This window comes from Streptomyces sp. NPDC045470 (genome assembly GCF_040646595.1).
Lineage (GTDB): Bacteria > Actinomycetota > Actinomycetes > Streptomycetales > Streptomycetaceae > Streptomyces.
Genome location: NZ_JBEZAN010000008.1, coordinates 229,770 through 328,826 on the forward strand (window position 1 = coordinate 229,770; position 99,057 = coordinate 328,826).

At 71.8% G+C, this 99,057-nt stretch carries 86 protein-coding genes, 1 tRNA gene and 2 pseudogenes; 50 read left to right on the forward strand and 39 right to left on the reverse strand.

Going from position 1 to position 99,057, the window contains the following annotated elements; all coding sequences use genetic code 11:
• Positions 1 to 59: 59 nt before the first annotated feature.
• The 4 genes from AB0A97_RS23530 (at position 60) to AB0A97_RS23545 (ending at position 3,319) form a co-directional block, all read left to right on the forward strand.
• On the forward strand, positions 60 to 236 hold the full coding sequence (locus AB0A97_RS23530) for a hypothetical protein (RefSeq protein ID WP_361153165.1): 177 nt from the start codon (positions 60 to 62) through the stop codon (positions 234 to 236).
• Positions 233 to 883 carry an aminodeoxychorismate/anthranilate synthase component II gene (locus AB0A97_RS23535; RefSeq protein ID WP_361153167.1) on the forward strand — a complete coding sequence of 217 codons (651 nt, stop codon included), beginning with the start codon at positions 233 to 235 and terminating at the stop codon, positions 881 to 883. The genes AB0A97_RS23530 and AB0A97_RS23535 overlap by 4 nt, the downstream gene beginning before the upstream one ends.
• 359 nt (positions 884 to 1,242) lie before the next feature.
• Positions 1,243 to 2,547, forward strand: a complete 1,305-nt coding sequence (locus tag AB0A97_RS23540) for a class E sortase (RefSeq protein WP_361153170.1) — start codon at positions 1,243 to 1,245, stop codon at positions 2,545 to 2,547.
• 25 nt (positions 2,548 to 2,572) lie between these two features.
• A complete protein-coding gene (locus AB0A97_RS23545) occupies positions 2,573 to 3,319 on the forward strand; it encodes a class E sortase (RefSeq protein WP_361153172.1) in 747 nt (248 codons plus the stop codon).
• A gap of 179 nt (positions 3,320 to 3,498) precedes the next feature.
• On the opposite strand, the gene pknB is transcribed toward AB0A97_RS23545, so the two are convergent.
• The 6 genes from pknB to AB0A97_RS23575 form a co-directional block, all read right to left on the reverse strand.
• Positions 3,499 to 5,508: a Stk1 family PASTA domain-containing Ser/Thr kinase gene (pknB, locus tag AB0A97_RS23550; protein ID WP_361153175.1), complete on the reverse strand. Its 2,010-nt coding sequence runs from the start codon at positions 5,506 to 5,508 to the stop codon at positions 3,499 to 3,501.
• 146 nt (positions 5,509 to 5,654) lie between these two features.
• Positions 5,655 to 7,124 (reverse strand): penicillin-binding transpeptidase domain-containing protein, encoded by a 1,470-nt coding sequence (locus tag AB0A97_RS23555; protein WP_361153178.1) that lies wholly within the window; start codon positions 7,122 to 7,124, stop codon positions 5,655 to 5,657.
• Entirely contained in the window at positions 7,121 to 8,518 is a 1,398-nt protein-coding gene (locus AB0A97_RS23560) for an FtsW/RodA/SpoVE family cell cycle protein (RefSeq protein WP_361153180.1), read from the reverse strand. Before AB0A97_RS23560 ends, AB0A97_RS23555 begins: the two co-directional genes overlap by 4 nt.
• A 23-nt stretch (positions 8,519 to 8,541) precedes the next feature.
• Complete coding sequence (locus AB0A97_RS23565) at positions 8,542 to 10,044, reverse strand: PP2C family serine/threonine-protein phosphatase (protein ID WP_361153183.1); 1,503 nt, start codon at positions 10,042 to 10,044, stop codon at positions 8,542 to 8,544.
• A gap of 128 nt (positions 10,045 to 10,172) precedes the next feature.
• Positions 10,173 to 10,700, reverse strand: a complete 528-nt coding sequence (locus tag AB0A97_RS23570) for an FHA domain-containing protein (RefSeq protein WP_030017036.1) — start codon at positions 10,698 to 10,700, stop codon at positions 10,173 to 10,175.
• Between the two features lie 10 nt (positions 10,701 to 10,710).
• The gene (locus tag AB0A97_RS23575) at positions 10,711 to 11,592 is read right to left on the reverse strand and encodes a DUF3662 and FHA domain-containing protein (RefSeq protein ID WP_361153186.1); all 882 of its coding nucleotides are present in this window, start codon (positions 11,590 to 11,592) and stop codon (positions 10,711 to 10,713) included.
• An 864-nt stretch (positions 11,593 to 12,456) separates the two neighbouring features.
• Here AB0A97_RS23575 and AB0A97_RS23580 point away from each other — a divergent pair.
• A tRNA-Leu gene (locus tag AB0A97_RS23580) sits at positions 12,457 to 12,540 on the forward strand.
• Between the two features lie 205 nt (positions 12,541 to 12,745).
• Here the strand turns inward: AB0A97_RS23580 and AB0A97_RS23585 are convergent.
• The gene (locus AB0A97_RS23585) at positions 12,746 to 13,618 is read right to left on the reverse strand and encodes a LysR family transcriptional regulator (protein ID WP_361153189.1); all 873 of its coding nucleotides are present in this window, start codon (positions 13,616 to 13,618) and stop codon (positions 12,746 to 12,748) included.
• A gap of 144 nt (positions 13,619 to 13,762) precedes the next feature.
• Here AB0A97_RS23585 and AB0A97_RS23590 point away from each other — a divergent pair, with 144 nt between their 5' ends.
• The 3 genes from AB0A97_RS23590 to AB0A97_RS23600 all read left to right on the forward strand — a co-directional run bounded on the left by AB0A97_RS23590 (position 13,763) and on the right by AB0A97_RS23600 (position 17,783).
• A complete protein-coding gene (locus tag AB0A97_RS23590) occupies positions 13,763 to 14,962 on the forward strand; it encodes an MFS transporter (protein ID WP_361153192.1) in 1,200 nt (399 codons plus the stop codon).
• A gap of 171 nt (positions 14,963 to 15,133) precedes the next feature.
• A complete protein-coding gene (locus AB0A97_RS23595; protein WP_361153195.1) occupies positions 15,134 to 17,011 on the forward strand; it encodes a histidine kinase in 1,878 nt (625 codons plus the stop codon).
• An 85-nt stretch (positions 17,012 to 17,096) separates the two neighbouring features.
• The gene (locus tag AB0A97_RS23600; RefSeq protein ID WP_361153197.1) at positions 17,097 to 17,783 is read left to right on the forward strand and encodes a response regulator transcription factor; all 687 of its coding nucleotides are present in this window, start codon (positions 17,097 to 17,099) and stop codon (positions 17,781 to 17,783) included.
• 84 nt (positions 17,784 to 17,867) lie between these two features.
• Here the strand turns inward: AB0A97_RS23600 and AB0A97_RS23605 are convergent, their stop codons facing one another.
• Positions 17,868 to 18,518, reverse strand: coding sequence for an NAD(P)H-dependent oxidoreductase (locus tag AB0A97_RS23605; RefSeq protein ID WP_361153199.1), 651 nt, complete (start codon positions 18,516 to 18,518; stop codon positions 17,868 to 17,870).
• A 119-nt stretch (positions 18,519 to 18,637) separates the two neighbouring features.
• On the opposite strand from AB0A97_RS23605, the gene AB0A97_RS23610 reads away from it, so the two are divergent.
• Positions 18,638 to 19,000 (forward strand): helix-turn-helix domain-containing protein, encoded by a 363-nt coding sequence (locus AB0A97_RS23610; RefSeq protein ID WP_361153201.1) that lies wholly within the window; start codon positions 18,638 to 18,640, stop codon positions 18,998 to 19,000.
• Between the two features lie 122 nt (positions 19,001 to 19,122).
• Here the strand turns inward: AB0A97_RS23610 and AB0A97_RS23615 are convergent, their stop codons facing one another.
• The gene (locus tag AB0A97_RS23615; protein WP_361153204.1) at positions 19,123 to 19,557 is read right to left on the reverse strand and encodes a MarR family winged helix-turn-helix transcriptional regulator; all 435 of its coding nucleotides are present in this window, start codon (positions 19,555 to 19,557) and stop codon (positions 19,123 to 19,125) included.
• A gap of 104 nt (positions 19,558 to 19,661) precedes the next feature.
• Here AB0A97_RS23615 and AB0A97_RS23620 point away from each other — a divergent pair, with 104 nt between their 5' ends.
• The 5 genes and pseudogenes from AB0A97_RS23620 (at position 19,662) to AB0A97_RS23640 (ending at position 24,521) form a co-directional block, all read left to right on the forward strand.
• Positions 19,662 to 20,948, forward strand: coding sequence for an ABC transporter permease (locus tag AB0A97_RS23620; protein WP_361153207.1), 1,287 nt, complete (start codon positions 19,662 to 19,664; stop codon positions 20,946 to 20,948).
• Between the two features lie 389 nt (positions 20,949 to 21,337).
• Positions 21,338 to 22,846: a DUF2252 domain-containing protein gene (locus AB0A97_RS23625; protein WP_361153210.1), complete on the forward strand. Its 1,509-nt coding sequence runs from the start codon at positions 21,338 to 21,340 to the stop codon at positions 22,844 to 22,846.
• Positions 22,783 to 23,076, forward strand: a pseudogene (locus AB0A97_RS23630) (DUF2252 family protein); the annotation flags it as partial. The gene AB0A97_RS23625 and the pseudogene AB0A97_RS23630, both read left to right, overlap by 64 nt.
• 184 nt (positions 23,077 to 23,260) lie before the next feature.
• A complete protein-coding gene (locus tag AB0A97_RS23635; protein ID WP_361153213.1) occupies positions 23,261 to 24,166 on the forward strand; it encodes a hypothetical protein in 906 nt (301 codons plus the stop codon).
• A 10-nt stretch (positions 24,167 to 24,176) separates the two neighbouring features.
• On the forward strand, positions 24,177 to 24,521 hold the full coding sequence (locus tag AB0A97_RS23640) for a rhodanese-like domain-containing protein (protein WP_361153216.1): 345 nt from the start codon (positions 24,177 to 24,179) through the stop codon (positions 24,519 to 24,521).
• A 22-nt stretch (positions 24,522 to 24,543) separates the two neighbouring features.
• Here AB0A97_RS23640 and AB0A97_RS23645 read toward each other — a convergent pair whose 3' ends face one another.
• The 6 genes from AB0A97_RS23645 to paaA all read right to left on the reverse strand — a co-directional run bounded on the left by AB0A97_RS23645 (position 24,544) and on the right by paaA (position 29,619).
• Positions 24,544 to 25,677 (reverse strand): acyl-CoA dehydrogenase family protein, encoded by a 1,134-nt coding sequence (locus AB0A97_RS23645; RefSeq protein ID WP_361153219.1) that lies wholly within the window; start codon positions 25,675 to 25,677, stop codon positions 24,544 to 24,546.
• Positions 25,678 to 25,759: 82 nt separating this feature from the next.
• Positions 25,760 to 26,905, reverse strand: a complete 1,146-nt coding sequence (locus tag AB0A97_RS23650; protein ID WP_361153222.1) for a 2Fe-2S iron-sulfur cluster-binding protein — start codon at positions 26,903 to 26,905, stop codon at positions 25,760 to 25,762.
• The gene (gene paaD, locus AB0A97_RS23655) at positions 26,905 to 27,399 is read right to left on the reverse strand and encodes a 1,2-phenylacetyl-CoA epoxidase subunit PaaD (protein ID WP_361153224.1); all 495 of its coding nucleotides are present in this window, start codon (positions 27,397 to 27,399) and stop codon (positions 26,905 to 26,907) included. The genes AB0A97_RS23650 and paaD overlap by 1 nt, the downstream gene beginning before the upstream one ends.
• Positions 27,393 to 28,082, reverse strand: a complete 690-nt coding sequence (gene paaC, locus AB0A97_RS23660) for a 1,2-phenylacetyl-CoA epoxidase subunit PaaC (RefSeq protein ID WP_361153390.1) — start codon at positions 28,080 to 28,082, stop codon at positions 27,393 to 27,395. Before paaC ends, paaD begins: the two co-directional genes overlap by 7 nt.
• Before the next feature lie 104 nt (positions 28,083 to 28,186).
• Positions 28,187 to 28,453, reverse strand: coding sequence for a 1,2-phenylacetyl-CoA epoxidase subunit PaaB (gene paaB / locus AB0A97_RS23665; protein ID WP_361153393.1), 267 nt, complete (start codon positions 28,451 to 28,453; stop codon positions 28,187 to 28,189).
• Positions 28,454 to 28,659: 206 nt separating this feature from the next.
• A complete protein-coding gene (gene paaA, locus AB0A97_RS23670) occupies positions 28,660 to 29,619 on the reverse strand; it encodes a 1,2-phenylacetyl-CoA epoxidase subunit PaaA (RefSeq protein WP_361153227.1) in 960 nt (319 codons plus the stop codon).
• Between the two features lie 167 nt (positions 29,620 to 29,786).
• Here paaA and AB0A97_RS23675 point away from each other — a divergent pair, with 167 nt between their 5' ends.
• The 3 genes from AB0A97_RS23675 to AB0A97_RS23685 all read left to right on the forward strand — a co-directional run bounded on the left by AB0A97_RS23675 (position 29,787) and on the right by AB0A97_RS23685 (position 33,045).
• Positions 29,787 to 30,455, forward strand: coding sequence for a DUF5819 family protein (locus AB0A97_RS23675; RefSeq protein ID WP_361153229.1), 669 nt, complete (start codon positions 29,787 to 29,789; stop codon positions 30,453 to 30,455).
• A gap of 188 nt (positions 30,456 to 30,643) precedes the next feature.
• Positions 30,644 to 32,107, forward strand: a complete 1,464-nt coding sequence (locus tag AB0A97_RS23680; protein WP_361153395.1) for an HTTM domain-containing protein — start codon at positions 30,644 to 30,646, stop codon at positions 32,105 to 32,107.
• A gap of 104 nt (positions 32,108 to 32,211) precedes the next feature.
• Positions 32,212 to 33,045 carry a TrmH family RNA methyltransferase gene (locus AB0A97_RS23685; RefSeq protein WP_361153232.1) on the forward strand — a complete coding sequence of 278 codons (834 nt, stop codon included), beginning with the start codon at positions 32,212 to 32,214 and terminating at the stop codon, positions 33,043 to 33,045.
• On the opposite strand, the gene paaN is transcribed toward AB0A97_RS23685, so the two are convergent.
• Positions 33,042 to 34,748: a phenylacetic acid degradation protein PaaN gene (paaN, locus tag AB0A97_RS23690; protein WP_361153233.1), complete on the reverse strand. Its 1,707-nt coding sequence runs from the start codon at positions 34,746 to 34,748 to the stop codon at positions 33,042 to 33,044. The genes AB0A97_RS23685 and paaN overlap by 4 nt on opposite strands.
• Positions 34,749 to 34,967: 219 nt before the next feature.
• Here paaN and AB0A97_RS23695 point away from each other — a divergent pair, with 219 nt between their 5' ends.
• Both AB0A97_RS23695 and AB0A97_RS23700 read left to right on the forward strand, forming a co-directional pair.
• Complete coding sequence (locus AB0A97_RS23695) at positions 34,968 to 36,488, forward strand: 3-hydroxyacyl-CoA dehydrogenase (RefSeq protein ID WP_361153236.1); 1,521 nt, start codon at positions 34,968 to 34,970, stop codon at positions 36,486 to 36,488.
• A gap of 2 nt (positions 36,489 to 36,490) precedes the next feature.
• Entirely contained in the window at positions 36,491 to 37,078 is a 588-nt protein-coding gene (locus AB0A97_RS23700) for a TetR/AcrR family transcriptional regulator (protein ID WP_361153238.1), read from the forward strand.
• Between the two features lie 64 nt (positions 37,079 to 37,142).
• Here the strand turns inward: AB0A97_RS23700 and AB0A97_RS23705 are convergent, their stop codons facing one another.
• Positions 37,143 to 37,634, reverse strand: a complete 492-nt coding sequence (locus AB0A97_RS23705; protein ID WP_361153241.1) for an Lrp/AsnC family transcriptional regulator — start codon at positions 37,632 to 37,634, stop codon at positions 37,143 to 37,145.
• A 227-nt stretch (positions 37,635 to 37,861) separates the two neighbouring features.
• Between AB0A97_RS23705 and pdhA (AB0A97_RS23710) the strand changes: the two genes are divergently transcribed.
• The 9 genes and pseudogenes from pdhA (AB0A97_RS23710) to AB0A97_RS23750 all read left to right on the forward strand — a co-directional run bounded on the left by pdhA (AB0A97_RS23710) (position 37,862) and on the right by AB0A97_RS23750 (position 49,317).
• A complete protein-coding gene (gene pdhA / locus AB0A97_RS23710; RefSeq protein ID WP_361153244.1) occupies positions 37,862 to 39,073 on the forward strand; it encodes a pyruvate dehydrogenase (acetyl-transferring) E1 component subunit alpha in 1,212 nt (403 codons plus the stop codon).
• On the forward strand, positions 39,070 to 40,104 hold the full coding sequence (locus tag AB0A97_RS23715; protein ID WP_361153246.1) for an alpha-ketoacid dehydrogenase subunit beta: 1,035 nt from the start codon (positions 39,070 to 39,072) through the stop codon (positions 40,102 to 40,104). The genes pdhA (AB0A97_RS23710) and AB0A97_RS23715 overlap by 4 nt, the downstream gene beginning before the upstream one ends.
• Entirely contained in the window at positions 40,104 to 41,618 is a 1,515-nt protein-coding gene (locus AB0A97_RS23720) for a dihydrolipoamide acetyltransferase family protein (RefSeq protein ID WP_361153249.1), read from the forward strand. The genes AB0A97_RS23715 and AB0A97_RS23720 overlap by 1 nt, the downstream gene beginning before the upstream one ends.
• A 162-nt stretch (positions 41,619 to 41,780) precedes the next feature.
• Complete coding sequence (locus AB0A97_RS23725) at positions 41,781 to 42,755, forward strand: NTP transferase domain-containing protein (RefSeq protein ID WP_361153398.1); 975 nt, start codon at positions 41,781 to 41,783, stop codon at positions 42,753 to 42,755.
• Between the two features lie 683 nt (positions 42,756 to 43,438).
• Positions 43,439 to 44,935: pseudogene (locus AB0A97_RS23730) on the forward strand (molybdopterin molybdotransferase MoeA); the annotation flags it as partial.
• Between the two features lie 332 nt (positions 44,936 to 45,267).
• On the forward strand, positions 45,268 to 46,413 hold the full coding sequence (locus AB0A97_RS23735) for a potassium channel family protein (RefSeq protein WP_361153251.1): 1,146 nt from the start codon (positions 45,268 to 45,270) through the stop codon (positions 46,411 to 46,413).
• Between the two features lie 106 nt (positions 46,414 to 46,519).
• Positions 46,520 to 47,497: an NAD(P)H-quinone oxidoreductase gene (locus tag AB0A97_RS23740; RefSeq protein ID WP_361153254.1), complete on the forward strand. Its 978-nt coding sequence runs from the start codon at positions 46,520 to 46,522 to the stop codon at positions 47,495 to 47,497.
• Between the two features lie 161 nt (positions 47,498 to 47,658).
• Positions 47,659 to 48,603 carry a hypothetical protein gene (locus tag AB0A97_RS23745; RefSeq protein ID WP_361153257.1) on the forward strand — a complete coding sequence of 315 codons (945 nt, stop codon included), beginning with the start codon at positions 47,659 to 47,661 and terminating at the stop codon, positions 48,601 to 48,603.
• A 147-nt stretch (positions 48,604 to 48,750) separates the two neighbouring features.
• Positions 48,751 to 49,317, forward strand: coding sequence for a bacterial proteasome activator family protein (locus AB0A97_RS23750; protein WP_174857193.1), 567 nt, complete (start codon positions 48,751 to 48,753; stop codon positions 49,315 to 49,317).
• Positions 49,318 to 49,368: 51 nt separating this feature from the next.
• Here the strand turns inward: AB0A97_RS23750 and AB0A97_RS23755 are convergent, their stop codons facing one another.
• Positions 49,369 to 51,279 (reverse strand): protein kinase, encoded by a 1,911-nt coding sequence (locus AB0A97_RS23755; RefSeq protein ID WP_361153261.1) that lies wholly within the window; start codon positions 51,277 to 51,279, stop codon positions 49,369 to 49,371.
• A gap of 493 nt (positions 51,280 to 51,772) precedes the next feature.
• On the opposite strand from AB0A97_RS23755, the gene AB0A97_RS23760 reads away from it, so the two are divergent.
• Positions 51,773 to 53,425 (forward strand): protein kinase, encoded by a 1,653-nt coding sequence (locus AB0A97_RS23760; protein WP_361153263.1) that lies wholly within the window; start codon positions 51,773 to 51,775, stop codon positions 53,423 to 53,425.
• Positions 53,426 to 53,537: 112 nt separating this feature from the next.
• Here AB0A97_RS23760 and AB0A97_RS23765 read toward each other — a convergent pair whose 3' ends face one another.
• The 3 genes from AB0A97_RS23765 to AB0A97_RS23775 all read right to left on the reverse strand — a co-directional run bounded on the left by AB0A97_RS23765 (position 53,538) and on the right by AB0A97_RS23775 (position 55,904).
• On the reverse strand, positions 53,538 to 54,578 hold the full coding sequence (locus AB0A97_RS23765) for a phosphotransferase (protein WP_361153266.1): 1,041 nt from the start codon (positions 54,576 to 54,578) through the stop codon (positions 53,538 to 53,540).
• Between the two features lie 23 nt (positions 54,579 to 54,601).
• Positions 54,602 to 55,018, reverse strand: coding sequence for a pyridoxamine 5'-phosphate oxidase family protein (locus tag AB0A97_RS23770; protein WP_361153269.1), 417 nt, complete (start codon positions 55,016 to 55,018; stop codon positions 54,602 to 54,604).
• Between the two features lie 226 nt (positions 55,019 to 55,244).
• Entirely contained in the window at positions 55,245 to 55,904 is a 660-nt protein-coding gene (locus AB0A97_RS23775; protein WP_361153401.1) for a response regulator transcription factor, read from the reverse strand.
• 352 nt (positions 55,905 to 56,256) lie between these two features.
• Here AB0A97_RS23775 and pdhA (AB0A97_RS23780) point away from each other — a divergent pair, with 352 nt between their 5' ends.
• Genes pdhA (AB0A97_RS23780) through AB0A97_RS23790 form a run of 3 tightly spaced genes read left to right on the forward strand, consistent with a single transcriptional unit; the run spans position 56,257 to position 59,909 of the window.
• Positions 56,257 to 57,447: a pyruvate dehydrogenase (acetyl-transferring) E1 component subunit alpha gene (pdhA, locus tag AB0A97_RS23780; protein WP_361153272.1), complete on the forward strand. Its 1,191-nt coding sequence runs from the start codon at positions 56,257 to 56,259 to the stop codon at positions 57,445 to 57,447.
• Between the two features lie 2 nt (positions 57,448 to 57,449).
• Positions 57,450 to 58,433, forward strand: a complete 984-nt coding sequence (locus AB0A97_RS23785) for an alpha-ketoacid dehydrogenase subunit beta (RefSeq protein WP_361153274.1) — start codon at positions 57,450 to 57,452, stop codon at positions 58,431 to 58,433.
• 21 nt (positions 58,434 to 58,454) lie between these two features.
• Positions 58,455 to 59,909 (forward strand): dihydrolipoamide acetyltransferase family protein, encoded by a 1,455-nt coding sequence (locus tag AB0A97_RS23790; protein WP_361153277.1) that lies wholly within the window; start codon positions 58,455 to 58,457, stop codon positions 59,907 to 59,909.
• 119 nt (positions 59,910 to 60,028) lie between these two features.
• Here AB0A97_RS23790 and AB0A97_RS23795 read toward each other — a convergent pair whose 3' ends face one another.
• The gene (locus AB0A97_RS23795) at positions 60,029 to 60,205 is read right to left on the reverse strand and encodes a hypothetical protein (protein ID WP_361153280.1); all 177 of its coding nucleotides are present in this window, start codon (positions 60,203 to 60,205) and stop codon (positions 60,029 to 60,031) included.
• Positions 60,206 to 60,444: 239 nt separating this feature from the next.
• Between AB0A97_RS23795 and AB0A97_RS23800 the strand changes: the two genes are divergently transcribed.
• Positions 60,445 to 61,290 (forward strand): GNAT family N-acetyltransferase, encoded by an 846-nt coding sequence (locus tag AB0A97_RS23800; protein WP_361153283.1) that lies wholly within the window; start codon positions 60,445 to 60,447, stop codon positions 61,288 to 61,290.
• On the opposite strand, the gene AB0A97_RS23805 is transcribed toward AB0A97_RS23800, so the two are convergent.
• Positions 61,253 to 61,711 carry an ATP-binding protein gene (locus AB0A97_RS23805; RefSeq protein WP_361153285.1) on the reverse strand — a complete coding sequence of 153 codons (459 nt, stop codon included), beginning with the start codon at positions 61,709 to 61,711 and terminating at the stop codon, positions 61,253 to 61,255. The genes AB0A97_RS23800 and AB0A97_RS23805 overlap by 38 nt on opposite strands.
• A 149-nt stretch (positions 61,712 to 61,860) precedes the next feature.
• On the opposite strand from AB0A97_RS23805, the gene AB0A97_RS23810 reads away from it, so the two are divergent.
• Together AB0A97_RS23810 and AB0A97_RS23815 are read left to right on the forward strand one after the other, a co-directional pair.
• Positions 61,861 to 62,742, forward strand: a complete 882-nt coding sequence (locus AB0A97_RS23810) for a helix-turn-helix transcriptional regulator (RefSeq protein ID WP_361153288.1) — start codon at positions 61,861 to 61,863, stop codon at positions 62,740 to 62,742.
• Positions 62,743 to 62,745: 3 nt separating this feature from the next.
• On the forward strand, positions 62,746 to 62,955 hold the full coding sequence (locus AB0A97_RS23815; RefSeq protein WP_361153291.1) for a DUF397 domain-containing protein: 210 nt from the start codon (positions 62,746 to 62,748) through the stop codon (positions 62,953 to 62,955).
• 67 nt (positions 62,956 to 63,022) lie between these two features.
• Here the strand turns inward: AB0A97_RS23815 and AB0A97_RS23820 are convergent, their stop codons facing one another.
• Positions 63,023 to 63,553 (reverse strand): VOC family protein, encoded by a 531-nt coding sequence (locus AB0A97_RS23820; RefSeq protein ID WP_361153294.1) that lies wholly within the window; start codon positions 63,551 to 63,553, stop codon positions 63,023 to 63,025.
• Between the two features lie 290 nt (positions 63,554 to 63,843).
• Positions 63,844 to 64,572 (reverse strand): TetR/AcrR family transcriptional regulator, encoded by a 729-nt coding sequence (locus tag AB0A97_RS23825; protein ID WP_361153297.1) that lies wholly within the window; start codon positions 64,570 to 64,572, stop codon positions 63,844 to 63,846.
• A 195-nt stretch (positions 64,573 to 64,767) separates the two neighbouring features.
• Between AB0A97_RS23825 and AB0A97_RS23830 the strand changes: the two genes are divergently transcribed.
• From AB0A97_RS23830 to AB0A97_RS23855, 6 genes are all read left to right on the forward strand, one after another.
• Complete coding sequence (locus tag AB0A97_RS23830) at positions 64,768 to 65,754, forward strand: NAD-dependent epimerase/dehydratase family protein (RefSeq protein WP_361153299.1); 987 nt, start codon at positions 64,768 to 64,770, stop codon at positions 65,752 to 65,754.
• A 301-nt stretch (positions 65,755 to 66,055) separates the two neighbouring features.
• Complete coding sequence (locus tag AB0A97_RS23835) at positions 66,056 to 66,379, forward strand: hypothetical protein (RefSeq protein ID WP_361153301.1); 324 nt, start codon at positions 66,056 to 66,058, stop codon at positions 66,377 to 66,379.
• A gap of 245 nt (positions 66,380 to 66,624) precedes the next feature.
• The gene (locus tag AB0A97_RS23840) at positions 66,625 to 68,049 is read left to right on the forward strand and encodes a UDP-glucose/GDP-mannose dehydrogenase family protein (protein WP_361153304.1); all 1,425 of its coding nucleotides are present in this window, start codon (positions 66,625 to 66,627) and stop codon (positions 68,047 to 68,049) included.
• A gap of 90 nt (positions 68,050 to 68,139) precedes the next feature.
• Positions 68,140 to 69,816, forward strand: coding sequence for an MFS transporter (locus AB0A97_RS23845; protein WP_361153306.1), 1,677 nt, complete (start codon positions 68,140 to 68,142; stop codon positions 69,814 to 69,816).
• Positions 69,817 to 69,900: 84 nt separating this feature from the next.
• Positions 69,901 to 70,614 (forward strand): GntR family transcriptional regulator, encoded by a 714-nt coding sequence (locus AB0A97_RS23850; protein ID WP_361153309.1) that lies wholly within the window; start codon positions 69,901 to 69,903, stop codon positions 70,612 to 70,614.
• Positions 70,611 to 71,930: an MFS transporter gene (locus AB0A97_RS23855; RefSeq protein ID WP_361153312.1), complete on the forward strand. Its 1,320-nt coding sequence runs from the start codon at positions 70,611 to 70,613 to the stop codon at positions 71,928 to 71,930. The genes AB0A97_RS23850 and AB0A97_RS23855 overlap by 4 nt, the downstream gene beginning before the upstream one ends.
• 30 nt (positions 71,931 to 71,960) lie before the next feature.
• On the opposite strand, the gene AB0A97_RS23860 is transcribed toward AB0A97_RS23855, so the two are convergent.
• Entirely contained in the window at positions 71,961 to 72,785 is an 825-nt protein-coding gene (locus tag AB0A97_RS23860; protein ID WP_361153314.1) for a maleylpyruvate isomerase family mycothiol-dependent enzyme, read from the reverse strand.
• Between the two features lie 144 nt (positions 72,786 to 72,929).
• On the opposite strand from AB0A97_RS23860, the gene AB0A97_RS23865 reads away from it, so the two are divergent.
• Positions 72,930 to 73,718, forward strand: a complete 789-nt coding sequence (locus AB0A97_RS23865) for a carbon-nitrogen family hydrolase (protein WP_361153317.1) — start codon at positions 72,930 to 72,932, stop codon at positions 73,716 to 73,718.
• 22 nt (positions 73,719 to 73,740) lie between these two features.
• On the opposite strand, the gene AB0A97_RS23870 is transcribed toward AB0A97_RS23865, so the two are convergent.
• Positions 73,741 to 74,235 carry an LURP-one-related family protein gene (locus AB0A97_RS23870; protein WP_361153320.1) on the reverse strand — a complete coding sequence of 165 codons (495 nt, stop codon included), beginning with the start codon at positions 74,233 to 74,235 and terminating at the stop codon, positions 73,741 to 73,743.
• Positions 74,236 to 74,385: 150 nt separating this feature from the next.
• Between AB0A97_RS23870 and AB0A97_RS23875 the strand changes: the two genes are divergently transcribed.
• Both AB0A97_RS23875 and AB0A97_RS23880 read left to right on the forward strand, forming a co-directional pair.
• Positions 74,386 to 74,574, forward strand: a complete 189-nt coding sequence (locus AB0A97_RS23875) for a hypothetical protein (protein ID WP_361153323.1) — start codon at positions 74,386 to 74,388, stop codon at positions 74,572 to 74,574.
• 80 nt (positions 74,575 to 74,654) lie between these two features.
• The gene (locus AB0A97_RS23880) at positions 74,655 to 76,502 is read left to right on the forward strand and encodes an NHL domain-containing thioredoxin family protein (RefSeq protein WP_361153326.1); all 1,848 of its coding nucleotides are present in this window, start codon (positions 74,655 to 74,657) and stop codon (positions 76,500 to 76,502) included.
• 39 nt (positions 76,503 to 76,541) lie between these two features.
• Here the strand turns inward: AB0A97_RS23880 and AB0A97_RS23885 are convergent, their stop codons facing one another.
• Both AB0A97_RS23885 and AB0A97_RS23890 read right to left on the reverse strand, forming a co-directional pair.
• A complete protein-coding gene (locus tag AB0A97_RS23885; protein ID WP_361153328.1) occupies positions 76,542 to 77,213 on the reverse strand; it encodes a DUF4232 domain-containing protein in 672 nt (223 codons plus the stop codon).
• A gap of 285 nt (positions 77,214 to 77,498) precedes the next feature.
• Positions 77,499 to 79,922 carry a helix-turn-helix transcriptional regulator gene (locus AB0A97_RS23890; protein ID WP_361153331.1) on the reverse strand — a complete coding sequence of 808 codons (2,424 nt, stop codon included), beginning with the start codon at positions 79,920 to 79,922 and terminating at the stop codon, positions 77,499 to 77,501.
• A 237-nt stretch (positions 79,923 to 80,159) separates the two neighbouring features.
• On the opposite strand from AB0A97_RS23890, the gene AB0A97_RS23895 reads away from it, so the two are divergent.
• Positions 80,160 to 81,137, forward strand: coding sequence for a ribosome-inactivating family protein (locus tag AB0A97_RS23895; protein ID WP_361153334.1), 978 nt, complete (start codon positions 80,160 to 80,162; stop codon positions 81,135 to 81,137).
• A 133-nt stretch (positions 81,138 to 81,270) separates the two neighbouring features.
• A complete protein-coding gene (locus AB0A97_RS23900; protein ID WP_361153337.1) occupies positions 81,271 to 81,771 on the forward strand; it encodes a ricin-type beta-trefoil lectin domain protein in 501 nt (166 codons plus the stop codon).
• Between the two features lie 79 nt (positions 81,772 to 81,850).
• Here the strand turns inward: AB0A97_RS23900 and AB0A97_RS23905 are convergent, their stop codons facing one another.
• The 8 genes from AB0A97_RS23905 to AB0A97_RS23940 form a co-directional block, all read right to left on the reverse strand.
• Positions 81,851 to 82,600: a class I SAM-dependent methyltransferase gene (locus AB0A97_RS23905; RefSeq protein WP_361153340.1), complete on the reverse strand. Its 750-nt coding sequence runs from the start codon at positions 82,598 to 82,600 to the stop codon at positions 81,851 to 81,853.
• A 114-nt stretch (positions 82,601 to 82,714) separates the two neighbouring features.
• Positions 82,715 to 82,945 carry a DUF6458 family protein gene (locus tag AB0A97_RS23910; protein ID WP_361153343.1) on the reverse strand — a complete coding sequence of 77 codons (231 nt, stop codon included), beginning with the start codon at positions 82,943 to 82,945 and terminating at the stop codon, positions 82,715 to 82,717.
• Positions 82,946 to 83,091: 146 nt separating this feature from the next.
• Positions 83,092 to 83,781 (reverse strand): DUF4232 domain-containing protein, encoded by a 690-nt coding sequence (locus tag AB0A97_RS23915; RefSeq protein ID WP_361153345.1) that lies wholly within the window; start codon positions 83,779 to 83,781, stop codon positions 83,092 to 83,094.
• Positions 83,782 to 83,942: 161 nt separating this feature from the next.
• A complete protein-coding gene (locus AB0A97_RS23920; RefSeq protein ID WP_361153347.1) occupies positions 83,943 to 84,908 on the reverse strand; it encodes a hypothetical protein in 966 nt (321 codons plus the stop codon).
• 298 nt (positions 84,909 to 85,206) lie between these two features.
• Positions 85,207 to 87,198 (reverse strand): BTAD domain-containing putative transcriptional regulator, encoded by a 1,992-nt coding sequence (locus AB0A97_RS23925; RefSeq protein WP_361153350.1) that lies wholly within the window; start codon positions 87,196 to 87,198, stop codon positions 85,207 to 85,209.
• A gap of 1 nt (position 87,199) precedes the next feature.
• Positions 87,200 to 88,495 (reverse strand): M18 family aminopeptidase, encoded by a 1,296-nt coding sequence (locus AB0A97_RS23930; protein WP_361153353.1) that lies wholly within the window; start codon positions 88,493 to 88,495, stop codon positions 87,200 to 87,202.
• A gap of 441 nt (positions 88,496 to 88,936) precedes the next feature.
• On the reverse strand, positions 88,937 to 90,763 hold the full coding sequence (locus tag AB0A97_RS23935; RefSeq protein WP_361153355.1) for an acyl-CoA dehydrogenase: 1,827 nt from the start codon (positions 90,761 to 90,763) through the stop codon (positions 88,937 to 88,939).
• A 277-nt stretch (positions 90,764 to 91,040) separates the two neighbouring features.
• On the reverse strand, positions 91,041 to 91,478 hold the full coding sequence (locus AB0A97_RS23940) for a hypothetical protein (RefSeq protein WP_361153358.1): 438 nt from the start codon (positions 91,476 to 91,478) through the stop codon (positions 91,041 to 91,043).
• 87 nt (positions 91,479 to 91,565) lie between these two features.
• On the opposite strand from AB0A97_RS23940, the gene AB0A97_RS23945 reads away from it, so the two are divergent.
• Positions 91,566 to 92,036 (forward strand): SseB family protein, encoded by a 471-nt coding sequence (locus AB0A97_RS23945; protein WP_003980379.1) that lies wholly within the window; start codon positions 91,566 to 91,568, stop codon positions 92,034 to 92,036.
• Positions 92,037 to 92,094: 58 nt separating this feature from the next.
• Here AB0A97_RS23945 and AB0A97_RS23950 read toward each other — a convergent pair whose 3' ends face one another.
• On the reverse strand, positions 92,095 to 92,697 hold the full coding sequence (locus AB0A97_RS23950) for a hypothetical protein (RefSeq protein ID WP_361153361.1): 603 nt from the start codon (positions 92,695 to 92,697) through the stop codon (positions 92,095 to 92,097).
• Positions 92,698 to 93,048: 351 nt separating this feature from the next.
• On the opposite strand from AB0A97_RS23950, the gene AB0A97_RS23955 reads away from it, so the two are divergent.
• The gene (locus AB0A97_RS23955) at positions 93,049 to 94,005 is read left to right on the forward strand and encodes a pirin family protein (protein ID WP_361153364.1); all 957 of its coding nucleotides are present in this window, start codon (positions 93,049 to 93,051) and stop codon (positions 94,003 to 94,005) included.
• A gap of 119 nt (positions 94,006 to 94,124) precedes the next feature.
• The gene (locus AB0A97_RS23960) at positions 94,125 to 95,270 is read left to right on the forward strand and encodes an AI-2E family transporter (protein ID WP_361153367.1); all 1,146 of its coding nucleotides are present in this window, start codon (positions 94,125 to 94,127) and stop codon (positions 95,268 to 95,270) included.
• On the opposite strand, the gene AB0A97_RS23965 is transcribed toward AB0A97_RS23960, so the two are convergent.
• Positions 95,174 to 97,411: a SpoIIE family protein phosphatase gene (locus AB0A97_RS23965; RefSeq protein ID WP_361153370.1), complete on the reverse strand. Its 2,238-nt coding sequence runs from the start codon at positions 97,409 to 97,411 to the stop codon at positions 95,174 to 95,176. The genes AB0A97_RS23960 and AB0A97_RS23965 overlap by 97 nt on opposite strands.
• 167 nt (positions 97,412 to 97,578) lie before the next feature.
• Between AB0A97_RS23965 and aspS the strand changes: the two genes are divergently transcribed.
• A partial coding sequence (gene aspS / locus AB0A97_RS23970; RefSeq protein ID WP_361153372.1) for an aspartate--tRNA ligase occupies positions 97,579 to 99,057 on the forward strand: 1,479 nt, incomplete at its 3' end.

A 99,057-nucleotide genomic window follows, 5' to 3' on the forward strand; every position in this document is an offset into this window, starting at 1 on the left:
GGAGCGATCGACATCGATCGACACGGTCATCGTCATCGGCAAGTAGGGGCAGCGACAGCATGTACGGCTGGATCTGGCGGCATCTGCCGGGCAACGCATGGGTGAGGGCGCTGGTCTCACTCGTGCTGGTGCTGGCGATCGTCTATGTGCTCTTCCAGTACGTCTTCCCGTGGGCGGAGCCGCTGCTCCCCTTCAACGACGTCACGGTCGACCGAGGGATGGGAGCCGTCCGATGACCGCGAGGATCCTCGTCGTCGACAACTACGACAGCTTCGTCTTCAACCTCGTCCAGTACCTCTACCAACTCGGGGCCGAGTGCGAGGTGCTGCGCAACGACGAGGTCGAGCTGCGCCATGCCCAGGACGGGTTTGACGGCGTTCTGCTCTCTCCCGGGCCCGGCGCTCCCGAGCAGGCCGGTGTCTGCGTCGACATGGTCCGGCACTGCGCCGACACGGGCGTGCCGGTCTTCGGTGTGTGCCTCGGTCTCCAGTCGATGGCGGTCGCCTACGGCGGTGTCGTGGGCCGGGCGCCCGAGCTGCTGCACGGCAAGACGTCGCTGGTCTCCCACGAGGGCGCGGGCGTCTTCAAGGGCCTGCCCACCCCGTTCACCGCCACCCGTTACCACTCCCTGGCCGTGCAGCCCGGCACCGTCCCCGACGAGATGGTGGTCACCGCCTGGACGGGCGACGACGCCGAGACCGGTGTGGCGATGGGGCTGCGGCACCGGGAACTTCCCGTCGAGGGCGTCCAGTTCCACCCCGAGTCGGTCCTGACCGAGTGGGGCCACCGGATGCTCGCCAACTGGCTGGTGGAGTGCGGCGATTCCGGTGCGGTGGAGCGTTCGGCGGGGCTCGCCCCGGTGGTCGGCAAGGTCGGCACGTGACCGACCTCCGCCCCGAGCGCGAGGGGAGGTCCTACGAGCCGTCGCGTGAAGCCGACGGCCCGTACGACCGTGAGGCGTTCGAGGCGGCCGTCGGACGGCTGGACGACCCGCTGACGGACCCGCTCCCCGGCCGCCCGCCGGCGCGGGAACCGCGGCCGGGCCCCGGGCGGACCGGGCGTCCGCAGGAGCGACCTGCCGGGGCGGAGCGGCCGGCGCAGCCGGTGCGCTCCACGCAGCATGCGCAGACCTCGCAACCCGGTCAGCCGGGGCGGTCCCCTCAGCCTGGGGGGCCCGCGCAGTCCGGGCAGCCCGCCTCCGGGCGGAGCGGTTCTCCGTGGTTCCGGCCGCATCAGGCTCCGGTGGCGCCTCCCGCACAGCAGCAGGGCCAGGTCCATGGCCGCGGCAGCGCGATACCCGGCCCGGACCAGGCCCCCGCGCCCCCGTACGCGCAGGCGCAGGCGCCCATTCACGTGCCTGCTCCGAACCCGGCCCCGCACCCGGCACCCGACGCGACCCCGCACCCGGTTCCGTCCCCGGGCGCGAACCCGACTCCGCCCCCGGGCCCGGTCGCGGCACCCGCCCCCGCACCCGCCGACCCCACGGCAGACCCGTTCCTCAACCCGGTCCTCGACCCGCCGTACGTACCGGGGCCGGTCGGCACCGCCGGCCCGGACCCCGCTCACGACGCCGAGACCATGGCACTCCGTCAGGCCGCGGAGCCGGTCGGCGACCACGGCGGGCCGGACGTTGTTTCACGTGAAACCGAGCCCGAAGCACCGGCTTCCGGCTCGTCGGCTTCGACGCCACCGGTGACCGGTGGCCGCGCCGCACGCCGTAAAGCCGCCCAGGAGGCCGCCAAGCGCGGCAACAGGCGCGCGCGGCGTGGTTCCCCTTCGGGCGGCGCGGGCGCCTCCTCCTCGGCCGCTGAGGCGCCTTCCGTGCCGATGACGCGGATGGAGGCCCGCCGCGCCGAGCGGGCGGGCAAGGAGAGCCCAGGCATCATCGTCAGCCGCGCCGTGGGCGAGGTGTTCATCACCCTCGGCGTGCTGATGCTGCTCTTCGTCACCTACCAGCTCTGGTGGACGAACGTCCTGGCGCACCAGCAGGCGGGCGGCACCGCCAGCAACCTGGAGCACGAGTGGGACGAGGGCGGCGAGGACCGCAGGCCCGACGCCTTCTCGCCCGGCCAGGGCTTCGCGATCATGTATATCCCCAAGCTGGACGTGAAGGTGCCGATCGCCGAGGGCATCAGCAAGCCCGCGGTGCTGGACCGCGGCATGATCGGCCACTACGACAAGAACAGCGTGAAGACCGCGATGCCCTGGGACAAGCAGGGCAACTTCGCGGTGGCCGGGCACCGCAACACGCACGGTGAGCCGTTCCGCTACATCAACAAGCTGGTCAAGGGCGACAAGATCGTCGTCGAGACGCGCAGCACGTACTACACGTACACGATGGAGAGCATCCTGCCGCAGACCTCGCCCCGGGACATCGCGGTGCTCGACCCGGTGCCGAGGCGATCCGGATTCACCCGCCCCGGCCGCTACCTCACGCTGACGACCTGCACCCCCGAATTCACCAGTACCTTCCGGATGATCGTCTGGGGCAAGATGGTCGAGGAGCGGCCGCGGAGCAAGGGCAAGCCGGATGCGCTCGTCAGCTGAGCGAACGTAAGAGGGGTACCACGCGGTGACTGCCACCGGACACGACGAGGACACCGGCGCGGCGGCGGAGCCACCGGCGTCCACGCCGCCGCGCCGACTGCGCGGGCGCATCGCCGCCGTCGTCAGCGTCGTCGGAGAACTGCTGATCACGGCGGGGCTGATCCTGGCCCTCTTCGTCGTCTACTCGCTGTGGTGGACGAACGTGCTCGCCGACCGCGAGGCGCACAAGCAGGGCGACACGGTACGCAAGAACTGGGCGCAGGCCCCGAAGGGTCCCGGCGCGCTCGACACCAAGGACGGCATCGGCTTCCTGCACGTCCCGGCGATGAAGAACGGCGAGGTGCTCGTCAAGAAGGGCATCGACCCCGACGTCCTGAACGAGGGCGTCGCCGGCTACTACACCGAACCCGTCAAGTCGGCCCTCCCGCAGGACAAGAAGGGCAATTTCTCGCTCGCCGCGCACCGCGACGGGCACGGCGCGAAGTTCCACAACATCGACAAGCTCAAGGAAGGCGATCCGATCGTCTTCGAGTCCAAGGACACCTGGTACATCTACAAGGTCTACGCGTCCCTGGACGAGACCTCGAAGTACAACGTCGACGTCCTGGACGACGTCCCCAAGGAGTCCGGCAAGCGCAAGCCGGGCCGCTACATCACGCTGACGACCTGCACGCCGGTCTACACCTCCACGTACCGCTACATCGTCTGGGGCGAGCTGGAGCGCACCGAGAAGGTCGACGCCGAGCGCACTCCGCCGAAGGAACTGCGCTGAGGACGGTACCGGCCTCCACGGCCGGTACCGATCCCGTCGGCCCGTACCGCCCCCGACCACGGCAAAGCCCCGGCTCCCGAAGGCGCCGGGGCTTTCCCGTGCGGTGACGGTTCCCCGTCGGTGGTCCGGCGGCGGACCGTCATCGCTTCCGTTGCGTCTGCTGCCTGGACGGTTCTCCGTCAGTGCCTGTTGTGCCGTCCCCACCAGCCGCCTATGACGCCGCCTCCGTCGTCACCGCTGTCGTCGTCACCACTGGGGCCGCCCATCGTGGTGAGCGTCACCGTCGTGGAGCCGGGGGCGGACGGGGTGTTGGGCTGCGGGTCCTGGCTGACCACGCGGGCCTTGTCGTCCTGCGAGCTGCCGCCCGCGAACTGGATGTTCGTGAAGCCGGCGTCCTGCAGGGCCTTCTTGGCGTCCTTGACGGACTGGCCGATGACGGTGGGCACCGGCTTCTGCTCGGCGGCCTTGCCGACGGTCAGCGTGACCGTGGAGCCGTTCCTGGCCTGCGAGTTGCCGTCCGGGGACTGCGCGGTGACCTTGCCGACCTGGTTCGGGTCGGAGACCTCCTGCTCGTTCTTGCTGACCTGGAAGCCGAGGTCGGTGAGCTGCTTCTGGGCGGTGTTGAAGTCCTGACCGGTCACCGGCGGCACCGTCGTCGTGGGCGACTTCTTGGCGACGACCAGCGTGATCTTGGTCTTCTTGGTGCCCTCGCTCTGCCCCTTGGGGTCCTGGTCGACGACCGTGCCCTCCGGGCGCTCCGAGACCCGCTCGGTCTTCTGGACGTCCTCGAAGCCCTTGTTCTTCAGGTCGCCCTTCGCCTTGTCGAAGGTCAGGCCCGTGACGTCGGGGATGGTGACCTTCTCCGGCCCGGTGCAGAGCGTCACCGTCACCGTGTCGTCCTTGGCGACCGTCCCGCCGGCGGCCGGGTCCTGCTTGGTGATCTGGTCCTTCTCGACGTTGTCGCAGGCCGTGCTGCCGCCCTTGGAGACCTTGAAGCCGCCGTTCACACCGGCCGACTTGGCCTGTTCCAGGGTTTTCCCGGTCAGCTCCGGCACCTTGACGTCGCTGCTGGTGTTCTGGTTGCTGAACATCGCCTTGCCGATGAAGATCGCACCGGCCAGGACGAGGATGCCCGCGACGACGAGCAGGATCGTGGAGGTGTGCTTCTTCTTCTGGCCGCCACCGCCGCGGCGCCGGTCGGGCCGCTCGTCGTAGCCGTAACCGCCGTCGTCCGGGTTCATCGGCGGCAGCATCGACGTCTGCCCGGCCGGGTCCTGCGGACGCAGCATCGCCGTCGGCTGGTCCTGGTCGTAGCCGACCGCGCCGAGGGCGGCGGTCGCCGCGACCGGCTGCCCGTCGAGGGCCGCCTCGATGTCGGCGCGCATCTCGTCCGCCGACTGGTAGCGGTAGTCGGGGTCCTTGACCAGCGCCTTCAGGACGATGGCGTCCATCTCGGGGGTGATCTCGGGGTCGAAGTTGCTCGGCGGCTGCGGCTCTTCCCGTACGTGCTGGTAGGCCACGGCGACGGGTGAGTCGCCGACGAAGGGCGGCCGCACGGTGAGCAGTTCGTAGAGCAGACAGCCGGTCGAGTACAGGTCGGAGCGGGCGTCGACCTGTTCGCCCTTGGCCTGCTCGGGCGAGAGGTACTGCGCGGTGCCGATGACCGCGGCGGTCTGCGTCATCGTCATGCCGGCGTCGCCCATCGCACGGGCGATGCCGAAGTCCATGACCTTCACCTGGCCGGTGCGGGTCAGCATGACGTTGGCCGGCTTGATGTCGCGGTGGACGATGCCGGCCCGGTGGGAGTACTCCAGCGCCTGGAGCACGCCGATGGTCATCTCCAGCGACCGTTCGGGCAGCAGCTTGCGGCCGGAGTGCAGCAGCTCACGCAGGGTGGAGCCGTCGACGTACTCCATGACGATGTACGGGATGGAGACGCCGTCGACGTAGTCCTCGCCGGTGTCGTACACCGCGACGATCGACGGGTGGTTCAGCGAGGCGGCCGACTGGGCCTCACGGCGGAACCGGGCCTGGAAGGACGGGTCGCGGGCGAGGTCCACGCGCAGCGTCTTCACAGCGACGGTGCGGCCCAGGCGGGTGTCGTGCGCGAGGTAGACCTCGGCCATGCCACCGCGGCCGAGCACCGAGCCCAGCTCGTACCGGCCGCCGAGGCGACGCGGCTCTTCCATAAGCTTCTCCAGCCCTCTCCGTCAGTCCCGACCGCACCCGTGTGTGGTCCGGCGGTGTGCTGTTCGGGCATACCGTACCCGGCACGCCGTGCGGGGCCCGGTCGCGACCGGCACCTGATATCCGACCGGTATTGGCGTGACCGGGGTCACTTCTTGCCGTCGAGTACCGCCTCCATGACCTTCTTGGCGATGGGGGCGGCCAGCTTGCCGCCCGCGATGTCGCCGCGGAGCGTGTCCGAGCCCTCGATCACGACGGCGACGGCCACCGGCGTTCCCTTGGAGGTCTTGGCGTAGGAGATGAACCAGGCGTACGGGTTGTCCTTGTTGTTCTCGCCGTGCTGGGCGGTGCCGGTCTTGCCGCCGACGGTGACGCCGTCGATCTGGCCGTTGGTGCCGGTGCCGTTCTTGACGACGCCCTCCATCATCTCCTGGAGCTTCTGGGCGTTCTCCGGCTTGAGCGGCTGGCTCATCGCCTCCGGCGTGTGCTGCTGCACGACGTTGAGGTTGGGGGCCACCAGCTGGTCGACCATGTACGGCTTCATCAGCTTGCCGCCGTTGGCGATGGCCGCGGTGATCATGGCCATCTGCAGCGGGGTGGCGCGGTTGGACGCCTGGCCGATGCCGGCCATCGCGTTCTGCGGCCGGTTGTCGGTCGGGTAGACGCTCTCGGCGGCCCGTACGGGGGTGTCGACCTCGGGGTCGTTGTAGCCGAACTTCTCGGCCTCGGCCTTCATCTTCTTGTTGCCGAGGTCGGCGCTGATCTTGCCGAAGACGGTGTTGCAGGACCAGCGCAGCGCTTCCTTGAGGCTGGCGTTCTCGCAGGGGATGTTGCCCTCGTTGTTCAGCGGCTGGTGCGCGGTGTCCGGCAGGTACCAGGGCAGCGGCGAGTCGGTCTTGGCGTTGATGTCCGTGTAGAGGCCGTTCTCCAGCGCGGCGGCGGCGGTGACGACCTTGAACGTGGAGCCCGGCGGGTAGGTCTGGCGCAGCGCCCGGTTGAGCATCGGGTCGTCCGGGTTGTTCTTCTTCAGCAGCCCGTTGTACGCCTTGGAGTCCTTGTCGGACATGCCGGCGAAGGTGGAGGGGTCGTACGACGGGGTGCTGGCCAGCGCCAGGATCGCGCCGGTCTCCGGGTTGATCGCGGCGACCGCGCCCTTGCTCTTGCCCAGACCGTCGTAGGCGGCCTTCTGCGCCTTGGCGTTCAGGGTGGTGACGACGTCGCCGCCCTTCTGCTTCTCGCCGGTGAACATGTCGACCGTACGGCTGAAGAAGAGCTTGTCGTCGGTGCCGGACAGGATGCTGTCGTTGAGCTTTTCGAGCTGGTTGGAGCCGAACGCCTGGGACGCGTAACCGGTGACCGGCGCCCACATCGGGCCGTCCTTGTAGGTCCGCTTGTACTTGAAGTCGCCGCTCTCGTTGGTGGTCGAGCCGGTGACGGCCTTGCCGTCGACGATGATGTTGCCGCGCGGCTGGCTGTAGCGCTCGATGGCCACGCGCCGGTTGTGCGTGTCGTTCTTCAGCTCGTCGGCCTGGACGAACTGCACCCAGTTGACGCGGATGAGCAGTGAGAGAACCAGCAGGCCGCAGAAGATGGCTACGCGGCGCAGAGGCTTGTTCACGGTCGGACCACCTGGGTCATCTCGGCGTCGGTGGAGGGCGCGGGGGCCGGGGCGGGACGGCGCGCAGTGTCGCTGATGCGCAGCAGGATCGCGACCAGGGCCCAGTTCGCGATGACGGAGGAGCCGCCCTGGGCGAGGAACGGCATCGTCATACCGGTCAGCGGGATCAGGCCGGTGACACCGCCGGCGACGACGAAGACCTGGAGGGCGAAGGCGCCGGACAGGCCGATGGCGAGGAGCTTGCCGAACGGGTCGCGGGCGGCCAGCGCCGTACGGATGCCGCGCTCGATGAGCAGGCCGTACAGCAGCAGGATCGCCATCACGCCGGCGAGTCCGGCTTCCTCGCCGACGGTGGCGAGGATGTAGTCGCTCTTGGGCGCGATGCCGCCGATCAGGCGGGAGTAGCCCTGGCCGAGGCCGGAGCCGAGGATGCCGCCGGAGCCGAAGGAGTACATGGCCTGGGCGGTCTCGGTGACGCCGCCGTTGATCAGCTGGAGGGGGTTGAGCCAGTTGTGCACCCGCTCCTGCACGTGCGACTCGAAGGTGGCCACCGCGACCGCGCCGCCGGCGCTGAGCAGCAGGCCGAAGACGATCCAGCTGGTGCGCTCGGTGGCCACGTACAGCATGATCACGAACAGGCCGAAGAACAGCAGGGACGTACCGAGGTCGGTCTCGAAGACCAGGATCATCAGGCTCAGTGCCCAGATGACCAGGATCGGGCCGAGGTCGCGGCCGCGCGGCAGGTACAGGCCCATGAAGCGGCGGCTGGCCAGCGCCAGCGCGTCCCGTTTGACCATGAGATAGCCCGCGAAGAAGATCGCGATGACGATCTTGGCGAACTCACCGGGCTGCAGCGAACCGACACCGGGGATGGTGATCCAGATGCGGGCGCCGAACTTGGCCGGGAAGAAGATCGGGGCGATCAGCAGGACCAGCGCGACGACCATCGAGATGTAGGTGTAGCGCTGCAGGACGCGGTGGTCCTTGAGGAAGATCAGCACGCCGAGGAAGAGGGCGACGCCGAGCGTCGACCACATGAGCTGCCCGGGCGCCATCGCGCCGCCGAGCTGCTTGGTGGTGATCTGTGGTTCCTGGTCCAGGCGCCAGATGAAGACCAGGCCGAGACCGTTGAGGAGGGTCGCGATGGGCAGCATCAGCGGGTCGGCGTACGGCGCCCACTTGCGGACGACGAGGTGGGTGATGCCGGCCAGCAGGCCGAGGCCGAGGGCGTAGCCGAGTACGCCGGCCGGGACCGAGCCTTCCTTGGCCAGGCCCACGTTGATGTACGCAAACACCGCGATGAGCACCGCGAAGACGAGCATGGCCAGCTCGGTGTTGCGGCGGCTCGGGGCACCGATCGTGCCCACGGTGGTCGTGGTGGTGGTACTGCTCATCAGTTCTACGGCCCCCTACGCCCTCACTGCTGGGTGCTGCAATTCTTTTCCAGCTTCTGCTGCTCCTCGGAGGGGGGCGTCTGGCTGGTGGTGGGAGTGGGCTTCGGAGTCGCCTGGGACGCACCGGGCTTGCCGGGCTTGTTGTTCTTTCGGGCGTCTTCCTCGGCCTTCTTACGGGCCGCCTCACGCTCCGCCGTCTCCCGCGTCTCCTTCGAGCGGCAGGCGGTGGCCTGCTTGCCCAGTTCGGTGACCTTGTCGATCGCCTGGTTGCGGCTGTCGACGGCGATGGTCTCCTTGACCTGGTTGCGCTGGTAGACCGGGAGGTACTTGAGTTCGATCTCCGGGTGGTCCTCGTCGACGTTGTTGAGCTTGATCCAGGCGAGGTCCTGGCTGATGCCCTGGTACAGCGCGACGTGGTCGTCCTTCGCGCCGACGAAGTACTGCGTCTGCGTCCAGCGGTAGCCCGCGTACAGGCCGCCGCCGACCACGGCCAGCGCCAGCACGAGGATCAGCGAACGCTTGATCCACCGGCCCCGGCCGCGCTCCGGCTTGAGGAACTCCTCGTCCGTGAACGCGCCGAACGAGCCCTGCGGCGGGCCCGTGACGCCGTTGTCGCCACTGCCCGGCGGGCCGAAGGAGCCGCCCGGCGCGCTCTGCGGCGCGTCCCGGTGGCGGCCCAGTTCGGCGGCGCGGGCGGCCGGCGTCTGCATCGTGCTGGGGTCGCTGAGCTGGTTCTGGTTCTCGGCGACGGCACCGACGACGACCGGGGTGTCGTTGAGGTGGCCCGCGAGGGTGTCGCCGGCGTCGACGTCCAGGACGTCGGCGACGATGCAGGTGATGTTGTCCGGGCCGCCGCCGCGCAGCGCCAGCTGGATCAGTTCCTGCACCGTCTCGTGCGGGCCGTGGTAGCTGGCGAGGGTGTCTTCGAGGGTCTGGTGGCTGACCACGCCGGACAGGCCGTCCGAGCAGATCAGGTAGCGGTCGCCGGCCCGTACCTCGCGGATGGACAGGTCGGGTTCGACGTGGTCGCCGCTGCCCAGCGCGCGCATCAGCAAGGAGCGCTGCGGGTGGGTGGTGGCTTCCTCCTCGGTGATGCGGCCCTCGTCGACGAGCCGCTGCACCCAGGTGTGGTCCTGCGTGATCTGCGTCAGGACGCCGTCGCGCAGCAGGTAGGCGCGGGAGTCGCCGACGTGGACGAGGCCGAGCCGCTGCCCGGTCCACAGCAGGGCGGTCAGGGTCGTGCCCATGCCCTCCAGCTGCGGGTCCTCCTCGACCATGACGCGTAGCTGGTCGTTGGCGCGCTGGACGGCCGTACCGAGGGAGGTGAGGATGTCGGAGCCGGGGACGTCGTCGTCGAGCTGGACGAGGGTGGAGATCACCTCGGAGGAGGCGACCTCGCCCGCGGCCTGGCCGCCCATGCCGTCGGCGATGGCGAGCAGGCGCGGGCCGGCGTAACCGGAGTCCTCGTTGCCCTCCCGGATCATGCCCTTGTGCGATCCGGCGGCGAAGCGCAGTGACAGACTCATACGCACCTCGCCCGTCGGCTCGGGGTACATCCGCACGGTGCCCACCCTCCGGTCGGGAGCACGCTCGGGTCCGTCGAGTGGACCGCCGCGGCGTGCTCGCGCCGCTCGCGCTCATTCATGACGTAGCACTACTTCCGCAGCTCGATGACGGTCTTGCCGATGCGGATCGGGGCGCCCAGCGGAATCGGTGTCGGGGTCGTCAGTCGGGTCCGGTCGAGATACGTGCCGTTGGTGGACCCGAGATCCTCGACGATCCACTGGCCGTCACGGTCCGGGTAGATCCTGGCATGCCGGCTGGAGGCGTAGTCGTCGTCCAGCACGATCGTGGAGTCGTGCGCGCGTCCCAGGGAGATGGTCTGGCCCTGGAGGGCGACGGTCGTCCCCGTCAACGTGCCCTCGGAGACCACCAGCTTTGTGGGGGCACCGCGGCGCTGACGGTTGTTGCCGCGGCCGCCTTCCTGGCGGCGCTGCTGCGGCGGAGCGGCCTGCTGGCGCTGCTGCGAACGCGCCTCCTGGCCGCCGCGGCGGGCGGCGCCGCGCTGCGTGACACGCGTGCCGAACAGGTCGCTGCGGATGACCTGGACGGCCACGATGACGAACAGCCACAGTACGGCGAGGAAACCCAACCGCATGACCGTGAGGGTCAGCTCTGACATTGCCCCCGCTTCACCCTTCGGCTTGCCGGTAAACGATGGTGGTACTGCCCACGACGATCCGCGAGCCGTCGCGGAGCGTAGCGCGGGTGGTGTGCTGCCCGTCTACCACGATGCCGTTGGTAGAACCCAGATCCTGGACGGTCGGCGGTGTTCCGACGCGGATCTCGCAGTGCCGACGGGAGACTCCCGGATCGTCGATCCGTACGTCGGCGTCGGTGCTGCGGCCCAGGACGAGGGTCGACCGGGAGATCTGGTGGCGGTTGCCGTTGATCTCGATCCAGCGTCGCGTCGGTGCGCCACGCTCCGCGCCGCCCCGGCCCTGGTACCAGCTGTCGGAGGCCGCGCCCGGCTGCGGACCGGCGCCCGGCAGCCCCGGGCGGGACGCGGGCTGGGCCGCACCGGGCGGCGAGGCGGGCATGGGGGGCGGACCCACATGACCGCCGGGGCCGGACGGGCTGTTCCGGGGCGCGGTGGGGCGCTGGGCCGCGGCGGCGGCACCCGGGTGTTCCTGGGAGGTGCTGGACGCGAGGGTGCGGCTGCGGACGCGGTACAGGCCGGTGTCGAGGTCGTCGGCCTTCTCCAGGTGCACCTTGATCGGGCCCATGAAGGTGTAGCGCTGCTGCTTGGCGTAGTCGCGGACCATGCCGGAGAGCTCGTCTCCGAGCTGGCCGCTGTACGGGCTGAGCCGCTCGTAGTCGGGGGTGCTCAGTTCGACGATGAAGTCGTTGGGGACGACCGTGCGGTCGCGGTTCCAGATGGTGGCGTTGTTGTCGCACTCGCGCTGGAGCGCGCCGGCGATCTCAACGGGCTGCACCTCGGACTTGAACACCTTGGCGAAGGTGCCGTTGACGAGACCTTCGAGACGCTGCTCGAAGCGCTTCAGTACTCCCACGGGGGCACCTCCTTCCTCAGTCTTCGTCAGGTCGGTCTTCGACAGGGTCGTCCTGATACTGCTTACTGATCGTATCCACGCGCCGGGAAATCGGCTGGTTCCCCTTTCCCGTCGTGAGGACGAGTGTCGCCCCTCACAAGGTTGCTCACTGCTGCTTGCTGGTGCGTCACTCCGGCGTAACCGCGATGGGGCCGCGGTGCCGCCATGGTGAAACCTGCCGTGTCACCGGCCGCCGGGACGGGCCCCGGCACCGCGATGGCTTCGCGATGGGGCCGCGCCGGCGTTGCGATGGCACTGCGATCGTAGATGTGCCCCACTCACAGTGTCCCGCAACCGCCGGGTTCACCGACCGGGCGGGGCGGCGAGGCGGGGACGGATGTGGGCGGGGGTGTACAGGGGTGGCGGGAATCGGCCGGGGTGGCGGGAACCAGCCTGGTCCGGGGCGCGGTCCGGGGCGGGCGAGGCCGGTCGTCGGGTGGGGCGGACGGGCGTCCGCCGGAGTGGGGCGAGCGGCGACCGGGTGGGATGAACGGTGGCTGCCGGGTGTGGCGGAGGGGTGACCGGGGATCGTCCGGAGGGGGGAGTCGGTGCGGGCGCCGGCGGCGGGTGTGGCGGGACGTGAGGACGCGGGTCGGGATGCCGGCCGTGGCGTCGGTCGTCTTGGCGGGGGCACGTCGGGTGACGGGCGGCGGGCGACGGAGGGGGCTCCACGGGGTTCCGGAGCAGGTCACGGGCGGGTGCCGGAGAACGGATGTGATGGCACCCCCGGCAGCGTGCTAATGTTCTGCATGTCGGAAGGCGCTCGCACAAGACCCGGACGGAACAGCCCGGATCGCGTGAGAGAATCGGATGACACACCCAAATGCGCGGGTGGCGGAATAGGCAGACGCGCTGGATTCAGGTTCCAGTGCCCGAAAGGGCGTGGGGGTTCAACTCCCCCCTCGCGCACAGATGAGACCCCCGGTCCGGGATTCCCGGACCGGGGGTCTTGCGTTGTGCCGGTGGCTTTCCGCACACGTCAGGTCCGCCGTGCACGTACTGACGGTCAGTGAGTCCTACGTCACACCGGCGGGGGCTGCGCCGAACCGGCGGAGCCGCGTCGCGTCGGCGGGGGCTGCGCCGCACCGGCGGGAGTGTGTCGCGTCGGCGAGCGCTACGTCACATCGGTGACGGCCGTACGGAAGGCGCGGGTGCGCGCGGTCTCGCGGTCCCGGTGCCAGACGAGCCCGAGTGCGGAGTCCGGCAGGCCGGTGACCGGTACGAACGTGAGGTCGCGGCGCCCGTGGTAGTCCGCCGTGGGGCGGCAGAGCAGCATCCCGCCGCGGTCGGCGGCGGCCAGAGTGAGGCCCTCCTGGAGGGTGCGGACACCGGGTCCGGGCGGGATGGGGCGGCCGCCGGGTGTGCTGGTGGGGGCCTGGGCGTGGCGCCAGTACTCGGGGGCGGGGCCTTCGACGGTGACGAGCGGCCCGTCGGCCAGTTCCTCGGCGTCGATGGAGGCGCGGGAGGCGAAGGGGTGGCGTACGGAGACGGCCAGGGTCTGCTGCTGCTCGGAGAAGACCGGGCCCAGTACGAGGCCGGGTTCTTCGACGGGCAGCAGGACGACGGCGGCGTCGACCTCGCCCCGGTGCACCGGACCGAAAGGGTCCTGGAGCGGAATTTCGACGATCTCCGTGGCGCACCCGGGGTGGCGGGTGTGGAAGGTGTCGATGGCCCGCATGATGCGGCCGTCGGCGGTCCCCTGGAAGCCGATGCGCAGCCGGCCCTCGATGCCGCGGGCAGCGGCGACGGTGGACTCGACCGTGCCGCGCAGGGCGTCGTAGGCGGGGCGCAGTCCGGCCAGGAAGTCCGTACCCAGAGGGGTGAGCCGTACCCGGCGGCTGGTGCGCTCGACGAGGCGGGCGCCGACGCGCTGCTCCAGGGCGCGGACGAGCTGACTGACGCGGCTCTGGGAGACGTACAGGCGTGCGCCGGTGCGCCCGAAGTGCAGCTCTTCGGCGAGGACGAGAAAGCACTCCAGTTCGCGCATCTCCAGGCCGCCGGAGGGGACAGGCGCGGTGTTGCTCCGGGGGGAAGGGGTACTCCGGGTATTCCGGGATCGATGAGCCACGCTCATGGAAGCGTGAGAGGTTCGCCGTTGTTCCCGCGGGCGGCTGCGCATTGGCTGGGGGACATGACAACGATCGAGGAAACGGCGGGCCGCGACGGCGAGTTGCGGCGGGGCGGGGGGTGGCCCGCGGTGGGGGCGCTGGCGGCGGCCACGTTCACGGTGGTGACGTCGGAGATGCTGCCGGTGGGGCTGCTGACGCCCATCGGGGGCGCGCTGGGGGTGACGGACGGTACGGCGGGGCTGACGCTGACGGTGGCCGGCGTGGTCGCGGCGCTGGGAGCGCCGGTGCTCACTCTGGCGGTGGGCCGGGCGGACCGGCGGCTGGTGCTGTGCGGGCTGATGGCGATGCTCGCGGCGGCGAACCTGCTGGCCGCGTGGGCTCCGGGCTTCGGCGTGATGCTGGTGGCGCGGGTGCTGGTCGGGCTGGGTATGGGCGGCGTGTGGGCGCTGGCGGCGGGGCTCGCGGTACGGCTGGTGGCGGCGCGGTCGGTGGCCGCGGCGACATCGTTGATCTTCAGTGGGGTGGCTGCCGCGTCGGTGCTCGGGGTGCCGGTGGGCACGCTGATCGGGCAACTGGGCGGGTGGCGTGCGGCGTTCGTCGTGGTGGGCGTGCTGGCGGCGCTGGTCACAGGGGCGTTGGCCGTGCTGCTGCCGCCGCTGCCGGCCGAGGGGGCGGTACGGCTGGGCGGGGTGCTGCGGCTGTTCCACGACGCGCGGGTGCGGACCGGGCTGGTCGTGGTGGCGCTTCTGGTGGGCGGGCACTTCGCCGCGTACACGTATGTGCGGCCGGTGCTGGAGGAGGTGTCCGGGGTCGGTCCCGGGGTGATCAGCACGCTGCTGCTGGTGTACGGGGTCGCGGGGGTGGCGGGCAACTTCGTGGGCGGTGCGGGGGCGGGGCGGTCGCCGCGCGGCACGCTGGTGGTGATCAGCGCGGTGCTGGCCGGGGCCGTGCTGCTGGTGCCCGTGCTGGGGGTGGGCGTGCCGGGCGCGTCGGCGTTGCTGGCGGTCTGGGGGCTGGCTTACGGAGGAGTGTCGGTCAGCACGCAGACGTGGCTGATGGTGGTGGCCCCGGAGGCGCGGGAGGCGGCGTCCGCGCTGTTCGTGGCGGTGTTCAACGCGGCCATCGCGCTGGGTGCCTTCGGCGGTGGACGGGTGGTGGACGGCTGGGGGATCACCGCGGTGCTGTGGAGCGGGGGCGCGCTGGCCGTGGGGGCGTTGATCGCGGTGGGGGTGGGGCGGGGGCCTGGGGGCGGGAGGGTGTGAAGGGAGAGGGGGAGGGGGAGGAGGACGGTCCGGGGTGGGGCCGGGCGGGGTCTGGGTCGGTGTGTGGGGGGCGGAGGGGTGCGGTGGGGTGGCGGGGCCGCGACTTTCGTCGCGGGAGGGAGCGACGAATGGTGACTGTGTCGGTGGGCGGGGCGTGCCTACGCTCGGTACGTGAACATCAGGGGGAAGGAACAGGTGGCGGGCCGGGTGGCGGTCCGGGTCGCGGAGGCCCGGGCGGCGGTCGGGCGGGGGTGGCGGTGCCTGGCCCGTCCGGAGCAGTGGCCGCCGTACCGCGTCGTCGGTGAATCGCTGCTGGCACTGCTGCTGGGGCTGATCGCGCTCGGCATACAGAAGCTCGTCGACAGCGGCGACGTCCGTACGTGGCTGGTGACGGGTGCGGTGGTGGTGCTCGCCCCGCTGCGCCGAGCCCTGCCCGGTACGGTCCTGATCCTCGCGGCGGCGCTGAGCTGGCCCTGCCCGGGGATGACGGTGCTGCTGATCGTGGCGGGCTGGTCGGCCGGGCGCCGGATCGCGGGCAGCGCGCGGGCGCTGGCGGTGTTCGCGGTGGCGCTGGTGGTGAGCACGGTGGTGCCGGTGGTCCCGGACCTCCCTCTGGTGTCACCGGAGAAGCTGATGATCCTGGCGGTGTCCTTCCTGGCGATAGTGGCCATGCCGGGCATCTCCAGCCGCTACTGGTCGCAGAACCGCACCCTGGTGGAGACACTCCACGCACAGCGCACCCAACTGCTGCGGGAGAACGCGATGATCGCCCGCCAGACGCGGTTGCGCGAGCGGCAGCGCATCGCGCAGGACATGCACGACAGCCTGGGGCACCAGCTCACGCTGATCGCCGTGCACACGGGCGCGTTGGAGGTGGACTCCGAGCTCAACGGGCGGCAGCGGGAGGCCGTCGGCGTGCTGCGCGGAGCCTCGGTGGCGGCGATGCGCGAACTGCGCGAGGTCGTCGGCCTGCTGCGCGACGAGCACGAGGAAACGGCCGCGGCGCATCCGGCGATCGGCGCGGGCACGGCTCCGGACGCGGGGCAGCGCGGGGTGGACCAGGTGGACGCGCTGGCCGAGGCGTCGCGTGGCGCGGGAGCGCGAATATCCGTCTCCCGGTCGGGAGAACCGCGCGCGCTGGCGCCGGCCGTGGACCGGGCCGCGTACCGCATCGTGCAGGAAGGGCTGACCAACGCGCACAAGCACGCGTCGGGCGCGCCGGTGGCGGTGGCACTGCGCTACGAGCCGGACTCGCTGCTGGTGGAGGTCGTCAACGGGCCGGTGCCGCCGGGTGCGGCCGGCGGTCCTCAGGTCAGCGGCGGCCAGGGACTGACGGGGCTGCGGGAGCGGGCGCGGCTGGTGGGCGGCATGGTGCACAGCGGCCCGGTGCCGGGTGGCGGCTTCCGGCTGGCAGGGGTTCTGCCGTACGGGCCGGTGGCGGTGTCGGCCAGGGAGCCCGTACCGACGGCCGAAACGGCAGGGGCGGCGGGCGGACCGGGCGGCCTGAGCGGTCCGGGCGGCCTGATCAGCCCCGGGGGATCAGATGGCCCGGGTGGTTCCGGCGGCGGTTTCCCGGACACCGATCGTGGACGTCCCGTGGTGCGTACCGGCAAGGACGGCCGGCCGGTCATCGACTGGTCGCGGGTGTACGCGGCGCCGGACACGGCGATGTTCCGCGGGGAGGCGAGGCGCAGCGGGTTCGCCGTCGGGTGCGGTCTGGCGGCGGGCGTGGTCGTGGTCCTGGGCCTGGTGACCGCGTGGGGGATGGTCGAGCTCTTCAAGGCGATGAAGGACAGTTCGGTGTCACCGGGCACCTTCGAGCAGATGAGGGTCGGGATGCCGGAGGAGGAGGTGCGAGAAGAACTGCCGGAGGAGTCGTTCCTGAACAGCGGGCTGAACGACCAGGGGCCCGCGAAGCCGGAGGGCGCGCGCTGCGAGACGTTCGCGTCCGCCGAACCGTCTGCGGACTGGGCGGAGGAGCGCGCGTTCCGGTTCTGTTTCAAGGACGGGAAGCTCGTGGAGAAGCAGACCTTCCTGGGGAAGGTCTGAGGGCGGCCGGACGGACCGGCGCGTGAATGGGGGGAAGATGGCGCTGTCCGTGGAAACAACCGACCGAGCCCGTGCGGGAGCCCGAGTGATCAGGGTGATCGTCGCTGACGACGAGCCGCTCATCAGAGCCGGTATCCGGATGATCCTCACCTCCGACCGGGACATCGCGGTCGTGGCGGAGGCGGGCAACGGCAAGGAGGCGGTCGAGGCCGCGCGGGGCCACGGCGCGGACGTGGTGCTCCTGGACATCCAGATGCCGGTCATGGACGGGCTGACGGCACTCGCCGAGCTGCGCCGCGCGGTACCGGCCGTACGCGCCTTGATCCTGACGACGTTCGGGGAGCGGGAGAACGTCCTGCGGGCGATGGGTGAGGGAAGCGCGGGCTTCCTGCTGAAGGACTCCGCGCCGGACGAACTGATCCGTGCGGTGCGCGCCGCGGCCGAGGGCCATGCCTACATGTCACCGGTGGCGACCCGGCACGTGGCCGATTCGCTGGTGGCACACGGCAGCGGTGCGGGCGCCGAGACCGGTGCGACGCGCACGGCACGGCGTGCGGAAGAGGCCAAGCGGCGGCTGTCCGTCCTGACGGAGCGGGAGAAGGAGGTGCTGTCCCTGCTCGGCGAGGGGCTTTCCAACGCCGACGCGGGTGAGCGGATCCACATGAGCGAGGCGACGGTGAAGACGTACGTCAGCCGGATCCTGTCCAAGCTGGGCTGCGAGAACCGGGTACAGGCGGCGTTGCTCGCGCGCGACGCGGAGTCGGGGGCGTAGGGCCGCCCGGCCCGGAGCGCGTCCGGGCCGGGCATGCACCGGGCCTGTGCCGGGCGTGTGCGGGCCTGTGCCGGGCGTGCCGCGTCAGGCGGCGAGGCGCGTGGCGAGGGCCTTGGCCTTGTCGGCGGCTTCCTGGAAAGCCTTGTCGCGGGACGCCTCGTACAGGGGTATGAGGTCGGCCATCGCGGGGTTGGTGGGCGCCATCGTCAGCTCGGGGACGATGAAGTCGACCTCCATGCCGAACATGGTGCCGAACACGGCCTCCAGGTAGTTCTGCACATAGTCGAAGCCTTCGCGGGGCGTGCCCGGGGCGTACGAGCCGCCACGGCTGGTGACGACGGTCAGCGGCTTGCCCTTGAGTGTGGACTCGTCCCCGGTGGTCCGGCCCATGATGATCACGTAGTCCAGCCATGCCTTCACGGTGGACGGGATCGTGAAGTTGTACATGGGCGCGCCGAGGACGACCGCGTCCGCCTGCTCCAGCTCCTCCACCAGTTCGAGGCGCTGCGCGAAAGCGGCCCGCTGCTCGGGGGTGAGGTCATCCGGGGCGCTGAAGGCGGCGGTGAACCCAGCGGCCTCCAGGTGCGGCAGCGGAGTGGCGGCGAGGTCGCGGTAGACGACGGTGCCGTCGGGGTGCTGCTCCTCCCATGCCTTGCGGAAGGCCGCGGTCACCGCGCGGGAGGCGGATCCGTCGGCCGGGAAGAGGGAGGAGTCGAGGTGCAGGAGCGTGGCCATGATGCGGTCCTTCGGTCGTGGCCGGCGTACGGCCTGCGGATGAGTTCCGTTCGTACCTATGGATAGAACAGTAGCTTACTTTTATTCAGTACCCAACGAGGGCGCAGTAACCTGGGCGTATGACGGAGCGCGGCGAAGAGGCATGCAGGCAGGTGGACACCGGCATGACGCGGGTCTTCTCGCTGTTGGGCAAGCGGTGGACGGGCCTGGTCGTGGCCGTCCTTCTCGACGGCCCGGTGTACTTCGCCGAGCTACGGCGGGCGGTCCCCGGAATCAGTGAGCGCATGCTCTCGGACCGGCTCACGGAGCTGTCCGCGGCCGGTCTGGTCGTACGCGAGGTGGACGGCGGCCCGCCGCTGCGCGTCTCGTACCGCCTGACCGAGGCGGGGCGGGCGCTCGACCCCGCCCTCAAGGAACTGTCCCGGTGGGCGGAGACGTACCTCGCCGACGGCGGGCAGTGTCCGGCGCGCTTCCGGGGCTGAGCGGGGGCGGTGACGGCAAGGGCTGCCGAGGTGGCAGAGGCAGGGCCCCTCCCGGTCGAGACGGCAGGGGCGGGATTCCCGGTCGGCGCGGCAGAGGCAGGGCTCGGGCCCGTCTGCGACTCTCAGCCGAGCCGCGCCTGCGCGGCGTTGTAGCGCAGCAGGTACGAGGCGAAACGGTCCAGGTCCTCCTCGTCCCAGTCGGCGAGCCGCTCGTGGAACGCCTGGCGGCGGCTGGCGGTGACGTTGGCCAGCATCTGCGCGCCCTTGGTCGTGGGGTGCAGCACCTGGACGCGGTGGTCGTCCGGGTCGACGCGGCGCTCGACGAAGCCGAGCTTCTCCAAGGCGGAGATCTGCCGGCTGACCGTGGACTTGTCCAGGAGGTAATGCGCGGCGAGGTCGGTCGCGCGGCAGCCCTTCTGATCGTCGAGATGCGCCAGCAGTGTGTAGGAGACGAGCGAGAGCTCGGGGTGCATACGGGCGGCGGTGGCGCGTGCCCGGCGGGCGAACGCGGTCATCTCCTGCTGGATGGTCTCGACGGATTCGTCTCTGCGGGCCACGGGTGCTTGCCTTTCGTCGTAGTAGTTGTATAGTACAACGTGAAGTGAGAGTTGTATAAGCCAACTACTCGATGCTGAGCGACTAGCTTGAGAAGGCACGACGCATGAGTTCGGTCCGACGTCCTGACCACCACCGCCCCGACCACCGAGCCGATCTGCGGCACGTCCTGACCCACCTGATCACCCCGTTGCTGATGTGCATCGGGATGGGCCTGGCCTACCTGGGGGCGTTCGCGCACCCCGAGCCGCACCACCTGCCCGTCGCCGTGGTCGGTTCGGGATCCCCGGCACAGGTGCTCGCCCAGTCGATCAGTGACAAGGCGCACGGCGGCCTGGACGTCCGCACGGTCGGCGACCGGGCCGAGGCCGTGGACCAGCTGAAGCACCAGGAGATCTTCGGCGCGTACGTGATGGACGCGCACGCCGCCGGCAGCGGTGCGCCGGCCGGGGCGAGCGGCGGAGCGCCGGCCTCGAAGGGGGACGGCGCGTCGGCGGCGAAGAACGGCGCCGGGGCGAAGGCGGCGCCGGAACTGATGGTCGCGACCGCCGGCTCCGACACCACGGCGACCGTGGTGCAGAAGATCTTCACGCCCGTCGCGGCCCAGCAGGGCACGCCGCTCAAGGTCACCGATGTCGCTCCGCCGAGCGAGGACGACCCGACGGGCCAGGGCCTCTTCTTCCTGATGGTCGCGATCAGCATCGGCTCGTACGCCTCGGTCGCGGTGATCGGCGGCGCCGGGGCCGTCCTGCCGATCCGGCTGCGCGCGGCGCTGGCGGTCGGTACCTCCTTCGTGGTCAGCATCCTCGGAACGCTCTTCGCCGGACCGGTCTTCCACCTCGTGGACCACGGGCTGTGGGGGCTGTGGTCCATGGCCTGGCTGTACTCGGCGGGCATCCTGCTGATCGGTACCGGCCTGCACACGTTCCTCAAGCGCTGGACCACGCTGGGTGTCATGGCGCTGTTCGTCATGCTCAACTTCACCTCTGCGGGCGGTGTCTTCCGCCCCGAGCTGCAGAACGGTTTCTTCGCCTCCCTCCACGCGTTCTGGAACGGCGCCGGCTTCGTCGAGGGCACCCGCAGCCACGTCTACTTCGACGGCAACGGGCTGGCCGGGCACGTCTGGACGCTGGTGCTGTGGCTGGTCGTGGGCTTCGTGATGATCGGCGTGGCATCCCTTGCCGAGGCACGCCGCCGGCGCGCGGCGGCGGCAGCAGCGCAGAACGCGACGGCCGTGGCCGCAGCCGCCGTGGCCGCAACGGTGCCGGAACGCCGCCCCGCCCATGCTGCGGGGGCCGGCGATGGCCGGAACGCGGAGCGGGCTGGGCGGTCCGAGGCAGATGAAAAGGCCGAGGAGGCCGAGGAGGAGATGGAAGAGGCAGTCGGAGTCTGAGCCGACCGGGCCGACCGGGCCGGGCGAGCCTGGGCAGGATCGCCCGGGCCGGGTGAACCGACCGGTCCGGGCGGCCCGCCCCAACCGCCCCAACCGACCCGACCGACCGGGCCGACCGAGTCGTAAGGCACCCGCCACGGGTGCCGCACCCGCCTCGCCCCTTCCCACTCCGTCCCGCAGATCCGTCCACAGATCCGTCCCTCAAATCCGTCACCCAGAGTTATCCACAGGCCCTGCCGCAAGGCGGGGTCTGTCTGTACCGTCGTGAACACGCGGCGGAGACAGCGCTCCGCCAACCGGCGGCAGACCACCGGTTTCTGCGGGTTCCGACGCGGCCGGACGACGGAGTCCGGGGCAGGGGCAGGGGTACGAAGGGGGAGGTGGCGGCGATGACGCGATTGCCGTACGTAACGGGGTTCGCGAAGCCGGACGCGCGGGGACCCGCGCCGAAAGCGGTCGGCAAGGCGCTCCGGGAGCGGGCACCCCGCTCCGCGCACGGCCGGTTCACGCCGGACGCCGGGCGGCCCGACGCGGTGACGACGGTCGAGGAATCCAACGCTGGCCGTCTACCGGAACTGGTGCCCATACGGGTCGGCCGCATGGCTGCCGGTCCCTTCGCCTTCCTCCGCGGGACCGCCGGCCTGATGGCGTACGACCTGATGACCACCCCGGTGACCGGCATCGGCGCGCAGATATGCGGTGACGCGCACGCGGCCAACTTCGGTCTCTACGGCGACGCCCGCGGCAAGCTGGTGATGGATCTCAACGACTTCGACGAGACGTTGTACGGGCCCTGGGAATGGGACCTGAAGCGGCTCGTGGCGTCGTTGGTGCTGGCCGGCCGGGAGGCGGGGGCGAGTGAGGAGCAGTGCCGTGAGGCGGCCCGGGACGCGGTGGGTGCGTACCGCCGCACGATGCGGCTGCTGGCGGGCATGTCGGCCGCCGACGCCTGGCACGCGATAGCCGACGAGGAACTGGTCTCCCACACGGACGCCCGCGATCTGCTGGGCACGCTGGAGCGGGTGGTGGCCAAGGCCCGGAAGAACACCAGCGCGCGGTTCGCGGCGAAGGCGACGGAGGAGATATCCGGCGGCGGCAGGAGGTTCGTGGACGCCCCGCCCGTACTGCGGCGCATACCGGACGCGGAGGCCGCCGCGGTCGCCTCCTCGCTCGCCGGCTACCTGGACACGCTGCCGGAGCACCGGCTCCCGCTGCTGGCCAGGTACGAGGTGCAGGACGTGGCGTTCAGGGTGGTGGGCACGGGGAGTGTGGGCCTGCGCTCCTATGTGGTGCTGCTGCTCGACCACCGTGGTGAGCCACTGGTGCTCCAGGTGAAGGAGGCGAGGAGTTCGGCGCTGACACCGTACGCGGAGAAGGCCGGCTTCCCTGCGTCGGCGGTCGCGCACGAGGGCCGACGGATCGTACGCGGACAGCGGCACATGCAGGTGGTGAGCGACAGCTTGCTGGGCTGGACGACGGTGTACGAGCCGCACGCGGGAAGCGGTGAGAGCGGCGGTGACGCAGGCGAGCAAGCGGGGCGGGGACGCGAGCGAGGGCGTGGCAGGGGCCGGGACGAGGAGTGGGCTGAGGGGCCTGGCGAGGCGTGGGGTGAGGGGCACGGTGAGGCGTGGGGCGAAGGGCGTAACGGGGCGTGGGGTGCGGGGCGTGGCGGGACGGGGTGTGCGAAGCGGGGAGTGACGTGGGGCGCGAGGCCGGGCAGGGCCTGGGGTGAGGGGCTGGGCGAGGGCGAGGGCGAGACGCCGGCTCGATGGCGGGCTGAGGGGTGGGCGGGGGCACGACACGAAGGGCGGGGTGGGGGCGGGGGGAGGGGGCGGGGAGGCCCTACCAGGTGCGGCAGTTCCGGAACCGTAAAGGCAGCGTCGACCCGACCGCCCTAGCCGGCGGCCAGATCGACGACTACGCACGGATGACAGGCGCGTTGCTGGCCCGGGCGCATGCGCACAGCGCCGACCCGCGTGTGGTGGCGGGTTACTGCGGCAAGGGGGAGGCGTTGGACGAGGCGCTGGCCGACTTCGCGGTGGCCTACGCGGACCGTACGGAGGCGGATCACGCGGAGTTGGTCGCGGCGATCAGGAAGGGGCGGATAGCCGCGGAGACGGGAGTCTGAGCGGGGTCGGCACGGGCCGTAGGGTGGCCGGGTGACGAACTCGCAGGCGGAGAACGCGCAGGACGGCCAGGACGCACACGCTGACCACGGGGCCCCGGGGCATGCGGCCCACGCGACGCAAGGGGGACACCAGGCCCAGGCGGGTCAGGAGGGCCCGACAGGCCAGGCGGGTCAGGGGGGCCTGATGGATCAAGGGACTCAGCCGGGGCAGACGGGGCAGGCGGGCCCGGCGGCCGATGCGGTGCGGGGCGATCACGCCGACCCCGGCGTCCAGGGTGCGGATGCGGGCCGCGCACACGAGGACGACGGCGCGGGCGGGGCTTCGACGCGGCGGTTGGCGCGGGCGGTGGAAACCGCTGAGCAGGCGTTGATCGAGTTCGAGATCGCGGTGGAGACCTTCCGGGTGGAGGTGGAGAACTTCTCCCGGCTGCACCATCAGCGCCTCGGCCCCATGTACGCGCGGCTGGACGAGCTGGATGCCCGGATCGCCGAGGCGATCGCAGCTCGTACGGGCGACCCCGAGGACGTACGCAAGGCGCGGGAGGCGCGGGCGTCGGTGCTGCCGATGCCTGATGTCGAGGAGCTCTTCCACGGGTGGATGGGGTCCGAGGGGCTGTACCCGGAGGCCGAAGCGATGCTCAACGAACAGTCGGTCCGGCCGCCGCAGAAGGTGCGGCCGAGCGAGGAGGCCCGTCGGGTCTACCGCGACCTGGTGCGCAAGGCCCACCCCGACCTGGCGCGCGACGAGGCCGAGCGGGGCCGCAGGGACGCGTTCATCATGCGGGTCAACGCCGCGTACGGGGCCGGGGACGAGGCGGCGCTGCGTGAGCTGGCCCGTGAGTGGGAGGCCGGCCCGGTGCCGCAGGAGCAGCGGCCGAGCGAGAGTGAGGAGCTCTACGCGCGGCTGGAGTGGCTGGCGGCGCGTAAGGAGATGCTCGCGGCGATCGCCGCCGAGCTGGAGGACAGTGCGATCGGCGCGATGATCAAGATGGCGCCCGAGGATCCGGACGCGCTGCTGGAGGAGATCGCCGAGAAGCTGTTGGCGGATGTGGCCGAGCGCGAGGCGTACCTGACGCAGCTGGTCGGGTAGCGTCGGGCCCATGCATTTCGGTTCTCTGCCCACGGTCAAGGTGGACGCATTGACGTCCGAGGACTTCCTCCTGGACGTCCGGGAGGATGACGAGTGGGAGGCGGGGCACGCCGAAGGCGCGCTGCACATCCCCATGAGCGAGTTCGTCGCCCGGTACGGCGAGTTGACGGAGCGGGCGCCCGACGGCGGCAAGGTCTATGTGCTGTGCCGGGTCGGTGGCCGTTCCGCGCAGGTCGCCCAGTACCTGATCCAGCAGGGCATCGACGCGGTGAACGTCGATGGCGGGATGCAGGCGTGGGAGGCTTCCGGCCGCCCGGTGAAGGACAGCAAGGGCGAGCCGGGCGCGGTCGTCTGACCTGCCGCGTTCGGCCGGCCGCTCAGCCGAGGGCGTGGGCGGCCAGCAGGTCGCCCAGGGCTTCTTCGTGTGCGGCGGCGGGGCCGAGCGAGAGTTCGAGCTGTTTCGCCCAGGCGTGGTACCGGTGCAGTGCGTAGTCGGTGTCCGCTCCGAAGCCGCCGTGCAGGTGCTGTGCGGTCTGCACGACGCGGCGTACGCCCTCCGACGCCCAGATTTTGGCCACCGCGACATCCCCCGCCGGCGGCAGTGCGCCGTTCGCGCCGCTGCTGATGCGCCACGCGGCCTGCCAGAGGGTGGCCTCCATGGCCCGCAGGTCGATGTAGCGGTCGGCGGCCTGGACGGCGACGGCCTGGAAGGTGGCGACGGGGAAGGCGAACTGTTCGCGCTTCGCCGTGTAGGCGCTGGTCATGGCCAGTACGGCTTGGCCGAGGCCGAGGGCCAGCGCGCAGGTGCCGGTGGTGAGGAGGTTGCGCAGCCACTCCCAGGCGCCGGGCGCGGTGATCACCTCTTCGTCGCGGATCCGTACGGAGTTCAGGTGGACTTCCGCGTGGCGTTCGCCGTTGGTGGAGGTCTGGTCGTCGAGGCGGACGCCGTGCTGGAGGCGGGGTACGAGGGCGAGCACGGCGGTTCCGTCGCCGGTGTGGGCGGGGACGAGGAGGCGGTCGGCGGCTTGCGCCCAGGGGACGGCGGTCTGCATGCCGTCGAGGACCCAGCCGGTGTCTTCGTGGCGGGCGGTGACGGCGAGCTCGGCGGGGTCGTGGCCGGTGCGTCCGGCAGCGGCGACCGTCAGGACCAGCTCGCCGCGTCCGGCCCGGGGCAGTACATCGGCGCGCAGAGCGTCGGTGGCGTAGGTCTGGACAGCGAGGCCCGCGGCGCTGTTCTCCAGCAGCGGTACGCGGGCGAGCACCTTGGCGGACTCGCACAGCACCAGGCAGAGCGCGATCGGGTCCAGCCCCGCACCGCCGTACTCCGGGGCGAGCACCAGGCTCAGCAGGTCGGCGTCGGCCAGCTTGCGCCACAGGGGGCGGTCGATGTCGTCGGCCACGGCACCGGCGGTGAGGGCTGGGCTCGGCACGCTGTCGGGAGCGACATCCGCGAAGACCGCCTTGGCCGCCTCGACGGCCGCCTGCTGCTCCTCGGTGAAGGTGAAGTCCACTGTCCTGTCCTCCCGCGTGCCCGCACGGCGACTGCCTGACGGGTCGTCAAGTTAGAACAGGTTGCAGTATTTGTGAATGGGGTCAGCGGTCGAAGTCCAGCTCGACCTCCTCCGTCACGGGATGCGACTGACAGGCGAGAACGTATCCCGATGCGACTTCCTCGTCCTCCAAGGCATAGTTGCGGTCCATCCGGACCTCACCCGACACCAGGAACGCGCGGCAGGTGCCGCAGACGCCTCCCTTGCAGGCGTACGGGGCGTCCGCCCTGTTGCGCAGCACGGTTTCCAGCAGCGGTTCACCGTCCAGGACCGGCCAGCTACCTGCCCGGCCGTCCAGGGTCGCGGTCACGGTGCTGTGGGCGGGGGCGCGAAGAGGTGCGGGGCCGCCGGGGAGAGAGGTGGAGTCTCCCGCAACCGTGGTGCCCGCGAAGGTGGGGGCAGTAACGGTGGGGTTCGTGGAGGCGGCGTCCGCGAGGGCGGCTTCCGCGGGTGTGGGCCCGGATATGTGGAAGATTTCTTCGTGGATGCGGTTCCGGGGGACCTGGAGGCTGCGCAGGGCGTGTTCCGCGGCTTGGACGAGGCCGTACGGGCCGCACAGGTACCAGCCGTCGACGGATGCCACGGGCAGCAGGGCGGGCAACAGCGCGCGCAGCCGTTCCTCGTCCAGTCGGCCGGAGGACAGGCCCGACTGCTGATCCTCGCGGGAGAGGACGGAGACGAGCTGGAAGCGTTCCGGGAAGCGGTCCTTGAGGTCGGCGACCTCCTCCAGGAACATCGTCGACGCTGCCGTACGGTCGCTGCGGACCAGGCAGAAACGGGCGTCCGGCTGACGGGTCAGCAGCGTCGCGACGATGGACAGCACCGGTGTGATGCCGCTGCCGCCGACGATGCCGACGAAGTGCCCGGGGCGGGGCTCCAGAACGAAGCGCCCGGCCGGCGCCATGACGTCGACCGTGTCACCGACGGCCAGTTCCTTGAGCGCGAAGGTGGAGAACTCGCCGTCCTCGACCAGCCGTATCCCCACCCGCAGCACGGGGGCGTCCGCTGCCGGGGTGCAGATCGAGTACGTACGGCGGATCTCCCGGCCGTCCACCGTGCGGCGCAGGGCGATGTGCTGGCCCGGGACGTGCCGGAAGGTCGTGCGCAGCTCTGGCGGCACCTGGAAGGTGACGGCGACGGCGTCGTCCGTGAGCTGTTCGATCTCCGCGACCCGGAGCGGGTGGAACATCACAACTCCTTGAAGTGGTCGAACGGTTCGCGGCAGGTCTCGCAGCGGCGCAGTGCCTTGCAGGCGGTGGAGGAGAACCGGCTGAGCAGCGTGGTGTCGGTCGATCCGCAGTGCGGGCAGCGGATGGCCAGCGCCACCGGTACGGGCCCGCCGGCCGGGCCGGTGGGGCGCGGCGGGGCGATGCCGTACTCGGTCAGCTTGCGGCGGCCCTCGGCCGTGATCGCGTCGGTCGTCCACGGCGGGTCGAGGACGGTACGCACCTCGACCTGGGGGACGCCGTTGTCGTGGAGGACGCGTTCGATGTCGGCGGACATGGCCTCGACGGCGGGGCAGCCCGTGTACGTCGGGGTGAGTTCGACCTCCACCTGCCCGGGGCCGGTCAGCCGCAGCCCGCGGAGAACGCCCAGTTCGGCCAGGGTGACGACCGGCAGCTCGGGGTCGGGTACGGAGCCGGCCAGATCGCGCAGCCGTTCTTCGAGGGCGGTGGTCACCATGTCGCCCCCGGGTGGCTTCGATGCAGGTGCTGCATCTCGGCGAGCATCCGGCCGAACGGTTCGGTGTGCAGCCCTTGGCGCCCGGCCCCCGCGGTCCAGGCACCGCGGCTCGGGCCCTGAGGGACGGTGAGGGTGGCTCGCGTCAGGATGTCCTCGATGCGGGTGGTCCAGGCGTCGTGCAGGGCGGGCAGGTCGACGTCCAGCCCCGGCACGGGCTCGAAGAGCTCGCCGGTGAAGCGCCACAAGGCGGTCAGGCCGCGCTGCATCCGCTCGTGGCTCTCCTCGGTGCCGTCGCCCAGGCGCAGGGTCCACTGCTCGGCGTGGTCACGGTGGTAGGCGACCTCCTTGACCGCCTTCGCCGCCAGCGGGGCCAGTGGGGAGCCCCCGGAGGCCAGGTGGCCGTACAGCAGCTCCTGGTAGGTGGAGAAGTACAGCTGGCGGGCGATGGTGTGGGCGAAGTCGCCGTTGGGCTGCTCGACGAGCTGGCAGTTGCGGAAGGCCCGTTCCTCGCGGAGGTAGGCCAGTTCGTCCTCGTCCCCGGCGAGGGAGAGCAGGACGCGGGCCTGGCCGAGGAGGTCCAGCGCGATGTTGGCGAGGGCCACCTCCTCCTCCAGTACGGGGGCGTGCCCGGCCCACTCCCCCAGCCGGTGGGACAGGACGAGGGCGTCGTCACCGAGGGCCAGGGCCGGGGCAGCGGCGGCGACGTCCCGGGCGAGGGAGCCCGCGGGGGCGGGAGCCGCGGCGGTGCTGTCGGCGGTGGCCGGGGCCTGTGCTGTCGGTACGGGCTTCACAGGTGCTGCACCCCGTCCGGGATCTCGTAGAAGGTCGGGTGGCGGTAGGGCTTGTCGGCGGCCGGTTCGAAGAAGGAGTCCTTCTCGTCCGGGGAGGAGGCGGAGATCGTGGCGGACGGGACCACCCAGATCGAGATGCCTTCCGAGCGGCGGGTGTAGAGGTCGCGGGCGTTGCGCAGGGCCATCTCGGCGTCCGGAGCGTGCAGGCTGCCCGCGTGGGTGTGGGACAGGCCGCGCCGGCTACGGACGAAGACCTCCCACAGGGGCCAGTCGGTGGGCTTCGCGGTGGGCGTGGCCGGTGTGCTGCCCCGGGGAGCGGCGGGCGCACCGCCGGGTGCCGGCTGCGGTGTGTCCGGTCCCGCTGGTGCAGCCCCGGACTCGGGCTGGCTCCTCGGTCCGGTCCGGCTCCCGGCGCCGTCCGGAGCCGGCCGGCTTCCCGGGTGCTCGCTGCTTTGCGTACCGGTCGTGGTCATCGGGTCCCCTCCCCGTGCTTGGCCGCGTACGCCGCCGCGGCGTCGCGCACCCAGGCGCCTTCTTCGTGGGCGCGGCGCCGCTGGCTCATCCGCTGGTCGTTGCAGGGCCCGTTGCCCTTGAGCACCTCGCGGAACTCGTCCCAGTCGATGGGGCCGAAGTCCCAGTGACCGCGCTGTTCGTTCCACGTCAGGTCGGGGTCCGGGAGGGTGAGGCCGAGGGATTCGGCCTGTGGGACGCAGATGTCCACGAAGCGCTGGCGCAGTTCGTCGTTGGAGTGCCGTTTGATCTTCCAGGCCATGGACTGGGCCGAGTGCGCCGATGCGTCGTCGGGCGGGCCGAACATCATCAGCGAGGGCCACCACCACCGGTCCACGGCATCCTGCGCCATGGCGTGCTGGGCCTCGGTGCCGCGGCTCAGGGCCAGCAGGAGCTCGTAGCCCTGGCGCTGATGGAAGGACTCCTCCTTGCAGACGCGGACCATGGCGCGGGCGTACGGGCCGTACGAACAGCGGCACAGCGGGACCTGGTTCGTGATCGCGGCGCCGTCCACCAGCCAGCCGATGGCACCGACGTCGGCCCAGGTCAGGGTGGGGTAGTTGAAGATGGACGAGTACTTCTGGCGGCCGGAGTGCAACTTGTCGAGCAGCTCGTCGCGGCTTGCTCCGAGGGTCTCGGCGGCGCTGTAGAGATACAGGCCGTGGCCCGCCTCGTCCTGCACCTTCGCCATCAGGATCGCCTTGCGGCGCAACGACGGGGCCCGGGCGATCCAGTTCGCCTCCGGCTGCATCCCGATGATCTCGGAGTGCGCGTGCTGCGCTATCTGGCGTACCAGCGAGGAGCGGTAGGCGTCCGGCATCCAGTCACGCGGCTCGATGCGCTCGTCCGCTGCCACGGCGGCGTCGAAGCCTGACTCCAGGGCCGCGAGGGACTCCTCGCCCGGCGCGATCGTCGTCATGTGATCCCCCTGCCTCCCGACCGACCGATCGTTCGGTTCAATGGTGTGGCCGCGCGTGCGGGGTGTCAAGCCTGTGGATAACTCAGGGGAGGGTGTGCCGCGTGGGGTCGCCTAGGTACGGTTCCGGAGCGGTGAAAAGCCGCTCGGGATCTGGGAACGGGGCAGGAATGCAGCATTACGGGGACGAACCGCGGCCACCGGCCGCGCTCTCGCTACCGTCACGCATCGTGGTGACCGTCGTGGCGGGCGCCGTGACGCTGGCCGTCGCCGTCCACCTGGCGATGATGTTCCTGCACGTGGCGCCGCCCAACACGCTGAGCAAGCAGCACAGCGAAGTGATCAACGACTACGTCTTCCCGGAGTACGAGCAGAACTGGAAGCTGTTCGCGCCCAACCCGCTGCAGCAGAACATCGCGGTGCAGGTGCGCGCCCAGGTGCGCACCGAGGGCGACGACCGGCTGACCACCGGCTGGACCGACCTGTCCGCCGTCGACGGCCGGGCCCTGCTGCACAACCCCGTACCCAGTCACACGCAGCAGAACGAACTCCGCCGCGCCTGGGAGTACTACCTGAACACCCACGACGCACAGAACCGCACCTCCGGTGCACGAGGTGAGCTGGCCGAGCGGTACGTACGGCGGATCGTGATGCAGCGCATGAGCGCGCAGTGGGCGGCGCGCGGCAAGGTCGAGCAGATTCAGGTGCGCTCGATGACGACGGCCGTCAGCCCGCCGTCGTGGAGCTCGGAGAAGATCAGCGAGAAGCCCAGGTACCGCGAGCTGCCCTGGTGGCCGGTCACCGCAGACGACCTGCCCGAAGGAGCGAAAATCCAGTGACAGCGCACAGGACGCCTTCGCAAGGGGCGCGGGACGCGGCGGACACCGGTTCCCCGGCGGCGAAGCGCCGTACGGAGACGGAGGCCGCGGCGGGGAGCGGCCGTACGGACACCGGCACGCCGCCGGCAGTCGGCGAGAGCGGTACCGGCTCCTCGGCGACGACCACCGGTACCGGAGCCGGCACCGCGCTGACAACCGGCCGGACGGACAGCGGCGTCGCCGCGGCGGTCGTCCCCGCCCAGAACCGCTCGGACTCGGACTCGGACCCGGACTCGGACACCGACACGGACACCGGCCGTCCCGCAGCAACCGTCCCTGCCCAGAGCCGGACGGAACACACCGACTCCCCCGCCCAGGCCCGCACCGTCTGGCCCACCGTCCCCCAGCCCCCCGGCCCGCCTTCGGAGCCGCCCACCGTCCCGGCGTCCGCCCCGGCCCCCCGCCCGGCCCCCGCGACGACCGCCCGCCCCGACGAGACGCGCGTCGAGCGCGCCTTCGGACAGGCCTTCAGGCGCGTCACGGGCAGCGCGTTCGCCCCGTACCAGTCCGCCGTCATCCGCATCGGGTTCGCGGCCACCTGGCTCTTCTTCCTGCTGCGGGAGTGGCCGTACCGGCACGAGCTGTACGGGCCCCACGGCCCCTGGAGCGGCGACATGGCGCGTCGGCTCCTCGACGGAAACGAGGCGTTCTCGGTCCTGACGTGGACCGACAACCGGGGCTGGTTCGAACTCGTCTACGGCCTCGCCGTCGTCGCCAGCGCCCTGCTGCTGGTCGGCTGGCGGACCCGCACCATGTCGGTGCTGTTCATGGTGGGTGTGCTCTCGCTGCAGAACCGCAGCATCTTCATCGGGGACGGCGGCGACAACGTCCTGCACCTGATGGCGATATACCTGGTGCTGACCCGGTGCGGGCAGGTGTGGTCGCTGGACGCGCGCCGCGCGGCGCAGCACGCGGGACCGCCCGGCGGGGGCCCGTCGCGTGACCTCACCGGAGTCGTCCTGTGGGCGGTTCTCGGGCTGTTCCTCGCCGTCGCCCAGGTCCTGGGCCTGTCGGGCCTCTCCTGGTTCGGCCCCGGGCCTTTCCCGAACGTGGGCTGGGGCCTGACCTTCTGGTTGCTGTGGCTCTCGCACGGGGTGTGGTGGGCGGTGCGGAGGTACGCGCCCGGAGAGCCGCGCACCGTCCTCGACATGATCACCAAGCTGATCCACAACGGTGCCCTGCTGGTGATCGTCGTCGAGGTCTGCCTGATCTACGCCACGGCGGGCTGGTACAAGATCCAGGGAACGCGCTGGCAGGACGGCACCGCGGTGTACTACCCGATGCACCTGGACTACTTCTCGCCCTGGCCGGAGCTGTCCCGGGTGCTCGCCGACAACGGCCTGATGATCATGCTGATCACGTACGGCACGGTGATCGTGCAGGTCGCCTTCCCCTTCACCCTCTTCAACCGCCGCCTGAAGAACGTGCTGCTGGTCGCGATGATCTGCGAGCACCTGTCGATCGCGTTCCTGCTCGGCCTGCCGTTCTTCTCGCTCGCGATGATCACGGCGGACGCGGTGTTCCTGCCGACGGTCTTCCTGGTGTGGCTGGGAGCCCGGGTCACCTCCGTACGCGACCGGGTGCTCCCACGCCGTACAGCGGTACGCGAGTGATGTCGTCCAGCGGTCCGCGAGTGACGTCATGCGGCGGTACGTGAGTGACGCCGTGGACGGGAGCGGCGGGTGTCCGCCCGGCGGACAGTTGAGATAGTGGAGAAATGATCGAGAACGGGACCTCGGACGATCCGGTACGGCGCTGGCGCGCGAGCGCCGGCGACCCGGCCTCGGTCCTCCTGGACGGCTTCCACGCGCTGAAGCACGCCCTGCGCTTCGGCGGGGACGTCCGGCACGTCCTGACCAGCGACAAGCCCGCCCTGCTGGCGCTCGCCGAGGAACTCGCGGACGACCTGACCGGCGACCTCGACGCGCTGGCGGAGCAGGTTCCCGTGACCGCACTGCGTACTCTCCTGCCGAAGGTGCACCCCACGGGTGTCGCGGCCCTCGCCGTACGCCCCGACGCCGCGGCGAACCTGGCCCGGCTCCGCGAGGTCCCGCGGCCCGCTCCCGTCGTGCTCCTGGATAATCCCCGCAACCTGGGCAACATCGGTGCCGTCGTCCGCCTGGCGGCCGGTTTCGGCGCCACCGGCGTGGTCACCACCGGCTCGCTCGACCCCTGGCACCCCAACGCCGTACGGGGCAGCGCCGGTCTGCACTTCGCCGGTGCGGTGGAGCGCCTGACGCTGCCGGAACTGCCGCCAGGACCGGTCTATGCCCTCGACCCCGAAGGCGTGGACATCCGCTCCGTGACGTTCCCGGACGACGCGATCCTGGCCTTCGGGTCCGAGCGGCAGGGCATCTCGGACGAGCTGCGGGAGCGGGCGACGGCGCTGGTCGCGGTGCCGATGCAGGCGCGGGTGTCCAGCTTCAACCTGGCCACGAGCGTGGCCATGGGCCTCTTCCACTGGATGTCCCGCGGCACGGCGGCACCGGCCGCCGCGGCCGGGGTGAACGGAGCGGCTGCCGGGCCGACGCTCTTCTCTCCTGGGCTCTAGCTCTCCTGGGCGGGCCTGCGCACCTCCACCGTCCGGAAGCGGTCGGCCACGAACGCGCCGTCGCACAGGGCCGCGTTGGCCGCCGGGTTGCCGCCCGAGCCGTGGAAGTCGGAGAAGGCGGCGGTCTGGTTGACGTACACCCCGCCGGTCAGGTTGAGGGAGAGCTGCGCGCACTCCTCCAGGCACGCCTCTTCCACCAGCTTCTCCACCTCCCCGGAAGTGGTGTACGCGCCGACCGTCATCGCGCCCTTGACGCGGGTCGTGTGCCGCAGCAGGTCCACCGCGTCCGCCGCGGAGTCGACGGCCACCGCGAAGGAGACGGGGCCGAAGCACTCCGAGAGGTAGGCGGCGTCGGCGCCCGCGCCTTCCCAGAGCTTGCGTGCGCCGTCCATCTTGACCATCACCGGCGTACGGACCGTGGCGTCGGGGAAGTCGGGGTTGGCCACCTCGCGGGAGGGCAGAGCCACCTCGCCCAGCCCGGAGGCCGCCTCGATCCGCTCCTTGACCTGCGGGTTGACGATCGCGCCCAGCAGGGCGTTGGCTCGCGCGTCGTCGCCCAGCAGCTTGTCCACGGCGGTCGCGAGGTCGCCGACCACGTCGTCGTACGACTTGGGGCCGACGTCCGTGGTGATGCCGTCGCGGGGGATGAGGAGGTTCTGCGGGGTGGTGCACATCTGGCCGCTGTACAGGGACAGGGAGAAGGCGAGGTTGCCGAGCATGCCCTTGTAGTCGTCCGTCGAGTCGATGACGACCGTGTTGACGCCGGCCTTCTCCGTGTAGACGCGCGCCTGGGGCGCGTTGGCCTCCAGCCAGTCGCCGAACTCGGTGGAGCCCGTGTAGTCGATGATGCGGACCTCGGGGCGTACCGCGAGGGTCTTGGCCAGGCCCTCGCCGGGCCGGTCGACGGCCAGGGCGACCAGGTCGGGGGAGAACCCGGCCTCGGCCAGCACCTCGCGCGCCACCCGGACGGTGAGCGCGAGCGGCAGCACGGCCCGCGGGTGCGGTTTGACCAGGACCGCGTTGCCGGTGGCCAGGGAGGCGAACAGGCCCGGGTAGCCGTTCCACGTCGGGAAGGTGTTGCAGCCGATCAGGAGGGCGACGCCGCGGGGGACGGCCTTGAAGGACTTGGTCAGCTCCAGCGGGTCGCGCTTGCCCTGTGGCTTGGACCAGGAGGCCTGGTCCGGGGTGCGGACCTGCTCGGCGTAGGCGTACGCGACGGCCTCCATGCCGCGATCCTGGGCGTGCGGTCCGCCCGCCTGGAACGCCATCATGAACGCCTGGCCGCTGGTGTGCATCACGGCCTGCGCGAACTCATGGGTGCGCGCGCTGATCCGCGACAGGATCTCCAGACAGACCAGAGCCCTGGTCTGCGGGCCGGCATCGCGCCACGCGGGCACCGCCGCGCGCATCGCGGGCAGCAGCACGTCCGCGTCCGGGTGCGGGTAGCTGATGTTCAACCCGATGCCGTACGGGGAGACTTCCGCGCCCACCCAGTCGTCCGTACCGGGCTGGTCCAGCTCGAAACGCTTGCCGCGCAGGGCGTCGAAGGCGCTCTGGCCGTCCGCCGCGGCGTTCTCCCCGTAGGCCTTGGGATGCTCGGGATGCGGGGACCAGTACGCGCGGGTACGGATCGCCTCCAGCGCCTGGTCGAGCGTCGGACGGTGCTTTTCGAGCAGCTGCGCTGCGGTCAGTTCGGCGGCCATCGAAGACCAACTCCTCGTCGGGCGGGCTGGGCCTGCCGTCTCAGGGCGCCCGACGCGCGGCGCGGACGCCACGCCGAGGAAGCGACGCCTCTGCGCGGACAGGTCCGAGGACAGGGCTGGGCACCATTTCGGCGACGGGGCTAGAGTAACCGAACGATCGGTCGGGGCAAGAGGGTCCGGCGAACCTGTGGACAACTCCGTCGGGGAGGATCAGCCGTCATGACAGCCATCGAAGCGGGCCGCACCGTCGCGGTCGTCGGCACGGGCACCATGGGCCAGGGAATCGCGCAGGTCGCGCTGGTCGCGGGCCACCCGGTGCGGCTCTACGACGCGCTGCCGGGCCGGGCCGCCGATGCCGCCGAGGCGATCGGACGCCGCCTGGACCGGCTGGTGGAGAAGGGCAGGATGGCGCCCGCGGAGCGCGCGGCGGCCCGCGCGCGCCTCACCCCCGCTTCCGCACTCCCCCAACTCGCCGACGCCGCACTCGTCGTCGAGGCGATCGTGGAGGAACTCGGCGCGAAGCAGGAACTGTTCGCCGCCCTGGAGGACGTGGTCGGCGAGGACTGCCTGCTGGCCACCAACACCTCCTCCCTGTCCGTCACCGCCGTCGCCGGCGCGCTCCGCCTGCCCGGGCGCTTCGTGGGCCTGCACTTCTTCAACCCGGCACCGCTCCTGCCCCTCGTCGAGGTCGTCAGCGGATTCACGACGGACGCCTCGGCGGCCACCACCGCGTACGAGACGGCCGCGGCCTGGGGCAAGACTCCCGTACGCAGCGCCGACACTCCCGGCTTCATCGTCAACCGCATCGCCCGCCCCTTCTACGCGGAGGCCCTGCGCGTGTACGAGGAGCGGGCCGCCGACCCGGCCACCGTCGATGCCGTGCTGCGCGGGTCCTGCGGCTTCCGGATGGGGCCGTTCGAGCTGATGGACCTCATCGGACAGGACGTGAACGAAGCCGTCACCCGATCGGTGTGGGAAGGCTTCTTCCGTGACCCGAAGTTCACGCCCTCACTGGCGCAGCGGCGCCTGGTGGAGGCCGGGCTGCTGGGCCGCAAGACGGGGCGGGGCTGGTACGACCACGCCGACGGCGCCCCCGGGCAGCAGCCGCACACCGCGCAGCCGTGCCCGGCACCGGCGGCCGTGACGGTGCACACGCAGCTCACCGGGCCGGCCGCCGTCCTCCAGGAGCTGATCGACGAGGCCGGCATCAAGGTCACCCGGGACGGCACGCCAGGGGAGCACCAGGGCTGCATCCGGTTGCCGGGCGGCGCCCGCCTGGCGCTGACCGACGGCCGCCCCGCCACCGGGGACCCGTCAGGTCCGGCGATCCGCTTCGACCTGGCGCTGGACTACCGGGCCGCGACCCGCATCGCCCTCGCGCCCGGCGCGGAGGCGTCCGAGCAGGACGTACGGGAGGCGGTCGGCCTCTTCCAGGCGCTCGGCAAGAAGGTGAGCGTCATCGACGACGTACCGGGCATGATCGTCGCCCGTACCGTCGCGATGATCGTGGACTTCGCCGCGGACGCCGAGGCGCGCGGCGTCGCGAGCCGCGAGGACATCGACACGGCCATGCGGCTCGGGGTGAACTACCCCGGCGGGCCCTCGGAGTGGGCCGCGCGCGTCGGCCGGCACTGGGTGTGCGACCTGCTGGAGACGCTGCGCCACCAGTACGCCGACGGCCGTTACGGACCGTCCCGGGCCCTGCGCCGCAGTTTGAAGCTGAACGGCCGGGTGCTCTAATCATGACCATGGCCAAGCGCGACACCTACACGCCCGATTCGCTGCTGTCGGTCGCCGTCGAGGTGTTCAACGAGCGCGGGTACGACGGCACCTCCATGGAGCACCTCTCCCGGGCGGCCGGTATCTCCAAGTCCTCGATCTACCACCACGTACGCAGCAAGGAAGAACTGCTGCACCGCGCCATAAGCCGGGCACTGGACGGGCTCTTCGGAGTCCTCCAGGAGCCCGGCGCGCGTACGGGGCGGGCCATCGAGCGGCTGGAGTACGTGGCCAGGCGCGAGGCGGAAGTGCTGATGGAGGAGCTGCCGTACGTGACGCTGCTGCTGCGGGTGCGCGGCAACACCGACACGGAGCGCTGGGCCATGGAGCGCCGGCGGGACTTCGACGGCGAGGTCACCGAGCTGCTCAAGCAGGCCGCCGCCGACGGTGACCTGCGCGCGGACGTGGACGTCCGGCTGGCGACCCGGCTGCTCTTCGGCATGATCAACTCGATCGTGGAGTGGTACCGGCCGGGCCGGGGCGGCTCGGCGAACAGTGACGAGGTCGCCGAGGCCGTGGTGCGGACGGCGTTCGCGGGGCTGCGGACCTGAGGCGGGGCCCCGGGCCGGCCGCCGACGTCCTGAGACGTCCTTCAGACGTCCCTGAACGGCGCGTCTAACTGCGCTCGGCCCCCAGATCGGTCTCCTCGAAGACGAGCAGGGTGCGGGTGCTGAGCACCTCCGGGATCGACTGGATACGGGTGAGGACCAGTTCCCGCAGCTCCTGGTTGTCCTTGGTGTGCACTAACAGCAGCACGTCGAAATCGCCGCTGACCAGGGCGATGTGCGCGGCCCCCGGAAGCTCGGTGAGCTGGGCGCGGACCGTGCGCCAGGAGTTCTGCACGATCTTCAGCGTGACGTAGGCGGAGGCGCCCTGCCCGGCCCGTTCCTGGTCGATGCGCGCGCTGAAGCCGCGGATCACTCCGTCGTCGATCAGCCGGTTGATGCGCGCGTAGGCGTTGGCGCGGGAGACGTGTACACGCTCGGCAACGGAGCGTATGGATGCGCGTCCGTCCGCCTGCAGCATGTTCAGGATCGCGCGGTCGATGGTGTCCAAGGGGCGGGCGGGGCGCTGCCCGCCACCGTTGGCCATCTGTTCGTCCGGCATACCGCCTCGCCTCCCCTGGATGGACACCCTGTCCTCATCTCAGGCTGTGGAGAACCGATTGTCCACAGGCTGAGCCCGCCTGTAGCCAAAATGTGCCGACGACCGAACAATCGGTAGGTGCGGGCCACTCGTCCGGTCCCTTCGTTCCTCTACCCGCCCGTCGTCCATCACCGACCCCCGCCAGGCGCTCCGCGCCACTCTTTCCGAAGTCCAAGGAGGTGCTCGTCATGACGGTTCTTGAGCAGCGCGGCAGCAGGAGGAGCGGGAGCTACTGGCCCGCACCGCCGCCCGCGTGGCGTCCCCGCGTGGACCCCGCGCCCCTCCTGCCCGACGCGGAGCCGTACCGGCTGCTGGGCACGGACGCCGCCGGCCGGATCGATGCCGGACTGCTGACGGACCTGTACGAGCAACTGGTGCGCGGCCGCCGCTACAACGCCCAGGCCACGGCCCTGACGCGGCAGGGCAGGCTGGCGGTCTACCCCTCCTCCACCGGCCAGGAGGCGTGCCAGGTCACCGCCGCGCGGGTGCTGAAGGAGCAGGACTGGCTCTTCCCCAGCTACCGCGACACCCTCGCCACCGTGGCCCGCGGCCTCGATCCCGTACAGGCCCTCACCCTCCTGAGGGGCGACTGGCACACGGGGTACGACCCGCACGAGCACCGCATCGCCCCGCTGTGCACACCGCTCGCCACCCAGCTCCCGCACGCGGTGGGCCTCGCGCACGCTGCGCGCCTGAAGGGGGACGACGTGGTGGCGCTCGCACTGGTGGGTGACGGCGGCACCAGCGAGGGTGACTTCCACGAGGCGCTGAACTTCGCCGCGGTGTGGCAGGCCCCGGTGGTCTTCCTCGTCCAGAACAACGGGTTCGCGATCTCCGTACCGCTCGCCAAGCAGTCCGCCGCACCGTCCCTCGCCCACAAGGCCGTCGGGTACGGGATGCCGGGCCGTCTGGTGGACGGCAACGACGCGCCCGCGCTGCACGAGGTGCTCGGCGAGGCGGTGGAGCGGGCGCGCCGGGGCGGGGGACCGACGCTCGTGGAGGCGCTCACGTACCGCATCGAGGCGCACACCAACGCCGACGACGCCACCCGCTACCGCACCGAGGCCGAGGTCGAGGAGTGGCGTCAGCACGACCCGATAGCCCTGGTGGAGCGGGAGCTGACCGAGCGCGGCCTGCTCACCGACGACTTCGTGCAGCGGACCCGGGACGGCGCCGAGGAGCTGGCCGCCGGACTCCGGGAGCGGATGAACCAGGACCCGGCCCTGGCCCCGATGGACCTGTTTGCGCACGTCTACGCCGAGCAGACCGCCCAGTTGCGTGAGCAGGCGGCGCAGCTCCGGGCCGAGCTGGAGGCCGAGGCGGCGGACGCCGAGGGCGACACCGGAGGGGATACCGCCGGCGGGACGGCGCGCGGCGCGGCTGAGGAGGAGCGGACATGACGGCGACAGCGGCGGAGGCCGGACGCAAGCCCGCCAGCATGGCGCAGGCGCTGAACCGCGCGCTGCGCGACGCGATGGCCGACGATCCGGCCGTCCATGTGATGGGCGAGGACGTGGCGGAGCTGGGCGGGGTCTTCCGGATCACCGACGGCCTGGCGAAGGAGTTCGGCGAGGAGCGCTGCGGCGACACCCCGCTCGCCGAGGCGGGCATCCTCGGTACGGCGGTCGGTATGGCCATGTACGGGCTGCGGCCGGTCGTGGAGATGCAGTTCGACGCCTTCGCCTACCCCGGGTTCGAGCAGCTCATCAGCCATGTCGCCCGGATGCGCAACCGCACCCGGGGTGCCATGCCGCTGCCGCTGACCATCCGCGTCCCGTACGGCGGCGGCATCGGCGGCGTGGAGCACCACAGCGACTCCTCCGAGGCGTACTACCTCGCCACCCCCGGGCTCCAGGTCGTCACCCCGGCGACGGTCGCCGACGCGTACGGGCTGCTGCGGGCGGCCATCGCCTCCGACGACCCGGTGGTCTTCCTCGAACCGAAGCGCCTGTACTGGTCGCGCGCCGACTGGTCCCCCGACGCCCCGGAACCGGTGGCCGAACTGGGCCGCGCCGAGATCCGGCGGACCGGGCGCAGCGCCACGCTGATCACGTACGGACCGTCGCTGCCGGTCTGCCTGGAGGCGGCCGAAGCGGCCACGGCGGAGGGCTGGGACCTGGAGGTCCTCGACCTGCGCTCGCTGGTGCCCTTCGACGACGAGACGGTCTGCGCCTCGGTACGGCGTACGGGCCGCGCGGTCGTCGTGCACGAGTCCAGCGGCTTCGGCGGCCCCGGCGGGGAGATAGCCGCGCGCGTCACGGAGCGCTGTTTCCACCATCTGGAGGCGCCGGTGCTGCGGGTCGCGGGCTTCGACATCCCGTACCCGCCGCCCATGCTGGAGCGCCACCACCTGCCGGGCGTCGACCGGATCCTGGACACCGTCAGCCGCCTCCAGTGGGAGTCGGACTGGGCCGAGGGGAGCGGTGACTGATGGCCGTGGTCCGTGAGTTCACGCTGCCCGACCTCGGAGAGGGCCTGACCGAGGCGACGGTGGTGCGGTGGCTGGTCGAGGTCGGCGAGGTCGTCGCCGTCGATCAGCCGGTGGTCGAGGTGGAGACCGCGAAGGCGCTGGTGGACGTGCCGTGCCCGTACGGGGGTGTGGTCACCGCGCGGTTCGGGGACGAGGGGGCGGAACTGCCCGTCGGGTCGCCGTTGCTGACGGTGGCGGTCGGGTCGCAGGCGCCGGGCGCCGGGCAGGCAGGGGCCGCCGAGGAGGGCGCGGGTGCGGGGGAAGCGAGTGGTGAGGCCGGTGGGGACGCGGGGGCCGGTGCGGGTACGGGTGCGGCCGAAGGGTCGGGGAATGTCCTGGTCGGGTACGGCACGAGTGCAGCGGCGGCGCGTCGGCGACGGGTCCGCCCCAGCGCGGGTGCCGGGGCGGCCGGGGGACCGGGTGGGGCCTCGGGCGCGGGGCGAGGCGGGGCTTCGGGGCCGAAGGACGTACGGCGGGGTGGTGCGGCGGCCGGTCCGGTGCCGGTGATTTCCCCGCTCGTCCGACGGCTGGCGCGGGAGCACGGGCTGGACCTGCGGGAGATACGCGGGTCGGGGCCGGAGGGCCTGATCCTCCGTACGGATGTGGAGGTGGCGGTACGGGCGCGGGCGGCCGGAGCCGGGACCGGGGCCGTGACCGAGGCTGGAGCCCGGGCCGGGGCTGGGGCTCGGCCCGGCGTCGGGCTCGGGGCCGTCGGTGGTGAGGGCCGGCCGTCGGCCGTGTCGGGGAGTGCGGCCGGTGCGGTGACGTCCGTGGGGCTTCCCCCGGAGGCCGAGCGCATACCGCTGCGGGGCATGCGGGGCGCCGCGGCGGAGAAGTTCCGGCGCAGCCGTCAGGAGATCCCCGACGCGACCTGCTGGGTGGACGCCGACGCCACGGAACTGCTCGCCGCGCGGCGGGACATGAACGCGGCCGGTGGGGCGAAGGTCTCGCTGCTCGCGCTGCTGGCCCGTGTCTGTACGGCGGCGCTCGCGCGGTATCCGCAGCTCAACGCCACCGTCGACCTGGCGGCCAACGAGATCGTTCGGCTGCCCGCCGTGCACCTGGGCTTCGCGGCGCAGACCGATCGCGGACTGGTCGTGCCGGTCGTACGGGACGCGCACCGCCGTACGGCCGAGGGGCTGTCCGCCGAGATGGCCCGGCTGACCGAGGCGGCCCGGACCGGTCAGCTCGGCCTGGCCGAGCTGACCCACGGCACCTTCACCCTCAACAACTACGGCGTCTTCGGCGTCGACGGCTCCACACCGATCATCAACCATCCCGAAGCGGCGATGCTGGGGGTGGGCCGAATAACGGCGAAGCCGTGGGTCCACGAGGGGGAGTTGGCCGTACGCCAGGTCGTGCAGCTGTCGCTCACCTTCGACCACCGGGTGTGTGACGGAGGTACGGCGGGCGGGTTCCTGCGGTTTGTCGCGGACTGTGTGGAGCGGCCGGCGGTGTTGTTGCGCTCGGTGTGAGCGGGCCCGGTCGGTGATCGGGACGCTCCCGGCGATACTCATGGAGTGACCGACCACCAGACCGCGCACGGCAAGGACCCGCACGACCAGGACCCGCACGGTCAGAGTCCGTACGACCAGGGTCCGTACGGCCAGGGTTCGCACGATCAGCGTCCGTACGACGTGATCGTTCCGGCCGGGGGCGCTGCCCGGCGGCTCGGCGGGGTGGACAAGCCCGCGGTGTCCGTCGGGGGACGGCCGTTGCTGGACCGGGTGCTCGACGCCTGCGCGGACGCGACGACCGCGGTTGTCGTCGGGCCCGCGAGGCCCACCGTGCGGCCGGTCGTGCACGCCCGTGAGGAGCCGCCCGGTGGCGGGCCGCTGGCCGCGCTGGACGCCGGGCTGCGGCACAGCACGGCGCCGGTGGTGCTCGTGCTCTCCGCCGACCTGCCGTTCCTGACCGGCGTGACCGTACGGGCCCTGCTCGCGGCGGCCGCGCAGGACGGGGCCGACGGCGCCCTGCTCCGGGACACGGAGGGCCGGGACCAGCCGCTGGTCGCCGCATACCGGGCGGAGCCGCTGCGCCGGGCGCTGGACGGCGTACGGGCCGAGCACGGCGCGCTCACCGGGCTGCCGTTGCGCGCGCTGACGGGGCGGTTGGCGCTGCGCCGGGTGCCGGATCCGACGGCCGCGGCGTCCTTCGACTGCGACACCTGGGAGGACATCGAGGCGGCACGCGCCCGCATCAGGGAGCATGGAACCGTGTTGGACGAATGGATCACCGCAGCCAAGGCCGAACTGGGCATTGAACTCGATGTCGACACGGCGGCCCTCCTCGACCTCGCGCGCGACGCCGCGCACGGTGTGGCCCGGCCGGCGGCGCCGCTGACGACGTTCCTGGTCGGTTACGCCGCCGCCCAGCAGGGCCGGGACGTGTCGGCCCTGGCGGAGAAGGCGGCCGCGCTGGCCAACCGCTGGGCCGCCGAGGCCGCCGGAGGCACCGGGACCGCCGAGAACACCGGGGCCGCCGGGAACCCCGGGGCCGCTGAGGTCACCGGGAAGGCCGGGAGCGCTGGGAGCACCGGGGCCGCCGGGACTGCCGGTGCCACGCCGGAGGCGGCACCCGAGGCCGAGCCGGAAGCGAAGCCGGCGGAATGACCGACGGGGAGTTCGACGACGCGCTGGCGCTGGCCAACGGCGGCCCGGTCGAGATGCCGCGCCGCGACGCTCACCGGCCGCCGGGCCACGACGCCGACGCTCAGCGTGCGCCGGGCCGGTACGACGACGGTCGGCGTGGGGAAAGCCGCTACGACGACGGCCGGCGTGGGGAAAGCGGCTACGACGGCGACCGGCGTGAGCGGAGCCGGTACGACGACGGGCGCTCGGGGTATCGCGGTGCCGGTTCTGGTTCCGGTGCCGGCCGGGCGCCGGAGCACGGTGACGGGTACGCGAACAGGAACGAGTACGGGCACGGGTACGGGTACGGGTACGGGGGCGAGCCCGCTTCCGGTGCCGTGCCCGCGCCCGTGCCCGCGCCCGCTTCCGGTGCCGCTCCCGCTCCCGCTCCCGCCTCCGGTGGTGACCGTTACGCGCCGGTCTTCGACGACGGTTACGCGTGGATCTTCGAGGAGCGGGAGCCGACCCGGGAGACCGGCAGGGGAGGACGGGCGCCGACGGCCGGTACGGGGCTGGACGACGACACGCGCCGGGGCCCCTACACCCCGTGGGACGCCGCCCCGCCCTCGGGAGCGCACGAGCCGCCGCACGCCCCTGGCGGCGCGCCCGATCCCCCGTCCGCGCCCGTGCCCCGGACTTCACCTTCGACGCGCCCCTCCTCACCCGTGCCGCCCCCACCGGCGGCCGGCCCCGGCGCCCCCGGTTGCTCCGGCGATCCCCATCGCCCCGGCGCCCCCGACCACCCCAGCGCTCCCGCCGGCCTCAGCACCACCACCGACCCCAGCGCACCCACCGTCCCCTGCAACCCCACCGACCCCCGCACCCCCACCCGCGACATCCCCGACCACCACGGCCGACGCACCCAGCACGACCACCCCGCGCCCACCTCATGGCGCACGGCCCGCAGGATCGCCGCCCGTGCGCCGTACGGCCCGCTGCCCCCGGTCGTCTGCCCGCTGGGCAGCGCGGCGCTCGGCCGTACCCTCGCCGAGCCGCTGGTCGCGCTCACCGACCTGCCGTCCTTCGACACCTCCGCGATGGACGGCTGGGCGGTGGCCGGGCCCGGCCCTTGGCATCTCGCCGCCCGTACCCGCCCGGATGAGCGCGAGCACGGCATCCTGGCCGGTCACGAGCCGTCCGAAGGCGTGGCCGACGGTGACGCGGTGCCGATCGCCACGGGCGCGCGCATCCCGCCCGGCGCCACGGCCGTACTGCGCAGCGAACACGGCGAGGTACGCGTCCGGCCCACCGGCGGCGCGCAGTTGTACGCGCCCGCTCCCGTACCGCACGGTCAGGACATCCGGCCGCGCGGGCAGGAGTGCCGCCGTGGCGACCAACTCCTGCCCGCCGGTGCGCTGGTGACCCCGGCCGTGCTGGGCCTGGCCGCCGCCGCGGGGTACGACGCGCTGGCCGCGTACGCCAGGCCGCGCGTGGAAGTTCTGGTGCTCGGTGACGAGTTGCTGAGTTCCGGGCTGCCCGGTGAGGGCCGCATCCGGGACGCGCTCGGCCCGATGATCACCCCATGGCTGCGGGCGCTGGGCGCTGAGGCCGGGCCGCCCCGCCACCTCGGGGACGACGCCGAGGTGTTGTACGACGCCCTCGCGTCCTCGGAGGCCGATCTGGTGATCACCACCGGGGGTACGGCGTCCGGGCCGGTCGACCATGTCCACCCCACGCTGCGCAGGCTGGGGGCGGAGATTCTGGTGGACGGTGTGGCGGTACGCCCCGGCCACCCCATGCTCCTCGCCCGTATCCCGGACCACCCGGACCACCCGGATCATCCGAACGATCCGTGCAAACCAGGCCACCCGGCCCCCGGCCGTCTCCTCGTCGGGCTGCCCGGCAATCCCCTGGCAGCCGTGTCGGGCCTGCTCACCCTGGCGGAACCGGCACTGCGCACGCTCGCCGCCCGCCGTCGGCTGCCCTCCTACCGGGCACCGCTGACCGCCGACGTGCCCGGCCACCCGCACGACACGCGGCTGGTTCCGGTCGCCTTCCGGGACGGCGCGGCCGACGAGGAGGACGGCGGCGCGGTCGTACCGCTGCGTTTCAGCGGGCCCGCCATGCTGCGCGGCATCGCGGCGGCCGACGCGATGGCGGTCGTACCGCCCGGCGGCGCGGAACGGGGTGACGAGGTCGAACTCCTCGACCTGCCCTGGACGGCCGACGGGACGGCGGACGCGGTGACGGGCTGGGCGCCCGAGGCACCCGCCCCGCCCGCCACACCTGGCGCGTCCCCCCGGCCCACCTCCTCCGTCACGTCTGGCGTATCTCCCCAGCCCACCCCTTCCGTCACGCCTGGTGCATCCCCCCAGCCCGCCCCCTCCGACGCCCCCGACACCGGGGTCCGTCCCGGTTCCGGCACCACCCCAGACCCGCGCTCGAACGTTTCCGCGCCCCGGCCACCGGCCAACGCTCCAGAAGCCACCCCACCGGGCCCCACCCCACCCACCCCCTCACCCGGCCCCACCGACCCGACCGGCGGAGGCGCCGCGTGAAGCTCCCCACCCACGACGCCGCGGCGCGCGAGATCCCCGAGGAGTCCAGCCACCGCGTCGTGCTGCCCCGCCGCACCCCGGTGGCGCCGCTGCGCCAGGTCGCGCGCCGGCTCCTGATGGCCCTGCTCGTGCTCGTCGCGACGGTGGCCATCGTCTGGGTCGACCGCGACGAGTACCACGACAACGCCAACGGCTCCGTCGACTTCCTCGACTGCGTCTACTACGCCACCGTCACGCTCTCCACCACCGGTTACGGCGACATCGTCCCGTACGGAGACGGCGCGCGGCTGCTGAACATCCTGCTCATCACGCCCCTCCGGGTCCTCTTCCTGATCATCCTGGTCGGCACCACGCTCGAAGTCCTCACCGAGCGCACCCGCGAGCAGTGGCAACTGAACCGCTGGAGAAACGCCTTGCGCGACCACACCGTCATCGTCGGATTCGGCACCAAGGGCCGGTCGGCGGCCCAGACCCTGCGCGCGACGGGCCTGACCCGCGACCGCATCGTCATCGTCGACCCGAGCCCCAAGGTCATCGACTCGGCGGTGGCCGAGGGCTTCGCGGGCGTGGTCGGCGACGCGACCCGCAGCGACGTCCTCGTACGGGCCGAGATCCAGCGGGCCCGGCAGGTCGTCATCGCCACCCAGCGCGACGACACGGCCGTCCTCGTCTCGCTCACCGCCCGCCAGCTCAACAAGAAGGCCAACATCGTCGCGGCCGTACGGGAGGAGGAGAACGCGCCGCTGCTGCGCCAGTCCGGCGCCGACATGGTCATCACCTCGGCCAGTGCCGCCGGCCGGCTGCTGGGCCTGTCGGTGCACAGTCCCAGCGCCGGTACGGTCCTGGAGGACCTGATCCAGCAGGGCAGCGGGCTGGACCTGATCGAGCGCCCGGTGGTGAAGGCCGAGGTCGGCAAGTCGGTACGGGAGACCGACGACCTGATCGTCTCCGTGCTGCGCGGGCACCGGCTGCTCGGGTACGACGATCCGGCGGCCAGCCCGTTGCAGGCCGCGGACCGGGTGATCACCATCGTCCGGGCGGCGTCCGCGGAACAGCAGGACGGCCCGACCAAGCCCGGCGTGAAGCCGATGATCCCCGGTACGGGGGTGTCCTCGATGGCGCCGGTGCGCCGCGACGACTAGGACGAGCCCCCAGCCCGAGCCCCCGAGCCCCCGAGCCCCGCCTCCTTCGCCTGCCTGCCTCCCCGCCTCCCTCCACCGCCCCGGGCGGCGGAGTAGCCTCGCGGCCATGCGTGCGATCACCATTCCCGAACCCGGCGGTCCCGACGCCCTCGTATGGGCGGAGGTGCCCGACCCGCAACCGTCCGAGGGGGAGGTCCTGGTCGAGGTGGCGGCCACGGCCGTCAACCGCGCCGACCTCCTCCAGCGCCAGGGCTTCTACGACCCGCCGCCCGGCGCGCCCCCGTACCCCGGCCTGGAGTGCGCCGGGCGCGTCAAGGCCCTCGGCCCGGGGGTCAGCGGCTGGTCGGTCGGCGACGAGGTGTGCGCGCTGCTGGCGGGCGGCGGGTACGCGGAGCAGGTCGTCGTCCCGGCGGGCCAGCTACTGCCCGTACCGAAGGGCCTCGACATGGCCGCCGCGGCGGCGCTGCCCGAGGTGACGTGCACCGTTTGGTCCAACGTCTTCATGATCGCCCACCTGCGGCCCGGCGAGACGCTGCTCGTGCACGGCGGCTCCAGCGGCATCGGCACGATGGCGATCCAGCTCGCCAAGGCCGTCGGCGCCCGGGTGGCGGTCACCGCGGGCAGCGCCGACAAGCTGGCCCGCTGCGCCGAACTGGGCGCCGACATCCTCGTCAACTACCGGGACCAGGACTTCGTCAAGGAGGTGCGCAAGGCCACCGAGGGCAAGGGCGCGGACGTCATCCTGGACATCATGGGTGCCAAGTACCTCGGCCCGAACGTCAAGGCGCTGGCCACCAACGGACGGCTCGCGATCATCGGCCTCCAGGGCGGCGCCAAGGGCGAGTTGCATCTTGGCGCGCTGCTGGCCAAGCGCGGTGCCGTCACCGCCACCTCGCTGCGTGGCCGTCCGCTGGCCGAGAAGGCGTCGATCGTGGCGGCGGTACGCGAACACGTCTGGCCGCTGATCGAGAACGGCCGGGTCAAGCCGATCGTGGACCGTACGCTGCCGATCGCGGAGGCCGCCGAGGCGCACCGGGTCGTGGACGCGAGCGGCCACGTGGGCAAGGTCGTCCTGACGGTCTGAACCCACCTCCTCCCGGGCCGCGCCATCATCCCCCGGCCGTACGCCCGCTACGCCCGAGATGCCGCTGACCACCCTCCGTGTGACGCTGAGGTGATCAGGCGACGACTCCGCAGGCCCGGGAGGTCATGGGCGTGACTTCGGAACGCGTGACCCCGGAACCCATGGCCCCGGGACCTGTGGCCGCGGCGCTGCGGCAACGGCGGCGGCCGTACCGCCCCCGCCTGCACCGGGACGGCCCCCGCCCGCACCGGGCCCGCCCCCGTCCGAACCGGGACCGCCCCTGGCTACAGCGGGCCCGCCCCCGTCGGTTCCGCCTCCGTCTCGCCTCCGGCCTGCTGCTCTGCACCGCCACGCTGCTGCCCCTTCTCCACGGGACCGCATCGGCGGCCACGGCAGCGGGCACGGCCGCTCACGCCGTTCTCCGCAGCGGTGACGCCTCCGGCCACAGCCCTGCCCCCGATACGGGCCGGAGCACTCCCGCCCCTGCTCCCACCCGTAGCCCCAGCCGTCACCACCACCCCCACACCGACTCGCACCACAGCAACCCGCACTCCAATCCCCACTCCACCCCCCACCCCGCCCCCGACCCCCTGACCGAGCTCGAACAGGCCAACCCCCTGAGCCCTCTCCTCCCGGTCCCGCTCGGCCCCCTGCTCGGTTCCGGTCCGGGCCCCGCCCACCCGGCCCTCCCGTCGGAGCCGCACCCGTCCACCCCGAACGCCGCCCCCTCGGCCGCCGCGGGCGCCACGGACGGCCGTGTGTCCCGTCCCCCGTCCCCAGCCGCCACCTCGCAACGCCCTGGAGCGGCCTCTCCCGCCCCCGCGGCCACCCGACGGGGTGATCTGGCCGGACGCCTCGCCCGCCGCCCCTACGTGCCCCTGCCGCCTCTCCAGGCCCCCGCTCCGACGGCGACCGCCGCCCGGACGCACGGTCCTTCCCGCTACGCGCCCGGCGCGGTGCCCGGCGCCGCCTCCGCCGCGTCCCGGGCCCCGTACGCCGACTCCGGTACGGGCAGCGGCGTCCACCGGGTCCTGCCACTGGGCGCCGGCATGGCGCTGACCGGGCTGGGCCTCGGTTTCATCGCCCTGCGCCTGAGACGCTCCTGAGCCCGGCCCGGCGCCCGCCTCGAGATCACCCCCGTACGCCTCAAGATCACCCCGCACTCTCCCCGAAGCCCGTCCGGCCCCGGAGGTTGGATCACCTTTCTCCCGGGGCACAACCGTTCCTGGTCGGCTGTACGAGAGAATGGCGGCATGGATATGCCGATGAACGAACGGTCGCAGGAGAGCCCGCACGTCCTGGTGGTCGGCCCGGACGGAATGGCTCTCGGCAGCGCCGGCTCCGGGGGCGGGGACGGCGACGACGAGTCCCGCGAGGTTCCCGTGACGGACATGGTCGAACAGCCCGCAAAGGTCATGCGCATCGGCAGCATGATCAAGCAGCTTCTCGAAGAGGTGAAGGCGGCGCCGCTGGACGAGGCGAGCCGGGTGCGCCTCAAGGAGATCCACTCCAGCTCGGTCAAGGAGCTGGAGGACGGCTTGGCGCCGGAGCTGGTGGAGGAGCTGGAGCGGCTGTCCCTGCCGTTCACCGACGACTCGGTGCCCACGGACGCGGAACTGCGGATCGCCCAGGCCCAGTTGGTCGGCTGGCTGGAGGGCCTGTTCCACGGCATCCAGACCGCGCTGTTCGCCCAGCAGATGGCGGCCCGCGCCCAGTTGGAGCAGATGCGCCGCGCGCTGCCGCCCGGTGCGGTGCCGGCCGACGACATGGAACAGCCCAACCCCGGCCAGGGCGGCGCCCGCTCGGGTCCGTACCTCTGAGCCGCCCGGCCCCCTGCTCCGGCCGATCGGCCGGCCGGAGCGGTCCCGGTCCTACGAACTGCGCCCGGTGGACACGGTCAGGTGAATCTTCTCGCCGCCCTTGGGGTCCCACAGGGTGGTCGGGGACTGGCTGACGACGGTGTTCTTGCCGTAGATGGAGCTGCTGCGCTCGGAGATGTCGTACGACCAGCCGGCCGCGTCCATGCACTGCTTCACCGAGGTCAGGTTCTTGCCGTAGAAGGACGGCAGGAAGATCTTGCCCTTCTGGCTGTAGCTCTTGGCCGGGTCGGTGCAGCGCGTGGTGGAGATCGTGGCCGTCGGGTCCTCGGGCTTGACCGAGGGGGACGGCGAGTAGGTGTACGGGCTGGTGCGGCGGGTGTGCGTGGTGTCGCTGCCGCCGCTCAGGCCGATGCCGATGGCGATCGCGGTGACCACGACCACGCCGATGACGGCGGAGACGACGATCACCGGGGTGTTGCCGCGGCCGCCGGAACGGTTGCCGCCCGGCCGAGGGCCGACCGGTGCGGGCGCCGGAGCGGGGGTCGACGGTCCGGCGTACGGCGGCGGGGTCTGGAAGCCGCTGTTGAACGGAGCCGGACCTTGGGCCGGAAGCGGACCCTGTGACGGCATCGATCCCTGTGACGGCATCGGCCCCTGTGACGGGATCGGCCCCTGTGACGGGATCGGCCCCTGAGCCCCCACAGGCCCCGAAACCCCCACCGGCCCAGACGTCCCCATCGACCCAGACGCCCCCATCGGCCCCTGCCCCGGAATCGGCCCCTGACCCGGCCCCGGATAAGCGTTCACCGGCGGCGGCGTGGACGGCGCCGACGGCCCGAAGCCCGGTCCGCCGGCCGCCGACGGGCCGGGGCCCATCTGCGGGCCGGACTGGGGCGCGGCCTGCGTCGGCCGGTACGGCGTCTGGACGCTCGGCGGCGCCGGGGTGTGCGGCCCGGCGGCGTTCGGGGACGCGGTCGGGAAGACCGCGGAGGCCACCGAGGCGCCGCTGGTACGGGCGCGCGGGCCCTCGCTGATGATCAGCGGGGTGGCGCCGGACTGGCCCGACCCGGCGACGCGCAGGCACTCCTCGCGCATCGCCTCGGCGGTCGGGAACCGCTCGTTGGGGTTCTTCTTCAGCGCGCGGGCGACCAGCGCGTCCACGGCGGGCGGCAGCGACCGGTTGATGCCGGAGGGGACCGGCGGCTCCTCCTGGACGTGCGCGTACGCGATGGCCAGCGGGGAGTCCGCGTCGAAGGGGAGGCGGCCGGTCAGCAGTTCGAAGAGCATGATGCCGACCGAGTACAGGTCGGAGCGGGCGTCCACGCCGCGGCCCAGGGCCTGCTCGGGCGAGAGGTACTGCGGGGTGCCGACGACCATGCCGGTCTGCGTCATGGAGGTGACGCCGGACTGCATGGCGCGGGCGATGCCGAAGTCCATGACCTTGACGACGCCGCGCTTGTTCAGCATGACGTTGCCGGGCTTGATGTCCCGGTGGACCAGGCCCATCTCGTGGCTGGCCTCCAGGGCGGCCAGCACATCGGCGGTGATCTTCAGGGCCTTCCCGGTGGGCATCGCGCCGTGCCGGGCGATGTCGCCGTCCAGGTCGGAGCGGAGCGGCTGGCCCGCCACGTACTCCATGACGATGTACGGCACCACGCCGCCGTCCCCCGCGCCGGAGGCGCTGTCGGACAGCGTGTCCTCGCCGGAATCGAACACCGAGACGATGTTGGTGTGCGTGAGCTTCGCCACGGACTGGGCCTCGCGCCGGAAGCGTTCGCGGAACGCCTGCTCGCGGCCGAGCTCGGTGTGCAGCGTCTTGATCGCGACCTCGCGGTCCAGGACGGTGTCGTACGCGAGGTGCACGGACGCCATGCCGCCGGCGCCCAGAAGATCACGGAGCTGGTAGCGTCCCCCGCCGACCGAACGGCCCTCGTACCCGTTCTGAGCGCCGTCCTGGCTCATGGTTCCGCTTCCCCCTCGGCGCGCTGTTCCCGCGCACGTGTTGCGGCGCGCCGCGCCTCGTGGCTGTTGCCGTGCCCGTCCGTGCCGCCCTGTGTGACCTGTTGACGTGCACAGACGTTACTCAAGGTGGTGGGCCCCCGGTACCTGCGGCAGGTGGTGGGCCCGCGGCACGTGCGCCTGCGGACGTGCCGAGATCAGTATGGGTTGTACCGGGATCGTGGCCGAATCCCAGCCCAGTGTCTCCCAGGGCACGGACACGTCAAGCCGTGTGCCCGTTCCGTGACCGGATGCGCAAGATCCCATTACGGTCCCGGACCGTCCGGGCCGCCCGTCGGCGGGTCGTCGCCCGGGGTTAACTTGCGACAATGGGGCCGTAGAAGGTGTGATGACCGGTCCATCACGGGACCGGCGTGTGCCGCGGAGCCTGTAGCGTGCTCTAGCGAAGACCGAGACCTTACCGCTGTGATGCGGATCGATACGACGGCGAGGACCGATGGCACCGACGCAGAGCCCCCAGGGCCCGTCCGATCCTGATGCCACCGGCTCCCACTCTCCTGATGCAAATCCTTCCGATGCACCGGAGATGTGGGGCAATGGCGGTTTGGTGGGCGACGGACGCTACCGGCTCACGCGCCGGCTCGGCCGTGGCGGCATGGCGGAGGTGTTCGCCGCCGAGGACGTGCGCCTCGGCCGCACCGTCGCCGTCAAGCTGCTGCGGGCCGACCTCGCGGAGGACCCGGTCTCCAAGGCCCGCTTCACGCGTGAGGCACAGTCCGTCGCGGGGCTGAACCATCACGCGGTGGTGGCGGTGTACGACTCCGGCGAGGACTACGTCGGCGGCAACACCGTGCCGTACATCGTGATGGAGCTGGTCGAGGGCCGCACCATCCGTGACCTGCTGCTGAACGCGGACGCCCCGCCGCCGGACCAGGCGCTGATCATCGTCTCCGGGGTGCTGGAGGCGCTGGCCTACAGCCACCAGCACGGCATCGTGCACCGCGACATCAAGCCCGCGAACGTGATCATCACGCACGGCGGCGCGGTCAAGGTGATGGACTTCGGCATCGCCCGCGCGCTGCACGGCGCGCAGTCGACGATGACCCAGACCGGCATGGTCATGGGCACGCCGCAGTACCTGTCGCCCGAGCAGGCCCTCGGCAAGACCGTGGACACCCGCTCCGACCTGTACGCGACCGGCTGCCTGCTGTACGAACTGCTGGCCCTGCGCCCCCCGTTCACCGGCGAGACCCCGCTGTCGGTCGTCTACCAGCACGTCCAGGACATGCCGGTGCCGCCCTCCGAGGTCGCCGGAGCGGTGCCGCCGGAGCTGGACGGCCTGGTGATGCGCTCGCTGGCCAAGGACCCGGACGACCGTTTCCAGACCGCGGAGGAGATGCGCGGGCTGGTCCAGTACGCCCTGCAGATGCTGCACGAGCAGGGCGGCCACACCGGTACGTGGAACACCGGCCCGGTCGCCGTGCACGAGGGCGGGCACACCCCGGCCCTGGGCTCGGCCGCCGCCACCACGGCGCTGCCGCACCCGGACCACGGGCAGACCACGGCCCAGCCGATCCTGCCCCCCGGTATGCGGGACGGCGACGGCGGCTACGAGGGCGGACACCGGCCCGCCAAGGGCGGCCGCGGCAAGATCTGGCTGATCGCGGCGCTCGCGGTGATCGCCATCGCGGTCGGGGTGGCCATCGCGCTGCAGAACGCGGGCGCCGACAAGAAGAAGGACCCGGCGCCGACCAAGAGCCCGTCGGCCTCCCAGAGCGCCTCGGAGCAGCCCTCCGAGGAGCCGTCCGACGAGCCGACCAACACGTACACGCAGCCGGGCGGCTCGGGCGGCAACTCGCACACGTACAACCCGCCGACGACGCGCTACCCGAGCACGCCGCGCACCTCCCAGCCGCCCAGCTCGCCGCCGCCGTCGAGCAAGCCCCCGACGACGACGCCGACCGGCAAGCCGACCAACGGCAACACGTCCAGCGGCAACACGAGCAGCGGTGCCAACGGCGGCAACGGCGGTGACTCCAACGGCAACACGTCGAGCGGCAACACGAGCAGCGGCAACACGAACGCCGGGACGAACGCGGGCAGCGGCCCGGGCGGCAGCGGCGCCGTCGGCGACCTGGACGGCGACTGACCGCCTCCCCGCCTGATCACTGCTCAGCGACCGTCTGACCACTGCTCAGCACCTCGTCCGGACACAGCGGGCGGCCGGATCACCGGCCGCCCGCTGTGGCGTCCCCGCCCCCTCACTCCGTGAAAGCCCCCCGCACCGCCCCGTACTCCCGCGTCCACCACACCGCCAGCGCGGCCGCCGCGGGGAACTGCGGGTCGGCCCGCCGGTCGCCGAGCCGGTAGCGCCAGTCGAGCATCCAGAAGTCGTTGAGGCGCTCCCACCACACCCGGTGGACGGCGGCGGCCAGTTCCGCCGCGCCGGCGCCCGAGGCGCGGCGGTAGGCGCTCGCGTAGGCCCGTACCTTCGGCAGGTCGAGGGTGCCGGCGGGCTGGACGAAGAAGATGGCCGCGGCCCGTACGGCCTCCTCGGCGCGTGGCTGCACGCCCAGCCGGTCCCAGTCGACGATGGCGGCGGGCTCGGCGCCCCGGTAGAGCAGGTTGAGCGGGTGGAAGTCGCCGTGGACCCAGCCGGCGGCCGGTACCTGCGCGGCCGCGGGGCGCCGGTGCGCCTCCCGTTCCAGCAGCGTCCGGCGTTCCAGCAGCCGGTGTTCGGCCAGTTCGTCGAAGCTGCTGCGCGGGCGGGTCCGGCGGGCGAGCGCGAGCAGTTCGTCGATCATCTCGAAGGTTCGCGCCGGGTCGGCGCCCGGGTGTTCGTACGGGGCGCGGGGTACCGTCGGCTCGCGCGTTATGACCTGCTCCAGCGCGGTGTGCACACGGCCCAGCAGGGCGCCCAGGCGGCGCGACTGGAGCCGGGTGAGGGCGGCGCCGTCGCGGTGCCGGCCCTCGACCCAGGGGTGCAGCGCGTAGCACCGGCCGCCGAGGACCGTGACCGTACGGCCGTCCGCGTCGGCGAGCGGCGGGGCGACCGGCAGGCCGAGCGCGCCCAGGCGGCGCGTGGCGCGGTGCTGGCGGGCGATGGCGGCCTGGTCGCCGTCGAGGTGGTGTTTGAGGAAGTAGCGGCCGTGGGTGGTGGCGAGGCGGTAACCGCGGTTGAGCAGCCCCTCGGCGACCGGCTCGCACGTCAACGGCTCCCCGGCGCCGTAACGGCGCAGCAGGGAGCCGAGGATGTGTCCGTCGGGCGTGGTCACCGTCCGGACATCGGATGAGCGCAGCACGCGCCAGATGTTAGATCACTGCGTCACGCTGAGTGGGCGTAACGGAACACAGGGACATCACAGAGGTAGTGGACCTTGACAAACTCCGGTTCCACGCGGAGGAAAACCGGGTCGAAGGGCTCTCCGTCGGCCAGCCGTGGCGTGGGGCCGAACAGTTCGTACTCGGCCGGCGTGGGCACGATGGCGCGGGCGGTGCCGGTGAACTGGACGGACCAGGTGTCGTTCGCGCCGGAGTTCACGTTGTCGGCCTCGTAGGCGACGACGTTGCCGTCCAGGGCGCGGTGGTAGCCGTGGCCGCGGTGCAGCCGCAGCAGCAGCCGGCCGTCGGTCACGACATGCCGCGTGACGGCGGTGAAGGGCAGTGCCCGCTGGCTGGCCGACACCCGTCCGTAGGGGACGCGGTGCAGCAGCTCGATGGCATGGAGGTCGTCGGTGGGCATGACTACACCCTGCCGTGCCGGTGTGCTCAAAAGTAGGGGCACCCGCCCTGGTGGAAACGGGACGTTGGTCCTGAATCGTGCGGCAATTCTCCGCTTCGGTGCTATTTCAGCAGGTCAGACCAGTTACGGGCGGCGGATTTTCCCTACTCTTGAACGTTCACCCCCGTCCGCCCACACTATTCGTCCACGGAAAACCCCCAGGATTTTCACGCGGTACTGCGCGGTACTACTGCCGCTCCGCCTGCATCCGCGCCACATAGGCGGCCGCCTGCGACCGGCGCTCCATGCCCAGCTTCGAGAGCAGGCTGGAGACATAGTTCTTGATCGTTTTCTCGGCGAGGTGCAGCCGCTCACCGATCACCCGGTTGGTCAGCCCCTCGCCGATCAGGTCGAGGATCTTGCGCTCCTGCTCGGTCAGGCTGGCCAGCCGGTCGTCGCCGCGCGGGTTGTTGCCGTCCCGCAGGCGCTCCAGTACACGGGCGGTCGCCACCGGGTCCAGCAGCGACTTGCCGGCCGCCACGTCCCGTACGGCGGTCAGCAGCTCGTTGCCCCGGATCGCCTTGAGCACGTACCCGGACGCGCCCGCCATGATGGCGTCGAAAAGAGCTTCGTCGTCCGCGAAAGAGGTGAGCATCAGGCATTTGATGGACTCGTCCTGGGAGCGGATCTCCCGGCAGACCTCCACCCCGCTGCCGTCCGGCAGCCGGACGTCCAGCACGGCCACGTCCGGACGCGTCGCAGGGATCCTGACCAGGGCATCTGCGGCGGTGCCGGCCTCGCCGACCACCTCGATGTCCGCCTCCACCGAGAGCATCTCGTGGACGCCGCGCCGCACGACCTCGTGGTCGTCGAGCAGGAATACCGTGATTTTTCCGTCGTCGCGCACCCGATCAGTCTCACACACCAACTCTTCCCGTGCTCCGTGTCACCGATATAACGTGCCGTTGTCCCGGCGGACTGCAACGCTGTGAACAGGGGATTGCCGACTGATCGGCGCGAATGCTCGGAAATCCAAGCAAAATACTTGGAACCCCAAGCAAAGTCGCAGGTCAGGGCCCCTTTCGCCTAGGCTCCGGAAGTAGGGCACAACGCCCCTTCCGGCAGGCCGTGGCCGGGGCACCTTGTTCCACCCGGGCCGCGCCGTGCCGCACACACCCCGTGCGCCGTATCGGATACCGGGTGAGCCGCAATACGGCCACCGGCGGACCCCGGGGGCCGGACAGACGGAGGAGCAGCACGTGACCGTGGAGAGCACTGCCGCGCGGAAGAACACCCGCGGTGGCGGCAAGCGCACCACCGCAAAAAAGACGTCACCCGCCAAGGCGAAGACGGCCGCCCCGGCGTCTGCCGAGGCGGAGCAGGACCAGCTTGTACAGCTGCTGACCCCCGAAGGCAAGCGCGTCGAGCACCCCGAGTACGCGATCGACCTGTCGGACGAGGAACTGCGCGGACTGTACCGGGACATGGTCCTGACGCGACGCTTCGACGCCGAGGCGACCACCCTCCAGCGCCAGGGCGAGCTGGGCCTGTGGGCCTCGCTGCTCGGTCAGGAGGCCGCGCAGATCGGCTCCGGGCGCGCGCTGCGCGACGACGACTACGTCTTCCCGACCTACCGGGAGCACGGGGTCGCCTGGTGCCGTGGCGTGGACCCGACGAACCTGCTGGGCATGTTCCGCGGCGTGAACAACGGCGGCTGGGACCCCAACACCAACAACTTCCACCTGTACACGATCGTCATCGGCTCGCAGGCGCTGCACGCGACCGGCTACGCCATGGGCGTCCAGAAGGACGGCGCCGACTCGGCGGTCATCGCGTACTTCGGTGACGGCGCCTCCAGCCAGGGTGATGTGGCCGAGTCGTTCACCTTCTCCGCGGTCTACAACGCGCCTGTGGTGTTCTTCTGCCAGAACAACCAGTGGGCGATCTCCGAGCCCACGGAGAAGCAGACCCGTGTCCCGCTTTACCAGCGGGCCCGTGGTTACGGTTTCCCCGGTGTGCGGGTGGACGGCAATGACGTCCTGGCGTGCCTGGCGGTGACCAGGGCGGCTCTGGAGCGGGCCCGTGCGGGTGAGGGGCCGACGCTGGTGGAGGCGTTCACGTACCGGATGGGCGCGCACACCACCTCCGACGACCCGACGCGCTACCGCGCCGACGAGGAGCGTGAGGCGTGGGAGGCCAAGGACCCGATCCTGCGGCTGCGCACCTACCTGGAGACCGAGGGCATCGCCGACCAGGCGTACCTGGACGCGGTCGAGGAGGAGAGCGAGACGCTGGGCAAGCGGGTGCGTGAGGTGGTGCGCACGATGCCGGATCCGGACACGATGGCCATTTTTGAGAACGTGTACGCCGACGGACACGCGCTCGTCGACGAGGAGCGCGCGCAGTTCGCCGCGTACCAGGCGTCGTTCGTGGACGCGGAGGAGAACTGACCATGGCTGTCTTCGAGAAGATCACGCTGTCCAAGGCGATCAACGCGTCGCTGCGCGCCTCCATGGAGGCCGACTCCAAGGTCCTGGTCATGGGTGAGGACGTCGGCAAGCTCGGTGGTGTCTTCCGGGTCACCGACGGGCTGCAGAAGGACTTCGGTGAGGAGCGGGTGATCGACACCCCGCTGGCCGAGTCCGGCATCGTCGGCACCGCCATCGGCATGGCGCTGCGCGGCTACCGGCCGGTGGTGGAGATCCAGTTCGACGGTTTCGTCTTTCCCGCGTACGACCAGATCGTCACGCAGCTCGCGAAGATGCACGCCCGCGCGCTGGGCAAGATCAAGATGCCGGTCGTCATCCGTATCCCCTACGGCGGTGGCATCGGGGCGGTCGAGCATCACTCCGAGTCGCCCGAGGCTCTGTTCGCGCATGTCGCGGGCCTGAAGTGTGTCTCGCCCTCGAACGCCTCGGACGCGTACTGGATGATGCGCCAGGCCATCGAGAGCGATGATCCGGTCATCTACTTCGAGCCCAAGCGCCGCTATCACGACAAGGGCCGCCTGGACACCGAGGCGATTCCTGATCCGCTGCACGCGGCGCGGGTGGCGCAGATCGGCACGGACGTGACGCTGGCCGCGTACGGGCCGATGGTCAAGGTCTGTCTGGACGCCGCCAAGGTGGCCGCCGAGGAGGGCAGGTCGGTCGAGGTGCTGGACCTGCGGTCCATCTCGCCCATGGACTTCGACGCGATCCAGGCCTCGGTGGAGAAGACGCGGCGGCTGGTGGTCGTCCACGAGGCGCCGGTCTTCCTCGGTTCGGGTTCGGAGGTCGCCGCCCGCATCACCGAGCGGTGCTTCTACCACCTGGAGGCGCCGGTGCTGCGGGTGGGCGGTTTCCACTCGCCGTATCCGCCGTCCAGGCTGGAGGACGAATACCTGCCGGGACTCGACCGGGTGCTCGATGCGGTCGACCGCGTGCTGGCGTACTGAAGGGCTTGAGGAGTAGTGACCATGACTGCAACCGGGCAGCGCTTCCGCGAGTTCAAGATGCCCGACGTGGGCGAGGGGCTCACCGAGGCCGAGATCCTCAAGTGGTACGTACAGCCGGGTGACACCGTCACCGACGGGCAGGTCATCTGCGAGGTGGAGACCGCCAAGGCCGCCGTGGAGCTGCCCTGCCCGTACGAGGGTGTGGTGCACGCGGTGCACTTCGAGGAGGGCGCCACCGTCGACGTGGGCACCTCGATCATCGCCGTGGACACCGACCCGGGCGCCGGCCCGGCCGAGGCCCCGGCCGCCGCTCCCGAGCCCGCTGCGGCCGCTGCCGAGGAGGACACCGAGCCGCAGGGCCGGCAGGCCGTCCTCGTCGGGTACGGCGCGGCCCCGTCGTCCACCAAGCGGCGGGCGCGCAAGCCGCAGCCGGGCGTCCCGGCGCAGGAGCCGGCCGCCGCGGCGGTCCAGGCGGAACTCAACGGCCACGCCGCGGCCCCGGCCGCTCCCGCCGCCCCTTCCGCTCCCGCCCCGGCTCCGTCCGCCCCGGCCGCCGTCCCCGTGGCCGGCCGGCCGCTGGCCAAGCCGCCCGTCCGCAAGCTGGCCAAGGATCTCGGCATCGACCTGGCCTCGGTCACCCCGACCGGTCCGGACGGCGTGATCACCCGCGAGGACGTGCATGCGGCGGCGGCCCCCGCGCCCGCCGCCGAGGCCCCGGCTTCGGCCGTGCAGCCGGATGTTTCCCCGGCCCCCTCGGGCTCCGAGGCGGTCCGGGCCCGGGAGACCCGCGTCCCGATCAAGGGCGTACGCAAGGCCACTGCCCAGGCGATGGTCAACAGTGCCTTCACCGCGCCGCACGTCACGGAGTTCATCACCGTCGACGTGACCCGCACGATGAAGCTCGTCCAGGAGCTGAAGCAGGACCCCGACATGGCGGGCCTGCGTGTCAACCCGCTGCTGCTGGTCGCCAAGGCGCTGCTGGTCGCCATCAAGCGCAACCCGGAGATCAGCGCGGCCTGGGACGAGGAGAACCAGGAGATCGTCCGCAAGGACTACGTGAACCTGGGCATCGCCGCGGCCACCCCCCGCGGTCTGATCGTGCCGAACATCAAGGACGCGGACGCCAAGACCCTGCCGCAGCTTGCCGCCGCGCTCGGCGAGCTGGTCGCCACGGCCCGCGAGGGCCGGACGGCGCCCGGTGACATGGCGGGCGGCACGATCACCATCACCAATGTGGGTGTCTTCGGCGTCGACACCGGCACCCCGATCCTCAACCCGGGGGAGCCGGCGATCCTCGCCATGGGCGCGGTCAAGCTCCAGCCCTGGGTGCACAAGGGCAAGGTCAAGCCCCGCCAGGTCACCACGCTGGCGCTCTCCTTCGACCACCGCCTGGTCGACGGCGAGCTGGGCTCCAAGGTCCTCGCGGACACCGCGGCGATCCTGGAACAGCCCAAGCGCCTGATCACCTGGGCCTGACGGGTCACGGGCCGGGTTCCGGCCCCGGCCCCCGCACCCCATGAGGGCGGGCCCGGAGGCAACCGAAACGGTTCGCCTCCGGGCCCGCCCTGTGCGTCTTCGTGCTGTGTCTTCGCTGCTCAGCCCCGGATGATCTCGACGGCGCGGCTGAGGTGCCCCACGGGCCCGCCCGGCGCCGAGGGGTCGGCCTGCGCCGCGCCCTTCGTCAGCGCGATACCGCCCCACAGCGCGGCCACGAGCAGCGCGACCATGACGGTGGTCCGAGCACGTCGGCCGGTGTTCGTCCTGGACTGCATGGTGGTCTCCCCTTGCGTACGGTTCGGAGCCGCACTGGCGACCCCTCCCTCCCATTACTTCACGGGAATCCGCCGATGTCGTACGCGTCAGGTACAGACTCACGTCAGCCTTAAGTCGGACACCTTCCGGGCATCAGGTACATCCTTCGGCAGATCGCGGCGGCGCGAAGGGGGCCCGGTCCTCGCCTCCCCGGGAAATGAAGTTGCCGCCCCCGCCCGCCCCGCCTACCGTCGGCCGGATGAGCAGCGCGACGATCATCCGCCCCTACCGTCCGGCGGACGAGCCCGCCGTCATGGACCTGTGGTCCCGCGCCGTACGCCGGGCCCACCCGTTCATCGAGGGCGAGGGAACGGGGGAACGGGCGCGCGAGGTCCGCGAGGTCTACCTGGTCCAGGCGGACAACTGGGTCGCCGAGGACGAGCGCGACGGCACGGTCGTCGCCCTCCTGGGGCTGCTCGGCTCCGAGATCGGCGGCCTGTTCGTGGCCCCCGAGGCGCAGGGCCGTGGCATCGGCGCCCAGCTCCTCGAACACGCCGCGTCCCGCCACGGCGCCCTCACCCTCGAAGCCTTCGAACGCAACGAGGCGGCCCGCGCGTTCTACGCCCACCTCGGCTTCACGGAGCGCGCCCGCCGCACGGACGAGGCGACCGGCGAAACCCTGGTCGCTCTCGAACGCCCGGCGCCGCTGCGCTCCGTAGGCTGGCTGCACGTACGGGACGGCCGCCTGCTCAGCGTCCGTACGCGCGGCAACGACACGTTCTACCTGCCCGGCGGCAAGTACGAACCGGGCGAGACCGCGTCCGAGGCCCTCTCCCGCGAACTCTCCGAGGAACTGGGCCTGACGGTCCCGGCAGCCGACCTCACCGAAGCCTTCACCGTCCACGCCACCGCGCACGGCGTGAACGCCGGCCGCCGCCTCCACATGACGTGCTTCACCGGCGGCCCGCAGGACATCACGCCCGTCCCCGGCCGCGAGATCGCCGAATACGCCTGGTTCGACCGCCACGAGGCGCGCGAGCGCTGCGCGCCGGCTCATGCGCGGGTGGTCAACCGCCTGATCGCGCAGGGCCGCATGTCCGCTTGACGGCGCGCGCCCGGACCCCCAGCTCCACCTCCGCCCACACCGTCTTGCCGACCGTACGGGGCTCGATCCCCCACCGGTCGGCGAGGCCGTCGACGAGCACGAGCCCGTGCCCCGACGTGGAGGCCACCCCGCGCCTCTTCCGCGGCACGCGCTCCCCCCGCGGATCACTGACCTCGACCCGCAACATCGTCGCGCTCATCACCAGACGCACCCGGAAGAGCCGCCCCCGCAGCGTCCCGTGCAGCAGCGCGTTGGTGGCCAACTCCGAAACGATCAACGCCGCATCCCCGGCGGCTTCCGCCTGCCCCCACTCCGCCACCAGCCGCGCGGCCCGCCGCCGGGCGAGGGAGACGCTGCGGGCGGTGGGGGTGTAGTCGAGCTTGTCCTCGTGGACGAGGTGGGGGAGTTGAGGAACGGGCATGGCTGATCGCCTCCGTCGGAGTGCCAACGTGCTCGCTGTGCGAGCGAGTGGACACAGACGGTAGTGTTACTCTGCGTGGCGCCGCAAGTCGCACACGCAGAAACTTTTACACACAGTAGGTTGGCCAACTCGACGGTAAGGGGCGAGAGATGGCGGACGAGCGACCTGAACGGGGCACCTCGATCTCGACGGTGCTGGGCCGCAGGCTGGGCGGGGAGCTGCTACGGATGCGCGAGGCGCGCGGAATGCGCCAAGCCCACGCGGCAGAGGCGCTGACCGCCTCGGTCCCCAAGGTCGCGAAGTTGGAACGCGGGCTGGTCCCGGTGCGAGATCCGGACATCCGTGCGCTGTGTCATCTCTACGGTACGGATGATGCCGATACGGTGGCACGGCTGCTGGGCCTGGCGAAGCTGGATCGGGAGCGACGAAGGGCGAAGGGGTGGTGGCGCCATTCGCCGAACGCGGGGGCTCTGGCCGAATACGTCGCCCTGGAGGACGCGGCGAGCCAGGTCCGGAACTGGCAGGTGTCGCTGATCCCCGGGCTGTGCCAGACGCCTGAGTACGCCCGAGCCCTCGGGGCGGGTAGCGGGGCCTGGCAGGGGCCCGACGAGATCGAGCGAACCGTTGAAATCAGGATGCGTCGGCAGGCGAGGCTGACCAGCGAGCGGCCGCTGCAAGTGCACGCCGTGATCTGGGAAGCCGCACTCCGGCAATTGGTGGGCGGCCCCGAGGTCATGCGTGACCAACTGGTCCGGTTGTTGGACCTGGCTGCGTTGCCCAATGTGAAACTGCAGGTATCGCCGTATGATGCAGGCGCTCATCCCTGCATCACGAGCCCCTTCAACATCGTGTCATTTGCTGAACCAGGTGCGGTGGACGTGGTCCACATCGACGGCATCACGTCGACCGTATGGGTCGAGCACGAGCGTGACGGCGCCTTGTACAGGGAATTCTTCGACCGCGCAGTCGAGTTGAGCCTCACGACTGACGACTCGGTCACCTTGATCGATACCTTGCGAAAGGAGTTGTGAGCCGTGCATGCGTTCCGATTCGTGAAGTCGAGCCACAGCAGTCCCGCCGGGGGCGAGTGCGTCGAGGTCGCCACCAACGTCCCGTCGATCGTGGCGGTCCGCGACTCGAAGAAACCGGCAGGACGCACCTTGCTCTTCGGCGACCGCGAATGGCTGGCCTTCCGATCCGCCGTCGTCGACGGACAGATACGCGCGGCGGACCCCGCCGTGTGAATCTGCGCCCCTGGATGCCTTCCCGTGCCGAACTCCGTCCGTTGGAGAGTCCGGTGCGGCAGCAGGTTCAGCGCCAGTGGTTGTTGCTGGTGTGGTCGCCGGCGAGCCAGCGGGCGAGGTCGGCGTGGGCTGTGGCGCGTCGCTCGGCGTCGATCTTTTCCACGTCGGGGTGGTCGACGGCGAATTCCAGGATGAGCCCGTTGGGGTCCGTGACGTACAGCGAGACGCAGAAGCCGTGGTCGAGTACGTGGGCGTTCGCATCGGCGTAGCCGGCCGCGTTGACGCGCTGGAGTATGGCTTCCTGGGTCTCCGTCTCGACCTTGAAGGCGATGTGGCGCACGGGGGTGGAATTGAGGTCCGTCTTGAACTCCTCCTGGTCCTCGGGGTCGGCGAACTGGAAGAAGGCGAGCGCGCTGCCGTCGGCCACGCCGTAGAGGGTGTGGCTGTAGGCGCGTTCGGCCCCGGAGAGCACCTCGCGTTCGGTCCATGTGGCCACCAGAGGCAGGCCGATGACGTCCTCGTAGAAGTGCCGGTTGGCCTCCTGGTCGTCGGTGATCCATGCGTGGTGGTGAAGACGGAGCGGCAGGGCCTGGCTCATGTGGGTCATCTCCGTTGATCGGCTGGGGTGTTGAACCGGAGACCGGGGCGGTCTCCGTTGCTCCCATCAGCATGCCCCCTACATAGGTTGAACGTTAAATCAAAATGAGCCATTGTTCGTGCGCCGGTCCTGACCGGAAGGCCTGCGACCTACGACCTGCCTTCAGTCGGGCGGCAAGGCCCCGGTGGGACTCATCGGATAGGTCTCAACTCTTCCCCCTCGGCGGCGCAGCGTCGCCGCCGTGTGGGGCCTTGGCGATGGACATCGCCGAGGCCCTTTTCCGTGCGGTGTCAGGCGCCGGAAGGCAACCCCGCCGCGTCGGCCAGTGAGCCGATTTCGAGGGCGAGGAGCGTCGCGGAGTCGTGGCCCATGCCCTGGAAGCTGCCCTGGACTTCGAGGTTGACGATGCCGTGCATACGGGACCAGGCGAGCACGGAGGCCGCGAGCGCGGGGACCGGGTCGTCGGCGGTGGGGGCGTACGCGGCGGCCCACTCGGCGACCGCGGGGGTGTCCGTCACCCAGGCGCGCACCTCGTCGTACAGCGGTTCGGCGGCCGGCCACGGCGTGCCCTCGGCCAGGACGGCCAGGAACGGGCCCATGACCGCGCGGGCGCTGTCCGTGGTGTGGGCGGGGGCCTCGTACGTCGTGGCGGGTGTGCCCTGGAGGAGCAGGTAGCGGTGCGGCTGCGCGAGGGCCCAGTCGCGGTACGCGTGGGCGAGGGCGAGCAGACGCTCGCGCGGTGACCGGTCGGCGGCCCGGTGCGCGGCCGTGCGGACGGCCTCGGCGGCGTCCTCGTACCCGTCGCTGATGAGCGCGGTGAGCAGGTCGTCGCGGTTGCGGAAGTACTTGTAGAGCGCGGGGCCCGACATGCCGAGGGCCTTGGCGATGGCGTTGATGCTCAGCGCCTCGATGCCGCCTTCCGCGATCTGGGCCAGCGCGGTCTGCTTGATCTCCTGCTGGACCTGGGCGCGGTAGCGCTGGCGTGGCGTCTGGGCGGGGTCGGTGGTGGAGGGGGACATGGTGCGGCTCCAGCGGGGACGGGGACCGGGGCGGGCTCTTCGTGTGGAGGGTAACGGAAATGCGATCGGCTGTAGATTTGGTTAGAGGGTATAGCTACAGTGAGGGCCGGTAGCGCCGAGCGCCGTGGCGTGGCACGCCGCGTCACCGTTCCGCCTGCCGTTCTTCCGCCGTTCCTTCGAAGACAGGGGTTCCGCATGTCCGCCGTCACGTCGTCCCGCCCGCTGCACGTCGTCCTCGGTACCGGCCCGGCCGGGACCACGCTGGCCGAGGAACTGCTCCGGCAGGGCTTCCGCGTACGGACCGTCGACCGCTCGGGCCGGGGCGGACCGCCCGGCGCGGAGGCCGTCGCCGCCGACCTGGGATCACCGGACGCCGCACGGGAGGCGGTGGCCGGGGCCGCGGTGGTCTACCACTGCGTCAACGTGGCCTACGAGCTTCAGGTGGAGGTGATGCCCGCCCTCCAGAAGGTCATCGTGGACGCCGTGGCGGCGGCCGGTGCCCGGCTGGTGGTGATGGACACCCTCTACCCGTACGGCCCGTCCGGCGGCGTGCCGCTGACCGAGGACTCCCCGTGGCGGGCCACCTCCCGTAAGGGACGGATGCGGGCCGAGCTGGACGAGGCGTACCTGGCGGCCCATGAGGCGGGTCGGCTGCCGGTCGTACTGGCCCGCGCCGCCGACTTCTACGGGCCGCGCGTCCTCAACTCGACGCTGGGCGCCACGGCCTTCCCCGCGGCCCTGACCGGCGGCACGGCCCTGGCTCTCGGCGACCTGGACCTGCCGCACAGCTTCACGTACATCGGCGACGTCGCCCGCGGCCTGGCCCGCCTCGGCCAGGAGCCGGACGCGTACGGCCGGGCCTGGCACCTGCCGACGGCCCCGGCCCCCACGATGCGCGAGGTGCTGGCCCTCGTGCGGGAGCGCGCCGGGGTTCCGTTCGAGACGCAGGTGCTGGCGGAACCGCGCCCCTGGGGGCCGTTCGACGAGGCGTTCATGGCGGAGTACGCCGAGCTGTTCTACCAGCACACCGAGGCGCAGACGATGGTCTCGACCGCGTTCGAGCGGCGCTTCGACATGGCGCCGACCCCGCTGCCCGCCGGGATCGGCGCGACGGTGGACTGGTACCGGTCCTGGCTCGCGGAGCAGGGGGCGGGGGTGGGTGGCGGTACGGCTGCGGCCTGAGGGGCGGACCTGCCGGGCCCGCCGGCGGGCGGTCCGTCGGCGGCCGGTCAGCGGTCCGTCAACGGCCCGGCCGCCCGCCGGCGCAGGGGGGCCGCCCCGCGCCTCCTCCCGCGTTTTCTCCCTGCCCGGGTGCCGCTGTTCCCGGGGTGATTCACGGCTGAACTCCCGCCCCCTTCATGGGACAATGATCACGCGTCCGCGCGGGTAAGCGCCGGGCCGGTCACGCGCACACATTGGTGCGGGTGAGTTCATTTGCGTACGTACGCCCGGCACTTCCGGGCGGAAACGGGGTTCACGGGGAATGCGGATTTCGGGAAAGCGCGGCCGGGCGGCCGGGATCGCGGCCACCGCGGTGTTCGTCGGCGGCATGCTGCTCGGTACGGCCTCGCCCGCCAGCGCCAAGTCGAACGACTACGCGTGCGGCAACTGGAAGAGCGGCAAGCACAAGTGGACCGCGAGCTGCATCGTGTGGAGCGGCAAGGCGCGTGCCGAGACCGAGTGCTGGAACAAGAAGCGGAAGACCTATGCCAAGAACGGCGCCTGGGTCGGCCGTGGGTCGTGGTCGTTCGGCGGTGACTGCGGCAAGGACAAGCTGGTGTCGGTCGGTACGAACTGGAAGCGCTGAGCACGAACGGGAAGCGCTGAACCGCGCGGCCCCGAGGCAGCGGGCCGGCAGGTGAAGTGAAAGGCGTCCGGGGCGGTGGGGGAACCGCTGCCCCGGACGCCTTTTCCGCTACGGGAGGCCGGCTCCGGCTGCGCCTTCGCACCGCACCCCGCACACTGGCAGCAATTGCCTCGTCGCGCGGCACGAATCCGCCATTCCGGGGGCGCGACGAATCAAATCAGCAGGACCGAAGGGGCTGATTTGTGATGCGAGTAGCGGTCGTAGGACAGGGATATGTGGGCTTGACCGGAGCGGTCGCCCTGGCCCACCAAGGGCATCACGTCACCGGGGTCGAGCAGGACCCGGACCGGCTGCGCGTCCTGGGCGCGGGCCGGGCCCCGGTCTTCGAGCCCGGACTGCCGGAGCAGCTCGCGGCCGCACAGGCCACCGGGCGGCTCGACTTCTCCGGCTCCGTCACCGAGACCCACCGGCGGACACCGTTCGACATCGTGCTCGTCACGGTCGGCACGCCGCCCGCCTCCGACGGGTCCGCCGACCTGACGCAGGTCACCTCCGTACTGGACGAGGTCCTGCAACTGCTGCCCGCCCCCTGCGTGGTGCTGAAGTCCACCGTGCCGCCCGGCACGAGCGCCGTGCTCGCCGAGACGTACCCCGGACTGCGGGAACGCTTCGCGTACAACCCCGAGTTCCTGAACCAGGGAAGCGCGCTGGAGGACTGGTCGGTGCCCGCCCGTATCGTGGCCGGCACCTGGGGCGAGGCCGGTCTGCGGGCGCTGCGCGAGCTGTACGAGGGGATCGCCGCGCCGTGGGTCGAGACCACGCCGTCCGGCGCCGAAATGATCAAATACGCGAGCAACGCCTTCCTCGCCACGAAGATCAGCTTCGCGAACGAGGTGGCCGGCATGTGCTGCGGCCCCGACATCGACGTCGACCACGTGATGCAGGGCGTCGGCTTCGACCCCCGGATCGGCCACGCCTTCCTCCAGCCCGGCCTCGGCTACGGCGACTCCTGCCTGCCCAAGGACACCAACGCGCTGGCCCACTGGGCGAGCACCGCGGGCCTGCCGACCCCGCTGCTGCGCGCCACCATCGCCGTCAACGACGCCCAGTTCGGGCTGGCCGTCCACCTGCTGCGCACCGAACTCGGCGACGGGCCCGCCGACGGCCTGGCGGACGCGGAGATCGCGGTGCTCGGCGTACGGTACGAGCCCTGGAGCGACGACCTGCGCGCGGCGCCCAGCCGCACGGTGGTCCCGGCGCTGCTCGGCCACGGCGCACGCGTACGGGTGTGGGACCCGGGCACCGACCCGGACGCCATCGCGGGCCTCTTCCCCGGCGCCCGCCCGGCGTCCGGCCTGACGGAGGCGGTCGAGGGGGCGCACGCCGTCGTGGTGCTCACCGAGTGGCCGCAGGCGATCGAGGCGGACTGGCGGGCCCTGGCGGCCCTGCTGTACGAGCCGCGGCTGGTCATCGACGGCAAGAACTGCCTCAGTCCGGAGCAGATGGCCGCCCTGCCCGTCCGCTACCGCAGCATCGGTACCCGGCTGCCCGCCTCGGCCGTCAGCGGCAGATCCGGCCCGGCGGCCGGTGCCCGTGGCGCGGACCCGGCCACGGGAGCCGCGGTCCGCAGCCGCCCTCCGGAGCCGCCGCCCCCTCTCCCAGACCGGTGAATCTCGGGATGTAAGGGACCGTCCGCAGTCGTCGCGGGTACGGACACAGGGACACAGCGGTCGGTGCCCACGGCGAGGAGAACGTTTCCGGTGAATCAGCCACCCGTGCTGGACGAGCCGCCCCCGGACGAAGCGCCTCCGGAGGCGGCTCGTCCGGAACCGTCGGCGTGGGCCCCGATGCGCCGCCGGATGTTCCGGGCGCTGTGGATCGCCCAGCTCGCCGCCAACATGGGCACCTGGATGCAGACCGTGGGCGCCCAGTGGCTGATGGGCGACCTCGGTGGCGGAGCGCTGGAGGTCGCCCTCGTCCAGACGGCCACCACCCTGCCGGTCTTCGCGCTGGTGGTGCCCGCCGGAGCGCTCGGCGACATCCTCGACCAGCGCCGGCTGCTCCTCGGCGGGCAACTGCTGATGTTCATCGGGGCGGCCGGCCTGTCCGCCGTCACCGCCGCCGACCGGGCCACCCCGACCTCGCTGCTCCTGCTCACCGCCGTGATGGGCGTCGGCGAGGCCTTCTGCATCTCCTCCTTCCAGGCCATCCAGCCCGAACTGGTCACCAAGGACGAGATCCCCCAGGCAGCCCTCCTCAACAGCGCCAACGGCAACGTCGCGCGGGCCGCCGGACCGGCCCTCGGCGGCCTGCTGATCTCCGCGGCGGGCCCGGCGGCCACCTTCGGGATCAACGCGCTGTCCTTCCTGGGCGTCATGGTCGTCCTGTACGCCTGGCGGCGGCCCGCCACCCACCGGCCGCTGGGCTCGGAGCACGTACGCGGCGCGATCCGCGCGGGCGCCCGGTACGTCCGCAGGGCTCCGGAGTTCGGCGCCGTACTCGGCCGCTCCGGGCTGTTCATGCTCTTCGCGGGCGGGCTGTGGGCACTGCTCCCGGCGATCGCCCGCGGCCCGCTGGGCATGAGCGCGGGCGGCTACGGGCTGCTGCTCGGCTGCGTCGGGGTGGGCGCGGTGGGCGGCGCGCTGGCGCTGCCCGCGGTACGGCCCCGTACGACGACGAACGGCCTGGTCACCGTCGCGATGATCCTCTACGCGGCCACCATGGCCGTGATCGGACTGGTGACGTCGTCGATCGTCGCCGCCGTCGCACTGATCATCTCGGGGCTGGCCTGGGTGGCGGTGCTGTCCACCCTCTCCGCCTCCGCCCAGATCCTGCTGCCCGTCTGGGCGCGCACCCGCGCGCTCGCCTACTACCAACTGGTCTTCATGGGCGGCCAGGCGGTGGGCGGGGTGGGATGGGGGCTGGTGGCCGACTGGTTCGGCGTGCAGAGCGCGTTCGTGATCGCGGGCATCGGGCTGGCGCTGACCACGGTCATGGGCATGCGGACGATGCCGATGCCCGCGGGCCACATCGACGTGGAACACGTCCAGCACTGGCCCGAGCCGGAGAGCATGCAGACGCCCGGCCGCAACATCGGGCCCGTCCTGGTCATCGTGGAGTGGCGGGTGGACCGGCCGGACGCGGAGGCGTTCATCCGGGCCATGCGGCCGGTCGGCCAGGCCCGGCGGCGGACCGGCGCCACGATGTGGGGCCTGTACGAGGACATGGACGACCCGACGCTCTTCCTCGAAACGTTCACCGTCGTCTCCGAGCGGGAACACCTGCGCCAGCACCTGGAACGCGGGACCAAGGAGGACCAGGAGCTGGAGATCCGGGCGCGCAGCCTGACCCGTCCCGGCAGCGCTCCCCGCGTACGGCACCTGATCTGGGCGTACGCCCTGGACCGCGACGAGGAACTGTCGGCGCACGAGCACTGAGCGCCCCCTGCGCCCCGCCGCCGCCCCCGTCCGCATCCCGGACCGCCCTCCCTGACGCATACGTGTTGTATCTATGCTGTGCGCATGCCTTCAGCAGCCGCACCGGTCACTTCTGCCCCGGACACCTCACGCGCCACGAACGCCCCCGCCCCCGCTCCCGCCAAAGCCCCGCCCGCCGCCGAGCGCGTCTACGCGTACGTCAAGCAGGCCGTACTGGAGCGCCACTACGAGGGCGGCGTGCTGCTCACCGAAGGGGAGCTGGCCGAGGCCGTCGGCGTGTCGCGCACGCCCGTACGGGAAGCGCTGCTGCGCCTTGAGGTCGAAGGGCTGCTGAAGCTCTACCCGAAGAAGGGCGCCATGGTCCTGCCGGTCTCCGCCCAGGAGATCGCGGACGTGGTCGAGACCCGGCTGCTCGTCGAGGAGCACGCCGCGCGCAAGGCCGTGCCGGCCTCCCCCGCGCTCCTCGCCGAGCTGGAGGAACAGCTCGCCAAGATGGTGGAGCTGGCCGCTTCCGGCGACCTCGCCGCCGTCTCCGTCGCCGACCGCTGCTTCCACGCCGCGATCGTCCGCAGCGCCGGAAACCAGATCCTGGACCGGCTGTACGAACAGCTGCGGGACCGGCAACTGCGGATGGGTGTCGCCGTGATGCACGCCAACCCGGACCGGATCGCGAAGAACATCGCGGAGCACGGCGAGATCCTCCAGGCGCTGCGCGCCGGCGACGCGGCCGCGGCCGTGGACGCCGTGCACCGCCACGTCAGCTGGGTGCGGAACCTGGCGCAGGGAGACGTCCGATGAGCGGCACCACCACGGGCCGGGGCACCCTGCTGCCCGGCGACCCGCCCGGCGGCCGCAGAGCCATGGCCGTCTGGGGCATCGGCGTCGCCGTCTACTTCGTGGCGATCACCTACCGTACGAGCCTCGGTGTCGCCGGCCTGGACGCGGCGGAACGTTTCCACATCAACGCCTCCGCGCTCTCCACCTTCTCCATCCTCCAACTGCTCGTCTACGCGGGCATGCAGATACCCGTCGGCCTGATGGTCGACCGGCTCGGCACCAAGAAGGTGCTGATCCTGGGCGTCGTGCTGTACACCGTCGGCCAGTTCGGCTTCGCGCTGTCGCAGTCGTACGCCATGGCGCTGGGCTCACGGGCCCTGCTCGGCTGCGGCGACGCGCTGACGTTCATCAGCGTGCTGCGGCTGGGCGCGCGCTGGTTCCCGGCCCGCCGCGGCCCGCTGATAGCCCAGATCGCCGCCCTCATCGGCATGGCGGGCAACCTCGTCTCCACCCTCGTCCTGGCCCGCCTCCTGCACACCTTCGGCTGGACGCCGACCTTCGTGGCCAGCGCGGCCGGCGGCTTCGTCGTCCTCGCCCTGGTACTGGCCTTCCTCAAGGACCACCCCGAGGGCTTCGAACCGCCCCCGGCACCCGCCACCCACACCGGCGGCGCGTACGTCCGGCGCCAGATAGCCGACGCCTGGCGCGAACCGGGCACCCGGCTGGGCATGTGGGTGCACTTCACCACCCAGTTCCCGGCGATGGTCTTCCTGCTCCTGTGGGGCCTGCCGTTCCTCGTCGAGGCCCAGGGCCTGACGCGCGGCGAAGCGGGCGAACTGCTCACCCTCGTCGTGCTGTCCAACATGGTCGTCGGCCTGGTCTACGGGCAGGTCATCGCCCGCCACCACAACGCCCGTACGCCGCTGGCGCTCGGCACCGTCGCCGCCACCGCACTGCTGTGGGCGGCCACGCTGGCCTGGCCGGCCGACCACGCGCCCGTATGGCTGCTGATCGTCCTGTGCGTGGTGCTCGGCGCCTGCGGCCCCGCCTCGATGATCGGCTTCGACTTCGCCCGCCCGGCCAACCCGCCGGAGCGCCAGGGCACCGCCTCCGGCATCGTCAACATGGGCGGCTTCACCGCGTCGATGACCACGCTGCTGGCCATCGGCGTCCTGCTGGACGCCACCGGCGACAACTACCGGATCGCGTTCGTCTCCGTCTTCGTCCTGGAGGCGCTGGGCGTCGCGCAGATCCTGCGGCTGCGCGGGCCGGCGCACCGGCGGGAGCGGGAGCGGCTGGTGACCAGCCGGGTGGAGGCGGTGCACGTACCGGCGTGAGCGGCCGGGCGACGGCCGTGCGGGGCAGCCCTACGGCGTGATCGCGAAGTGCTCCAGCACCGCGTCCGCCAGCGGCCGGTCGCCGTCGATCTTCACCTGCCCGGCGACGGCGGCGGGCCGCACCCGCCCGCAGGCCAGCCGGAAGAACGTCTCCCAGTCCATCGAGAGCGTCACGGCCGGGCCGAGCGAGACACTCTCGTCGATCGTGCCGTTGCCCTGCGCGTCCACCCGGACCGTCCGCATGAACTCCAGCGCGCCGCCCACGTCGAAGACCACGGCCGCATCGGCGGGCGCGCCCGCGTCCTTGGCGACCACCTTCGGCAGCGCGAGCAGCAGCAGGTCCCGGGTGAGTTGCGCGCCGGGGGAGTCGAGGTTGCCGGGCAGGTTCAGCGCGTGGCGCAGGTCCTGTTCGTGGACCCAGACGTCGAACGCCCGCTGCCGCAGGGCGTACGCGAGCGTGCGGTCCTCGCCGAGCGGGGTGCGCAGCACCGTCTCGGGGTCGCGGGTCTCGTTGCGCAGCGACCGCGCGCGGCGGATGACCATGTACTCCAGCTCGGCGGTCATCTCCGGACCGGTGTGGTGCCGCCGGACGTCCACCTGGAGCTCCATCCGGCGGGCGAATTCCGTGCGTACGTGGTAGAGGTCGCGTGGCAGGGAGTGGATGGGCCGGGGGTCCCCGAGCATCTCGCTCTCCAGGCCGATGATGTGCGAGACGATGTCGCGCACGGACCACCCCGGGAGGTCCGTCGCCCGGTTCCACTCGCCCTCGACAAGTGGCTTGACCAGCTCGGATATCGCTTCGATGGAGTGCGTCCAGGCGTCGATGGAGGGCTGCAGGCTGGGATGGACGGTCACGGGACCCCTCGGACGGTTCGTACGCGGGCTGCGGTCTGTTCAGTTAAGTTACGCTGCGCACCGGTACCCCGGCAGCGCTTTCGGGTGACCATCGTAGGCTGAATTTTGACGGCGGACCGGCTCGAATGCTTAGGCGGTGGTACTGTGCGCGCTTCACTGATCCAGATGCACGTGGACCCGGCGGAACCAGTCAATTCACGCCGTGAACGGGCCGGTTCACTGATCCGCGAACGGGCGACCAGCGACCTCGTCGTCCTCCCCGAACTGTGGCCGGTCGGGGCCTTCGCGTTCGAGACGTTCGCCGACGCGGCGGAACCCTTCGAAGGCCCCACCCACCAGGCGATGTCGCAGGCCGCGCGCGACACCGGCGTCTGGCTGCACGCGGGCTCCTTCGTCGAACGGGCCCCCGACGGCACCCTCTACAACACGTCCCTCGTCTTCTCCCCGGACGGGCAGCTCGCCGCCTCCTACCGCAAGATCCACCGCTTCGGCTTCGACAAGGGCGAGGCGGTCCTGATGGGCGCCGGCGACACGCCGGTCACGGTAGCGCTCCCCGACACCACCCTGGGCCTCGCCACCTGCTACGACCTGCGCTTCCCCGAACTCTTCCGGCAGTTGGTGGACGCCGGCGCGCAGACCCTCGTCGTCCCCGCGGGCTGGCCCGCCCGCCGCCGTGCGCACTGGTCGCTGCTGGCCCGCGCCCGCGCGGTCGAGAACCAGAGCTATGTACTGGCCTGCGGCACCGCGGGCACCAACGGCGGCGTCGAACAGGCGGGCCACAGCGTCGTCGTCGACCCGTGGGGCGAGGTCCTCGCGGAGGCCGGACCGTACGAGGAAGTGCTGACCGTCGACCTGGACCCGGCCAAGTTGGCCAAGACCCGCGCCGACTTCCCGGCCCTGCGCGACCGGGTGCTGGGCCTGGAGGCCCCGTAACCGCAGGCGAGGCGCCCGGCCGTCAGTCCTCCCCCCGCTCCCGCTCCGCCAGCCGGATGACACACACCGCCACGGCGATCAGCAGCGCCGCGTCGGCGTCCTCCCGCACGACGTGCACCGCATACGTGTCCCGCACGGACAGCCAGCGACGCGAGATGTCCGCCAGCAGTTCGCCGTCGTACTCGACGGCGAACTCGCGGTCCAGGATCTTGCCGCTGACGTCCAGCTCGGTGCCGTCCACCAGCTCCACCCGGTAGTGGTTGCGCAGCAGCGACAGCCGCTTGCGCCGGACGGTGGCCAGCGGCCGGTCGTCCCGTTCGAGGGTCATGGTGTCCCGCAGGGCGAGCCACTTCTTGCGGATGGTCACCAGCACCCGCCGCTCGGTGTCCTTCAGCTCGAAGGTCTCCCGCAGCCGCAGCGCCTTGCCGTCGACGAGATAGGCATGCCGGCCGTGCTCGTCGTCGATCCAGTAATCGTCACCGATGCCGAAGATCCGGTCGTGCACGAGAAACTTCATGCCGCCCATGTTCCCGGCCGCCCCGCCCCCACGCGCCCGTACGCCCCGGGACACGCCGCCGCCCGCCCCGCCCGCGCACCCAGGTGACCTTGTACGGAGCTTGCGCGGGTCCTTCGCCTCCGCAGGCCACCGCACCCGGACCATGACCCCATGGCAGACGCGGCGACGACACGGCGCTTCACCCCGGACCCGGGCTGCACCCGCTGCGCCCACCTGAACACAGCCCGCCGCCGCGCGGCGGCCGCCCACGACCGCAGCGCCGAGACGGACGCCCGGGTCCTGATCAAACAGCACATGCGCACGGCCCACGGGACGGAGCTGGAGGCGGGGTGGACGTGAGGGCGAAGCGGTCCTCCCCGCCGCCCCGCGCGTCGTACTCCCGTGACCGCGTGTTCATGCCCAAGTGGCACCCTTGAACCATGAACGACGCCGCCCCCGCCCCGAACACCCCGCGCCGCGCCCGAGTCCGTGCTCCCGAGCTGATCGGCAAGGGCGGCTGGCTGAACACCGGCGGTAAGGACTACACCCTTACTGACCTGCGGGGACGCATCGTCATCCTGGATTTTTGGACCTTCTGCTGCGTGAACTGCCTGCACGTCCTGGACGAGCTGCGGGAGCTGGAGGAGCGGCACCGGGACACCGTGGTGATCATCGGGGTGCACTCGCCGAAGTTCGTGCACGAGGCCGAGCACCAGGCCGTCGTCGACGCCGTCGAGCGGTACGAGGTCGAGCACCCGGTGCTGGACGACCCGGAGCTGGCCACCTGGAAGCAGTACGCGGTACGGGCCTGGCCGACGCTCGTCGTCATCGACCCCGAGGGGTACGTCGTCGCCCAGCACGCCGGTGAGGGACACGCGCACGCCATCGAGACGCTGGTCGCGGAGCTGGAGGCGGAGCACGAGGCGAAGGGGACGCTGCGGCGCGGCGACGGGCCGTACGTACCGCCGGAGCCGGTCGCCACCGACCTGCGCTTCCCCGGCAAGGCACTGCGCCTGCCCGGTGGCACGTTCCTGGTCTCCGACACCACCCGGCACCAGCTCGTGGAGCTGGCCGCGGACGGCGAGACCGTACTGCGCCGGATCGGCAGCGGGGAGCGCGGCCTCGGCCCGGACTCCTTCAGCGAGCCGCAGGGCCTGGCGCTGCTGCCGGACGGCAAGGTCGCCGTCGCGGACACCGTCAACCACGCGATCCGCACCTTCGACCCGGAGACCGGCGAGGTCGCGACCGTGGCCGGCACCGGCAAGCAGTGGTGGCAGGGCTCGGCGACCTCCGGGCCCGCCCGCGAGGTGGACCTGTCCTCGCCGTGGGACGTGGCCTGGTGGCAGGACCGGCTGTGGATCGCGATGGCCGGCGTGCACCAGTTGTGGACGTACGACCCGGCCACGGAGACCGTCGAGGCGGTCGCCGGTACGACGAACGAGGGGCTGGTGGACGGCCCGGCGGCCGAGGCGTGGTTCGCGCAGCCGTCCGGGCTGGCGGCGGGCGGCGACCGGCTGTGGGTCGCCGACTCCGAGACCAGCGCGGTCCGCTGGCTCGACACCGACCTCGTCGTGCACACGGCGGTCGGCACCGGCCTCTTCGACTTCGGACACCGCGACGGCGACGCGGCCCGGGCACTGCTCCAGCACCCGCTGGGTGTCACCGCGCTGCCCGACGGCTCGGTCGCCGTCTCCGACACGTACAACCACGCGCTGCGCCGCTACGATCCGGCGACCGGGCAGGTCACCACCCTCGCCACCGACCTGCGCGAGCCCTCGGACGCGGTGCTCGTCGGCGGCGACGGTTCCGGCGATCCGGACATCATCGTGGTCGAGTCGGCGCGGCACCGCCTGACCCGGCTGCGGCTGCCCGAGGAGGCCGTACGGGTCGAGTCCGTCGCGCACCGCACGCAGCGCGCGGCGACCGAGGTCGGCCCCGGCAAGCTCAGCCTCGATGTCATCTTCCAGGCCCCGGCGGGCCAGAAGCTGGACCTCCGCTACGGCCCGTCCACCCGCCTTCTCGTCAGCTCGACCCCGCCCGAACTGCTGGCCTCCGGCGACGGCGCGGACACCGACCTCAGTCGCGAGCTGGTCCTGGCGGACGGTGTGACGGAGGGCGTGCTGCACGTCTCCGCGATGGCGGCGTCCTGCGACGACGACCCGGCCGTCGAGTACCCGGCCTGCCACGTGCACCAGCAGGACTGGGGCGTCCCGGTACGCGTCGTCGAGGGCGGCACGGGGCGGCTGGCGCTGGTGCTGGCGGGGATGGACGAGGCGAGCGCGGAGTGACGCGGTGCGGTCCGGGCCGCCGGTCCGGACCGCTGCCCCTCACCCCTTCGGCTTCGTGTAGCTCTCCGCCCGGTTCAGCGTGCTCTGCCAGTACGTGACCTGGGAGGCGCCGACCGCGACCGGCGCGTTACGGAAGTCGACGCGCTGCGGCGGCCCCTTCGGGGCACCGTTCAGGTCGCTGCCGCTGAACTCGATCGTCGCGTACGTCTTCTTGCCACTGCCCTTCTGGGCGGCGGTGGCGGTGGGAACGCTCGCCCATATCGCCCCCTTGGGCCGTACGGTCTCCACGTCCCCGCCCATGACATTGCTGCCCTTGAGCAGCGGCAGCGGGTCCTTGGCGCCGCCGAAGCGGATCAGCGGGTGGTGGTGGACCAGGCAGGAACGGGTGCTGCTGGTGTTCACGGCCTTGATCACGACATGATCGTTCGGCGCGTGCGCATACACCTCGAAACGAAACATCCCCGGACCGCACGCCCGCGCACTCCGCGACCCGGCCGCCGCCCCGGCACCCGCCGCCGCGCCCCCGCCGACGATCTTTTTCTTCTTGCTCTTCGACGAGGACTTCGAGGACTTCGAGGACTTCGAAGACGACTTTTTCGCGCTTTTCTTGCTCTTCGCATTCCCGGAACAGCCGGTCAGAGCGAGCGATCCGGCCATCGCGACGGCGATCGCCGCACAGGCGGCTGAGCGGCGGGAGCGGCGTGCGGTCATGTGGTCCCCCAGCGGTTTCACTGCGATCGGCGGTACGGATTGGGCGGGGCGTGCGTCGGTGTCATGGCAAAGCCACCATAACGAGTGGGGCCCGGGACGCCAGTGCCGTCACTTTTGGCGCCGGAACACTGCAATCAGCCGCAATCGACGTCATTCTGTGCGGGCAGAATGCGTGGTGCTGGATGGACGGGACGTACGGGGCCGGGCCCACGCTCGTCGGCCACTGGAATTCGGCACAGGACCTTCACTCGGCGCAGTCACTCGCCGAACCTTCACACGGCGCAGTCACTCTCCGCCGGTGCCTCGTTCCGACCGGGTTCCTGTCAGCGAACCGCCTGCTTCGTCGAGCAGGCGCAGCAGGTCGGCGGCTTCGAGCTGGCGGGGGTGGTTCAGCCGGACGAGGCCCTCGTAGGCGGCGGTCAGGGTGGCGCGGGCCTCTTCGGCCCGGTGGCAGCGGCGCAGGACGATGCCGAGGTCGAGGCGGGCCGGTTCGCTCCAGGCCGGCATACGGGCTGCCTCGAAGCGGGCGACCGCGTGCCGTAGCGGTGCTTCGGCCTCGTCCCAGCGGTGCAGGGCGGCGAGGTCGTTGCCGATGTGCTGCTGGGCCGATGCCCGGTACAGGTCGATCAGTTCGTGGGGCTTTCCCGGGATGCCGGCGCGGCACAGGGCCTCGCTGCGCCGGTGGACGGTCAGTGCCTCGTCCGCGCGGCCGGCCTGGCGCAGGAGCCGGCCGAGGGCGTTGAGGATGGAGAGTTCGGCGAGCCGGCTCTGCGCGCCGGTCTGCCGGCCGAGGCAGTCGGCGCCTTGGTGGAGGTGGGCGATGCCTTCGTCGGGCCGTCCGAGCCTGTCGAGAGCCAGGGCCGCGTAGTTGTGGGCCCAGCCGACCTGGAGCTGGTCGCCGGTCTCACGTGCCAGGGCCAGGGCCGCCTGCGCGGTGCTCAGCGCGGTGGCGTGGTCGTGGAGGCAGGTGTTGTGGGCCCAGGCGAGGTAGTTGAGATGGACGGTTTCGTCGCGGCTGCTGTTCAGGGCGCGGGCGGAGCCGACGGCCCGCTCGAAGACCTCCGTCCACAGCTCCCAGTGCGAGGTGCGGTCGGAGAACCAGTGCATCGCCTCGGCGGTGTCGACGACCTCCCGGTGGCGGCCGGCCGCCTGGGTCCGGCGCAGGGCGGCGAGCCACTGGGGCCGTTCGGCCTCCAGCCAGGCGTGGGCCTGGTCGCGGTCGGCCGGCGCGGTGGCCGGGTCGGGGTCGCCGCTCTCGTCGTCGCGGCAGCCGTCGGGGCGGTGCTCGAGGGTGAACAGCCGGGCGGCGGCGGTGGCCCGGCGCAGCATCCAGGCATCGGTCCGGGCGTGGGCGAGGGAGATGTCGGCGGGCGTGTCCTCCTCGTCCAGCTGTTCGGTGGCGAACAGGCGGAGGAGGTCGTGGAAGCGGTAACGGTCGGCGCTGGGGTGGGGCTGGAGAAGGCCGGCGTCGGTGAGGTCCTGTGCGTACCCGGCCGCGTGGCGCAGGGGCAGACCCGCCAGGAGGGCGGCGGTCCGGGGGCTGAAGTCGGGGCCGTCGGCGAGAGCGGCGCGGCGGAAGACGGTGCGGGCGGTCGGGTCCAGTTGCTGATAGGACAGCGCGAAGGCGGCGCGGACCTGGAGGGAGCCGGCCCGCAGCGCGTCGAGGCGGCTCTCGTGGGCGGCGAACCGGTCGACGAGCTTGGCGAGACGTTCGCCGGGGCAGGAGGCCAGGCGCTGCCCGGCGATGCGTACGGCCAGCGGCAGGTGTCCGCACAGTTCCGCGAGGTCGCGGGCGGCCTGGCTCTCCTGACGGACGCGTTCGGGGCCGATGATGCGGGTGAGCAGTTCGACGGCTTCCTCACGGCGCAACAGGGCGAGTTCGGTGCGGTGCACGGCTTCGAGGCCCGCCAGTGTGTGCCGGCTGGTGACCAGGGTGAGGGTGGGGCTGTGGCCGGGCAGCAGAGGGCGGACCTGGTCCTCGGTGGCGGCGTTGTCGAGCAGGAGCAGTGCGCGCCGCTCGCGCAGGACGGAACGGAGCAGCCCGGCGCGGTCCTCGGTGCCGGCGGGCACGGCACCCTCCGCCACGCCCAGGGCGCGCAGCAACCGGGCGAGTGCGTCGCGGGGGGCGACGGGGCAGGGATCCATGCCGCGCAGATCCAGGGTGAACTGCCCGTCGGGGAAGTGCGGGGCGAGGGCATGGGCGGCGTGCACGGCGAAGCTGGTCTTGCCCAGGCCCGGCTGTCCGCAGACCACGGCCACCGGCGGCCGGGCCGGATCGAGGTCTTCCACCAGGGCCCGGAGCCGGTCGAGGGCCGGGCCGCGGGCGGTGAAGTCGTTCAGGTCACGGGGCAGGGCCAGCGTGTGGTGCGCGGCCTCCCGGGGGGCCGGCGGCTGTGCGGTGGCGGCGTCGCGGGCGGCGGGGGATGCGGCGGCCGGACGGGGGGCTTCGGCGCGAGCCGGGCGGGGGCGGCCCAGGCTTGCGAGGCGCTCCAGTTCTCGGGCGGTCGCGGGGTCCAGGCGCAGGGCGGCGGACAGGGCCTGCACGGTCCGGCGCTGCGGGCCGCGGGAAGTGCCGCGCTCCATGTCCGACAGCCCGCGCACACTGAGCCCCGCGCTCTGCGCCAGCTCCGCCTGGCTCAGCCCCACGCCCGTGCGCAGCGCGCGCAAGCGCGCGCCGAAGGCGCCGTCAGCCGGTGTCCCGGTGCCCATCCGTGTGCATCCCCTGATCGACGTGGTCCCGGCAGGAACGGTGAACCGTCCGGCAGAAGTATGCCCGACGCTACTTCTGCCGGTGGAAATGCCTGGGCCGCCTGCCTTTCATCGGGTTGGCTCTGAGGCGCGGACAAGGAACCGGAACCACCGGCGTCCCGAAGCCGCCACCTTCCTCTCCGCGGAGCCCGCACCTGTGTGCGTGGGCCCGCGCCGACCACCTCAGGGAAGCCACCGATGAATCCGATCCCCGCACTACGCCGCGCGGGCAGACGCCTGGGCACCATGCTCCTGGCCCTCCTGGCCCTCCTGGCCACCTGCACCCTGATGACCGTCGGCAGCACGCCGGCCCAGGCGGAAACCTCCCGGCGGTACACCGTCATCGACTGGCACATGGAGGGCTTCGACGACACCAGTTCCGGGGGCAACGCGGGCGCGGACCGTGCGAACCGGTACCGGCAGATGGTCGCGCAACTCCGCGCCGCCTCGGGCCACGAGATGACCGGCGCCGACAGCCCGGCCCTGCTCGACACGCCGACACGGACGAACACGAACCGGGTCATCGAAGTCCGCGTCTGGACCAACGAGTACGGCGGCCCCAGCGAGTGCCATGTGAAGCTCTACTTCAGCGTGGACAACCTGTATCTCCTCGGCTTCACCGCCCGCGGCCACCACTATCAGTTCCGTGACACCACGCTTCCGCTGGCGCATGAGATCCAGAACTTCGAAAGGTCGGCCGTTCCGCCGCTCTTCACCGATCTCGGTTACCGGGGCAACTACGACTCCCTGGACCCTGACGCCAACCGTCGGCACCTCGCGTACCGGGCGATCGACATGCAGCACAGAATGACGGACCTGAGCTACATCACCGACGCGACGCGCAGCACCTACCGAGGCACCCTGGCCTACCTCATCGGTGCCACCGCCGAAGCCGCGCGCTTCGGCTGGATCGAGAACCGTATCGCCGCCGCCATCGACCTGGGTTTCGACCCGAGCGATCCGAACCATCCGGCCCACCTCGGCAACTTCGGTGTCGGACTGCAGACCCAGTGGTCGGCCCTGTCCCGCGTCGCTCACCAGACCGTGCACGGTGGGAACGCTGCTCCCGTGACGATCGACGGACGCACGTACCGCAACATCACGCAGATACGTCTGGGAACCGAGGGCGTCCCGCGACTCGCCCCCTTCCTCGGGCTCTACGGCAGCGGACGCTGACCATGCCCTCTTGCCGGGCAGAACCGAGTCGGCCCTGCCCACACCCCACGGTCCGCACACAGCCCGCGGGACCGTACCGGCGAAGCCCAGGATCTGCCCCGGCGGGCCGAAGCATTCTCAATGGAGGTAACCAATGAAGATCTCGGTGAAGAAGAAGACCGGTGTGGTCGGCGCCCTGTTCGCCGCCGCCTGCATGACTGTCGTGGCCACACAGACCCCCGCGGCCGCCCAGGGCGCGTCCAGCGGGCTCACCAACTGGCAGACGTCGTACTGCCTCGACAGCGACGCCGACGGAGCCGTCTACACCAAGGACAACAGCAACGGCTGCGGCGTGAACAACCCCTACCAGCGCTGGTACTTCCACACCTCCGGTAAGGGAGTGATGCTGCAGAACAGCAAGACCGGCCTCTGCCTCACGGGCGGGGGGACAGGAAGTGACCGCGTGATGGCCAGAGCCTGCGACTCCGAGAACCCCCGGCAGTTGTGGGAGCAGCACTACCTGACGACCGGTGCATCCACGCTGGTCAACCACCAGAACAAGCGCGCCCTGGACTCCAACATGAAGGGTCAGGCGTACACCAGCAACTTCTCGGAATCCAATCCCTACATGAAGTGGTGGATACCGTTCGACTAGCACCGGTGCCCACCCCGGGCTCCGCCCCGCGACGCGATCGCGGGGCGGAGCCCGTTGGCCGTCCCGCCGGCGAGGACCGCTATGCGCCATCCGGCAGCCGGTAGACCGACACATGAGAGCCCGACTCCGCCGTGAACGCACCGCCCTTCCAATCCGCATGCCGGCACTCCAACTCAAACCCCGCCAGTTGGGCCATGAGGTCGAGTTCGGCCGGCCAGATGTAACGGTGGGGACTGCGGGCCAGGTGGGCCTTGCCGTCCTCGGTGTAGCGGAAGTGGTGGGAGGTGAGGTGTTGGTGGAGGGGATCGTAGGTGTCCACGCCGAGGTAGCCGGGGTCCGAGGTGAAGACCACGGCGTGCTGGCCGGGCGGGAGTTTTCGCAGGGCGGGTACTTCCAGTTCGATGACGAAACGGCCGCCCGGGGTGAGGTGGCGGGCGGCGTTGCGGAAGCACTCGACCTGTTCGGGCTGGGTGAGGAGGTTGGAGATGGTGTTGAAGACGAGGTAGACGAGGTGGAACGGGCCGGGGGCGGTGGCGGTTGCCATGTCGCCGACGACGACCGGGATGGTTGCCTCGTCGGCTTTTGTGCGTAGTTGGTCGAGCATCGGACGGGACAGTTCGATGCCGGTGACCGGGACGCCGCGCCGCGCGAGCGGTACGGCTACGCGGCCGGTGCCGATGGCGAACTCCAGCGCCCTGCCGCCGTCCGCGAGTTGGGCGAGGCGGTCGACGGTCGGGTCCAGCACCTCCGGTGCGAACATGCCGGTGCCGGGGGTGTCGTAGCGGCGAGCGGTCTCCGCGTCCCAGAGGCCGTCCTGTCGTGAAGGCATGGCGTACAGGGTCCTCGCGGCGCACCGCGGGGGCAAAGGGTTTTGCGGCGCTCGCGGGCCGGGTGGGATGCCCGGGCCGCGCTGACGGCGGCGGTGCCAGGCGTGTCAGCCGTGTCAGTCGTCGTAGTGCATGCGGTGGGTCTCCTCGACCACCGGGGCCGCCGGGCGCGGCGGCTGCATGCGGCGGCGCTTGAAGATGCTGACGTACGCCGCGATGCCGATGATGCCGACCGCCATCAGGATCAGGCCGACGAGGTGGAGGTTGACTCCGGCCATGTGCCAGTCCACCGCGAAGGTCAGGATGCCTCCCAGCGCGAGCAGACCGATGCACCATCCGATGCCCATGGTTGTGCCTCCGTACGCAATTGGATGTTCCGGGCCGGTCGTCGACCGGGTACCCGGGGCCGGTGGGGCCAATCGCGTGTCTCGTCCGGTGGGGGCGCGGCGGGTGGAGCTTTTCGGCCGGATCGTGCCGTTTCGGGGGCGGATCGTTACGGCCGGACCGCGCGGTTCACGTCGTACTGCCAGTAGGTGACCTGCGCGCCGCTGTCGAAGCGGACTCCGCCGGGCAGCCGGACGTGCGTGCGGGCCCCGGGTATGACGTGGCCGCGGTGGTCCGTGAAGCCGACCGACAGGGTGCGCGTCTCGGGAGCGGAATCGGTGGCGGACGGCGTGAGGGCGGCGTACGCGGTGCCGCCGGGGGCGAGGGTGAGGGGTGAGCGGGGCGCGTTGCGGGTGTTCGGGGCGGTGGGGGACACGTCACCGTCCCGCAGGCGCGGGAAGCCGTACAGGTCGCAGGCGGCGGCGGAGGTGTTGGTGGCCTGGAGGAGGAGACGGCCGGGCGGCTGGGGAAGCGGCTTGGCCGCGACCACCACCTTCGAGGAGTCGCAGGCCGGGCGCCCGCTGTTGCCGACGGCCTGGCCGGTACGGGAGCTGCTGGGCATGCCGGGGCCCATCGGCTCGTCCGAGCCGCCGGAGTCCTTCCCGAAGGGGTGGAACGGCTTGGCGTCACTGGTCTTGAGCGCCTCCTGCCCGCCGCAGGCGGTGAGCAGGCCGAGGGCGGCCACGGCCGTGAGTCCGGCGGCGGCGGTCCGTAGCGTACGGGTACGCGCGCGCCCGCCGTCGGCACGGCGGCGGGCGCTGTGGGGGGTGGCGGCCTCCGTAACGGTGTGGCGCGGCATGGGGACTCCCGGGGTCGCTACGTTCGCTGCATGCTGTACTGCCACCCTGACGTGCTCCCCTGGCGCCTGGCTAACGCTTGCCTAACGGAACCGGCGCGGATCGGCCGCTCGGCACCGGCGCGGACCGGCCGCGCGCATGCGCGGTGCTCCCGGGTGCCGCTTCAGCACGGGCCGCCGACGACGGTGCGGAGCGCGCCGCCCGCGTTCTCGTCGTCGGTTCCGAGCACGCCGTGGCGGGAGTGCGGCAGGCAGGCCAGCGCCTCTATCTTGTGGCCGGCGTAACGGCCGAGGGGCTCCGGGGCGTTCCGTACGGACAGCCGTACCGTGCCCCGGCCGTCGACGGACACCGTACCCGCGTCGTAGAGGGCGGAGTCGAACGGGCCGTCGTCGCCGTTGTCCGAGGCCGCGGAGACCTTGAGCGCGCCGCCCGCGCCGATCTTCAGGTCGCTGACGTGCCGTACGTGCTCGGCGGGGTACGGCGCGCGGAACGCGGCCGTGACCGGGGCGGAGAAGGCGCGCCGGGTGAGGTCGAGGCGGGCGGCGTGCAGGGTGCCGGGGCGGCTGTCCTCGCCGCGGTCGGCCCATACGGCGACGAGCCGGTGGCCCTGGGCGGAGAGCGCGAAGCCCTCGTAGTTGTCGTCCTCCGCGGCGCCGGGGACGGTGAAGGTGCCGAGGACGCGCGCCACGCCCGCACCGGCGTCCAGGCGCAGGTGGTAGCCGGTGCCGTCGCTGGCCAGGGCGACGTACTCGCCGGGCCGGCCGGGGACCGCGTCGAGCGCTTCGAGGTCGGCGGGGGTGCGGCTGCCCCGCCAGGCCAGCGGTCGGGCCTGGGGGCGGTCGCCGGGGCGCAGGCGTACGAGGGCCAGCCGGTTCTCGCCGGGCTCCTTGTTGTCGCGGGCGACGAGGAGGTCGGTCCGGGCCGCCCGGGAACCCGGTACGACGGCGAGGCCGCTTATCCCCGACGTGATGCCGTCACCCACCTGCTGCCAGACCGGGGTGGCGTGGTGGCCGGCGGGCCGGGCACTCGGGTCGGCCGGCCGCGCGGTGGCGGACTGGGCGGCGAAGAGGGACGCCGTGCAGGCGAGAGCGGCGGCAGCGGCCGTGTACCGGCGTTTGATCATGCGCATCCGCAGACGGTAGGGGGTACCGGCCGGGAAGGGAACAGTTCGAACGGGGGGCAGGGGCAGACGTGTTGCGGATACGTGGGGGTTCGGAGGGGGCTGTCCGTTCCGTCCCTCGGGGCCGGGGTGGAGCGTACGCCGGGACAGCCCCTGGCACGTGCCGCGATGGACCGCCCCGGGCGCCGACTGCTACGACCCGCTCCCGCCCCTGATGCCCGCCCCTGATGCCCGCCCTCCGGACCGTCCCCCGTTGCCCGGCGTCTGCGCCGGCGGTCCGTCGGTCGTGCGTCCGGCCTCGCGCCGGTTACTGCTGTGAGCTGCCGCCGGTTCCGCCGCCCGGTGCTCCCTCCGGCCCCCCGGCCGGCCCTTCGTCGCGCGCGAACAACTGGGTCAGCGTGCTGATCGTGTAGACGTCGGTGGCCTCCTCGTCGACCAGGTGCATCTCGGTGAGCCGGTCCAGGCCCTCCTGGATGAGCTCCGGGTCGGAACCGGCCAGCGCCGCCGCGACGGACGCGTTCAGATGGCCGTCGGCGTTCGCGGCGAGCGCGCTGAGCAGGCGCGCGTCGTCCGCCGAGAGGCGGGCCACGGACATCCGCAGGGCCGCCGCGACCCCGGTGTCCTCGGCGGACAGCAGGGCCAGCCGCCGCCGTTCGTCGCGCAGGGCGGCGGCCAGGCGGGCCAGACGCCAGCGCGGCCTGGCCGTCAGTTGGGCGGCCGCCGCGCGCAGGGCCAGCGGAAGCCCGTCGCACAGGGCGACCAGTTCCTGCGCGGCGTCCGGGTCGTCGGCGACGCGTTCCGCGCCGAGCATCGCCCCGAGCAGGGCGGTGCCCTCCGCCGCGCCGAGCGCCTGGACGGGCACCGGCCGGGCGACGTCGGTGGCGACCAGGCCGTCCAGGCGGCTGCGGCTGGTGACGACCGTCGCGCAGTGCGCGCCGCCGGGCAGCAGCGGGCGCACCTGTGCGGAGCTCTGCGCGTTGTCGAGGACGACCAGCAGCCGGCGCTCGGCCACCAGCGACCTGAACAGCGCGGAGGCCGACTGCGCTGACGTCGGTACGCGGTCCGGGGGCGTACCGAGCGCGAGCAGGAAGTCGCGCAGGATCTCGACGGGTTCGGCCGCCGCGCCCTCGTTGAAGCCGCGCAGGTCAGCGAAGAGCTGGCCGTCGGGGAAGGCCCCGGCGTACGCGTGGGACCACTGGACCGCGCAGGCGGTCTTGCCGACGCCGGCCGGTCCGGTGACGACGGCGAGCGGGCTCTCACCGGGTACGGCGGACTGCACCACGGTGGTGAGCGCGGCGAGTTGCTGCTCCCGCCCGAGGAAGCGGGCGGGTGGCCGGGGCAGCAGGCGGGGTACGGCGGGCGGGCCGGCGGTACGGCCGGGTGCGCCGCCCGTGGGGCCGCGGCCGCCCTGGGCGGGCACGCGGGGGTCCGCGGCGGTGGTGGGGCGCGCGTCGGAGGCGCCCGCCTCCTGCGGCGCGCCCTGCGCCGTCCGTCCCGCGCCGCCTCTTCGGCCGGTACCGGGATCCGCGCCGCCCCGCGCACGCCCCCCGGCTCCGGCTTCCTCCGCGCGGAGGATTTCCTCGTAGGCGCCCTTGAGCCGCGCCCCGGGGCCGACACCCAGTTCCTCGTCGAGCAGGCGCCGGGTCCGGTGGAACCACTCCATCGCGTCCGACTGCCGTCCCGTACGGAACAGCGCCCGCATCAGCTCGGCGACCATCCCCTCGCGCAGCGGGTTGTTGACCGCGGCCGTGTAGAGGATCGCCGCGGCCTGTTCGTGCTCGCCGAGCGCGCCGTGCGCCCGGGCCAGCGCCTCGGTCGCGGCGAGCCGCTGTTCCTCCAGCGCGTGCGCGGCGGCCGCGAACGGCGGGCTGGTGACCGTGCCGGTGAGGGCCGGGCCGCGCCACAGTCCGAGCGCCTCGCGCAGCAGCGGCACCGCGTCCGCGGGAGCCGCCTCGGGGCGGGCCAGGGCGACCAGTTCGGCGAAGCGGTGGGCGTCGATCAGTTCCTCGGGCAGGCGCAGCAGGTACGCCGAGCCGTGGGTGGCCAGTTCGATGCCGTACGCCTCGGCGCCGCCGCTGGCCAGCGTGGCGCGCAGCCGCGAGACATGGCCCTGGACGACGGTACGGGCGTGTTCGGGTGGTTCCTCCTCCCACAGGGAGTCGATCAACTGCTCCAGGGGAACAGTCGTGTTGGGCTGCAACAGCAGCAGCGCGAGCACGCTGCTCCGTTTGGCGGGCCCGAGCGCCAGCTCACCGGAACCGGTGGTGACGGATATCGGGCCCAGCAGGGAGAAGTCCAACTCAGCCCTCCAGGAAGGCCGTCAGGGCGCTCGCCAGCAGGTGCGGGTCCTCGCTGCCGCACAGCTCGCGCGCCGAGTGCATCGACAGGATGGCAACGCCGATGTCGACCGTGGCGATTCCGTGGCGGGCCGCGGTGATCGGCCCGATGGTGGTGCCGCAGGGCATGGCGTTGTTCGAGACGAAGGACTGCCACGGCACGCCGGCCCGCTCGCAGGCGTCCGCGAAGACCGCGCGGCCGCTGCCGTCGGTGGCGTACCGCTGGTTGACGTTGACCTTCAGGATCGGCCCGCCGTTGGGCATCGGGTGGTGGCCCGGGTCGTGCCGCTCGGTGTAGTTGGGGTGCAGGGCGTGGCCGGTGTCGGAGGAGAGGCAGACCGTGCCGGCGAAGGCGCGGGCGCGGTCCTCGTACGAGCCGCCGCGGGCGAAGACCGAACGTTCCAGCACCGTACCGAGCAGCGGGCCGTCGGCGCCGGTGTCGGACTGGCTGCCGTTCTCCTCGTGGTCGAAGGCGGCGAGCACCGGGATGTACGGCGGCTCCTCGTCGGACGTGGCGACCGCCGCCAGCGCGGCCGTACCGGCGTGCACGGACAGCAGGTTGTCCATCCGCGGACCGGCCACCAGCTCGCGGTCACGGCCGAGGTAGGCGGGCGGCTCGATGCTGTGGAGCATCAGGTCCCAGCCGCGTATGTGGCCGGCCGGCACTCCGATCTCCTCCTCCACGAAGGCGACCAGATCACCTTCGCGCACCTCGCCCAGGCCCCAGATCGGCGTCATGTGGCGCTGCTTGTCGAGCTTGAGGCCGTCGGCGTTGACCGAGCGGTCCAGGTGCACGGCGAGCTGCGGCACCCGCATCAGGGCGCGGTCGACGTTGACCAGCCGGCTGCTGCCGTCGCGCAGCGTGACCCGGCCGCTCAGGCCCAGGTCACGGTCGAGCCAGGTGTTGAGCAGGGTGCCGCCGTAGACCTCGACGGCGACCTGCCGCCAGCCGCGGTGGCCGGTGTCCGGGATGGGTTTGACGCGCAGATTGGGCGAGTCGGTGTGTGCGCCGACAATGCGGTACGGAGTGGCTGCCGTGGCGCTCTCCGGGACGTACCAGGCGATGATCGCCCCGCCGCGCAGGACGTACTTGCCGCCGCTCTCGCCGTCCCAGGCGTCGGTCTCGGCCACCTGCCGGAACCCCGCCTTCTCCAGCCGCTCGGCCGCGTTGGCCACTGCGTGGTACGGCGAGGGGGCGGCGGCGAGGAAGGACATCAGGTCGTCGGTGTGGCCGCGGTCGAAGCGGGCGGAATGGCTCATGGATTCAGCATAAGGACTAGCGGGCGCCCTTCCTCGGTATACGAATCCGCATGCATCACGGCAGGAGAACCGGAACGCCCCGGCGGCGGCCCGGCGGCCGGCGTTCGCGCGGCTCCCGGAGGGCCGTGACCACGGCTCATGGAGGCCCGCGTCGGCGTCTCCGGGAGGCCCGCGTCCGCGTCCCCCGGAAGGCCCGTACGGGAACCCGGGCGGCCCGTTCGGGAATCTCCTGGAAGCCCGTTCGGGCACCTTCCGTCAGGCCCGTACGGCAGCTCCCCGAACGACGATGCCCGCCTCCCCGGGGGATGGGAGGCGGGCAACGCCAGACTGGCGCGCTTGTCTGAGAACGCTGTGAGAGCGTCCCGTAAACCGGTTTTTTCCGGACGGGGCTTAAGCCGCCCTTAGAAGACCCGCAGAGCGCGCCGTGCCCCTCGGGTCACCTCAGAACGCGGCCTCGTCCAGCTCCATCAGCGACTGGTCGACGGTCTCGGCCAGTCCACGCTGCACGGACACGCCCGGCAGCACGTTGTGCGCGAAGAACTTCGCCGCCGCGATCTTGCCCTCGTAGAACGGCTTGTCCTTGCTGGAGGCGCCCGCCAGCTTCTCGCTCGCGACCGCGGCGCCCTTCAGGAGCAGGTAGCCGATGACGACGTCGCCGGAGGCCATCAGCAGGCGGGTGGTGTTCAGCCCCACCTTGTAGATGGACTTCACGTCCTTCTCGGTGCCGGCCAGGTCGGTCAGCATCGCGCCGACGATCGCCTCCAGGTCGGCGGCGGCCTTGGCCAGCTCGCCGCGGGCCGTCTCCAGCGCCTCGCCGCCGACGGCCTCCGCGAGGAACTTCTTGATCTCCTCGGAGAGCGCGGTCAGCGCCTGGCCCTGGTCCCGGACGATCTTCCGGAAGAAGAAGTCCTGGCCCTGGATGGCGGTGGTGCCCTCGTAGAGGGTGTCGATCTTGGCGTCCCGGATGTACTGCTCGATCGGGTACTCCTGGAGGTACCCGGAGCCGCCGAAGGTCTGCAGCGACTGGGCCAACTGCTCGTAGGACTTCTCCGAGCCGTAGCCCTTGACGATCGGCAGCAGCAGGTCGTTCAGGCGGGTCGCGGCGGTGGCGTCCTCACCCGCGGCCTCCTTGGCGATGATCTCGTCCTGGACGGTCGCGGTGTAGAGCACCAGGGCGCGCATGCCCTCGGCGTACGCCTTCTGCGTCATCAGCGCGCGGCGCACGTCGGGGTGGTGGGTGATGGTGACGCGCGGCGCGGTCTTGTCGGTGAAGGCGGCCAGGTCCGGGCCCTGCACACGCTCCTTGGCGTACTCCAGGGCGTTGAGGTAGCCGGTGGAGAGGGTGGCGATGGCCTTCGTGCCGACCATCATCCGCGCGAACTCGATGATCTTGAACATCTGGCGGATGCCGTCGTGCTTCTCGCCCAGCAGCCAGCCCTTGGCCGGGTGGTTGGCGCCGAAGGTCATCTCGCAGGTGTTGGAGGCCTTCAGGCCCATCTTGTGCTCGACGTTGGTGGCGTAGACGCCGTTGCGCTCGCCCAGCTCGCCGGTCTCCCAGTCGAAGTCGTACTTCGGCACGATGAACAGCGACAGGCCCTTGGTGCCCGGACCGGCACCCTCGGGACGCGCCAGCACGAAGTGCACGATGTTCTCGGACATGTCGTGCTCGCCGGAGGTGATGAAGCGCTTGACGCCCTCGATGTGCCAGGTGCCGTCCGCCTGCTGCGTGGCCTTGGTGCGGCCGGCGCCCACGTCCGAACCCGCGTCGGGCTCGGTCAGCACCATGGTGGAGCCCCACTGACGGTCCACCATGAGCTGCGCGATGCGGTGCTGCTCCTCGGTGCCCTCCTCGTGCAGCACGCCCGCGAAGGCCGGGCCGGAGGCGTACATCCAGACGGCCGGGTTGGCGCCCAGGATGGTCTCGGCGAAGGCCCACAGCAGGGAGCGCGGCGCGGTGGTGCCGCCGATCTCCTCCGGGATGCCCAGCCGCCACCACTCGGCGTCCATGTACGCCTGGTAGCTCTTCTTGAAGGTGTCGGGCACCGGCGCGGTGTTGGTGTCCGGGTCGAAGACCGGCGGGTTGCGGTCGGTGTCCGCGAAGGAGTCCGCCAGCTCGTTCTCGGAGAGCCGGGCGATCTCGTTCAGCACGCTCTTGGCGGTGTCGACGTCCATCTCCGCGAACGGTCCGGTGCCGTACACGGCGTCGCGGCCGAGCACCTCGAAGAGGTTGAACTCGATGTCGCGGAGATTCGACTTGTAGTGGCCCATGGGTACGGCTCCGTAAGGTTCGGGAGGAGACCCAGCGCTTGGAAGCGAGGGACCTCAAACGCAATACCAGCAAGTAGCTACGATGATGCTACCCGTCGGTAATAAGAAGCAACCCCTGACCACCCATCTGTGACGAGCGTCAATGCGCGGCGCCAGGGTCCCTGCCGTACGTCTACGGGGGCCGCGGTGCCCTTTTTGCGCCGCCCCGGAGGGGCCGGGCGGCCCTGCCGCACGCCCCTGCCGCTCCCTACGGCCCTTCTATGGCTCCCTACGGCTCCTACCGCCACTGCTGCGACGTGTCACTGGTGGTCACCCGGCACACGGCGGGCTTCCCCGGCCCCGCGGACTTCCCCGAGGCGACCTGGCGCTCGCCGTCGAGCAGGATCCGGCAGGAAGCCGTACCGTTCCCGGCCGGCCGCACCTCCAGCCACGCTTCCTCACCCGCGTCCACGACCACCGTCTCGCGCCACGGCAGACGCGTCCCGCCGGTCTCCTCCTCGCGCTCGTCACCGCCGTCGGAGTGCCGGTAGCGCACCTCGTCGGCCCGCGGCGGCCCTCCCGTGGGGGTGGCCTCGTACGTCAGGGACCAGGCAGCCTGCGCGTTCCTGAGCTGGATGGCGCCGAAGAGCATCAGCCCGCAGGCGGTCACGGCGCTGACGGTGAGCAGCACGCCGCCACGGGTGACGCGCGGCTTCGGTCGATCGCGATCGGTCATCGGTGCGGGCCTCGGTCGGTCGGGCGGACTCTGAGCTCTTCCAACGTAGCGGCGTACGTACCGCGCCGACTCAGTACGCTGTGCCGCATGTACGGCTACGACCAGAACGCGGGCGCCGGGCAGCAGCAGTACGGTGCGCCCCCGCCGCAGCACCCGGCCCCCGGCGGCTACGGCGAGCAGCCGCTCTACCCCGAGCCGTCCCCGCCCTCCCTCGCCGACGCGGTGCGTGCCTTCACCACCGGCTCGATGTCGGCGGAGGACTTCCAGGGCATCTTCTCGACCTCCAAGGTCTACTGCCCGCGCGGCGACAACCCCGGGTTCCTGGCGCTGCACAACACGCAGCAGCCGGTCATCCCGATGTTCACCTCGCTCAAGGAGCTGCGCCGGTACGCGGGCAAGGAGTCCAAGTACTTCGTGATCACCGGCGCCGAGGTCCTCGACCTGCTCCCCACCGGCTACGGCTTCGTCCTGGACATGGAGGGCGACCACCGCATGGTCTTCGACGCCAAGTCGGTGGAACAGATGGTCGACTTCGCGATGCGCCGGATGTACGGCTGACATCCGCACGACGGCGGCGCCCCGGGGCGCCGCCGCGCTGCCATCGGTTCCGCGCCGGTCACTCCAGCCCGGCCTGTGCCTTCGACACCAGCTTCCCGTCGGAGAACACGAGCGATGCGTTGCCCAGCCCGTCCGCCGACATGCAGGTGTAGCCGGTCGCCGAGCTGTCCGCGATGTCGGTGTCGGAGTTCTTCTCGCACGTCCCCGCGACGGCCAGGGCTTCCTGCTCGGTCATCCCGGTCCGCAGCCGGTCGTACTTCTCCTTGGTCATCGACCCCTTCCTGGCCGCGTCGCCGCCCAGGCCCACCTGCCCCTTGGCGGCCAGCCGGCCGTTGCTGAAGGTGAACGTCGCCGAGCTGAAGGCTTCGGCGCCCTGGCAGGTCAGCACCTTGCCCCGGACGCCGGCCACCTCGTCCTCCGCCGAGGACTCGCAGGGGCCGGTGATCGCGGTGACCTCGCGCTCGGACATGCCCGTACGGACCCGGTCGTACATCTCCTTGGTGATCTTGCCCTTCCCGGCCGGCGCGGACGGCGACGTCGAGCCGCCGGATCCGCCGCTCTCCTCCTTGCCGCCGTCGGAGCCGCCCATGGAGGCGAACACGGCGATGATCGCGATCACCACCACGACGGCCGCGACGGCCGCGGCGATGCCGCAGGTCATACATCCCTTGCCGCGCTTGCGCCCGGGTGGCGGCGGTGCTGCCGAGTACGGCGAGCCGGGCGGTGCCGGCTGTCCCTGTCCCGAGGCCGCCGGGGGACCCTGGCCCGGCTGCCTCCACCTTTCTCCGTGGCCCGCTGGGTCCTGAGCGGATGCACCCATGCGTCCAGAGTGCGCCGGACACGCGGTCGGCGCGAGGGGCGCGGGAGGGGCGGAAGTGGTGCGCCGGGTACCGCTTTCCGGCACCGCCGTGACCTGCGGCTTCTCCGTCGTAAGGGGCTGGGGAATGACGGACGCCTTGCAGGTTGTTCAGTCTTCAACTAAGTTGAACGGTGAACGACCGAGGAGGCCGTCATGCCCGCAGTGACCGTAGAGAACCCGCTGACCCTGCCGCGGGTATCGGCGCCCGCCGACGCCCGGCCGCGAGCCGTGCTCGCGGTGTCCACCGCGCCGAGCGGTTTCGAGGGGGAGGGCTTCCCGGTACGCCGTGCCTTCGCCGGCATCGACTACACGTACCTGGACCCGTTCATCATGATGGATCAGATGGGCGAGGTGGAGCACGCGCCGGGGGAGCCCAAGGGCACCCCCTGGCACCCGCACCGCGGCTTCGAGACCGTCACGTACCTGATCGACGGCAGCTTCATCCACCGTGACTCGCACGGCGGCGGTGGCGTCATCAACGACGGCGACACCCAGTGGATGACGGCGGGCTCCGGCCTGCTGCACATCGAGGCGCCGCCGGAGGAGCTGGTCATGACGGGCGGGCTCTTCCACGGCCTCCAGCTGTGGGTGAACCTGCCCAAGAAGGACAAGATGATGGCGCCGCGCTACCAGGACATCGGCGGCGGCCAGGTCAAGCTGCTGACCTCGGCGGACGGCGGTGCGCTGCTGCGGCTGATCGCGGGTGACATCGACGGTCACGAGGGGCCGGGCATCACCCACACCCCGATCACGATGATGCACGTCTCGGTCAATCCTGGTGCCGAGGTGACCATCCCGTGGCGCTCGGACTTCAACGCGCTGGCGTACGGGCTGGCCGGCCGCGGCACCGCGGGCCCGCTCGGGCGGCCGTTCCGTACCGGACAGGCCGTCGTGTTCGGCCCCGGCGGCGACTCGCTCACCCTCCGGGCGGACGCCACACAGGAGTCCCGCAGCCCCAACCTGGAGGTCGTGCTGCTCGGCGGGCAGCCGATCCGCGAGCCGATGATGCACTACGGCCCGTTCGTCATGAACACCCACGCCGAACTGGCCCAGGCCTTCGAGGACTTCCAGGCCGGACGGCTGGGGACGGTGCCGGCCGAAAGCCACTGAGCCGGAGACAGCGGGTACGGGCCGACGGTGGTCCGTACCCGCCCGCGGCCGCATCAAGACCGCATCCGCTCGCGGCGGAATGCCGCCCCGCACGGGCGGCCCCGTGATCCACTGGCGGGGTGCGAAACGATCTGAGACCCCCGGACCGTCAGCCGCTGCTCCCGGACCCCGCCCGCCGTGCCGCGGCCTGGTGCGGTGTGGGCCTGCTCGTCGCCGCCGTGGCGGCGGTCGGCGTCTGGCTGTGCGTGACCCTGAGCGCCGCCGTCACCCCCGTCCTGCTGGCACTGCTCGGCAGCGCGCTGCTCGGGCCGGTCTACCGGCGGCTGGTGGCGATGAAACTGAACCGTTCGCTGGCCGCCGGGCTGACCTGCGCCCTGCTGATCGTGGTGGTCGGCGGCGCCGGGTACATCGTCGTCAGCGCGCTGATCGACACCGGCGACCAGATCATCGCCTCGCTCAAGGACGCCGCCAAGGAGGTGTCCCGGCACTTCGGCGCCGCCGGCACCTCACTGGACGACATCGTCTCCAACGCCAAGCCCTTCATAGGGAAGTTCGGCGGCACCGCGGCCACCGGTGTCCTGGAGGGCGTCGGCGTCGTCGCGGCCACCCTCGCCGCGTCCGTACTCGCCCTGTTCCTGACGTTCTTCTTCCTGCGCGACGCGGACAAGGCCGTCCGCGCCCTGCACGACTGGGCGCCCGGCGACTCCGGCCCGGGGCTGGAGCAGATGGCCCGCCGCGGCTACCAGGCCATCGAGGGCTTCATGCGCGGTACGACGCTGATCGCGCTGATCGACGCGGTCGGCATCACCGTCGGCCTGCTGATCCTCCAGGTGCCCGGAGCGTTCGGGCTGGGCGCGCTGGTCTTCGTGGGCGCCTACATCCCGTACCTGGGCTCGTTCCTGTCCGGCTCGGTGGCCGTGCTGGTCGCGTTCGCCGACGACCGGGGCCCGGCCATCGCGATCTGGACGCTGGGCATCGTCCTGGTGGTGTTCTTCCTGGAGGGCCACATCCTCCAGCCGATCGTGCAGAGCCGTACGGTCCAGATGCACCCGGCCATCGTGATGCTGGCGATCACCGCGGGCGCCAGCGTCGCCGGGGTGATGGGGATGCTGCTGTCCGTGCCGCTGACCGCGGCGGCGTTCGGCGTGCTCTCGGAGCTGCGCCGGCACTACGCCGCGGGTTCGGGCAGCGGATCGACCGGCGGGCCGGCCGGGGCGGCGAGGTCCGCCAGTGACGGCTCGGCGCCGCCCGCCGCGTCCTCGTAGAGCTCGAACCACGTCGACTTGCCGTCGCCGCGCGGGTCCACGCCCCACGCGCCCGCCAGCAGTTCCATCAGCACCAGGCCGCGCCCCGAGGAGGCCAGTTCGCCCGGGGTACGGCGGTGCGGCAGCTCGTCGCTGCTGTCGGCGACGTCCACGCGGATCCGGCGGCTGCCCTTCTCGCCGGTGATCTCCGCGACCAGCAGCGCGTCCCCGTCCGTGTGCATCAGCACGTTGGTGACCATCTCGGAGACCATCAGGACGGCCGAGTCGACCTGGTCCTCGTCGGCCCAGTCGTGCAGCACGTCGCGGACCTGGTGACGGGCCTCCGCTATTCGCTCGGGCTCGGCCTGCTTGACGGTCAGCACCGTACGGCGGACGGGCCGGTGCGCCGCCGTGCCGCCCGTACCCACCCCGCAGCTCCCGCCCTCGCGGCACAGCAGCAGCATCGCTATGTCGTCCTCGCGGCGATCCATGAACGGGCCGGTGGTGTGGTACGACGGCGGGCCGTGCACGGCCTGCACGAGCGCGTCGGCGAGCTTCTCCAGGCCCGCCGCGTCCTCCAGGGTCGGCGCGACCACGTCCGTGGCGGTGCCGGACGGGTCCTCGGCCCCGTATGTCTCGATCACGTGGCGCAGCCGCGCCCAGCCCGACTCCAGGTCGTGCCCGCCGGTCTCGATCAGCCCGTCCGTGCAGACCAGCATCGTCTCGCCGGGCTCCAGGACGAGCCGGGTGGTGGGGTAGTCGGTGTCCGGCACGATGCCCAGCGGCAGGCCGCCCGCGGTGGGCCGGACGAGAACGGTCCCGTCGGCCATCCGGATGGTCGGGTCGGGGTGCCCGGCCCGCGCGATGTCCAGCAGGCCGGTCGCCGGGTCCACCTCGATGTAGAGGCAGGTGGCGAAGCGCGGGTCCTCGCCGCCGAACTCGGTGTCGTTGATGCCGGACAGGAAGCGGGAGGCGCGGGAGAGCACCGCGTCGGGGTGGTGGCCCTCGGAGGCGTAGGCGCGCAGGGCGATCCGCAACTGCCCCATCAGGCCGGCGGCCCGTACGTCGTGGCCCTGCACGTCGCCGATGACCAGCGCGAACCGGCCGGACGGCAGCGTGATCATGTCGTACCAGTCGCCGCCGACCTCCAGGCCGCCGCCGGTCGGCACGTACCGCGCCGCCACCGTCATGCCGGGGATGTCCGGATGCACCGTCGGCATCATGCTGCGCTGCAGGCCGTCGGTCAGCTCGCGCCGCGACTCCTGGTCGCCGGCGCGGGCCAGCGCCTGGGCGAGCATCCGGGCGACGGTGGTGAGCACCGAGCGTTCGTCGGGTGTGAAGGCGACCGGCGTGCCGAAGGCCGCCATCCAGGCGCCGATCGTGCGGCCCGCGCTCACCAGGGGCAGGAAGGCCCAGGACGCCCGGCGGAAGGCGGCGGCCAGCGGCCAGGTGGCGGGGTAGCGGCGGCGGTAGTCCTCGGGGGTGGGCAGGTAGACGGCGCGGCCGGTCCGTACCACCTCGGCGGCCGGATAGTCGGTGTCCAGCGGCATGTCGACGAAGGGGGCGAGATCGCCCTGCCGGTGCCCGTGGTGGCCGATGACGGAGATCCGGTCGCCCTCGATGCCGAAGACCGCCAGGCCGTCCGGGCTGAAGCCGGGCATGGACAGGCCGGCGGCGACGCGCAGCACCTCGGCGGTGGAGTGCGCCTCGGCCAGCGCGCGGCCCGCGTCCAGCAGGAACGCCTCGCGCGAGCGGCGCCAGTCGCCGTTGGCCGGGGCGTGCGGGGAGGCGGTGCCGGGCTGGGCCTCGAAGATCTCCTGGACGGTGCCGACCAGCTCGTAGTCCGTGTGGTCGGTGTCGCTGCGCAGGAAGGCGCGGGAGCGGGTGCGGACGGTGCGCAGCACCCGGCCGGCGCTGTCCATGACGCGCAGCCGTGCCTCGGCGATGCTGCTCTCGGTGACGGCGAGGTTGACGATGCCGGTGATCTCGGCGAAGTCGGCGGGGTGGAGGCGGGAGCGCATGGCCGCCTCGGACAGCTCGGTGGGCTCCGCGGGCAGCCCCAGCAGCCGGGCGGTCTCGGCGTCGAGGGTCACTTCTCCCGAGACGTTGTCCCAGCGCCACAGGCCGGTCGCGGTGGCGGCCAGGAGGTCCTTGGTGCGCATTGCATCACTTTATGTGGGTTTGACGGCGGCCGACCAGTGCGGCGGACCCGACCATCATCCCATGGCCCGATTGACGCGCATATGACAACCGCGGGCGGTGGGGTGACCGGTAACCTGGAACGGTTACAGGAAACCCACCCTCCAACTTGCGACGACTTGGATGAGCGATGCATCGGTACCGGTCCCATAACTGTGGCGAGCTCCGAGCCGCGGACGTCGACACCGACGTCCGCCTCAGCGGCTGGCTGCACAATCGACGTGACCTGGGCGGCATCCTCTTCATCGATCTGCGCGACCACTACGGTCTGGTCCAGCTCGTCGCCCGTCCCGGCACCCCCGCCAACGAGGCGCTCGGCTCCCTGACCAAGGAGTCCGTCGTCCGTATCGACGGCAAGGTCAGCGCCCGCGGCGCGGACAACGTCAACCCCGACCTGCCCACCGGCGAGATCGAGGTCGAGGTCACGGCCGTCGAGGTGCTGGGCGCCGCCGAGCAGATCCCCTTCACGATCAACGCCGAGGACGGGGTCAACGAGGAGAAGCGCCTCGAATACCGCTTCCTCGACCTGCGCCGCGAGCGGATGCACCGCAACCTGATGCTGCGCACCGCCGTCATCTCCGCCATCCGGCACAAGATGACCGCGCTCGGCTTCAACGAGATGGCGACGCCGATCCTGTCCGCGACCTCCCCCGAGGGCGCCCGCGACTTCCTCGTCCCGTCCCGGCTGCACGCCGGCAAGTTCTACGCGCTGCCGCAGGCCCCGCAGCAGTTCAAGCAGCTCCTGATGATCGCGGGCTTCGACCGCTACTTCCAGATCGCGCCCTGCTTCCGCGACGAGGACGCCCGCGCCGACCGCTCGCCGGGCGAGTTCTACCAGCTCGACGTCGAGATGAGCTTCGTCGAGCAGGAGGACGTCTTCGGCCCGATCGAGCAGCTGATGACCGAGCTGTTCACCGAGTTCGGCGGCGGCCGCACGGTCACCTCGCCGTTCCCGCGCATCCCGTTCCGCGAGTCGATGCTCAAGTACGGCTCCGACAAGCCGGACCTCCGCGCCGAGCTGGAGCTGGTCGACGTCTCGTCCGTCTTCGCCGGCTCCGGCTTCAAGGCCTTCGCCGACAAGCACGTCCGCGCCCTGGCCGTGCCGGACACCGCCGACCAGCCGCGGAAGTTCTTCGACCAGATGGGTGACTTCGCCGTCCAGCAGGGCGCGAAGGGCCTGGCCTGGGTCCGCGTGGGCGAGTCGAACACCCTGACCGGTCCGATCGCCAAGTTCCTCACCGAGGACGACGTGAAGGCGCTGGTCGAGGCGCTGGACCTGAAGCCCGGCTCCGCCGTCTTCTTCGGCGCCGGCGAGTTCGACGAGGTCTCCAAGATCATGGGCGCGGTCCGCGTCGAGGCGGCCAAGCGCACCGGCCACTTCGTCGAGGGCGAGTTCCGCTTCTGCTGGATCGTCGACTTCCCGATGTTCGAGAAGGACGAGGACACCGGCAAGATCGAGTTCTCCCACAACCCGTTCTCCATGCCGCAGGGCGGCCTGGAGGCGCTGGAGACCAAGGACCCGCTGGACATCCTCGCCTGGCAGTACGACATCGTCTGCAACGGCGTCGAGCTGTCCTCCGGCGCCATCCGCAACCACGAGCCGGACGTC

Bases quoted from the DNA above. Each gene is read 5' to 3' on its own strand.
- AB0A97_RS23785 (WP_361153274.1), top strand. From the start codon at position 57,450: ATGGCTGTCTTCGAGAAGATCACGCTGTCCAAGGCGATCAACGCGTCG.
- AB0A97_RS23535 (WP_361153167.1), top strand. From the start codon at position 233: ATGACCGCGAGGATCCTCGTCGTCGACAACTACGACAGCTTCGTCTTC.
- AB0A97_RS23605 (WP_361153199.1), bottom strand. From the start codon at position 18,518: ATGGCCACGCTCCTGCACCTCGACTCCTCCCTCTTCCCGGCCGACGGA.
- AB0A97_RS23950 (WP_361153361.1), bottom strand. From the start codon at position 92,697: ATGACCTGCGGCATCGCCGCGGCCGTCGCGGCCGTCGTGGTGGTGATC.
- AB0A97_RS23740 (WP_361153254.1), top strand. From the start codon at position 46,520: ATGCGTGCGATCACCATTCCCGAACCCGGCGGTCCCGACGCCCTCGTA.
- AB0A97_RS23755 (WP_361153261.1), bottom strand. From the start codon at position 51,279: ATGAGCCAGGACGGCGCTCAGAACGGGTACGAGGGCCGTTCGGTCGGC.
- AB0A97_RS23590 (WP_361153192.1), top strand. From the start codon at position 13,763: ATGACAACGATCGAGGAAACGGCGGGCCGCGACGGCGAGTTGCGGCGG.
- AB0A97_RS23625 (WP_361153210.1), top strand. From the start codon at position 21,338: ATGACGCGATTGCCGTACGTAACGGGGTTCGCGAAGCCGGACGCGCGG.
- AB0A97_RS23640 (WP_361153216.1), top strand. From the start codon at position 24,177: ATGCATTTCGGTTCTCTGCCCACGGTCAAGGTGGACGCATTGACGTCC.
- AB0A97_RS23915 (WP_361153345.1), bottom strand. From the start codon at position 83,781: ATGCCGCGCCACACCGTTACGGAGGCCGCCACCCCCCACAGCGCCCGC.
- AB0A97_RS23705 (WP_361153241.1), bottom strand. From the start codon at position 37,634: ATGCCGGACGAACAGATGGCCAACGGTGGCGGGCAGCGCCCCGCCCGC.
- AB0A97_RS23685 (WP_361153232.1), top strand. From the start codon at position 32,212: ATGATCGAGAACGGGACCTCGGACGATCCGGTACGGCGCTGGCGCGCG.
- AB0A97_RS23720 (WP_361153249.1), top strand. From the start codon at position 40,104: ATGGCCGTGGTCCGTGAGTTCACGCTGCCCGACCTCGGAGAGGGCCTG.
- AB0A97_RS23810 (WP_361153288.1), top strand. From the start codon at position 61,861: ATGGCGGACGAGCGACCTGAACGGGGCACCTCGATCTCGACGGTGCTG.
- AB0A97_RS23835 (WP_361153301.1), top strand. From the start codon at position 66,056: ATGCGGATTTCGGGAAAGCGCGGCCGGGCGGCCGGGATCGCGGCCACC.
- AB0A97_RS23805 (WP_361153285.1), bottom strand. From the start codon at position 61,711: ATGCCCGTTCCTCAACTCCCCCACCTCGTCCACGAGGACAAGCTCGAC.
- AB0A97_RS23930 (WP_361153353.1), bottom strand. From the start codon at position 88,495: ATGAGCCATTCCGCCCGCTTCGACCGCGGCCACACCGACGACCTGATG.
- paaA (WP_361153227.1), bottom strand. From the start codon at position 29,619: ATGACGACGATCGCGCCGGGCGAGGAGTCCCTCGCGGCCCTGGAGTCA.
- AB0A97_RS23825 (WP_361153297.1), bottom strand. From the start codon at position 64,572: ATGTCCCCCTCCACCACCGACCCCGCCCAGACGCCACGCCAGCGCTAC.
- AB0A97_RS23965 (WP_361153370.1), bottom strand. From the start codon at position 97,411: ATGCGCACCAAGGACCTCCTGGCCGCCACCGCGACCGGCCTGTGGCGC.
- AB0A97_RS23875 (WP_361153323.1), top strand. From the start codon at position 74,386: ATGGCAGACGCGGCGACGACACGGCGCTTCACCCCGGACCCGGGCTGC.
- AB0A97_RS23935 (WP_361153355.1), bottom strand. From the start codon at position 90,763: ATGGGCCACTACAAGTCGAATCTCCGCGACATCGAGTTCAACCTCTTC.
- AB0A97_RS23940 (WP_361153358.1), bottom strand. From the start codon at position 91,478: ATGACCGATCGCGATCGACCGAAGCCGCGCGTCACCCGTGGCGGCGTG.
- AB0A97_RS23840 (WP_361153304.1), top strand. From the start codon at position 66,625: ATGCGAGTAGCGGTCGTAGGACAGGGATATGTGGGCTTGACCGGAGCG.
- AB0A97_RS23635 (WP_361153213.1), top strand. From the start codon at position 23,261: ATGGATCAAGGGACTCAGCCGGGGCAGACGGGGCAGGCGGGCCCGGCG.
- AB0A97_RS23945 (WP_003980379.1), top strand. From the start codon at position 91,566: ATGTACGGCTACGACCAGAACGCGGGCGCCGGGCAGCAGCAGTACGGT.
- AB0A97_RS23565 (WP_361153183.1), bottom strand. From the start codon at position 10,044: ATGAGTCTGTCACTGCGCTTCGCCGCCGGATCGCACAAGGGCATGATC.
- AB0A97_RS23895 (WP_361153334.1), top strand. From the start codon at position 80,160: ATGAATCCGATCCCCGCACTACGCCGCGCGGGCAGACGCCTGGGCACC.
- AB0A97_RS23770 (WP_361153269.1), bottom strand. From the start codon at position 55,018: ATGCCCACCGACGACCTCCATGCCATCGAGCTGCTGCACCGCGTCCCC.
- pknB (WP_361153175.1), bottom strand. From the start codon at position 5,508: ATGGAAGAGCCGCGTCGCCTCGGCGGCCGGTACGAGCTGGGCTCGGTG.
- AB0A97_RS23870 (WP_361153320.1), bottom strand. From the start codon at position 74,235: ATGAAGTTTCTCGTGCACGACCGGATCTTCGGCATCGGTGACGATTAC.
- AB0A97_RS23700 (WP_361153238.1), top strand. From the start codon at position 36,491: ATGACCATGGCCAAGCGCGACACCTACACGCCCGATTCGCTGCTGTCG.
- AB0A97_RS23790 (WP_361153277.1), top strand. From the start codon at position 58,455: ATGACTGCAACCGGGCAGCGCTTCCGCGAGTTCAAGATGCCCGACGTG.
- paaD (WP_361153224.1), bottom strand. From the start codon at position 27,399: ATGGTGACCACCGCCCTCGAAGAACGGCTGCGCGATCTGGCCGGCTCC.
- paaN (WP_361153233.1), bottom strand. From the start codon at position 34,748: ATGGCCGCCGAACTGACCGCAGCGCAGCTGCTCGAAAAGCACCGTCCG.
- AB0A97_RS23715 (WP_361153246.1), top strand. From the start codon at position 39,070: ATGACGGCGACAGCGGCGGAGGCCGGACGCAAGCCCGCCAGCATGGCG.
- AB0A97_RS23885 (WP_361153328.1), bottom strand. From the start codon at position 77,213: ATGACCGCACGCCGCTCCCGCCGCTCAGCCGCCTGTGCGGCGATCGCC.
- AB0A97_RS23830 (WP_361153299.1), top strand. From the start codon at position 64,768: ATGTCCGCCGTCACGTCGTCCCGCCCGCTGCACGTCGTCCTCGGTACC.
- AB0A97_RS23695 (WP_361153236.1), top strand. From the start codon at position 34,968: ATGACAGCCATCGAAGCGGGCCGCACCGTCGCGGTCGTCGGCACGGGC.
- AB0A97_RS23650 (WP_361153222.1), bottom strand. From the start codon at position 26,905: ATGTTCCACCCGCTCCGGGTCGCGGAGATCGAACAGCTCACGGACGAC.
- AB0A97_RS23850 (WP_361153309.1), top strand. From the start codon at position 69,901: ATGCCTTCAGCAGCCGCACCGGTCACTTCTGCCCCGGACACCTCACGC.
- AB0A97_RS23610 (WP_361153201.1), top strand. From the start codon at position 18,638: ATGACGGAGCGCGGCGAAGAGGCATGCAGGCAGGTGGACACCGGCATG.
- AB0A97_RS23800 (WP_361153283.1), top strand. From the start codon at position 60,445: ATGAGCAGCGCGACGATCATCCGCCCCTACCGTCCGGCGGACGAGCCC.
- pdhA (WP_361153244.1), top strand. From the start codon at position 37,862: ATGACGGTTCTTGAGCAGCGCGGCAGCAGGAGGAGCGGGAGCTACTGG.
- AB0A97_RS23920 (WP_361153347.1), bottom strand. From the start codon at position 84,908: ATGCGCATGATCAAACGCCGGTACACGGCCGCTGCCGCCGCTCTCGCC.
- AB0A97_RS23760 (WP_361153263.1), top strand. From the start codon at position 51,773: ATGGCACCGACGCAGAGCCCCCAGGGCCCGTCCGATCCTGATGCCACC.
- AB0A97_RS23745 (WP_361153257.1), top strand. From the start codon at position 47,659: ATGGCCCCGGGACCTGTGGCCGCGGCGCTGCGGCAACGGCGGCGGCCG.
- AB0A97_RS23750 (WP_174857193.1), top strand. From the start codon at position 48,751: ATGGATATGCCGATGAACGAACGGTCGCAGGAGAGCCCGCACGTCCTG.
- AB0A97_RS23620 (WP_361153207.1), top strand. From the start codon at position 19,662: ATGAGTTCGGTCCGACGTCCTGACCACCACCGCCCCGACCACCGAGCC.
- AB0A97_RS23585 (WP_361153189.1), bottom strand. From the start codon at position 13,618: ATGCGCGAACTGGAGTGCTTTCTCGTCCTCGCCGAAGAGCTGCACTTC.
- AB0A97_RS23855 (WP_361153312.1), top strand. From the start codon at position 70,611: ATGAGCGGCACCACCACGGGCCGGGGCACCCTGCTGCCCGGCGACCCG.
- AB0A97_RS23820 (WP_361153294.1), bottom strand. From the start codon at position 63,553: ATGAGCCAGGCCCTGCCGCTCCGTCTTCACCACCACGCATGGATCACC.
- AB0A97_RS23675 (WP_361153229.1), top strand. From the start codon at position 29,787: ATGCAGCATTACGGGGACGAACCGCGGCCACCGGCCGCGCTCTCGCTA.
- AB0A97_RS23880 (WP_361153326.1), top strand. From the start codon at position 74,655: ATGAACGACGCCGCCCCCGCCCCGAACACCCCGCGCCGCGCCCGAGTC.
- AB0A97_RS23900 (WP_361153337.1), top strand. From the start codon at position 81,271: ATGAAGATCTCGGTGAAGAAGAAGACCGGTGTGGTCGGCGCCCTGTTC.
- AB0A97_RS23955 (WP_361153364.1), top strand. From the start codon at position 93,049: ATGCCCGCAGTGACCGTAGAGAACCCGCTGACCCTGCCGCGGGTATCG.
- AB0A97_RS23570 (WP_030017036.1), bottom strand. From the start codon at position 10,700: ATGTCAGAGCTGACCCTCACGGTCATGCGGTTGGGTTTCCTCGCCGTA.
- AB0A97_RS23890 (WP_361153331.1), bottom strand. From the start codon at position 79,922: ATGGGCACCGGGACACCGGCTGACGGCGCCTTCGGCGCGCGCTTGCGC.
- AB0A97_RS23560 (WP_361153180.1), bottom strand. From the start codon at position 8,518: ATGAGCAGTACCACCACCACGACCACCGTGGGCACGATCGGTGCCCCG.
- AB0A97_RS23795 (WP_361153280.1), bottom strand. From the start codon at position 60,205: ATGCAGTCCAGGACGAACACCGGCCGACGTGCTCGGACCACCGTCATG.
- AB0A97_RS23530 (WP_361153165.1), top strand. From the start codon at position 60: ATGTACGGCTGGATCTGGCGGCATCTGCCGGGCAACGCATGGGTGAGG.
- AB0A97_RS23910 (WP_361153343.1), bottom strand. From the start codon at position 82,945: ATGGGCATCGGATGGTGCATCGGTCTGCTCGCGCTGGGAGGCATCCTG.
- AB0A97_RS23905 (WP_361153340.1), bottom strand. From the start codon at position 82,600: ATGCCTTCACGACAGGACGGCCTCTGGGACGCGGAGACCGCTCGCCGC.